We start from the raw sequence: 115,343 nt of genomic DNA, 5'->3' as shown, positions 1-115,343 counted from the left end.
CAGGCTTAACGCCATGACGGCGACGAAGGGCCAGCGGTACTGACGCCAGACGAGGAGAAGTAGTTGCATGCAGGCAATCCGGACAATAAAAATCAGCCAGCAGTGTAAACTGCCCTGCGCGGACATCAAGAATAATTCTTATTTTAGTTTACTGTACCCCGCCTGACGGAAGGTCAGATTAAAGCGGTACTCGCCCGTGAGGGGGTGAACGCCGGGTTTCAGCGGCTGAATGCCGTGATAGTAAAGCCGCGATTCCCTGCCCCACACCACCACATCGCCATGTTCCAGCATGATGCGTTTGAGCGGATCGTTGCGGCGTAATCTCCCAAACTGAAAGACGGCGGGCAGGCCTAACGATACCGAAACGATAGGCGCGCGCAGATCGGGCTCATCTTTGTCCTGATGCAGCGAGAGCTTCGCCCCGACGGCGTAGCGGTTGATCAGACAGGCGTCAGGACGGAAGTCAGGATAATCCGCCGCCACGGCAGCCTCGTGACAAAGTGCCTGGAAAACCGCAGGCATGGGAGGCCACGGCCGACCTGTCGTGGGATCGTTCGGAGCATACACATACCCACGTTCGTTTGTCGCCCAGCCCAGTTCGCCGCAGTTGGCCATGGCCACCGACATGGTGTAGCCGCCCGGCGTCACCATATGGCGAAACGGTGAAACCGCCGTCACCTCTTCAATACCGGCAAGCAATGCCTCCGCACGGGAGAGAGCAAAGCGACGCAGGATCGCTGCCCCTGGCGCAAGCGGTTCCTGCCAGGGTTCAGCATCCGCAAAAAGATCGAGCATTATTCCTCCCGGCGTTTCGCCTCACGTTTCAGTAATAGCGCTTTTCGCGCCGTCCCCCAGCGATAGCCCGACAGCGCACCGTCGTTGCGAACCACGCGATGACAGGGGATCACAATTGCCAGCGTGTTGGCCGCACAGGCTCCGGCGACGGCGCGTACCGCACCGGGTTGACCAATCGCCTGCGCCACCTGCTGGTAGCTTGCCGTTTCGCCGCAGGGAATAGTGCGAAGGGCCTGCCAGACGCGCTGCTGGAACGCGGTACCGCGAATATCCAGCGGCAGCGCAAGCGGTACGTCGCGGTTATCAATACTGGCAATGACCTGGTGGATCCGCTGTACGAAGGTGTCGTCCAGCGGCGCGTGCGTCGCTTTTGGAAATTGCGTGGCAAGCTCTGCGGTGACTTCCGCATCGGTGTCACCCAGCAGAATCGCGCAGATCCCCCGCTCGCTTTCGGCGACCAGACAGCGTCCTAGCGAACAGTCATCGATAGCATACCGTACGGCCACCTCTCCTTTACGGTACTGCTTCGCCGTCATACCCAACGCATCGTTGGCTTTACGATAATAGCTGCTGCTGTCGGGAAATCCCGCTGCCAGCACGGCATCGGTAATTTTGTCTCCCTGCGCAAGCGCGGTGCGCAGACGCTGACCCCGCGCCGCCTGCTGCCAGGCTTTTGGCGTCATGCCGGTCACGGATTTAAACAGGCGGTGGAAATGGAAAGGACTCATGGCAACCTGCTCCGCCAGCCTCTCCAGAGTTAGCGCAGGATCCTGCTCCAGAAGCCGGCAGGCGTGTTCCACTTTTGCCAGCTTTTGCGCCTGCGCGTCGCGCTTGTCCGGCATGCAGCGCTTGCACGGACGAAAGCCCGCCTGAGCGGCGTGCCGGGCATCGGGATAAAAGCGGACATTTTTACGCAGCGCGTGGCGGGCGCGGCATGACGGACGGCAGAAAATACCGGTCGTCTGCACGGCGAAGACAAACTGATCGTCAGCGAGCGGATCGCGGGCCAGCACGGCCTGCCAGCGATCCTCATCGGTAGTGAAGGTTGGGTTTTTCATGATCGGCTCCTCGTATAAGCATACATAGAGCGTGCCTGGGCGCCACCGATAAAAAACCCGCAACCTTGCTTTTTAATTTTTGTCGCTGACCAGGAAACTGTTGAACTGCGGCGAGCTCCAGGTTTTAAACCCGTCGCCCTCTTTGGTGATCATATAAACCGCCAGCCCTTCCTGACGGACCACCTCTTTGGCTTTCTCCGGGCCAAGAACCATTAATCCGGTATCCCAGGCATCCGCTTCCAGCGCGGTGGGGGCAATGACCGTCACCGAGACCAGGTTATGCGTGATGGGGCGGCCGGTCTGCGGATCAATCACGTGCGAAATACGCTTCCCGTCAAGCTCATAATAGTTGCGATAGCTTCCGGAAGTGCTGATGCCATGTCCGTTGATATCCACTATTGCCTGCACGGCATTTTGCCGATCCGTCGGTTTTTGAATCGCCACGCGCCACGGTTTATCGCTGGCGTTCATGCCCCGACTGACCAACGCGCCGCCCACGGAGACCAGATAACGGGAAATCCCCTCCTGCGCCATCAGTGCAGCAAGATGATCCGCCGCGTAGCCTTCCCCGACCGTCGACAGATCGACAAACAGATCGGGAATATCTTTCTGCAGGTACTGCTGCCCGTACTGGTTGATGACGGTCAGATGCTGTAGCCCGGTCCGGGCGCGGGCGTCATCAATGGCCGCCTGTTCGGGCGTCTTCACCGGCTGTTTATTCGGGCCAAATCCCCAGAGGTTCACCAGAGGGCCGACGGTGACATCCATCGCCCCGTTGGTTTTATAACCTACGCGCATTGCCTCGGTCACGATATCGGCCATCGCCTCGCTCACCGGCCACAGAGAGGTGCTGGTTGAGAGGTTAAAGCGCATCAGCGCCGAATCATTTTTATAGGTCGACAGCAGCTGATCGTCGGCGTCCAGCTGTGCCTGGATTTTGCCGCGAAGCTCATCCGTGCGCGTTTTATCGAGGTTCATCACGCTGACGCGCCAGAAGGTGCCCATCGTTTTGCCTTCGAGCACCGTCGCGGCAGGTGCGTCGGTTTTCGCCACGGGTGTGGGATCGTTACACGCGGTCAGGAAAAAAAGCATAGCCAGAAAGCTGGCGCGTAAAAAAGTCATGTCCATTCATTATTATCCTCATGCCAGGGCGGCAAGAGTACACCAAAACGGGTGAGTTGTGAGAATCAGAGAGGCACAAAAAAAGGGAGCCATCAGGCCCCCTTACGTCACACGATGGCGCGATTAGAACTGGTAAACCAGGCCCAGCGCGACGATATCGTCAGTACCGATACCCGCCTGACGGGTGAATTCATTTTCATCAACCAGGTTGATTTTGTAATCCACGTAGGTGGACATGTTTTTGTTGAAGTAGTAAGTCGCACCCACATCAACATATTTCAGCAGATCCTGATCGCCGAAGTTTTCGATGTCTTTGCCTTTAGACTGCAGGTAAGCCACGGATGGACGCAGGCCGAAGTCGAACTGGTACTGAGCAACCACTTCGAAGTTCTGCGCTTTGTTAGCAAAGCCGTAAGCGGTAGTTGGGTTGCTGCCGTTAGAGGTACCAAAACGGGTTGCGTTGTAGGTCTGAGAGTACTGTGCTGCCAGATAGATGTTGTTGGCATCGTACTTCAGGCCACCAGAATAGACTTCTGCGTGATCCCCTTTACCGTATACGCCCAGTGCGTTCTGATCGGCGGTACGTTTGGAGGAGGACATCGCACCACCCACGCTGAAACCTTCGCCCAGGTTATAGGTCACGGATGCACCGTAGCCATCGCCGTTCTGGTTCAGCAGGCTGCGACCGTCGGTGTTTTCACCGCTTACGCTGCCGTTTTTGCCCTGATACTGCAGAGCAAAGTTCAGGCCATCAACCAGACCAAAGAAGTCCTGGTTACGGTAGGTTGCCACGCCGTTAGCACGAGACTGGAGGAAGTTGTCGGCACCATAGGTGTCTCCACCGAATTCAGGCAGAACGTCGGTCCAGGAGGTCACATCGTAAATCACGCCGTAGTTACGACCGTAATCGAATGAACCTGCTTCCGCGAACTTCAGACCTGCAAAGGCCACACGAGTCCAGGACTGGTTGTCGCCTTCGTCTTTGTTACCCTGAATCTGGTATTCCCACTGGCCATAACCGGTCAGCTGATCGTTAACCTGAGTTTCACCTTTGAAGCCAAGACGCATGTAGGTCTTGTCGCCGTCGTTACCCTTGTCGTCAGAGAAATAATGCAGACCATCGACTTTGCCGTACAGATCTAATTTGTTGCCATCTTTGTTATAAATTTCGGCCGCATTTGCTGCGCCTGCCACCAGGAGTGCTGGTACCAGGAGGGACAGTACTTTAACTTTCATTTTATTAACCCTCTGTTATATGCCTTATAATTGCCACTGCTTACTGGTTAACCCTCATTAACCAGTCGGCAATTTCATTCTCCGCAAAATTACAGAATAATCCAATGCGAATATGATACGAAAACTTTGAAGATGTTTCATTTGTCCATCAAGATGTTTCAAAATGTAAATATCAAGGAACTTTTACAAAGCACAAATAGCTTATAAATTTAGCACTTATAATCAAAAGAAAAATCATACATATTGTAATCAACCACTTATAATAAAAATCGTTACAGCACTGAATGACAAAACAAGATCGCGGCTAATCTCTAAAATATCTCTCGCTATCATCATTAACTTTATTTATTACCGTCATTCAGTTTTGAATGTCTGTTTATCCCTAATTGAGCCGGATGCTTCGCATTCGGTTTTTTTTTACCTTTCTTTACGCAACGCCTCATTTTTTGTGCTACCGCACCGAAATTGTAACGACTATTAACTAAATTCTCCCCAGCGATCGTTCGCTAACACACAATTGATGTAAAACTTAATTTCTTGTTAATTCGTGCTATTTGCTGGCCAGCCGCACTTTTTATTTGTACGCGCAGGACGAGTTTGTACATGTTTATCGCGCCACCCGCCGCCGGTATTGTCCGTTGAAAAAGTCGCCTGTTCCCGGACGGTGGCGCTGGAAATTCAGTTATTACCCTTTATACTGCCCTATCGCCACAGAGCATGACCATGACGGGTTAAAGATATCAATGAGTCAGACTGAAACCACCGCCCCGAGCAAATTCTCCCTCCTCCCCGGGAGCATCACCCGTTTCTTTCTTCTTTTGATCGTTGTGCTGTTAGTGACCATGGGGGTGATGGTACAAAGCGCGGTTAACGCCTGGCTGAAGGATAAGAGCTATCAGGTCGTCGATATCACCCACGCCGTGCATAAGCGCATCGATACCTGGCGCTACGCCACCTGGCAGATTTACGACAATATTGCGGCCGCCCCGGCCTCCTCATCCGGAGATGGACTTCAGGAGACGCGGCTTAAGCAGGATGTCTATTACCTCGAAAAACCGCAGCGTAAGACTGAGGCGCTCATTTTTGGCTCTCACGACAGCGCAACGCTCGAGATGACACAGCGTATTTCGACCTATCTGGATACTCTCTGGGGGGCCGAAACGGTGCCGTGGTCGATGTACTATCTGAACGGCCAGGACAACAGCATGATCCTGATCTCAACCCTGCCGTTAAAAGATCTCTCTTCCGGGTTTAAAGAGACTACCGTGGGCAGCATCGTCGACTCCCGCCGGGCAGAGATGCTGCAGCAGGCGAATGCCCTTGATGAACGTGAGAGCTTCTCTTCCCTGCGTCGTCTGGCCTGGCAAAACGGTCATTATTTTACCCTGCGCACCACCTTCAACCAGCCAGGACATCTGGCGACGGTTGTGGCCTTCGATTTACCGATTAACGATTTAATCCCGCCGGACATGCCGCTCGACAGCTTCCGTCTGGAGCCCGACAACAGCACCCAGAACATGCGTGCGGCTTCTGACAAAGAGGCCGCAGAGAGCGTCTCGATCTCCTTTAACGGCTCAAAAATCGAAATCGCCTCATCCCTGAACTCGACCGGTATGCGTCTGGTGTGGCAGGTGCCGTTTGGCACGCTGTTGCTCGATACCCTGCAAAATATCCTGCTGCCTCTGCTGCTGAATATCGGTCTGCTGGCGCTGGCGCTGTTTGGCTACAGCACCTTCCGTTTCCAGCCGGGGCGTCAGAGCGACGCCTCTGCGGTCCCGGCAGGCACCAGCAATGAACTGCGCGTGTTACGTGCGCTAAATGAAGAGATTATTTCCGTGCTGCCGCTTGGGGTCTTAGTTCACGATCAGGAAGCGAATCGTACGGTAATGAGCAATAAAATTGCCGACCATCTGCTGCCGCATCTTAACCTGCAGAACATCACCACCATGGCGGATCAGCACCAGGGGGTGATCCAGGCCACCATCAACAATGAGCTGTACGAGATCCGTCAGTTCCGCAGCCAGGTCGCCTCCCGCACGCAAATTTTCATCATTCGCGATCAGGATCGCGAGGTGCTGGTGAATAAAAAGCTCAAGCAGGCGCAAAGACTGTATGAGAAAAACCAGCAGGGGCGCGCCGCATTTATGCAGAACATTGGCGATGCCTTCAAGCAGCCGTTAAAAACGCTGGCGACCCAGGCGGCGGCGTTAAATACGTCAGAAAGCCACCAGCTTGCCTGTCAGGCCGACTCGCTGGTCAGAATGGTTGACGAGATCCAGCTGGCGAACATGCTGGAGAATGATTTCTGGAAAGGAACACCAACCCTCTTCTCTATTCAGGACCTGATCGATGAAGTCGTTCCGGAAGTCCTGCCCGTGATTAAGCGTAAAGGGTTGCAGCTGCTGATCAATAACAATCTTCCGGCAAATGACGAGCGCCACGGCGATCGTGAAGCGCTGCGCCGCATACTGTTGATGATCATTCAGTACGCGGTGACGACCACGCAGATCGGCAAGATCACCCTCGAAGTCAGTACGGAGGAGTCGGCAGAAGACCGCCTGACGTTCCGCATCCTCGACACCGGGGAAGGCGTCACCACGAGTGAAATTGATAATCTCCACTTCCCGTTCCTGAACGACACGCAAAGCGATCGCTACGGCAAGGCCAATGCCCTCACCTTCTGGCTGTGCGATCAGCTGGCACGCAAGCTCGGCGGCCATCTGAATATCAAAGCCCGTGAATCCCTCGGCACCCGCTATTCTCTGCACGTGAAAATGGCGGCCAATCCGCAGGAAGAAGATGAAGAGCGTCTGCTGGATGATGTCGTGGTGATGGTCGATGTGACCTCGAACGAGATCCGCAATATTGTCGTTCGTCAGTTAGAAAACTGGGGGGCGGCCTGCATCACGCCGGATGAAAGACTTGCAAGTCAAGAATTTGATCTGTTTTTAACTGATAATCCGTCTAATCTTACTGCCTCCGGCTTGCTTTTAAGCGATGATGAGTCAGGCGTGCGGAAAATCGGCCCTGGCCAGCTGCGCGTCAACTTTAATATAAGCAATGCGATGCAGGAAGCTGTACTACAACTAATAGAAGAGCAGCTGGCGCAGGAAGAGATAGCGGAATCCCCGCTTGGCGGTAATGAAAATGCCGAGCTTCACGCCAGCGGATACTATTCACTCTTTGTTGATACAGTACCAGATGATGTTAAGCGGTTGTATACTGAGTCCGCTGCGAATGATTTTGCAGCGCTGGCACAGACAGCACACCGGCTTAAAGGGGTGTTTGCCATGCTTAATCTGGTTCCCGGCAAGCAGTTATGTGAAACGCTGGAACATCTAATTCGTGAGAAAGATGCCTCTGGCATTGAAAAATACATCAGCGACATTGACGCCTACGTCAAAAGCTTGCTGTAGCAAGGTAGCCTTATACATGAACAATATGAACGTAATTATTGCCGATGACCATCCGATTGTACTGTTCGGTATTCGCAAATCACTTGAACAGATCGAGTGGGTGAATGTAGTCGGTGAATTTGAAGACTCTACAGCACTGATCAATAACCTCCCAAAGCTTGATGCACACGTGCTCATTACCGATCTCTCCATGCCCGGAGACAAATACGGTGATGGGATCACGCTTATCAAATATATTAAACGTCACTTCCCGGATATCTCGATCATTGTTCTGACCATGAACAACAACCCGGCGATCCTGAGCGCGGTACTGGATCTGGATATCGAAGGGATTGTGCTGAAACAGGGCGCACCGACCGATCTGCCTAAAGCGCTTGCGGCGCTGCAGAAAGGCAAGAAGTTCACGCCTGAAAGCGTTTCTCGTCTGCTGGAAAAAATCAGCGCGGGTGGCTATGGTGACAAACGTCTGTCGCCGAAAGAGAGTGAAGTTCTGCGCCTGTTCGCAGAAGGTTTCCTGGTGACCGAGATTGCCAAGAAGCTGAACCGCAGTATTAAAACCATCAGCAGCCAGAAGAAATCAGCGATGATGAAACTGGGTGTGGACAATGATATTGCGCTGCTCAACTATCTCTCCTCCGTGACGCTGAGCGCAACGGATAAGGATTGATCTCCACTGTAAATGCCGGGTGGCGCTGGCGCTTACCCGGCCTACAAAACCCGCAGGCCCGCGCAAGCGCAGCGTCGCCGGGCAAATAAAAAAGGCCCTTCCGGGCCTTTTTTATATTCTCGTTTTTCTCACGCGCTCTGCGTAAATCGACAATGTCTGCTTCAGCACGTCCAGCGTCACCGGTTTCGACAGACAGCTGTCCATGCCTGACTCCAGACAGCGCTGCTTCTCTTCCGCCAGCGCGTTCGCCGTTACGCCCACCACCGGCAGCGTCAGGCCAAGCTGCCGGATGCGCTGCGTCAGACGGTAGCCGTCCATGTTAGGCATGTTGACGTCGCTCAGAACGATATCAATATGATTCTTACTCAGCACGTTCAGCGCATCCACGCCGTCATTGGCGGTTTTGCACTGGTAGCCCAGCGATCCAAGCTGGTCAGCCAGCAGGCGGCGGTTAATCGGATGGTCATCCACCACCAGAATCATCATATCGTCATTCACCGACGCCAGAGACTCCGGTGACGGCAATCCGCCCGCGCCGTCGCGCTCTTCCAGCTCCACTTTGTAGATGCGTGCCAGCAGGCTCAACAGCTCGTGCGGCGTCGCAACACTGTGTACCCATTCCCCAGGCGCTCGCTCGACGGGAATGCCGATGTGGCGACGGCAGAAGAGCACCGACCCTCTCCCCTGCCACGGCTGCTCCTGCATCTCGTCGGCGATCAGCACATCGTCAACGTCCGGTGTTTGACCTTCATAGCGGCACACCCTCACGCCGCAGTGGGTCAGCAGCGCCGTCAGATAGTCATTCAGCGAGGCGTTATGCACCGCCAGCCAGCAGCGCTTATCGCTCAGGCCATCTACCGTGGCTTTTGCCGGATATTGCGCAGAATAGAGCGGAATGCGGATGGTGAACTGGCTGCCCATGCCGGGCTCGGTATCTACGGAGATATCGCCGTCCATCATGCTGACGAGCTTCTCACAAATCGCCAGCCCCAGTCCGGTGCCCTGGAAGTTACGCTGCACGCCGGTACCGACCTGGAAGAACGGATCGAACAGGCGAACCACCTCCTTCGCCGGAATGCCGACCCCCGTGTCGCGCACGCGAATGCTCAGGTAATCCCCTGCCCGGCAGACGTGCAACACAATACAGCCGGTATCGGTAAATTTGATGGCGTTGCTGAGCAGGTTAGAGATGACCTGCTGCAGGCGCATCGGATCGCCGTGCAGCGTCAGCGGCACGTCCGGTTCGATAAAGCAGTAGAGCCCCAGCTGTTTACGCACCACCAGCGGCAGATAGTTGGCGCTAATGTGGTTCATCACCTCGCGCGGTGAAAACTCGCGCGGCTCGATTTTCAACTGCTCGGACTCAATTTTAGAGAAGTCGAGAATATCGCTGATGATTTTCAGCAGCAGGCTGGAGGAGTTGTTCATCGCCGTCACCAGCCGGTCGACGCCTTTCGGCAGCTCTTTAGTCTGCAGCAGGTCGAGGTTACCGATGATCCCGTACAGCGGCGTACGCAGCTCGTGGCTGACGGTCGCAAGGAACATGGATTTTGACTGGCTGGCCTGCTCCGCCGCCTGCGCCATCTCCTGCAACGACTCTTCCATCTTCACGCGCGCGGAGACATCCACCAGCACGCAAATCGCCACGTTTTCATTGCGATAGCGGGAATGGACAAAGCTGATCTGCAGGTTGGTGTGCGTACTGGTGAGCACGTCCACGAAGTTAACCTGCTGACCGCAGATAATCTGCGTCAGCCTCTGCCGGTCTTCGTGCGTCAGCATGTTCAGGTAGTTATGCGCCAGTTCGTTACTCAGGATGTTGGTCCCGTCCTGGGTACGCAGGATACAGATCCCCACCGGCGCCGAGGCAACAATCTTGCGGTTAAACTGCTCGTGTTCCTCCAGGCGCTGGGCGTCGCTTTCGGCGGGAATAAAGATTTTCCGCTCATACATGCGCGCCAGCGTAAACAGCGCGCCCCCCGCCAGCAGGTTGAGCAGAATTGCATTCATGATAAGAATGCGTATCCGCTCAAGTACCATATCCACCGGCAGCGAATAGACGATACTCAGCGACGACGGCGGCAGGCTCTTCTTCAGCACCAGCTCGCGGAAGCCCGAGGTATAGCCAAACCACGACCGCTCCTGCATCCAGTGCGGTTCGACGTTCAGCCGGTTATCGGGCCCGGCAAGCGAGATCAGCTGATGGCCGTTTTCATCCAGAATGGTCACCCCCATGGGCAGGCTGCCAGGGGTGAAGAAGTTTTCCATGCGGATGGTCTGCTCAATCCCCATCAGCGCCTGCAGGCGATTACCGAGATAAACCGGCGTCAGGGCATAGAAATAGCCCACGCCGGGGCGCGGGCCCTGGCTCACCCAGAAGATGTTATTCCCGCGCTCGTCCTGTGGTGCATTGCGGTATTTCACAATACGTTCATGCAGGCTTTTCAACGCATTGTCACGCTCAACGGGCACGTCGCGCAGGCCAAAGTCAGCCATGCAGAGATTTTCGCTGCCAATCAGGAAGACGCGGTTCAGGTCATAGGCGGCGGAGAAGTTGTCGCGCCAGTAGCGCATAAACCAGGCTAGCGATTCCAGCGACCCGCGCCAGGTATTGCTCATGGTGGAGCAATCGGAATCCGGGAACAGCGGCTGGAAGTCCGGAACTTCGGTTTTGTCGTTACGCCCGCGGAGCGCAAGAATACCGTTTTCCGCCGTCAGACGATTCTCGGCAATATACTTCAGCTCCTTCATGACGTCAGACGTTCGCTGAATGTAGCGCTGGGCCTGGTCGGAGCTTAAGTTAAACTCCTGGCGGATCTCCGCTTCTTTCTGATGCAGCGCATTAACGATGTAAAACACCGAGAACAAGGCCACCAGCAGCCAAAGCAGGAGCGCCAGCGCTCTAAACAGATAGCGAGAGACTTTCAGCGTAGTACGAAAGGAGACGAGGTATTTCAAGGGGGCGAGGCTCCGCCGTCGGGGTCAAAAGAATGTGGTTAAGGTAGCGGTAAACGCGCCAGGTCGCAACGTTGACTTATCTGCTTCTGCAAAAGAAAAGGGCCGGAATCCGGCCCTTTTTTACATCAGGAGACATTACTCGTCAGCGTCATCCGCTACGTCATCGTCGGTGTCGGCTTCTGGCGCGATGTCCTCATCGCCTTCCGCGACGCTACCGTCGATGGAGTCGAGCTCTTCGTCATCCACCGGCTCGGCAACGCGCTGCAGACCCACCACGTTTTCATCTTCCGCTGTACGGATGAGGATCACGCCCTGAGTGTTACGACCCACCACGCTGATCTCAGACACGCGGGTACGCACCAGCGTACCGGCATCGGTGATCATCATGATCTGGTCGGCATCGTCTACCTGCACCGCGCCGACAACGGAACCGTTGCGCTCGGTCACCTTGATGGAGATAACGCCCTGCGTGCCGCGAGACTTGGTTGGGTATTCCCCTTCCGCCGTACGTTTACCGTAACCATTCTGCGTGACGGTCAGGATAGCCCCTTCACCACGCGGAATAATCAGAGAAACAACGCTGTCTTCGCCAGCCAGTTTGATACCACGTACGCCCGTCGCGGTACGGCCCATTGCACGGACGGCGTCTTCTTTGAAGCGCACCACTTTACCGGCCGCAGAGAAGAGCATGACTTCATCGGAGCCCGAGGTCAGATCCACGCCAATCAGCTCGTCGCCTTCGTTCAGGTTCACGGCGATAATACCGGCAGAACGCGGACGGCTGAATTCGGTCAGCGCGGTTTTCTTCACGGTACCGCTGGCGGTCGCCATAAAGACGTTCACGCCCTCTTCGTACTCGCGTACCGGCAGAATGGCGGTGATACGTTCGTTCGCTTCCAGCGGCAGCAGGTTAACGATTGGACGACCACGTGCGCCACGGCTTGCTTCCGGCAGCTGATAGACTTTCATCCAGTACAGACGACCGCGGCTGGAGAAGCAGAGGATCGTGTCATGGGTGTTCGCCACCAGCAGGCGGTCAATAAAGTCTTCTTCTTTAATACGTGCTGCAGATTTACCTTTACCGCCACGACGCTGTGCTTCGTAGTCCGTTAACGGCTGATACTTCACGTAGCCCTGGTGAGACAGGGTCACCACAACGTCTTCCTGGTTGATCAGGTCTTCGATGTTGATGTCCGCGCTGTTGGCGGTGATTTCGGTGCGGCGCTCGTCGCCGAACTGATCGCGGACCAGCTCCAGCTCTTCGCGGATCACTTCCATCAGGCGCTCTGCGCTGCCCAGGATATGCAGCAGCTCAGCAATTTGTTCCAGCAGCTCTTTGTATTCGTCGAGCAGTTTTTCATGCTCAAGGCCGGTCAGTTTCTGCAGACGCAGATCCAGAATCGCCTGGGCCTGCTGTTCAGTCAGGTAGTATTGACCGTCACGCACGCCGAACTCAGGTTCCAGCCATTCAGGACGCGCCGCGTCATCGCCCGCACGTTCCAGCATCGCGGCGACGTTGCCCAGATCCCACGGACGGGAAACCAGCGCGGTTTTCGCTTCCGCCGGGGTTGGCGCACGACGGATCAGCTCGATGATCGGGTCGATGTTGGCCAGCGCAACCGCCAGCGCTTCAAGGATGTGCGCACGGTCGCGCGCTTTGCGCAGTTCGAAGATGGTACGACGGGTCACCACTTCACGGCGGTGACGGACGAACGCGCTCAGGATCTCTTTCAGGTTCATGATCTTCGGCTGACCATGGTGCAGCGCAACCATGTTGATACCGAAGGAGACCTGAAGCTGCGTCTGGGAGTACAGGTTATTCAGGACAACCTCACCCACCGCGTCGCGTTTGATCTCAATCACGATGCGCATGCCGTCTTTATCAGACTCGTCACGCAGCGCGCTGATGCCTTCAACGCGTTTTTCTTTTACCAGCTCGGCGATTTTTTCAATCAGACGCGCTTTGTTCACCTGATACGGGATCTCGTGAACAATAATGGTTTCACGGCCAGTTTTGGCGTCCGCTTCTACTTCAGCGCGGGCACGGATGTAAATCTTGCCGCGGCCGGTACGGTACGCTTCTTCAATGCCGCGACGACCGTTGATGATCGCCGCCGTCGGGAAGTCCGGACCCGGGATGTGTGCCATCAGCCCTTCAATGCTGATATCTTCATCGTCGATATAAGCCAGACAGCCGTTGATCACCTCGGTGATATTGTGCGGCGGAATGTTGGTTGCCATACCGACCGCGATACCGGACGAACCGTTCACTAACAGGTTCGGGATCTTGGTGGGCATCACATCTGGGATGCGCTCGGTGCCGTCGTAGTTATCGACGAAATCAACGGTCTCTTTTTCCAGGTCGGCCATCAGCTCATGAGCGATTTTCGACATACGGATTTCCGTATAACGCATCGCCGCAGCGGAGTCGCCGTCGACTGAACCAAAGTTACCCTGACCATCTACCAGCATGTAGCGCAAGGAGAATGGCTGCGCCATACGAACGATGGTGTCATAAACGGCGGTATCACCATGCGGGTGATATTTACCGATGACGTCACCGACGACGCGGGCAGATTTTTTATAGGCTTTATTCCAGTCATTGCCCAATACGTTCATGGCGTATAGTACGCGACGGTGTACCGGCTTAAGGCCATCGCGGACGTCCGGCAGCGCACGGCCAACAATGACCGACATCGCATAGTCCAGATAGGAGCTCTTCAGCTCTTCCTCGATGTTAACCGGTGTAATTTCTCTCGCAAGGTCGCTCATCTAACCGCTATCCCTCTACTGTATCCCGGATTCAAAGGTCGCAAATTATAACACAGCCGAGGTGATTGAGGTAAACCTATACGCTTTATTCACAGGGATTGCCTGATATACTCATTCGTCTTGCTAAATAAGGAGTAAAAGCGCCCATGAATGCCGAAAAATCCCCGGTGGCTCACAACGTTGACCACGAAGAGATTGCCAAATTTGAAGCGGTGGCGTCCCGCTGGTGGGATCTCGAAGGCGAGTTCAAACCGCTGCACCGTATTAACCCGCTGCGTCTGGGCTATATCGCGGAGCGTTCCGGCGGTCTGTTCGGTAAAAAAGTGCTCGATGTCGGCTGCGGTGGCGGTATCCTGGCGGAAAGCATGGCGCGCGAAGGGGCGAACGTCACGGGCCTGGATATGGGCTTTGAACCGCTGCAGGTTGCTCGTCTTCATGCGCTGGAGTCTGGCATACAGGTGGACTACGTGCAGGAAACCGTGGAAGAACACGCGGCAAAACATGCCCATCAGTACGATGTGGTGACCTGCATGGAGATGCTGGAACACGTTCCCGATCCGCAGTCCGTGGTGCACGCCTGTGCAAAACTGGTGAAACCGGGTGGACAGGTCTTCTTCTCGACCATCAACCGCAACGGTAAAGCCTGGCTGATGGCCGTCGTTGGCGCGGAGTATGTGCTGCGCATGGTGCCGAAAGGCACGCATGACGTGAAGAAATTCATCAAGCCTGCGGAACTGTTAAGCTGGGTCGACCAGACGTGGCTCAAGGAGCAGCACATCACCGGCCTGCACTACAATCCGCTGACCAATAAATTCAAACTCGCACCGGGCGTTGATGTTAACTATATGTTGCATACAACCGCCAAAAACGACTAACGTCATTCGTTATTCTTATAAAGATTGCGCGACATCATGTTGCGCAATTCTGACCGCCCGTTGAAGAAATCAGCACTCGATCAAATTTTGAATTTTTTTTCTTAATTATTGACATGTCTTCCAGGCCTTACGGTACGAGGACTTAGCCTTTTTTACCCTTTCACAACCTCAATTTAACGTCAAAATCAACCCTTGTACTGAAAAGAATCCTTACTAGAATACTCACCATATAGCGTTTTTCTTATCGCAAACCCCCTATATGTAGTATTTATCCACAGAGTTAGTCACAAGACGGTTCTGTGGATAAGCGGGGGATATTTTTTTATTTCACGGACAGGTAAACCCCACATGAATCAGAGTCTGCTGGTGACAAAGCGCGACGGTACTACCGAGCGTATCAATCTGGACAAAATCCATCGAGTTCTCGACTGGGCAGCAGAAGGACTGAACAACGTATCTATCTCCCAGGTTGAACTGCGTTCACACATCCAGTTCTACGACGGCATCAAAACATCTGATATCCACGAAACGATCATTAAAGCGGCGGCGGACCTCATCTCCCGCGAAGCACCGGATTATCAGTACCTCGCTGCACGTCTGGCGATTTTCCACCTGCGTAAAAAAGCCTACGGCCAGTTTGAGCCGCCGAAGCTTTACGATCACGTGGTGAAAATGGTTGAGCTGGGCAAATACGACACGCATCTGCTGGAAGACTATACGGAAGAAGAGTTCGAGCAGATGAACGGGTTTATCGATCACTGGCGCGACATGAACTTCTCCTACGCGGCGGTGAAGCAGCTCGAAGGCAAATACCTGGTTCAGAACCGTGTAACCGGTGAGATCTACGAAAGCGCCCAGTTCCTCTATATTCTGGTGGCCGCCTGCCTGTTCTCCAACTATCCGCGTGACACCCGTCTGGATTACGTGAAGCGTTTCTACGATGCGGTATCGACGTTCAAGATTTCACTGCCGACGCCAATCATGTCTGGCGTGCGCACCCCAACCCGTCAGTTCAGCTCCTGCGTACTGATCGAGTGTGGTGACAGCCTGGATTCCATCAACGCCACCTCCAGCGCCATCGTGAAATACGTTTCCCAGCGTGCCGGTATCGGCATCAACGCCGGTCGCATCCGTGCGCTGGGCAGCCCGATTCGCGGCGGTGAAGCATTCCACACCGGCTGTATCCCGTTCTATAAGCACTTCCAGACGGCGGTAAAATCCTGCTCTCAGGGCGGCGTGCGCGGCGGTGCTGCGACCCTGTTCTACCCTATGTGGCACCTGGAAGTGGAAAGCCTGCTGGTCCTGAAAAACAACCGTGGTGTTGAAGGCAACCGCGTGCGTCACATGGACTACGGCGTGCAGATCAACAAGCTGATGTACACCCGTCTGCTGAAGGGCGAAGAGATCACCCTGTTCAGCCCGTCCGACGTCCCGGGCCTGTACGACGCGTTCTTCGCCGATCAGGACGAATTCGAGCGTCTGTACACCAAATACGAAAAAGACGACAGCATCCGCAAGCAGCGCGTGAAAGCGGTGGACCTGTTCTCCCTGATGATGCAGGAACGTGCCTCTACCGGCCGTATCTACATCCAGAACGTTGACCACTGCAACACCCACAGCCCGTTTGATCCGGTGGTTGCACCAGTGCGCCAGTCTAACCTGTGCCTGGAGATCGCCCTGCCGACCAAACCGCTGGAAGACGTGAACGACGAAAACGGTGAAATTGCGCTGTGTACGCTGTCCGCGTTCAACCTGGGCGCAATCAAGAGCCTGGACGAGCTGGAAGAGCTGGCCGTGCTGGCGGTTCGTGCGCTCGACGCCCTGCTGGACTACCAGGATTACCCAATCCCGGCCGCGAAACGCGGTGCGATGGGGCGTCGTACCCTGGGTATCGGCGTGATCAACTTCGCCTACTGGCTGGCGAAAAACGGCAAGCGTTACTCCGACGGCAGCGCCAACAACCTGACGCACCAGACGTTCGAAGCGATTCAGTACTACCTGATGAAAGCGTCCAACGAGCTGGCGAAAGAGCAAGGCGCGTGCCCGTGGTTCAACGAAACCACCTACGCGAAAGGCATTCTGCCAATCGACACTTACAAGAAAGACCTGGATGCGATCGTCAGCGAGCCGCTGCACCTCGACTGGGAAGGCCTGCGCGAGTCCATCAAGACTCACGGCCTGCGTAACTCCACGCTCTCTGCCCTGATGCCGTCCGAGACCTCTTCGCAGATCTCTAACGCCACCAACGGTATTGAGCCGCCGCGCGGCCACGTCAGCATCAAGGCCTCTAAAGACGGCGTGCTGCGTCAGGTGGTACCGGATTACGAGACGCTGGGTGACAACTACGAGCTGCTGTGGGAAATGCCAAACAACGACGGCTACCTGCAGCTGGTGGGTATCATGCAGAAGTTTATCGACCAGTCGATCTCTGCCAATACCAACTATGACCCGACGCGCTTCCCGTCCGGCAAGGTTCCGATGCAGCAATTGCTGAAAGACCTGCTCACCGCCTACAAGTTTGGCGTGAAAACGCTGTACTATCACAACACCCGTGACGGTGCGGAAGACGCGCAGGATGACCTGGTTCCGTCAATTCAGGACGATGGCTGCGAAAGCGGCGCATGTAAGATCTAATGTAAATGCCGGGTGGCGCTACGCTTACCCGGCCTACGTTTTTAGGACACACTCATGGCATATACCACCTTTTCACAGACGAAAAACGACCAGCTCAAAGAGCCGATGTTCTTCGGCCAGCCGGTCAACGTGGCACGCTACGATCAGCAAAAATATGACATCTTCGAAAAGCTGATTGAAAAGCAACTCTCCTTCTTCTGGCGTCCGGAAGAAGTGGACGTCTCCCGCGACCGTATTGACTACCAGTCTCTGCCGGATCACGAAAAACATATCTTCATCAGCAACCTGAAGTACCAGACGCTGCTGGACTCCATTCAGGGCCGTAGCCCGAACGTGGCGCTGCTGCCGCTGATCTCGATTCCTGAGCTGGAAACCTGGGTGGAAACCTGGGCGTTCTCCGAGACGATCCACTCCCGCTCTTACACCCACATCATTCGCAACATCGTGAACGATCCGGCGGTGGTGTTTGACGATATCGTCACCAACGAGCAGATCCAGAAGCGCGCGGAAGGCATTGCCCATTACTATGATGAGCTGATCGAGATGACCAGCTACTGGCACCTGCTGGGCGAAGGCACTCACCATGTGAACGGTAAAACCATCACCGTGAACCTGCGCGCGCTGAAAAAACAGCTGTACCTGTGCCTGATGAGCGTTAACGCGCTGGAAGCGATCCGCTTCTATGTCAGCTTCGCCTGCTCCTTCGCCTTTGCCGAGCGCAAGCTGATGGAAGGCAACGCCAAAATCATCCGTCTTATTGCCCGCGATGAAGCCCTGCACCTGACCGGTACCCAGCACATGCTGAACCTGCTGCGCAGCGGCACGGACGATCCGGAGATGGCGGAAATCGCCGAAGAGTGCAAGCAGGAGTGCTACGACCTGTTCGTGCTGGCGGCTCAGCAGGAGAAAGAGTGGGCAGACTACCTGTTCCGCGACGGCTCCATGATTGGCCTGAACAAAGACATCCTGTGCCAGTACGTTGAGTACATCACCAACATCCGCATGCAGGCGGTCGGTCTCGACCTGCCGTTCCAGACGCGCTCTAACCCTATCCCGTGGATCAACACCTGGCTGGTGTCCGATAACGTGCAGGTTGCGCCGCAGGAAGTGGAAGTAAGTTCTTATCTGGTCGGTCAGATTGATTCTGAAGTCAACACCGACGACCTGAGCGACTTCCAGCTCTGATGTCACGCGTCACGTTACGTCTTTCCGGCACTGAGGTACTGTGTCGGGAAGAGCACCCTTCTCTGCTGGTGGCGCTTGAGGCGCATCAGGTCGAAGTAGAGTACCAGTGTCGTTCCGGCTACTGCGGCTCTTGCCGCTGCCGTCTGGTCGCCGGCCAGGTGGACTGGCTGACCGAACCGCTGGCCTTTATCAACGAAGGGGAAATTTTGCCCTGCTGCTGCCGGGCAAAAGGCGATCTCGAGATCGAGATGTGATGGTGTCGGGTGGCGCTTCGCTTACCCGACCTACAAAACCGCAGTTCGTAGGCCGGGTAAGGCGCAGCCGCCACCCGGCAATTTCAGCGTTAATCCTTCAGGAAGCTGACCGCTTTATCCGGGAAATCCGTAAACAGTCCGTCCACGCCCGCCTGGTTATATAACACCTCATAAAGCTGATTCACATCCGTCGCATACGGCGGCAGCTGGTCAGCACGCACCGTGTACGGATGCACCTGCATCTTGCTGGCATGCGCCTCTTTCACCATCGCCGTCAGCTTAACGTGTCCCGGCGCTGAGCCTTCCGCCACCAGCATGTGGTAATCCGGCCCGATGCCGTCGGCGTACTGCGCAATCTGCTTCATCGCACCCGGCTTAAACATCCAGTCGTAGCTGTAGTTCACCCACTTGCCGTCCGGCTGCTTCTCCTGGGTTTCATTCCAGTCGGTATAGGCAATCAGCTGCACCAGATTGAGATCCATCCCCATCTTCGGCTCCAGCTCGGTTTTGATGCGCTTCAGCTCGGCGGCGTCAAAACACTGCAGGTAGACTTTGTCCTGCTTGCTGGTGTAGCCGTACTGTTTGAGCACCTCCAGCGTCTTCGCGGCAATGTCTTTCCCTTCCTGATGGTGGAACCATGGGGCTTTGATTTCCGGGTAGATGCCGATGTTTTTACCGGTGGAGTGGTTCAGTCCCTGAACAAACTCAATCTCTTCCTGGAAGGTATGGATCCGGAAGTCAGATTTGCCCATCGGGAAACGTCCCGGATAGACCTGCACCTTCTTGCCGTTTTCAATCTCGAAGCCTTCGGTGAACTTCAGGGAGCGGATCTCCGCCAGCGTGAAGTCAATGGCGTAGAAGCGGCCATCTTTGCGGGCGCGATCCGGGAAACGCTCTGCCACGTCCGTCACGCGGTCAAGATAATGGTCGTGCAGGACGACCAGCTGGTCGTCCTTCGTCATCACCAGATCCTGCTCCAGATAATCCGCGCCTTGCGCATAGGCCATCGCTTTCGCCGGGAGCGTATGCTCCGGCAGATAGCCGCTGGCACCGCGGTGGGCAATAACGATTTTATCCGCCGCCAGCGCGGAGCCTGTCATCAGGCCCGCCAGCAGCAGGCCGGTTGCTAACTGAGTTAATTTCATCGCAAAGCTCCTTATTGACGACGCGCCAGCACTTCCGCGTGGTGACGTTTTTCACCGATCATCACAACAACCAGCAGCAGTACCGCCAGCACGCTTCCGCCGATCATCACCATAAAGCCGCCGTCCCAGCCGAAGAAGTCAACGGTATAGCCCACGATGGCGCTCGCCGCGACCGAACCGCCGAGGTAGCCGAACAGGCCGGTAAAGCCCGCCGCCGTTCCCGCCGCTTTCTTCGGCGCCAGCTCCAGCGCGTGAAGACCGATCAGCATCACCGGACCGTAAATCAGGAAGCCGATGACGATCATACAGGCCATATCCACACCCGGATTTCCCGGCGGGTTGAGCCAGTACACTACCGTTGCGATAGTCACCAGGGTCATAAAGAAGACGCCCGTCGCACCGCGGTTGCCCTTAAACACCTTGTCCGACATCCAGCCGCAAATCAGGGTGCCCGGGATACCGGCGTATTCATACAGGAAGTACGCCCAGGAGGATTTATCCAGCGCGAAGTGCTTCACCTCTTTCAGGTAGGTCGGGGACCAGTCCAGAATGCCGTAGCGCAGGAGATAAACGAACACGTTGGCGACCGCGATGTACCACAGCAGCTTGTTCGGCAGGACGTACTTCATGAAGATTTGCTTCGCGGTCAGCTCTTCTTCGTGCTTCTCGCTGTAATCATCCGGATAGTCGTTTTTGTACTCTTCAATCGGCGGCAGGCCGCAGGACTGCGGCGTATCGCGCATCAGGGCGAAGGCAATAATCGCCACCAGAATGGCACCAAAGGCAGGCATGTAGAGCGCCGCGTGCCAGTCGTTGAACCAGGCCATCCCCAGCAGGAACAGCAGCGGCGGAATACCGCCGCCCACGTTATGGGCGCAGTTCCACACCGACACGATGCCGCCGCGCTCTTTCTGCGACCACCAGTGCACCATGGTGCGTCCGCACGGCGGCCACCCCATTCCCTGGAACCAGCCGCAGAGGAACAGCAGCACGAACATGATGGCAATGCTGGAGGTTGCCCATGGCACAAAGCCCATAAACAGCATCACCGCTGCCGCCAGGATCAGACCGGCAGGCAGGAACACGCGCGGATTCGAGCGATCCGACACGGAACCCATGATGAATTTGGAAAAACCGTAGGCGATGGATATCCCCGACAGCGCGAACCCCAGATCGCCGCGGGAGAAGCCCTGCTCTACCAGATACGGCATGGCGAGCGCGAAGTTTTTACGTACAAGGTAGTACGCCGCATACCCGAAGAAGATCCCCAGGAAGATTTGCCAACGCAGACGGCGATAGAGCGGATCTATTTCTGCCTCTGGCAGACGCGCCCTGTGGGGCGCAGGTTTGAAGATACTGAGCATAACAGCCTCCGTGGCCTTGAAATGAATGAGCAGGTGGCTCGCACCTGAATTCCAGAGGCGGGGATGTTAAGAAATCACGGTGATTGTTACTGTGAATCAACGCACAGATTGTTACAGAAATATGACAGAATGCGCAAAAAAGCGCATGAAATCACGTTTCACTTTCGAATTCCGCGCGTTTATGTTCGAAATCAAACAAACCACAAAATTACTATGGCTAAATGATAAAAAACGAACATAGAGGGTAAACAATGACCAGTCACGATCCTCGTTATAGTGATGTGATAATCATTGGTGGTGGCGCAACCGGCGCCGGGATCGCGCGCGATTGCGCCCTTCGCGGCTTAAGCGTTACGCTTCTGGAACGCCATGATATCGCCACGGGCGCAACCGGACGGAACCACGGCCTGCTGCACAGCGGCGCCCGGTATGCGGTCACCGACGCGGAATCCGCGCGCGAATGTATTGCTGAAAACCAGATCCTCAAGCGTATCGCACGCCACTGCATTGAGCCGACCGACGGCCTCTTTATTACCCTTCCTGAAGATGACCTCGCCTTTCAGGAGACCTTTATTACCGCCTGCACTGCCGCGGGCATTCAGGCGGAGGCCATGGATCCGGCGCTGGCGCGGCGGCTGGAACCGTCGGTCAACCCGGCGCTTATCGGCGCGGTGAAAGTCCCTGACGGTACCGTCGATCCGTTTCGCCTGACCGCCGCCAACATGCTGGACGCCCGTGAGCATGGCGCACGCATTCTGACCGGACATGAAGTGACCGGGCTTATTCGCGAAGGTCATCGCATCTGTGGGGTGCGGGTGTTTGATACGCAGTACAACGAGCACGGCGAGCTGTATGCCGCCGTAGTGGTTAACGCGGCGGGGATCTGGGGCCAGCGTATAGCGGAATACGCGGACCTGTCGGTGCGTATGTTCCCGGCGAAAGGCTCGCTGCTGATCCTCGACCACCGCATCAACAACCACGTGATTAACCGCTGCCGCAAGCCGTCTGACGCCGATATCCTCGTTCCGGGCGACACCATTTCGTTAATCGGTACGACTTCAACGCACGTGGACTACAGCGAGATTGACTACAACCGCGTCACCGCTGAAGAGGTCGACATCCTGCTGCGCGAAGGGGAAAAACTGGCCCCGGTGATGGCCCAGACGCGCATTCTGCGCGCCTACGCGGGCGTGCGTCCGCTGGTCACCAGCGACAACGACCCGAGCGGACGGAACGTCAGCCGGGGCATCGTGCTGCTCGATCACGCCGCGCGCGACGGCATGGACGGGTTTATCACCATCACCGGCGGCAAGCTGATGACCTATCGCCTGATGGCCGAGTGGGCGACCGATGCCGTCTGCCGCAAGCTCGGAAATACCGAGCCGTGCGTCACGGCAGAACAGCCGCTGCCGGGATCGCGGCAGTCCACCGAAAAAACGCTGCAGAAAATCATCTCCCTGCCCGCGCCGCTGCGCGGGTCCGCGGTATACCGCCACGGCGACAGAACGCCACCGTGGCTTGGTGAAGGAAGATTGAGCCGCAGCCTGGTGTGCGAGTGCGAAGCCGTGACGGCCGGTGAGGTGCAGTACGCGGTGGAGAACCTGACGGTCAACAGCCTGCTCGATCTCCGCCGCCGCACCCGCGTCGGAATGGGCACCTGTCAGGGCGAGCTGTGCGCCTGCCGTGCTGCGGGGCTGCTGCAGCGCTTTCATACCACCACCGCCACCCAGTCGCTCGATCAGCTCAGCGCGTTTTTAAACGAGCGCTGGAAAGGCATTCAGCCTGTCGCCTGGGGCGATGCCCTGCGTGAAAGTGAATTTACCCGCTGGGTCTACCAGGGGCTTTGCGGTCTGGAGAAGGAGCAACACGATGAAATTTGATACCGTGATTGTCGGCGGCGGGCTGGCGGGCCTGCTCTGCGGCATTAAGCTCACGAAGCAGGGGCTGCGCTGCGCCATTATCACCCGGGGGCAGAGCGCCCTGCACTTCTCGTCGGGCTCGCTGGATCTGGTGGACGAAGCGTACCGCGATAAGCTGCCGCCGGAGCACCCTTATCACCTGGTTGGCGCACAGCATATTGACCGCTTTGCGCTGGAAACCGAAGCGCTGCTGGCGGAGTGCGGCGCGCGTCTGCAGGGCAGCGCCAGATTCAATCACCAGCGCGTTACGCCGCTAGGCACCCTGCGTTCCGCCTGGCTCAGCCCGGAGGAAGTGCCCGTTGCCCCCATTCACGCGGGACGCGTGCGGGTGGTAGGGATTAGCGGCTTTCTGGATTTTCAGCCCCATCTCGCGGCGGCGTCACTTTGTCGCCAGGGCGTTAACGCCGAAACGGCAGAGATAGAGCTGCCTGAGCTTGATGTCCTGCGCGATAACCCGAGCGAATTTCGCGCGGTGAATATCGCCCGTTTTCTGGATAACGAGGACAAATGGCCGCTGCTGTATGAGGCGCTCAGCCCGCTTGCGGAAGGATGCGATGCGCTATTGATGCCCGCGTGCTTTGGCCTGAACGATAACCGACTCTGGCGCTGGCTCTCGGATCGTCTGCCCTGCACGCTCGGTTTGTTGCCCACGCTGCCCCCGTCTGTCCCCGGCATTCGCCTGCATACCCAGCTCCAGCGTAAGTTTGTTGCGCAGGGTGGCGTCTGGATGGCCGGTGATGAAGTGAAAAAAATCACCCTGACAGACGGCGCGGTGAGCGAAATCTGGACGCGCAGCCACGACGATATTCCGCTTCGCGCCCGCTATACGGTGCTGGCAAGCGGCAGCTTCTTCAGCAACGGGCTGCTGAGCAGCCGGGAGGGCATCCGGGAAGCCATTATGGGGCTGGATGTTCGCCAGCGAGCCTCCCGCGCGGACTGGTATCAGAGTGATTTTTTCTCGCCGCAGCCCTGGCAGCAGTTCGGCGTGATTGTCGATAACCACCTGCATCCGCAGCTTGCCGGTAAGCCCGTCAGTAATCTCTTTGCCATCGGCTCGCTGCTGGGCGGGTACGATCCCATTACCCAGGGATGCGGTGGCGGAGTCTGCGCCGTCACGGCGCTGTATGTGGCAGAGCAGATTAGCCAGCGCACGGAGGCTGAACAATGAACGATACCCGTTTTGAAAGCTGCATCAAATGCACGGTGTGTACCACCGTCTGCCCGGTCAGCGGCGTGAACCCACGCTATCCCGGGCCAAAGCAGGCCGGGCCGGACGGCGAGCGTCTGCGCCTGAAGGACGGCAAGCTGTACGATGAAGCGCTGAAATACTGCATCAACTGCAAACGCTGCGAAGTCGCCTGCCCGTCGGATGTGAAAATCGGCGATATTATTCAGCGCGCCCGGGCGCGCTACAGCACGCAAAAGCCGTCGCTGCGGGACGCGATTCTGAGCCACACCGATCTGATGGGCAGCGTCTCGACGCCGTTTGCCCCGCTGGTGAATGCCGCGACCGCTCTCAAGCCGGTGCGCCAGCTGCTGGATGCCACGCTGAAGATTGACCATCACCGCAGCCTGCCGAAATATTCTCACGGCACCTTCCGCCGCTGGTATAAGTCCGTCGCCGCGGAGCAGACGAAGTATGCCGACCAGGTGGCTTTTTTCCACGGCTGCTACGTGAATTACAACCACCCGCAGCTGGGTAAAGATCTGCTGAAGGTGCTGAACGCCATGGGAACGGGCGTTCAGCTACTGAATAAAGAAAAGTGCTGCGGCGTGCCGCTGATTGCCAACGGGTTTACCGATAAAGCGCGCAGGCAGGCTCAAAGCAATGTCACCTCCCTGCGCGAGGCGATTGTCGAGAAAGGCATACCGGTGTTGGCGACCTCATCCACCTGTACCTTCACCCTGCGTGACGAGTATCCGCATCTGCTGGACGTGGACAACACCGGCCTGCGCGAGCACATCGAGCTGGCGACGCGCTTCCTGTGGCGCAAGCTGGACAGCGGACAGACGTTGCCGCTGGGGAAATTACCCCTGAAAGTGGTGTACCACACGCCGTGTCATATGGAAAAAATGGGCTGGTCACTCTATACGCTGGAGCTGCTGCGGTTAATTCCGGGGCTGGAGCTGACGGTGCTGGACTCACGCTGCTGCGGGATTGCGGGAACCTACGGCTTTAAGCGTGAAAACTACGAAACGTCGCAGGCGATCGGCGCTCCGCTGTTCCGTCAGATTGAGAAGAGCGGCGCGGATATCGTGGTGACGGACTGCGAAACCTGCAAGTGGCAGATTGAGATGTCCACCAGCAAGCGCTGCGAGCATCCGATTACGCTGCTGGCAAAGGCGCTCGGGTGAACATGGCCGGGGCGAAAGGCCCCGGCACAGGCGTTACTCCACAAACAGCGATTCAACCACGTTAATCCAGCCGTGCTCGCTGGCCACCTCTTTGCCATTCAGCCAGCGGCGCAGCATGTTCAGCGCCATCATGGCGCACACCTCCTGACGCACCGCCAGGCTGTGGCGGGTAATGCTCATTTTTACCCGCAGGGCGTGGGTGCCCTCAGGCGTCGCCAGCGCGAAGTTGAGGTATTCCTCATCCAGCCCGCCGACAAACAGCGCCAGACCGGCAAAATGCTTCACCCTTCTCTCGGACGCCCAGCGGGCGGTTTGCGCGAGAGTCTCCTGCTGGAACGGCACCACTTCGCTGGCCAGCAGCGGCGCGTTGACGCGCGACAGCTGCAGCGCCAGCAGGCCGCCGGTGAACTGCTCGCTTAAGGTCACGCTCAGCTGACGCGACTGCAGATGCTTCGCAATCTGCGCCGGTAGCCCTTCCGTGCCTTCAAAGATCAGGCTTTCACCCGCTACGCGCTGCACCTCAGGCCACAGCGCCAGCATCGCCTCTTTCTGGGTGGCCGGTCCGGTCAGCTTAAGCTCAATGATCGGCATGGAGGAGCGATAGCCCATAGACACGCCCGGCGGCAGCGGGAGGTGATCGAGGCTCTGAGCCAGATCGCTTTCCGAACGGCCAAAAGTGGTCAGACGCAGGCACAGCGGGGGTTCCGGCAGGGTAAAACGCTGGCGAAGGCGCGGCAGGATCTGCTGCTCGACCATCACTTTAAATTCTGAGGGCACGCCCGGCGTGAAGAACATCAGGCAGCGGTTCAGCTGCATGGCAAACCCGCACGCGGTACCGACCGGGTTATCGACCAGTTCAGCACTGGCGGGAATTTCAGCCTGTTTGCGGTTGCTGGGGGCCATGACGCGGCCACGTTCGGAGAAAAAACGCGCCATCTGCGAGAGCCACGCCTCATGCAGCACCAGCCCTTCGCCTTTTGCGGTCGCGGCGGCCAGGGCACTGAGATCGTCACTGGTGGGGCCGAGCCCGCCGTTCACAATCAGCACGTCGCACTGTTCACTGCGCTCGCGCAGAACAGCGACCAGTGACTCAAGATTGTCGCCCACCGTATTGCGGCGCGTTAACGGTAATCCTTGCTCAAAGAAAAGATCGGCAAGCCAGGCAGCATTGGTATCAATAATTTGTCCATGCAGCACTTCGTCGCCGGTGGATAACATCTCCACGTTAATCATTGTGTTCTCCCGCTTATTTGGTCAAAACACTATAGCGCAAACGCGGGGTGGAGAAGAGGAGAAACTGGCGCGACAGCATGCCGCGCCGGAGAGATTAGAAGCCTGCGCTAACGCCCACGTAGGGGCCGTCGGCCAGCGCGTTGTCGCGGTTGCCGTCTTTACCGGCCAGGTTCAGATAGCGATAGCCTGCTTCGATGGTGATTGGACGCATGATGGTCCAGCGTGCGCCTGCGTTGGCCTCTTCATAGCTGTCGATACCGCTTGAGAGGGAATCTGGAGAGTAGTAGTACTCGCCAAACAGGCCAAAGCTGTCGCCAATTTTCCACTGCAGGCCGCCGCCCACTGCCGCCGCATATCCTTCGTCACCGTCATTTGGGTTGGTATAGATACCTTTACCGCCGACGGTCGCCAGGAACGGGCCCAGAGGAATGTTGAGGCCCAGGCCAAGGCTTGCCGCGTCGCCGTCGTCATCGTTATGCGTCCAGCCGCCAGTCATCGCCAGACCGGATGTCTCGGTACCCATGCCGAAGCCCAGGTGGGTATAATCCTGACCCGCCGAGCCGTTAATGCTAATGGCGTTCGCCGCCGCAGATACAACCATCAGGCCGAAGCCCAGTAATGCCACTTTTTTCATTGTCGTGATCCCGCACAATTTTTATAGAGAAGTCCCAAAACCGCGAGATTTTAACCTGGGTCTTCCGGGGATCAAGCACTCTGCGTGCGGCAGGCTAGTAGATTGTAACTATTTGAAACGGCTATTATCCCTTCAGCGTTGCGTTCACCCACTCCTGCAGCGCGCGGCGCGAGACTTTAATGCCGCCATTTTTGAGTTCAGTCGGCAGCAGCAGCCAGCGGACGGGTTGCTCAAAACGCGCCACCTTGTCCCTCACCCAGTCGGGTAAGCAGGTGATATCCGTTCCCGGCTGGCACTCCACCACCGCCACCGGACGTTGCCCGAATTCAGCGTCGTCCAGCGGAACGATAAACACCTGGTTAACCTGCGGGTGCGTGGCGATAACGCGCTCCAGCGATTCCGGCTGGATCCCTTCTCCGCCGCTAAAAAAGAGGTTGTCCATGCGGCCAAGGATCGTCAGACGGCCGTCATGCCATTCGCCGCGATCGCGGGTGGCGAACCATCCCTGCGCGTTGGTCAGCGGAATCAGTTCGCCATCCCGCCAGTAGCCTGAGGCCATGCTTTGCGCCCTGATCCAGACTTCACCGTTAACGACCTGCACCTCTCTGCCCGGCAGCGCACGGCCCACGTCCGGCTCGCCGTCGGCCTCTTTCGCACAGACGGTAGAGGCGAACTCGGTCAGACCGTAGCCGCAGAAGGTGCGTATATCCTGCTCTCGCGCCTGTTCGGTCAATTCCACAGGGATGGCCGCCCCGCCCAGCAGCACCGCTTTCAGTGCGACAGGCTGGTGGGCATTAAGCAGACGCCAGAGCTGGGTTGGCACCAGCGAGGCGTGGGTGCAGCCGCACAGCGCCTGCTCCAGAGGCTGTTTCTCGCGCACGGTTAACCGCGCGCCAGCCTGCAGCCAGCGCCATAAAATCCCCTGGCCGGAAACGTGAAACAGCGGCAGCGAAAGCAGCCAGTCGTCATCTTCACCGTAGGGCATCAGCGACAAAACGCCGCGCGCGCTGGCAAGATGGGCCTCGCAGGTATGGACCGCCGCTTTCGGCAGTCCTGTGGAGCCTGAGGTCAGCGTCATGGAGGCCAGCCGCGCCGGTTGCCACGCAGCGCAATACGCATCGGCGGTCTCGCGCATGCTCAGGGCAGGAAGGCCGTCGTAGCTGCCGTCCAGCACCAGCGCAAAGCGCAGCGTCATCTGCGGGAGCAGCACGTCCAGCAGCGGGCGCGGCAGCTGCGGATTAACGGGAAGAATACGCGCCCCGCACTGGAGCAGCGCCAGCCACGCCAGCAGGGTGTGCGGGTGGTTATGGGCCAGCAGCAGCACGCCGTCGCCCTCCTCCACGCCCTGACGGTGAAAGCCCGCCGCAAGGCTGTCGATGCGCGCGCACAGCTGTTGCCAGCTGAGCACCTCGTCGTTCAGCCTCAGGGCCGGTTTATCGGCAAATTGCGCACGCCAGTGCCGCCACGGCCAGTCGGTAAAACTCATCGCAACGGCTCCAGCGCCGCGACGTCGAGGCACGGCAGCGCGCTGTCCGGCCACGGGCGAAGAAGCTGAGCCTGCATCAGGTTCAGCGTGTCGAGGCCGGGGACCGTGTCAGGCGTTAACCAGGCGGCAATGCGCGCCAGCTGGGTTAGCCCAAGGCTGGACTCAATCGACGAGCTGATGACCGCCGTCAGCCCTAAGGCGTGCGCCGCCGCGACCTGCTCGCGCACTTTCGCCAGGCTGCCGGTCAGCGTCGGTTTAATCACCACCGCGCTGACGCCGGGCTCTGCAGCGAATTCAAAATCGGCCTCGCGCAGGCTTTCATCCCAGGCGATGGCAATCCCCGTTTCACGGGCAAACGCGCGCGAATCCTCGCGGGTTTTGCACGGCTCTTCGAGGAAGGCAATGCGGCTGCGGTACGCCGGATTGACGTACTTTGCAAACTGCTGCGCCTTAAGCGGCGTCCAGGCACGGTTGGCGTCCAGACGCAGATGCAGATCGGGGATCGCCTCCAGCAGCAGGTTGGCGACCATGCCGTCACGCACCGCTTCATAAAGCCCGACTTTGATTTTCGCGACCTTCTCGCCCGGCATGGCGGAGAGCAGCGCGAAGAGCTCGTCCGGATCCCCTGTACAGAGCGGTGCCGCGCGGTAGTTAGCCTCTTCAGGCAGGCTGCCGTCCAGCTCCGCCAGCGCGCAGCTGATACCAAAAGCCGCGGAAGGCACATCCGGTAACGCCGGGTTCTCGCCCTCACGCCACGCGTCTGCCCACGCCAGCAATGCAGCCTGCGCATCCTCCAGCGACTCGAGGCTAAAGCCCGGCAGAGGCGAAATCTCGCCCCAGCCTTCCCGCTCGTCCTGCTGCAGATGCACGAAGAAACCGTCACGGGTTTTTAACCGCCGTTCACGCAGCACCACGCCCGCGTCCATCGGTATCTGCCAGCGGTAAACCTGCGCGCGACGCATTACGGATTCCGTTTGTATTTGCTGAAGTCTGGCTGGCGTTTTTCGTTAAACGCGTTGCGCCCTTCCTGACCCTCTTCGGTCATGTAGAACAGCATGGTGGCGTTGCCCGCCAGCTCCTGCAGACCCGCCTGACCGTCGCAGTCGGCGTTGAGCGCGGCTTTGAGGCAGCGCAGCGCCATCGGGCTGTTTTGCAGCATTTCGCGACACCAGCGCACGGTCTCTTTTTCGAGATCGGCAAGCGGCACCACGGTATTCACCAGGCCCATATCCAGCGCTTCCTGCGCGTTGTATTGACGGCACAGGAACCAGATTTCACGGGCTTTTTTCTGCCCGACGATGCGCGCCATGTAGGAGGCACCCCAGCCGCCGTCGAAAGATCCCACTTTCGGGCCGGTCTGGCCGAAGATGGCGTTTTCAGCGGCAATGGTCAGGTCGCACATCATGTGCAGCACGTGGCCGCCGCCGATGGAGTAGCCCGCCACCATCGCCACCACCGGTTTTGGACAGGTGCGGATCTGACGCTGGAAATCGAGGACGTTCAGGTGGTGCGTCCCCGCATCGTCCTGGTATCCGCCGTAGTCGCCGCGCACTTTCTGATCGCCACCGGAGCAGAACGCTTTCTCGCCTTCGCCGGTCAGGACAATCACGCCGATGTTGTCGTCATAGCGCGCATCCGCCAGGGCCTGAATCATCTCTTTCACGGTCAGCGGACGGAAGGCGTTACGCACCTGCGGGCGGTTGATGGTAATTTTGGCAATACCGTCGGTGGATTTGTGGTAACGAATGTCGGTGTAGCCTTCGGAGCAGTCCTGCCATTCAACCGGGGCGTAAAGCATGTGTTCATCAGGATAGATCATAGAGTGTCCTTTATTCGAAGACGCAGTATCTGAGCCAGACTCGCGGCAACCGCGTCGGGGTTTTCCCGGTGGGCGTTGTGTCCGGCGTTGGGAATTGCATGGCAGACGGCGTTCAGCTCCGCAGCAAGGGCCGCAAACTTCTCATCACGTTCGCCATAGAGATAATCAAAAGTGAAATCACGTGCGCTTAACGCGGTACGCAGGTCGGGCTGCACAGCCAGCGACGTCGCCTCGAGCATCATCGCCAGCGCCGCGCCGTTGTTCTGGCTGCGCAGGGTAATCAGCGCGTCGCGCTGGGCGTCCGTCAGGGAGGCAAACACGGGCTGTTGGTACCAGTCAGCGAATACCTTATCCAGAGGTTCGCTGCGAAAACGCGTCGCCCAGCGGCGGTCTGATGCCAGCCGCGCCTGTCGCGCATCGGCATCCTGCAGGCCCGGATGGCCGCCTTCTACCGTCACGCCCAACAGCCCCTTCGGCTGCTGGCAGGCATGGAACATCGCAATGCGGCCGCCGAGGGAGTACCCGACGAGCCAGAATTTCAGTATGTTGTAACTAATCAAAGTTCGGGTAAGCAACGCGCTCATCTCGTCGAAGCCCGTCACGCCCAGATTCCTGGATCCGCCGTGTCCCGGCAGATCCAGATACAGCCTGGGGTAATCGCAAAGCCGCTCACCAACACCCTGCCACTCGCGGCAATCGCCGGAAAAACCGTGCAAAAAGACCAGCCAGGGATAGCCTGGTTTTCCAGCCTGCTGCACGCCAGAGAGGATCACAGCTGGCTCACCTGCGCCAGCAGGCTTTGAAGGGCCTGCGCACCGTCAGCCTCGTTCACCACCAGCTCAATCAGCGTCGCGCCCGGCTGCTTCCAGGCGGAGCTTAGCGCCGCATCCAGCTGTTCCCAGCTTTCCGGGCGATGGTATTTCAGGCTGAACATTGCCGCGGCGTGTTCGAAGTGCACGTTCTGCGGCATCAGATAGAAGCGCTCGCGCTCGCTCTGCGGCGTGGGCAGCAGGGAGAAAATCTGCCCGCCGTTGTTGTTAACCACGATCAGCACAAACGGGGCAGACGCCTGACGCAGCAGCGCCAGCGCGTTGAGATCGTAAAGCGCGGAGAGATCCCCCACGATGGCCAGCGTCGATTTTGCGCTGGCGCGCTGCACGCCCGCCGCCGTAGAGATCAGCCCGTCGATGCCGCTGGCACCACGGTTGCTGTACACCGGGTAGCCCGCGGGCAGCTGCGAAAAGGCGTCAATCAGCCGCACGACCAGGCTGTTGCCGACAAACAGCTGCCCCTGCTCGGGCAGGTACTGGCGAATACGGTGCGCCAGCCCGGCCTCGCTGAACGCTTCACAGCGCGCATGGGTCAGTTCCCACGCCTGCCGCGACAGGTCCGGGAGGGTAACCGCCCAGGGTTTGCGTTTTTCAGCCGGATGGAGCGCCAGCCAGGCGTCGATACGGCTGACCAGACGACGACCGCGATGGTGCGCCGGGTCAAGACGCCCTTCCAGCGCGTCCACCAGCCAGTATTCGTCCGGTGTGCAGGTGGCCTGCCACTGCAGTAACCGCTTGCCGGTTAAACTCGATCCAAGCTGGACCACAATTTGCGCCTGCGACAGCTCGGTGACCGCTTTGGCATTACCCAGCCAGAGATCCGCGCACGGCAGCGGCTGCCCGGTCTGGGAAAGCACGTCGCCGATCAGCGGCCAGCCCAGGGTTTGCGCCCATTCGGCGACCAGCTTGCCTTCGGCAGCGCTCATGCGCCCGGCGATAACCACGCCGCGCTTCTGCCGCCAGAAGAACCAGTCGCGCTGCTTCGCGCTCTCAAGGTGCGTCTGCTCGCGCAGCCACGGTTTTTCACTCTGCCACCAGTCACCGAGGGTCTGCTGCCAGTCAAGACCCGTATCGTCCAGCTCGCCATACAGCGGCTCGGCAAACGGGCAGTTAATATGCAGCGCCCCGCCGCGCAGCGTCTCCATGGCATGATCGACGGTGGAGACCAGCCAGCTTGCCGGAATATCCTGGGTGGGACGGGGCAGCGAAATCGTCTGCGAAGGATGCGAAGAAAAGAGTCCCGGCTGACGGATGGCCTGATTGGCGCCGCAGTCGATAAGCTCAGGGGGACGATCGGCCGTCAGCAGAATCAGCTTTTCACCGGTTAACCCGGCTTCAATCAGGGCCGGATAGAGGTTCGCCACGGCAGTACCGGAAGTGACAATCACCGCCACGGGTTCTTTGCTGACCTTCGCCAGACCCAGCGCGAGATGCCCGAGGCCACGCTCATCAAAGTGGGTGTGGTGAATCAACGCCCGGTTTTCGGCGGCCGCCAGCGTCAGCGGCGTTGAGCGAGAACCCGGTGCAATACACACGTGCCTGACGCCATGGCGCGTCAGGGCTTCAAGGATCACCGCCGCCCAGCGTCGGTTAAAAGAACTTACTGACATGAGATTGTCCGGTATCAAGAATGCGACACAGTATAAATAATAGAAAAAATTGGAATTTTGATGTGAATCGGGATTGCTCGAATCAGTATTAATCCCTTAGGAGCAGAGAGCGCAATCCGGCCGCTTTGTTTTCAATCTCCTGCCACTCCTGCTCCGGGTCAGATCCGCTGACAATGCCGGCCCCGGCGTAGAGCCGCAGCGAGTCCTCATGGACGCGGGCTGAACGCAGCGCCACGCAGAACTCACTCTGGTCAGGCGATAAATACCCGGCAGAACCGGCGTACCACTCGCGGTTAAAGGGCTCAACCTTCTGAATAAATTCGCGCGCAGGCTGTCGCGGCAAACCGGCAACGGCCGCCGTCGGCTGTAGGATATGCAGGCACTGCTCGTCGTCGGCCTGTTTGAGCTCGGTCCAGATACAGCGGCGCAGATGCTGCACCTTACGCAGGCGTACCACCTGGGCAGGCAGTACCTCAAGCGTCTGCGTAGAGTGCTGAAGACGCTGGCAGATATCCTCCACGACCAGCATATTTTCGCGCTGGTTTTTATCGTCGTTCAGCAGCCACTCGCCCAGACGCTGCGCCTTTTTATCATCGGTATGGCTGGCGACGGTGCCCGCCAGCGCTTCGGTGCGCAGCAGCGTGCCGCGTCGCCGCCAGAGACGCTCGGGCGTCGAGCCGAGAAACGCGTTGCTGGCGTCGAATACCATGCAGAAGTGATAGCAATGTAAATTGAGGGCGCGGCTGGCCGCCATCAGCGCGACGGGGTTAATGCGCTGTGTAAACTGAAGATCGGTGGCCCTCGCAAGGACAACCTTTTCAAAATCACCGCGCGCGATGGTTTCGGTCGCCCTGCGGACAAGTTTCAGCCATTCGGCCCGTTGAGGCTGATGGTTTTCGTGCTCAACCTGAACGGCCAGCGGACGGATAGGCCTGGCTGGCTGGAGCTGCTGTAAAAAATCCCGCGCGGCATGGGCATCTTCCTGAAGTGAATAATCGCTCCACAGCTGCAGACGCAGCGTAGCGGTGCCGGCGGTACGTCGCCAGAGCAGTCGCGGTAAAAAGAGGCTGCCCTGCTCCGGATTAAAGGCGTTCAGGCCGCAGATGCGGGTATCACCTGCCGCGTTTTGCTCGCGTAAAAACTGCGTGGCTAACGCCAGAGAGGAAAAGGTGATAACCGCCCCCAGCGCGGCCAGCTCTTCATCGCCGTTACGCTGCTGCCAGTAAAACTGCGGATAGCACTGCTGCGCCCCAAGCCAGGCGAGAGGATCGAAGGCGTCGTTTAACGGGAAAGAGACGTCGAAATGACGTATGCCGGGCGTTGCGGGTAACGCTTGCGAAAGCTGGGTACGCAATTGCTCCAGCGCGAGGAAAATCGAATTCACGCGAACCTCTCCCTGTTAAAACCTCGTATTATACGGGGTACTGACCATAAATAGCAGTACCCACGTATAGGGAGTGGTTAAGCGGCTTAACGACGGGCTAAGAGCAGCCCCAGTACCAGGCCGACGGCAGCACCTACTCCAATACCCTGCCACGGTTTTTCATGCACGTAATCATCGGCACGATACACCGCTTTTTTGGCGCGGTAGTAGTAGGTATCAGACGCATGGCTGACGCGGTTTTTCACTTCATGCAGCGCCTGTTCGGCACGGGCTTTTAGCTCAATATATTTCTGATCGGCAGGGTCGCCCGAGGAACGTAACACCTCTTCCAGCGTTTCGCTCAGTAAGGCCAGGTCGTCGTCGATACGGGTATCCCAGGATTGAAATGACATATTTTTCTCCATGTTAGTACACCAGTTCGCTAACTATAGCCAACGACTCGCCATTACGCCTGCTTCGCTTCCCGCGCCATGCCGACGTGGGGAATGCCGTCTTCGTCGTATACTTCGGTGACCGGCACGAAACCAAAGTGGCCGTAGAAGGACTGCAGGTGCGCCTGTGCGCCCAGGTATAACGCCTTGTTCGGCCACTGTTTCTGGCATGCTTCCAGCGTTTTCTCCATCAGCTGATAGCCCAGTTTTTCACCGCGCGCTTTGCCCCTGATGATGACCCGACCAATCACGACAGGCTCGAATTCGTCCTCGCTTTTCAGAATCCTCGCATACGCCACCAGCTCGTTTTCCCGCCAGCCAAGAATATGGCGGTTCTCGCCGACGAGATCGTCGCCGTCGATGTCCTGATACGGGCAGGTCTGTTCAACCACGAACACTTCGCAGCGCAGTTTCAGCAGGGCGTAAAGTGAATGAACGGTGAGGTCACTATGGTGTAAATCTTGCCACTGGATCATGTCAGTCTCCTTCCTGGGGTTCATCACGTTATACTAAACCCCTCCCCGTTCAGCAAAGGGCTGATTGCGTTATGGAACTGATTTTTCTGGGTACGTCCGCGGGCGTGCCAACCCGCTCACGGAATGTGACGGCGATACTGCTGGATCTTAAACACCCCACCCGCGGCGGGCTGTGGCTGTTTGACTGTGGTGAAGGGACGCAGCATCAGCTGCTACACACCGCTTATCACCCCGGCAAGCTGGATAAAATTTTTATCACCCATCTGCATGGCGACCATCTGTTTGGCCTTCCCGGCCTGCTGTGCAGCCGCTCGATGGCCGGTAACGCCAACCCGCTGACGATTTACGGGCCTGCGGGTATTCGTGAATTTGTTGAAACCACGCTGCGCCTGAGCGGGTCGTGGACGGATTATCCGCTGGAGGTGGTTGAGATTAGCGAAGGCCTGGTATTCGATGACGGAGATTATCGGGTTAGTGCTCAACCGCTCAATCATCCTGTGGAATGCTATGGCTACCGTATTGAAGCGCATGACAAACCCGGCGCGCTGGATGCCGCCGCGCTAATGGCCGATGGCGTAAAACCCGGGCCGCTGTTCCAGCGCCTGAAGCACGGCGAGACCGTCACGCTGGAGGACGGGCGCGTCATCAATGGGCAGGATTATCTCGCCGCACCGCAGCCCGGCAAGAAGCTGGCAATTTTTGGCGACACGGCCCCGTGCCGGGCGGCGCTCACGCTGGCCCAGGGCGTTGACGTGATGGTACATGAAGCGACCCTTGAAACGGCGATGGAAGAGAAAGCCAACGGCCGGGGCCACAGCTCGACGCGACAGGCGGCGCAGCTAGCCCGTGACGCGGGCGTCGGGCGGCTCATCGTCACCCACGTCAGCTCGCGCTACGACGCGCGGGGCTGTGAAAAGCTGCTGGCAGAGTGTCGCGCGGTGTTCCCGGAATGTGAGCTGGCCGAAGATTTCGCTCAGGTCAGCGTTTAGTCCTTCATTTTTCCCTCAGGATGCCGATAACGATTAAAAGGTCAGCATTTCTCTCGAGGGTAGAATGGATAATTTCCAGAAAGATATTGATGACAGGGCGAATCTGACCCTGTCGAACCGTTTTGAACTGTTGCTGTTCCGTCTTGGCACCTCTCTTAACGAAAATAAATCTGAGCTGTTTGGCATTAACGTCTTTAAGCTGCGTGAAATTGTGCCGATGCCGGAGTTCACGAAACCCGCCGGAATGAAATCACCGCTGATGGGAATGGTGAATATCCGCGATCAGGTGATCCCGGTGATTGACCTGGCCGCCGTGGCGGGCTGTAAGCCCACCACCGGGCTGAACATCCTGCTGATCACCGAATATGCGCGCAGCGTGCAGGCGTTTGCCGTGGAGTCGGTTGAGAACATCATGCGTCTGGACTGGAAGCAGGTGCACGCGGCGGAAACCGCCGTCAGCGGTCGCTATATCACCAGCATTGCCTGCCTGGATGAGAAAACGGATACCAACGATCTGGCGATGGTGCTGGACGTTGAGCAGATCCTGTATGACATCACCCCGGCCAACCACGATCTGCACGCCACCAATCTGAAAACCACTAAGTTCAATATCAAGCCGGGCGCGGTCGCGATTGTGGCGGAAGATTCCAAAGTGGCGCGTTCGATGCTGGAGAAAGGCCTGCAGGCGATGGAGATCCCGGCGCAGCTACACATCACCGGCAAAGACGCGTGGGAAAAAATTGGCGTGCTGGCCGCACAGGCACAGGCTGAGGGCGTGCCGATCACCGATAAGATCGCGCTGGTGCTGACCGACCTCGAAATGCCGGAGATGGACGGTTTTACGCTGACGCGCAAAATCAAAACCGATCCGGTTCTGAAGGATATTCCGGTAGTGATCCACTCTTCCCTTTCCGGCAACGCCAACGAAGACCATATTCGCAAGGTGAAGGCCGACGGGTACGTCGCGAAGTTTGAGCTGAACGAGCTGTCGTCAGTGATTGAGGAAGTGCTGGACCGCTCGATGAAGAAGATTGACGGGCCGTTGATTAGCCGTAAACAGCTGGCTTAGTCGGGTGGCGCTACGCTTACCCGACCTACAAAACCCGTAGGCCCTGCAAGCGTAGCGACGCTGGGCAATAAAAAACCCGCCGAGGCGGGTTTTTTGTTTTTACATCAGCGGCATCGCGCGCTGCACGATATCAATCAGCGGTTGCGGATAGATACCGAAGATCAGCACCAGCAGCGCGGAGATGAGTACCACGATACCACCAGCGCTGTACTGCCAGTTGCCTGGAGCATCACGATTGAGCTGCTGAGGTGCGCTCAGGTACAGGCTCACGGCCACACGCAGGTAGTAGTAGAGACCAATCGCGGAGCCGATCACCACGCCCGCGGTCAGCCACCACAGGTGCGCCTGCACACCGACGGCCAGCACGTAGAACTTACCGATGAAGCCAAGCGTCATCGGAATACCGGCCAGAGAGAGCATCATCACGGTCATTACGGCGGACAGGATCGGACGGTGCCAGAACAGACCACGATAAGAGAACAGTGAATCGGCATCCGGACCACGGTACGGGCTGGACATCAGGCTCACCACGCCGAAGGCGCCGAGGCTGCTGAACAGGTAGCCGGCCAGATAGACGCCCACGGCTTCCATCGACATCTCACCGCTCTGCAGCGCAATCAGCGCCACCATCAGGTAGCCCAGATGAGAGATAGACGAGTAGCCCAGCAGACGCTTGATGTTGGTCTGGCTCAGCGCCATCAGGTTACCGAAGATGATGGAGACGAACGCGATGATGCCCAGCACCACGCGAACCGCTTCGCTGTCACCCACCGGCGCGTACAGGAACAGACGCATCACCACCCCGAAGATGGCGATTTTGCTCGCCGTCGCCAGGAAGGTCGACACCGGAGCCGGTGCACCCTGGTAGACGTCTGGCGTCCACAGGTGGAACGGGACCAGCGAGAGTTTGAAGCCAAGGCCAACAATCATCATGCCCAGACCCGCCAGCAGCAGCGGCTCATGCAGCATGCCGTCACCGAGGCTCTTGCCGAGCGCCATAAAGGAGAGGTTACCGGACTGTGCGTACACCAGCGCAATACCAAACAGCAGGAACGAGGACGCCGCCGCAGACAGGATGGTGTACTTGATGCTTGCTTCCAGCGAGCGCTTCTGGCGGAAGGCGTAACCAATCAGACCGAACAGCGGCAGAGAGATCAGCTCAATGCCGAGGAACAGCGCGGCCAGGTGGTTCGCATTCGCCAGCAGAATGCCGCCCAGCGCGGCAATCAGAACCAGCAGGTAAAACTCTTCTTTGTTGTCGTTGTAGCCTTCGAGCCACGGGTACGCAAAGGTACAGGTTGCCAGGCTCGCCAGCAGCACCAGACCGGTATACAGCATGGCGTAACCGTCAACGCGCATCAGCGGGGTGACGTCCATCGCCCCACCCTGGCCAACAAACCAGAGTGAGACTAACGCGGCGTTCAGGCCGATGACCGACAGCGTGGCATTCAGGAAGTGATTGCGTCGCCACGCAATGGAGAGCATCACAACCACCACCGTCAATCCGACGATCAGCAGCGGTAGCAGCGCGATCAGTTGTTGTGGAGTTATTGTCATGGCGAATTACGGCCTTGTAGTAGAAACAGAATTAACAAACCACTGCTGGATATTGCCCATCGCGCTGTGCGAGGTATCCAGAATCGGCTGCGGGAAGAAGCCCAGCAGCACCAGCAGTACGACCAGCAGCAGGATGATGAACAGCTCACGCAGCGACATCCCCGGCAGTTCTTGTGCAGCAATTTCGCTCTTCGCTTTACCGAAGTAAGCGCGGTGCAGCATCGCCAGCGAGTAGACGGAAGCGAACACCAGACCAAAGGTGGAGATCACGGTAATTACCGGTACCACTTTGAAGCTGCCGAACAGAATCATAAATTCGCCGACGAAGTTACCGGTGCCCGGCATCCCCAGAGTCGCCACCGCGAAGAACATGGAGAGCGCTGGCAGCCACTTAATTTTGCTCCACAGACCGCCCATCATACGCATGTCGCGGGTGTGCAGACGTTCGTACAGCTGGCCGCACAGGATAAAGAGACCGGCTGCGGACAGACCGTGCGCAATCATCTGAATCACCGCACCCTGGTACGCCAGCTGGCTGCCGGTGTAGATAGCAATCAGCACGAAGCCCATGTGGGAAACGGAGGTGTAGGCAATCAGACGCTTGATGTCGTACTGGGTGAAGGCCATCCAGGCACCGTAGAAGATACCGATCACACCCAGCCACATGGCAATCGGTGCGAACTCTGCGGAGGCGTTCGGGAACAGCGGCAGTGCAAAGCGCAGCAGACCGTAGGCCGCGGTTTTCAGCAAGATGCCCGCCAGGTCAACGGAACCCGCCGTTGGCGCCTGAGAGTGCGCGTCTGGCAGCCAGCCGTGCAGCGGAACCACCGGCATTTTCACCGCGAAGGCGATGAAGAAGCCCAGCATCAGCAGGTATTCCACGCCGTGCGACATTGGGGTCTTCAGCAGGTCTTCGTAGTTGAAGGTCCAGGTGCCGGTCGCGTTGTGGTGAACAAACACCAGCGCCAGAATGGCAATCAACATCACCAGACCACTCGCCTGGGTATAGATGAAGAACTTGGTTGCCGCCGTGATACGCGTTTTACCGTCGGACGCCTTGTGGCCCCACAGCGCGATCAGGAAGTACATCGGCACCAGCATCATCTCCCAGAAGAAGAAGAACAGGAACATGTCGATGGCAAGGAACACGCCGATCACGCCGCCCAGGATCCACATCAGGTTCAGGTGGAAGAAGCCCTGGTATTTTTCGATTTCTCGCCAGGAGCAAAGTACCGCCAGAACGCCGAGCAGGCCGGTCAGCACTACCATCAGCAGCGACAGGCCGTCAATCGCCAGGTGGATCGTAATGCCGAAACGTGGGATCCACGGCAGGATGAACTCAGACTGCCACTGCGGAATGCCCGCAGACTGGGTCAGTGAGTAACCGCCCTGCAACCACAGTTGCAGGCCAAGCGCGAGCGTCAATCCCATTGTGATCAGCGCGATCCAGCGCGGCATCTTCACGCCAAAGCGTTCAGTCTGCCAGCACAGGAAGCCGCCGATGAAGGGAATTAATATTAGCCAGGGTAGTAACATGGCGATTTACATTCCTTTTTAAGGCCCCCAGCAGGGGCCTGATTTTCAACGAATTCGAATAAAATTCACTTAACGATCAACGCAACACCATCAGCAGCGCCAGCACGACAACCGCACCGATGCTCATGGACGCCACATACCAGCGCAGGTAACCGTTCTCGCTGTACAGCAGGCCTTTGCCTGCAAAGCGGGAAAGGATCGCCGGGATGTTCATCAGGCTGTTCAGCGGGTCGCGCTTCAGCAGCCACGCGATGCCCAGGAACGGCTTAACGAAGATCATGTCGTACAGCCAGTCGAAGCCCCACGCGTTGTACCACCAGGTGCCCAGCAGGCGGCCCGGCGCACTGTTGGCCACGGCAGTGACCAGCGTACGTTTGCCCAGCCACAGCCATGCCGCGATCAGGATGCCCGCGATAGCGACCACACCGGAGGTGATTTCAAGCGTCAGAACGCGACCGTGCTCAAGCTCGGTTGTCGCCGGCAGCACGCCCTGCAGCGGAGGCACAATCATCGCGCCAACGAAGGTGGACAGTACCAGCAGCACAATCAGCGGCAGGTGATGGGTAATCCCCTTCCCTGCGTGAGCGTGAATTTGTTCTTTACCGTGGAATACGATGAAAATCATTCGGAAGGTATACAGGGAGGTCATGAACGCACCGACCAGACCCGCAACCATCAGATTGATATGACCATTCGCCATGGCACCCGCAAGGATTTCGTCCTTACTGAAGAAGCCCGCGGTGATCAGCGGCAGTGCCGCCAGCGCCGCGCCGCCCACCAGGAAGCAGACATAGACCAGCGGGATGGACTTACGCAGTCCGCCCATTTTGAAGATGTTCTGCTCGTGATGGCAGGCCAGAATCACCGAACCGGATGAGAGGAACAGCAGCGCTTTAAAGAAAGCGTGCGTCATCAGGTGGAAAATGGCCGCGTCCCACGCCTGAACGCCCAGCGCGAGGAACATGTAACCAATCTGACTCATGGTGGAATACGCGAGAACGCGTTTGATGTCGGTCTGCACCAGCGCGGCAAAGCCTGCCAGCACCAGCGTGACCGCACCGACGATACCCACCAGATGCAGAATTTCCGGGGTCATCAGGAACAGGCCATGGGTACGCGCAATCAGGTACACACCGGCGGTGACCATGGTCGCAGCGTGGATCAGCGCGGAGACAGGGGTTGGACCCGCCATCGCGTCTGCCAGCCATGTCTGCAATGGCAACTGCGCGGATTTACCCACGGCACCACCCAGCAGCATCAGCGTTGCCCACCACAGCATGTTGTTGCCTGCGGCGAAGTGCGCTGGCGCCAGTTCCACCATTTCGCGGAAGTTCAACGTGCCCAGTTCGTTGTAAAGAATGAACAGCGCGAAAGCGAGGAAGACGTCACCCACGCGGGTCACGACGAACGCTTTCATGGCCGCTGCGCCATTCTTCGGATCGGTATAGTAGAAACCGATCAGCAGGTAAGAACACAGACCCACGCCTTCCCAGCCCAGATACATCAGCAGCAGGTTATCGGCCAGCACCAGAACCACCATGCTGGCGATAAACAGGTTGGTGTAGGCGAAGAAGCGGGAGTAACCCTCTTCACCGCGCATATACCAGGAGGCGAACATGTGGATCAGGAAGCCGACGCCGGTGACCACGGAGAGCATAGTCAGGGAGAGACCATCCAGCACCAGGTTGAAACCGATGTTGAAATCACCGACTGACATCCAGGTCCACAGCGGCACGCTGAAAGGCTGACGCCCGTTGTTAAAGAAGTCGATACCCGCATACGCTGTCACCAGCGCGGCCAGGCCAACAGAGCCCATGCCGACGGTTGCAGACAGATTCTCAGACCAGCGGCCGCGAGAAAACGCCAGCAGCACGAAGCCAATCAGCGGAAAAATAATGGTTAAGGCAAGCATGTTCATCCACGCAACTCACTTACTGAATCGATGTTCAGATTCTGGCGGCGACGATGGAGCTGCAGCAACAGCGCCAGGCCAATACTCGCTTCGGCAGCCGCAAGGCTGATGGCGAGAATGTACATCACCTGACCATCGGTCTGGCCCCAGTAGCTTCCGGCGACCACGAAGGCCAGCGCGGAGGCGTTAATCATGATTTCCAGCCCGATCAGCATAAACAGCAGATTGCGGCGGATAACCAGACCAGTCAGACCCAGAACGAATAAAATCGCAGCGAGGATCAGTCCATGTGTTAAGGGGATCATGCGCGCTCCTCCGTTTTTCTTTTCGCGCGGTCGTCAGTGCGGTTGCTCAGCACCTCGCCAGCACGCTCTTCGCGGCCAACGTGGAAGGCCACAACCAGACCTGCCAGCAGCAGCATGGAGGCCAGTTCAACCGCCAGAACGTATGGGCCAAAGAGCGTAATACCGACCTCTTTAGCGCCGATCGGCGTGCCGTCGATGCCCTGATCGTTAACACCCAGAATGGCGTACACGATCACCACCAGCATGATGGCCGACAAAATGGCCGGGCCGATCCACACCTGCGGTTTTAACCACTGACGTTCCTGCTCGATTTCAGAGCCGCCCAGGTTCAGCATCATCACGACGAACACGAACAGCACCATGATGGCACCGGCGTAGACGATGATTTCCAGCGCACCGGCGAAGTGCGCGCCCAGTGCGAAGAACACCCCGGAAATGGCCAGCAGCGAGATGATTAAGTACAGCAGCGCATGCACCGGATTGGTGTGCGTGATCACTCGCAGCGTAGCCAGGATGGCGATAAGGCCACAGATATAAAAAGCGAATTCCATTGCCCTCTCCTTACGGTAACAGGCTCTTGACGTCGATAGGCTTGGCTTCGTTCTCTGCTTCGCCCTTATCTTTGCCGTCGATTGCCATACCCGCCATCCGGTAGAAGTTATATTCCGGGTATTTGCCCGGACCGGAAATCAGCAGATCCTCTTTCTCGTACACCAGGTCCTGACGCTTGTACTCACCCAGCTCGAAGTCTGGAGTCAGCTGAATCGCCGTGGTTGGGCACGCTTCTTCACACAGACCGCAGAAAATGCAGCGTGAGAAGTTGATGCGGAAGAACTCAGGGTACCAGCGGCCGTCTACCGTCTCGGCTTTCTGCAGAGAGATACAGCCAACCGGGCACGCTACCGCACACAGGTTACAGGCAACGCAGCGCTCGGAACCGTCCGGGTCGCGCGTCAGCACGATACGGCCACGGTAGCGCGGCGGCAGATATACCGGCTCTTCCGGGTACATCCGGGTTTCGCGTTTGGCAAACGCGTGCAGGCCGATCATCCAGATACTGCGTACCTGGGTACCGAAGCCTACTAGTAATTCTTTTAAGGTCATGGTCTATAGCCCCTTATGGCTGCTGCCAGAGAATGACAGCGGCCGTTACCAACAAGTTGACGAGCGTCAGCGGCAGGCACACTTTCCAGCCGAAGGACATTACCTGGTCATAACGCGGACGCGGTAACGCTGCGCGAATCAAAATGAACATCATCATGAAGAACGCGGTTTTCAGCGCGAACCAGATGAACGGCGGTAAGAACGGGCCATGCCAGCCACCGAAGAACAGCGTTACCATCAACGCGGAAATGGTGACGATACCGATGTACTCGCCCACGAAGAACAGACCGAATTTCATACCGGAATATTCGATGTGGTAACCGTCGGCCAGTTCCTGTTCGGCTTCTGGCTGGTCAAACGGGTGACGGTGACACACCGCCACGCCCGCGATGGCAAAGGTAATAAACCCAAAGAACTGCGGAATCACGTTCCAGATGTCGGCCTGGTTGTTGACGATGTCGGTCATGTTAAATGAACCGGCCTGCGCCACCACGCCCATCAGGGAGAGACCCAGGAACACTTCATAGCTTAGGGTCTGCGCAGACGCACGCATCGCACCCAGCAGCGAGTATTTGTTGTTACTGGACCAGCCTGCGAACAGCACCGCGTAAACCGCGAGGCCTGCCATCATCAGGAAGAATAGAATGCCGATGTTCAGGTCAGCGACCACCCAGGTCGGGCTGACCGGAACGATAGCAAACGCCAGCAGCAGCGAGGTGAAGGCGATCATCGGTGCCAGAGTAAAGATCACGCGATCCGAGAAGCGCGGGATCCAGTCCTCTTTAAAGAACATCTTGATCATGTCCGCGACCAGCTGGAGTGAACCACCCCAGCCCACGCGGTTCGGTCCGTAACGGTTCTGGAACAGACCGAGCAGACGACGTTCACCAAAGCTCATGAACGCGCCGCAGGTGACCACCACCAGCAGGATAACAATCGCTTTCAGAATGCTCAGCAGGATGTCGATAAGATCCGGCGTTAACCAACTCATGCTTTTGCCTCCTGCAGATTATCAAGACGCGCACCCGCCAGAACCGGCGCGATGCCAGGCATACCCATCGGCAGACCGACCTGCCCTGCTGTCAGACTTTCAGAAATAATCAGCGGCAGGCTGATGGTCTGGCCGTCATAGCTAAAGGCGATGTTCGCGCCCGCGTTAACGCCAAGCTTCGCGGCGTCCGCCGGGTTGAGCTTGATGTACGGCTGCGGCATGCGGGTCTGGAAGACCGGTGAACGCTGGGACAGCTCGTCGCTACCGAACAGGTGGTAGTACGGGGCAATACGCCAGCTACCGTCCTGCGCCTGGAAACTCGCCGGTACGGTGGTGAAGAAGTCCAGACCGGTTTCGGAGGCTTCAATCAGACGCACGCCCGGATCGCCGTGGCGCAGGGAGCCGCCCACTTCAGCCTGGAACTTGTTCCATGCCTGCGGGGAGTTCCAGCCCGGTGCCCATGCGAACGGGATTTGCGAACGCGGCGCAGACGGCTGGTTGTTCCCTTCCATGGAGAAGGCGAACATGGTGTCTTTATCCTGCGGCTGGCGCGGTTCGTGCACGCTGATGTTGGCGCGCATTGCGGTACGGCCGCTGTAACGGTGCGGTTCACGCGCCAGTTTCTGGCCGCGAATGCGGAAGCTCGCTTCAGGCGCGGCATCTTTAATGCCTGCCAGCTGAGGCAGTTTTTCCACCACCGCGTCGATAACGTGGTCGAGCTGCGTCCAGTCCACTTCACGACTCTGCACGGTGCTGTGCAGGGAGTGCAGCCAGCGCCAGCTTTCCAGCATCACGGTGTTGCTGTCGTAGTACGCCGGGTCATAAACCTGGAAGAAACGCTGTGCGCGGCCTTCATTGTTGATAACCGTACCGTCGCTTTCTGCGAAGCTTGCCGCAGAGAGCACCAGGTGCGCTTTGTCCATAATCGCGGTGCGCTGATGGTCAATCACCATCACCAGCGGCGCTTTGGAGAGCGCGGCGTCAACGCGAGCGGCAGAAGCATGACGATGCAGGTCGTTTTCCAGCACCACCACGGCGTCAGCGGCACCGGATTCCAGTTCGCTTAACGCAGCTTCCAGCGAGCCGCCGCCGATCATGCCCAGACCAATGCTGTTCACCGCACGGGCAATCATGGTCACGCCAACGTCAGCACCGCGGCCTTTCAGAGCTTTGGCCACGTTGGCTGCTGCCTGAATGATCTCTGCGCTACCGGCGTTGGTACCGGAAATAATCAGCGGTTTCTTCGCACCGGCCAGGGCCTGAACAATCACGTCAACCTTGTTTTGCAGGTCGCGATCCAGCTCAACGGCCGGTGAGTTGTTGTCCAGCGCGTGGGCAATGGCAAAGCCGAGGCGCGCCTGATCTTCAACCGGTGCGCAGTAGGTCCACGCCGCAATATCGTCCAGACGGGTATTGTCGACGTTGGTTACAAACAGAGGGTGCTTCGCGCGCTGGCCGATGTTCAGGATTGCCGCAATCTGCCAGTCAGCCACTTTCTGCGCCGCTGCCATTTCACGTGCTTTCCCCTTCACCGCCTGACGAACCGCCAGAGCCGCGCGTGCGCCGGTCTGGGTCAGGTCTTCACCCAGCACCAGAACCGCATCATAGGATTCAATTTCGCGCAGCGCAGGGGTATGGATACCGCCTTCACGCAGCACTTTCAGTACCAGCTGCAGACGTTCCTGCTCGCCCTGGGCGATGCCGGTATAGAAGTTTTCCGCCCCGACCAGCTCGCGCAGCGCGAAGTTGCTTTCGATGCTGGCACGCGGGGAGCCGATACCAATCACTTTCTTCGACTGGCGCAGAATATCTGCCGCGCCCTGCATCGCCTGTTCAGCGTTCAGGGTAATGAAGTCGTCGCCACGGCGCTGAACCGGCTGACGCGGACGGTCTTTCAGGTTCACATAGCCATAGCCGAAACGACCGCGGTCGCACAGGAAGTAGTGGTTAACGGTACCGTTGTAGCGGTTTTCGATACGACGCAGTTCGCCGTAGCGCTCACCCGGGCTGGTGTTACAGCCGAGAGAACATTGCTGGCAGATGCTTGGCGCAAACTGCATGTCCCATTTACGGTTGTAACGCTCGGAGTGGGTTTTATCCGTGAAGACGCCGGTCGGGCAGATTTCTACCAGGTTACCGGAGAATTCGCTTTCCAGTACGCCGTCTTCCGGACGACCGAAGTAGACGTTGTCATGTGCGCCATACACGCCCAGATCCTGACCGTCTGCATAGTCTTTGTAGTAACGCACGCAGCGGTAGCAGGCAATGCAGCGGTTCATTTCGTGAGAGATGAACGGCCCCAGATCCTGATTACGGTGGGTACGCTTGGTAAAGCGATAGCGACGGAAGCTGTGACCGGTCATCACGGTCATATCCTGAAGGTGGCAGTTACCGCCCTCTTCACAGACCGGACAGTCGTGCGGGTGGTTGGTCATCAACCATTCCACAACGCTTTCACGGAACTGTTTCGCTTCTTCGTCATCAATCGAAATAAAGGTGCCTTCGGTGGCTGGCGTCATACAGGACATCACCAGGCGACCACGCGTGTCTTCCGCGTTTTGATATTGCTTCACCGCACACTGGCGGCAAGCACCGACGCTGCCCAGCGCCGGATGCCAGCAAAAGTACGGAATATCGAGGCCAAGAGACAGACAAGCTTCCAGCAGGTTGTCCGCCCCGTTGACTTCGTATTCTTTGCCGTCTACATGAATCGTAGCCATTAGCATGCTTCCAGTTGGCTCGGTCGAAACCGAGCGTTAATCAAAATTCTTGTCGTTACCAGCGCGCTTTAAGCAGGTTCGGCTGAATCCCATTGATCGCATGGGTATTGCTGAACGGCTGCTTGATGCCTGCTTCGAACTCGTCGCGGAAATATTTGATCGCGCTCTGCAGAGGTTCGACGGCACCCGGTGCGTGGGCACAGAAGGTTTTACCCGGGCCTAAGAATCGACACAGTTGCTCAAGCGTTTCGATATCGCCAGGCTGGCCTTCGCCACGTTCGATTGCACGCAGGATCTTCACGCTCCACGGCAGACCATCACGGCACGGTGTGCACCAGCCGCAGGACTCACGGGCGAAGAACTCTTCCAGGTTACGCACCAGCGAGACCATACCGATCTCGTGGTCGACGGCCATCGCCAGCGCCGTACCCAGACGGCTACCTGCTTTACCAATGCTTTCGAATTCCATCGGCAGGTCAAGGTGGGCTTCGGTCAGGAAGTCTGTCCCTGCCCCACCCGGCTGCCAGGCTTTGAATTTCAGGCCATCGCGCATGCCGCCGGCGTAGTCTTCAAGAATTTCGCGCGCGGTGGTACCGAACGGCAGTTCCCAGACGCCAGGATTTTTCACGCGACCGGAGAAGCCCATCAGCTTGGTACCGGCATCTTTGCTTGAGGAGATGCCCTGATACCACTCCACGCCGTTCGCGAGGATAGCCGGAACGTTGCACAGGGTCTCGACGTTGTTGACGCAGGTCGGTTTACCCCACACGCCGGAGCTTGCCGGGAACGGTGGCTTGGAACGCGGGTTCGCACGGCGGCCTTCCAGGGAGTTAATCAGCGCGGTCTCTTCACCGCAGATATAACGCCCGGCACCGGTGTGCACGAACAGTTCGAAGTCAAACCCGGTGCCGAGAATGTTTTTACCCAGCAGGCCCGCTTCGGTGGCTTCGGCAATCGCGCGACGCAGGTTTTCTGCCGCTTCGATGTACTCACCGCGCAGGAAGATGTAGCCACGGTACGCTTTCAGCGCGAACGCGGAGATCAGCATGCCTTCCACCAGCAGGTGCGGCAGTTGCTCCATCAGCAGACGGTCTTTATAGGTACCCGGCTCCATTTCATCGGCGTTACACAGCAGGTAACGGATGTTCATGGATTCGTCTTTTGGCATCAGGCTCCACTTCAGACCGGTGGAGAAGCCCGCGCCGCCGCGTCCTTTCAGACCAGACTCTTTTACCGCGTTAACGATGTCGTCCGGCGCCATGCCGCCGAGGGCTTTACGCGCACCGGCATAGCCGTTTTTGCTCTGATATTCGTCGAGCCATACCGGCTGTTTGTCATCACGCAGACGCCAGGTCAGTGGATGCGTCTCAGCAGTACGAATTACAGTTTTCATTTGTACTGCTCCAGCAGGTCAGGAATCGCTTCCGGCGTCAGATGGCTGTGAGTGTCCTCATCAATCATCATGGTCGGCCCCTTGTCGCAGTTACCCAGGCAGCAGGTTGGCAGCAGAGTAAAGCGCCCATCGAACGTGGTCTGGCCCGGCTTGATATTGAGCTTCTTCTCAATCGCAGCCTGAATGCCCTGATAACCGGTGATGTGGCAGACCACGCTGTCACAGTAGCGGATCACATGGCGGCCTACCGGCTGACGGAAGATCTGGCTGTAGAACGTGGCTACGCCTTCTACGTCACTTGCCGGAATACCCAGCACTTTCGCGATCGCATAGATCGCCCCGTCCGGCACCCAACCACGCTGTTTCTGTACGATTTTCAGCGCTTCAATGGACGCCGCACGCGGGTCTTCGTAGTGGTGCATCTCGTGCTCAATGGCGGCACGTTCTGCTTCACTCAGCTCAAAAGCCTCGGTTTGTGGTTGTTGATTCTCGTGCATAATTAGCGGTCCACATCTGACATAACAAAATCGATACTACCCAGATACACAATCAGGTCGGAGACCAGACTGCCGCGGATGGCGGACGGGATCTGCTGCAGGTGCGCAAAGCTCGGCGTACGCACGCGAGTACGGTAGCTCATGGTGCTGCCGTCACTGGTCAGGTAGTAACTGTTAATACCCTTGGTCGCTTCAATCATCTGGAAGGATTCTTGCGCCGGCATGACCGGCCCCCAGGAAACCTGCAGGAAGTGGGTGATCAGGGTTTCGATATGTTGCAGCGTGCGCTCTTTCGGTGGCGGCGTGGTCAGCGGGTGATCCGCCTTGAACGGGCCTTCCGGCATGTTGTTGAGGCACTGCTCAAGGATGCGCAGACTCTGGCGCAGCTCTTCCACTTTCAGCATCACGCGGGTGTAGCAGTCGGAAACGCCGCCGCCCACCGGGACTTCAAAGTCGAAGTTCTCGTAGCCAGAGTAAGGACGGGCTTTACGCACGTCGAAATCAATACCGGTCGCGCGCAGGCCAGCACCTGTTGTCCCCCACTCCAGCGCTTCTTTCGCGCCGTAGGCAGCAACGCCCTGGGAACGGCCTTTCAGAATGGTGTTACGCAGCGCGGCTTTCTCGTAAGAGGCCAGTCGTTTCGGCATCCAGTCGAGGAATTCACGCAGCAGACGGTCCCAGCCGCGCGGCAGATCGTGTGCCACACCGCCGATACGGAACCAGGCCGGGTGCATACGGAAACCGGTAATGGCTTCTACCAGATCGTAGATTTTCTGACGATCGGTAAAGGCGAAGAAGACCGGGGTCATTGCGCCGACGTCCTGAATGAACGTGGAGATGTACAGCAGGTGGCTGTTGATACGGAACAGTTCTGACAGCATGACGCGAATCACGTTAACGCGATCCGGCACGGTAATGCCTGCCAGTTTCTCAACGGCCAGCACGTATGGCATTTCGTTGACGCAGCCGCCGAGGTACTCGATACGGTCAGTATACGGAATGTAGCTGTGCCAGGACTGACGCTCGCCCATCTTCTCAGCACCACGGTGGTGGTAGCCGATGTCTGGCACGCAGTCGACAATCTCTTCGCCGTCGAGCTGAAGAATAATACGGAAAGCACCGTGCGCAGACGGGTGGTTCGGACCGAGGTTGAGGAACATGAAGTCCTCGTTGTCGGTACCGCGCTTCATGCCCCAGTCTTCCGGTTTGAAGGTCAGCGCCTCCATCTCCAGATCCTGCTTGGCTTTGGTCAGCTCAAACGGATCGAATTCGGTAGCACGTGCCGGGTAGTCTTTACGCAGCGGGTGGCCGGTCCAGGTCTGCGGCATCATGATGCGCGTCAGGTGTGGGTGGCCGTCGAAGGTCATCCCGAACATTTCCCAGGTTTCACGCTCGTACCAGTTGGCGTTCGGGAAAAGTTTGGTGATCGTCGGCAGATGCATGTCGTTTTCAGACAATGCCACCTTGAGCATGATATCCGTATTACGGTCTATTGAGATCAGGTGGTAGAAAACGGAAAAATCCGCAGCAGGGAGACCCTGGCGGTGCGTTCTGAGACGTTCGTCCATGCCGTGTAAGTCAAACAGCATGACGTATGGTTTTGGCAATTTCTTGAGGAAATCGACAACTTCCAGCAATTGTTCACGCTTCACCCAAACAACGGGTACCCCGGTGCGGGTAGCCTGAACAGTAAAGGCATCCGGCCCAAAACGGTTGCGCAGTTCGCCAATGACTGGGTCATCCAGATGATCCCGGGTCTGCCAGGCGGCTTCTTGCGCGGTTAAGTCGGTCATATTGTTCACCATTGCAAATGGTCCGTGGTGACTGTTGAGCCTGGCTTCGCGCTATTTGAGTAGTGATATGCGAAGGTGTTCTCCAGGCCTACAGGCGCAAATTAAATTTCGTCAGGCGTACGCAGATTGGTGACGGCAATACGTTCACCACGTTTACGCTCGCGCTCAGACTGCATGTTCGCGCGATACACACCCTGATCGCCAACGACCCACGACAGTGGGCGACGTTCTTTACCGATGGACTCCTGCAGCAGCATCAGCGCCTGCATGTAGGCTTCCGGACGAGGCGGACAACCCGGGATGTACACATCCACTGGGATAAATTTATCTACGCCCTGTACGACGGAATAGATGTCGTACATACCGCCAGAGTTAGCACATGCGCCCATGGAGATAACCCATTTTGGCTCCAGCATCTGGTCATAAAGACGCTGAATAACAGGTGCCATCTTGGTAAAGCAGGTACCGGCCACCACCATCAGGTCAGCCTGACGTGGGGAAGCACGCAGTACCTCTGCCCCAAAACGCGCAACGTCATGCACCGCAGTGAATGACGTCACCATTTCAACGTAGCAGCAAGAAAGGCCAAAGTTGTAAGGCCAGATGGAGTTCTTACGACCCCAGTTGACCATATCGTGCATGGCATGTTCGAGTTTGCCCATGTACACGCTTTTATTGACTTCTTGCTCCAGGGGGTCGGTTACGATCTCCTGTTTTTGCAGGGGGTAACGGTCATTCTCACCGTTAGGATCTATGCGGGTGAGCGTATAATCCATCTTATTGCCTCGCTGTTACTGCTGACGATTAGAGATACTGTTTTCCGGGTTGATGTGTTCACGACGTGAACGCGCAGGCGTCCAGTCAAGCGCGCCAATACGCACCAGATAAACCAGACCGGCCAGTAGCACTAAAATGAAAATTGCGGCCTCGACAAAGCCCACCCAACCACTTTCGCGAATGGAGGTAGACCATGCGAAGAGGTAAAGCGCTTCCACGTCGAAGATGACGAAGAACATGGCTACCAGGTAAAACTTGGCAGACAGGCGTAAGCGAGCGGTACCTACTGAATCAATACCTGATTCGAAAGGTGTGTTTTTGTGCCTTGCACGGGCGCGACCGCCCAGGAACCAGCCGCCGACTAACATCAGGCAGCACAGGCCAATGGCTACAATAAGAAAGATTGCGAATGCCCAGTGATGAGCGATGACTTCTGTGGATGTTGACATACTCATTGCTTACTCATCAAAAGTGATACCAACGACACTGCTCTTGCTGGCAGATGGGCATCACATCGATTCATGGGGAGGAACAAATAACCTTACACTAACTGTCAGAAATGAGACGTAGACAGCAAAATGATGGGGTTTTTTACTCCTTTCTATAACCTATTGTCAACTTTAACAAAGGTTTCTTCACATTAAATTACATCGAGCGATTCTCATTAACATTTGGTGCCCTTTAACCCTGGTGGGTACATGACTTTCCGTCAAATGTATGTTGTTGAATCGTGTCCGTTTCGGAAGTAAAAAAAATAACCCTCCTATTTTGACAGGATTTGCCAACGATTCCTCCCCCCAAATAGGAGTATTTTCTTGATCTGCGACACGCTTTTGTTAATTCAACCTGGAAAACGGCAACATATTTCCTGTTTTTTTAACATAGGGGGGATATGGATGAAGTTAGAACGGAAAACGGATGAGTTTTAATCAAAAGCATTTAGCTTATTGATAAATAGAGGGTATCCCGTAAATCCACGCGGCATACGCGGGTATTATTGCTAAAAAAAAGCCACTGCATGTGAAAATCACACGAGTGGCTTTTTTTTACACTTACATTTTGTTACCAGAATTTTGAGCTGGCGATCACTCAAAATCCCCTTCAACGATCAGGGAATCATCCCCCCCTTCGGAGGTAACGCGCTCGAACTGCCACGGGTTATGGTAGTTTTCCATCGCCTCGAACACCACCTTTGCCAGCTCGTTATGGCTGGACGAATTATGGCAGAGCAGATATTCCGTATCCGGCAGCGCAGGCAGGCCATCGGATTTTCCCAGAACGCGCAGATCGGGGCTCATCATTTCTACCGGACGGGCGGTAACACCCAGACCGGCTTTCACGGCGGCACGCACCGCTGGCAGCGTGGACGCCACATACGCCAGACGCCACGGAATATTGGCCTCATTCAGCGCCGTCAGCACCATATCGCGGAACGGGCTCGGGTCATCCAGTAACACCAGCGGCACCGGCTCGCCTTTTTGCAGCACGTATTCGGCCGCGCAATACCAGTGCGTAGGTGATGTACGCAGCGTCAGGCAATCAAACTGCCCGGGACGATGCGTGGTGACCACCAGGTCGACTTTATTCTCATTTAACATCTCAACCATAAAAGCATTACGCTTTACGCTAACGTCCAGCGCAAGCTTCGGATAAACCGAACTGATGCGATTGAGAAGAAACGGCAATATAGTATCCGCCGACTCATCAGATGCACCTAACGTTAGCACGCCCTGAAGGTTGCTAAACATTAATGACATACATGCTTCATCATTAAAGCGAAGAATTTTCCTGGCATAACCCAGAAGCTGAATACCGTGTTCCGTTAAGAGCTTATTACGCCCGTGACGGGCAAATAGCTCTTTACCCACCAGTTGCTCCAGCCGCTGCATTTGCTGGCTGACGGCGGACTGAGTTCGGCAAACGGCGGCAGCAGCTGCTGCAAAAGTGTTGAGATCGGCGACCGCAACAAACGTTCTCAGCAGATCGAGGTCGAGATTCATTATCGGACGATTTGCATTTATCATATCTATTCACTTTCAGGTTGCTCGTGCGGAGCTGCCCGGGTTGAAGCTGTGTGTGTACAGTTAAGCAATTCCCTCTGAAGATTTTCCCTCGCATCCCGGCCCGGCAGACTGCCTGACAGATAGTTATTGTGCTGCTTTATATCAACAGTCAGAAAGCACGTTTCATGACGTTATTTTTATTCTCTTAAACGTTCAGGATATTTAGATGTTCGCAGGTTTATGTAAATTACATTAAAGGTATAACACCTTTTCTGCCATCTGTATCGCAGCGCTGTCAACGTAGCAGGAGATGTGCGACACATTCCAGCCAGAGATAACTCTAACAATAACAATCAATTAATTCAGAAAACCAGTGTCAGATATACAAAAAACGTGCATCTGTCCTCTGCTTTCCTTGAAGACATCTTAACCCAAATCCACTTTATTTATAAGTCTTATTGCAATATTAAGGATTAAAGAAGAATGTTAAGCTTCTAAACTAATTTTATTAAAATTAACTAAAGTTGCATTTTATAGGTTAATAATAAATAAATTTTAATTTAGATTAAGACTATTCATTAATGGCACTTAACATTAATTTCACATGAGTAACTTTTATCCACAGTATGCTATTACAGAAACAGGCATCAAGCATTCAGGTTTTACGAAAAGTCACTCAGGGTGATTGCCACCTCTGTCCAGCTTACCACTTATTTTTAACAGCACATTATACAGTATTTTGGCAAATGGATAGCACATTTAACCTAACCTCTCGCTAAGCGCGCAACTTTAAGACAGTGAAAAAGTGTACGCGCAGCGAAAAAGATTCATCAATAATTTGCTCCGGGCACAAAATCTTCTCCTGCACACCCTTCAAAACGAAGCGAGGGGGGAGTACATTATTCCGTGCTGACTTCCACGGCAGGGAGCGGCAATAATAGCGAAAAGGTTAAAGGTTCATGTCCCCTATCGAAAAATCCAGCAAGCTAGATAACGTCTGTTATGACATCCGCGGCCCGGTTCTGAAAGAGGCAAAACGCCTTGAAGAAGAAGGCAACAAGGTTCTGAAACTCAACATTGGTAACCCTGCGCCATTTGGTTTTGAAGCGCCGGATGAAATTCTGGTTGATGTGATCCGCAACCTTCCGACTGCACAAGGCTATTGCGATTCAAAAGGACTTTACTCCGCACGTAAAGCCATTATGCAGCACTACCAGGCACGCGGTATGCGTGATGTTACCGTTGAAGATATCTATATCGGCAACGGCGTCTCCGAACTGATTGTGCAGGCAATGCAGGCCCTGCTGAACAGCGGGGACGAAATGCTGGTACCCGCGCCGGACTATCCGCTGTGGACGGCTGCCGTATCACTGTCCAGCGGTAAAGCAGTGCATTATCTGTGCGACGAATCCTCTGACTGGTTCCCGGACCTGGATGATATACGCGCAAAAATTACGCCCCGCACGCGCGGTATCGTCATTATTAACCCCAACAACCCGACGGGCGCGGTTTACTCAAAAGAGCTGCTGATGGAGATCGTCGAGCTGGCCCGCCAGCACAACCTGATCATCTTTGCAGACGAAATTTACGACAAGATCCTCTACGACGCGGCGCAGCACCATTCCATCGCCGCGCTGGCCCCGGACCTGCTGACCGTCACCTTTAACGGCCTGTCCAAAACCTACCGCGTGGCTGGTTTCCGCCAGGGCTGGATGGTGTTAAACGGTCCGAAAAAGCACGCCAAAGGCTATATTGAAGGGCTGGAAATGCTGGCCTCCATGCGTTTATGCGCCAACGTGCCGGCGCAGCACGCGATCCAGACCGCGCTCGGCGGCTATCAGAGCATTAGCGAGTTTATCGTGCCCGGTGGACGCCTGTACGAACAGCGTAACCGCGCGTGGGAGCTGATTAACGATATTCCGGGTGTCTCCTGCGTGAAGCCGAACGGGGCGCTCTATATGTTCCCGAAAATTGACGCAAAGCGTTTCAATATCCACGACGACCAGAAAATGGTGCTCGATTTCCTGCTGCAGGAAAAAGTGCTGCTGGTTCAGGGCACGGCGTTTAACTGGCCGTGGCCGGATCACGTGCGTATCGTGACGCTGCCGCGCGAAGATGACCTGGAAATGGCCATCAGCCGTTTCGGCCGCTTCCTCTCCGGATACCATCAGTAACGTTGCCTTTCTGCCGGGTGGCGCTGCGCTCACCCGGCCTGCAAAATCCTCAAATTTGCATCTTGCCTCCCCTCCCCGCACAATGAACGCCTGTCGCAGTGAAGACAAAAGGTAACCTATGAGTCAGAGTCATTTCTTTGCCCACCTCTCCCGCCTGAAACTCATCAACCGCTGGCCGCTGATGCGCAATGTCCGTACGGAAAATGTGTCAGAGCACAGTCTGCAGGTTGCGATGGTCGCTCACGCGCTGGCCGCGATTAAAAATCGCAAATTCAACGGTCAGGTTAATCCAGAGCGCATCGCCCTGCTGGCGATGTACCACGATGCGTCAGAAGTGCTCACCGGCGACCTGCCTACGCCGGTGAAATATTTCAACTCGCAAATTGCGCAGGAATATAAGGCCATTGAGAAAATTGCCCAGCAGAAGCTGATTGAGATGGTGCCCGAAGAGCTTCGTGATATTTTCGAGCCGCTTATCAACGAGCATCAGTACACGGAAGATGAAAAGTCGCTGGTTAAACAGGCCGACGCGCTGTGTGCCTATCTGAAGTGTCTCGAAGAGCTGTCCGCAGGGAATAACGAATTCTTGCTGGCGAAAACGCGCCTGGAAAAAACGCTGGAATCCCGCCGCAGCGAAGAGATGGATTACTTTATGCAGGTGTTTGTACCGAGCTTCCATTTATCGCTGGATGAGATCAGCCAGGATTCGCCACTCTGATTTACGCCCAGCGGCGCTGCGCTGGCAGGGCCTGCTGGCTTGTTGGCCGGGTAGGCGCAGCCGCCACCCGGCAAAATGCTCAGAACGGAAACAGGACCGGTATCAATACCACGCACACCACCATCACCAGCACGGTGAACGGCACGCCCAGCTTCACGAAATCGCTGAACCGGTAGTTCCCCGGTCCCAGCACCAGCGTGTTTACCGGTGAAGAGACCGGCGTCATAAACGCCGCGGAAGCGGCCATCGTCACCATCATCGCAAACGGATACGGCGATACGCCCATGGACTTCGCCATCGCCAGGGCGATAGGTGCCATCAGTACCGCCGTCGCGGTGTTCGAGATAAACAGGCCGATGGTGGCGCACATGATAAACAGGCAGACCATCATCATGTACGGCCCATACCCGCCGCCCACGTCCATTAAGCCTTTAACGATCAGGTCTACCCCGCCGGTTTTTTGCAGCGCCAGGGCGAAGGGCATCATCCCGACAATGAGAATGATGCTCGGCCAGTGAATGGCCTTATAGGCGCTTTCGGCGTCAATGCAGCGGAATTTACCCATCAACAGGCAGGCGATGATTGCGGCGACCGGATTGGGGATCTCATCGGTCAGCATCAGCGCCACCATCAATACCAGGCAAAAAATCGCATGGGGCGCCTGGCTGTGGGCCGGGGAGGCGTCGCTCTCCTCAACGGGCATGTTGAGCACCACAAAATCACGCCCTTTTTGCCCGAGCTGGCTAATCAGCTTCCAGTTACCGACGACGAGAAAAATATCGCCCAGCAGGATCGGCTCATCCACCACCGCCCCTTCCATCGCCACGCCATCGCGCTTCAGCCCCACGACGTTCAGGCCATAGCGGGTACGGAACCCCATCTCCCGCACGGTTTTGCCCAACAGTTCCGACTCCGGGATCAGCGACACCTCGGCCATGCCGACATCCAGCGCCTGATCGGAGAAATACTCCCCGCGCAGCACCATCGGCTCCAGCAGCTGTTCGCTGCAAAACTCGCGCAGGTCCACATCCGCGGTGGACATATCAATCAGCAGGACGTCACGCGCGCGGAATTCCGACACCCCGTTGACGTTGACGATCACCCGGCGAAACCGTCGCCAGCGCTCTACGCCGATCACGTTCGCGCCATAGCGCTCACGCAGCTTCAGGTCATCCAGCCGCTGCCCCACCATCGGCGAGCCGGGCCGGATCGCCAGACGGCGCGCGCGCCCGGTAAGGCGGTACTCTTTAATCAGATCGCGGAAGGTGCGTCGCTTCCATCCTTCTTTATTTTTGTCCTGTTTTTCACCTTTCAGGGCAAAACGGGTCAGCAACATGTAGACCACGCCCATGACCAGAATGACCAGCCCAAGCGGGGTGACGCTGAAAAAGCTAAAGCCCTCAAATCCTTCCCGGATCAGTTCGCTGTTGACCACTAGGTTCGGCGGCGTGGCCACCAGGGTCATCATGCCGCTGATAAGCCCGGCAAAGCTCAGGGGCATCATCAGGCGCGACGGCGAGCTCTGCATCCGCATGGAGACGCTCAGCACCACCGGGATAAAGATGGCGACCACGCCCGTGGAGCTCATAAACGCCCCCAGCCCGGCGACGGTCACCATCAGGTAGATCAGCATCTTGGTTTCGCTACTGCCCGCCACTTTTACCAGCCACGCACCCATAATGGTCGCTACGCCGGTGCGCACCAGACCATCTCCGATGATAAACAGGGCGGCAATCAGGATAACGTTGGGATCGCTAAATCCGGAGAACGCTTCCGGCAGCGTCAGCGTTCCGCTGAGCACAAATGCGACGATAACAAACAGGGCGACGGCGTCCATGCGTACCTTGCCCGTGGCAAAAAGAATGATGGCGATTAAAAGCAGGCTCAGGACCCAAATCAGTTCACCGTTCACAACCTATCCTTGTCAGTGGAAGATGAGAAATTTTGCCATAAAAAAGCCCCAGCAATGTGGGGCCATATCATGGGGTTACATTTTTAGCGAGACGGTTACAACTCCGTCAGAGGCTTTTGAAACAGACAGTGCCGTCAGTGAATCCAGCACCAGGTCTGCCTCGTCCAGGCGGGGAGATTCCGCCGGAACGTTAACGGCGATGACGTGGCTTCCTGCGTTCAGCCCGGCCAGTACGCCAGCCGCCGCATCTTCGACCACCACGCACTCTGCAGGGTCCAGGCCCAGCAGTTCAGCGCCCAGTAAAAATGCGTCAGGCTCCGGTTTACCCCGCTTCACGCGCTCCGCCGTGATAAACACGTCCGGCGTCGGCAATCCTGCAGCCTTGTGCCGGGCGTGGGCCACCGGCACGGAACCGGAGGTGACGATAGCCCACGGGATCTGCGCCTCGTTCAGATGCTCAAGCAGTTCGCGCGCGCCCGGTAACGCGGTGATGCCGTCCGTATCGGTGGCTTCAATGTGTTCCAGGTACTTGAACTCCGCCTGAATGTCGTCCTCAGAGCGTCCGGCCAGGAAGTGCCGTAGCGAGGTGATGGCCTGTTTGCCATGGATAAAATTCAGCACGTCCTGATGGTCGATGCCATGTCTGTCAGCCCAATGGCACCAGGAACGTTCCACAACCGGCAGCGAGTCCACCAGCGTACCGTCCAGATCAAACAGAAAACCTCTACACTGCACACGCACCTCCGTCAGGCATTAATGATTTGTTGAATTTCGTTGCTGCTTAAATGGTACTGACGCGGGCAGGCGTGCCACGCGCTCAGCATACGCTGATATTTATCCCACATCGGGGTCTGCGCGTTGAAGCCGTGGGTGCCCGCGTCAAAGTGGGTATAACGTCCTTCCGTATTCACCATGAAGCGCACATAGCTGAGATAACGCGCTTCCGTTGCGGCATCAAAACCTAAGAAGGTCACGCGGCGCTCGTCAATGGACTGCTGATCTTTGAGATTCGTCCAGGACACATGCAGGGCGTGATACATCTCCATAATGTCGATCACGATGCGACAGGTTTCTTCTTTCAGCTCGCCAAACTCGCGGTCCAGTTCGCGCATTTGTAGACCAAAGCCGCGTTCGACGATGGTTTGCAGGCGGCTGTAGCGCGCAGCGTTATCGGGATCAAGCATAGTCATCATCTTGTACTGGTTAGACAAAATCAGACGTTGGGCATGGGTCATTTCCATCTTTCGACTCCTGTAGCGCATTGCACTTAAAAAAAAGACACGGTAACTGATTGTTACTGTGCCCTCTTTTCTTGGTCGTTTCGATGATCAATCACAAGTCATCGAGGAATGTTTTATCCAGTTGCTTAAATGCACGCTTTAACGTGTCCGCCAGCGCCTGGTAATCCGGCTTGCCTTCCACCGGGGCGAGCGCCTGCCCGGCCTCTTCCAGTTTACCGCGCACTTCATAAAACCAGTGTAAAATAGAAGGGGGAAGTGGCGTGATGGACCGTTTACCTAACCACCACAGGCCCTGCATTGGCAGGCTTAATGCGAAGAGTGCCGTGGCGACGGCAGGGCCAAGCTGTCCACCGAGCGCAATCTGCCAGCACAGCGTAAAGATAGCGACAGGCGGCATAAAGCGAATCGCATAGCGCGTGGCGCGGATGGTGCGATTCTCAATAAACATCGGCGCAAGGCGCTTTTCCATCGGCCACGTCTTTGCGTAATGCTGTCCCCGACGAAACAGGCTAAAGAAATTAACGGACGGGTTCTCTGGTGTCGACATGGCTGTACCTCAACTTCACATATAAAAATTAAAATTTTCGTGCAAAACCACAACAAGCTATGACAACGTTCAAAATATTTTGTCATCACTACCCCGTATCGGGTATCCTGTGCCAGCCTGATAGGGCCTCAGACGAGAATCATTAGCTCGTCAAATTATTGCATATTATGCCATTGGCTGAAAATTGTGCAAAATGGCATAAAATCATAGTTATTTCTTCCATCATGCCACAATGTTCGTTTGGCATGATGTTAATCATAAATGTCCGGGTCATCATGCGTTACGCTGTTAGACTCACTGACGTTTTTTTAGCCACGTATCAATAATAGGTACTTCCATGTCGAGTAAGTTAGTACTGGTTCTGAACTGCGGTAGCTCCTCACTGAAATTCGCCATCATCGATGCGCTCAACGGTGACGAATACCTCTCTGGTTTGGCCGAATGTTTCCATCTGCCTGAAGCACGTATCAAGTGGAAGATGGACGGCAGCAAACAAGAAGCGGCTTTAGGTGCAGGCGCCGCTCACAGTGAAGCGCTGAACTTTATCGTTAACACTATTCTGGCACAAAAACCAGAACTGTCTGCTCAGCTGACTGCGATTGGTCACCGTATCGTCCACGGCGGCGAAAAATACACCAGCTCCGTGGTGATCGACGACTCTGTGATCCAGGGCATCAAAGACTCTGCCTCTTTCGCCCCGCTGCACAACCCGGCTCACCTGATCGGTATCGCTGAAGCGCTGAAATCCTTCCCGAATCTGAAAGACAAAAACGTGGCCGTATTCGACACCGCGTTCCATCAGACCATGCCGGAAGAGTCTTACCTCTATGCCCTGCCATACAGCCTGTACAAAGAGCACGGCGTACGTCGTTACGGCGCGCACGGCACCAGCCACTTCTATGTGACTCAGGAAGCGGCAAAAGTGCTGAACAAGCCGGTTGAAGAACTGAACATCATCACCTGCCACCTGGGCAATGGTGGTTCTGTATCGGCTATCCGCAATGGTAAATGTGTTGATACGTCCATGGGTCTGACCCCGCTGGAAGGTCTGGTGATGGGTACCCGTTCCGGTGACATCGACCCGGCGATCATCTTCCACCTGCACGACACCCTGGGCATGAGCGTTGACCAGATCAACAAAATGCTGACCAAAGAGTCTGGCCTGCTGGGTCTGACCGAAGTCACCAGCGACTGCCGTTACGTTGAAGACAACTACGCAGAGAAAGAAGACGCTAAACGTGCAATGGACGTTTACTGCCACCGTCTGGCGAAATACATCGGCTCTTACACTGCGCTGATGGAAGGCCGTCTGGACGCGGTTATCTTCACCGGTGGTATCGGTGAGAACGCGGCAATGGTTCGTGAACTGTCCCTGGGCAAACTGGGCGTTCTGGGCTTCGACGTTGATCACGAGCGTAACCTGGCTGCCCGCTTCGGCAAGTCTGGCTTCATCAACAAAGAAGGCACCCGCCCTGCTCTCGTTATCCCAACTAACGAAGAACTGGTCATCGCGCAAGACGCGCACCGCCTGACTGCCTGATTCCACACCGCCAGCAATGCTGGCGGTGCTGTTTTGTAACCCGCCCGATTTGGGCGGTAACGAAAGAGGATAAACCGTGTCCCGTACTATTATGCTGATCCCTACCGGAACCAGCGTCGGCCTGACCAGCGTCAGCCTTGGCGTTATCCGTGCTATGGAACGCAAAGGCGTTCGTCTGAGCGTCTTTAAGCCAATCGCCCAGCCACGTGCCGGTGGCGATGCACCAGACCAGACCACCACCATCGTTCGCAAGAACTCCAATCTGCCGGCGGCTGAACCGCTGAAGATGAGCCACGTTGAGTCTCTGCTCTCCAGCAACCAGAAAGACGTGCTGATGGAAGAGATCATCGCCAACTACCATTCTAACGCGCAAGACGCGGAAGTGGTGCTGGTTGAAGGTCTGGTTCCAACCCGCAAACACCAGTTTGCCCAGTCTCTGAACTTCGAAATCGCGAAAACCCTGAACGCAGAGATCGTTTTCGTGATGTCTCAGGGCACTGACACCCCGGAACAGCTGAACGAGCGTATCGAACTGACGCGCAGCAGCTTCGGCGGCGCGAAAAATACCAACATCACCGGCGTGATCGTCAACAAGCTGAACGCGCCAGTGGATGAGCAGGGCCGTACTCGCCCTGACCTGTCCGAGATCTTCGACGACTCGTCCAAAGCGAAAGTCATCAAAGTTGACCCGGCTAAGCTGCAGGAATCCAGCCCGCTTCCGGTTCTGGGCGCGGTGCCATGGAGCTTCGATCTGATTGCCACCCGTGCAATCGACATGGCGCGTCACCTGAACGCGACCGTGATTAACGAAGGCGACATTAACACCCGTCGCGTGAAGTCCGTGACCTTCTGTGCGCGTAGCATTCCGCACATGCTGGAACACTTCCGCGCAGGTTCCCTGCTGGTGACCTCCGCAGACCGTCCTGACGTGCTGGTTGCAGCCTGCCTGGCCGCAATGAACGGCGTGGAAATCGGTGCGATCCTGCTGACCGGTGCCTACGAGATGGACCCACGCGTCAGCAAGCTGTGCGAACGCGCGTTCGCTACCGGCCTGCCGGTCTTTATGGTGAACACCAACACCTGGCAGACCTCCCTGAGCCTGCAGAGCTTCAACCTGGAAGTGCCGGTTGATGACCACGAGCGTATCGAGAAAGTACAGGAATACGTTGCGGGCTACATCAACGCAGACTGGATCGAATCCCTGACCGCGACCTCCGAGCGCAGCCGCCGTCTGTCTCCTCCAGCCTTCCGTTACCAGCTGACCGAGCTGGCGCGTAAAGCGGGCAAACGCGTTGTTCTGCCAGAAGGCGACGAACCACGTACCGTTAAAGCGGCGGCTATCTGTGCAGAGCGCGGCATCGCGACCTGTGTGCTGCTGGGTAACCCGGATGAGATCAACCGCGTAGCGGCCTCTCAGGGCGTTGAGCTGGGCGCTGGCATCGAAATCGTTGACCCGGAAGTGGTTCGCGAAAGCTACGTCGCCCGTCTGGTTGAGCTGCGTAAGAGCAAGGGCATGACCGAAGCCGTTGCGCGTGAGCAGCTGGAAGACAACGTGGTGCTGGGCACGCTGATGCTGGAGCAGGACGAAGTTGACGGTCTGGTTTCCGGTGCGGTTCACACCACGGCGAACACCATCCGTCCACCGCTGCAGCTGATCAAAACCGCGCCAGGCAGCTCTCTGGTGTCTTCCGTGTTCTTCATGCTGCTGCCTGAACAGGTTTACGTTTACGGCGACTGCGCGATCAACCCGGATCCAACCGCAGAGCAGCTGGCAGAGATCGCTATCCAGTCCGCAGACTCCGCGACCGCTTTCGGTATCGAGCCGCGCGTGGCGATGCTCTCCTACTCCACCGGCACATCTGGTGCAGGTAGCGACGTAGAGAAAGTGCGTGAAGCGACCCGTATTGCGCAGGAAAAACGCCCTGATCTGATGATCGACGGCCCGCTGCAGTACGATGCCGCAGTCATGGCTGACGTTGCAAAATCCAAAGCGCCGAACTCTCCGGTTGCAGGTCGCGCTACCGTGTTCATCTTCCCGGATCTGAACACCGGTAACACCACCTACAAAGCGGTACAGCGTTCTGCCGACCTGATCTCCATCGGGCCAATGCTGCAGGGCATGCGCAAACCTGTGAACGACCTGTCTCGTGGCGCACTGGTAGACGATATCGTTTACACCATCGCGCTGACAGCGATCCAGTCTTCGCAGCAGCAGTAATGTATTGCCGGATGGCGCTTCGCTTATCCGGCCTACAAAACCGTAGGCCCGGTAAGCGCTAGCGCCACCGGGCAACAAAAAGGCGACCACTTAACCGGTCGCCTTTTTTATTTACAGCAGCTCGCGCGCCGCCGATACAATGTCATGTGCCGTCAGGCCATACTCTTTCTGCAGGAAATCCTGCGTTCCCACCTGGCCGTAACGCTCCTTGACCCCGACCCGCCGCATCGGCACCGGACAGGTTTCCACCAGCACTTCTGCCACCGCCGACCCCAGCCCGTTGTGAATGCTGTGGTTTTCACAGGTCACGATGCGCCCGGTTTTCTCGGCGTAGTTTTTCACCAGCATCCGGTCGATGGGCTTCAGGGTAAACATGTCGATGACCGCCGCGCTGACGCCCTCCTGCTCAAGCTGCCGCGCCGCCTCAAGGGCTTCTGCAACCATGATGCCGTTGGCAATCAGCGTGATATCACTGCCTTCGCGCAGCACGTTACCTTTTCCAATGGTGAAGGTGGAGCCCGGCGCATACACGCTCGGCGCCTGCTTACGAATGGTCCGCACCCAGTAGAAGCCGTCGAGATCGATAAGCTGGCGCAGCACGTCCTCAAACATCACCGCATCGGTGACTTCCAGCACCACCGAATGCGCCAGCCCGCGCACAATGCCCATATCCTCAAACGACATATGCGTTCCGCCGTTGTGGCAGGCCGTCACGCCCGCGTCTGAGGCAATCACCTTCACGTTGTTGCGCTGATAGTCGAGGGACATAAACAACTGGTCAAAGCAGCGGCGGCTGGCAAAGGCGGTGAAGGTGTGAACGAACGGCTTGCGGCCGGTAAGCGACAGCCCGGCTGCCGTGCCGATGACGTTAGCTTCCATAATGCCGCAGTTAATCACGTGCTGCGGATAATCGCGCGCCACGCCGTCCATCGCCATCGAGCTCATCAGGTCGGCTTCAAGCGCAATGATGTCGCTTCCGGCCTCAATCTGCTTTGCCACGAAGCCCGCGTAAACTTTACGCATCTCAACGGCGTCTTTCTGTCCTGCCGGTGCAACCTTAATCATGTGAAGCCTCCAGTTGGCGAATCGTCTCGTTGAGGGCCGCTTTGCTCTCTGCGGTCAATCGCAGGTGGTGCGAGTTGCTGAGCTGTTCCAGGTACGGCACACCCTGCCCCTTAATGCTATCGAGGATGACGACTAACGGACGCGCATCGGCAGCCGGGACCCGCGACGTCACCGCCAGCAGCGCCGGAATGTCGTCCCCCTTGACCGTCACCACGTCAAAGCCAAAGGCGCGGAATTTGCCCTCGAGGTCGAACGCGCAGATGATCTCATCCAGCTCGCCGTCGAGCTGCTGTTTGTTCCAGTCGACAAACACCGTCAGGTTGTTCAGGCGATGGTGGGCAATAAACTGGAACGCTTCCCAGCACTGACCCTCGTTCAGCTCGCCGTCGCCGACGATGCAGAAGACCCGATTCGGCCGCCCTGCCAGCCTGTGCGACAGCGCCATGCCGCCGGCGATGGAAATCCCCTGTCCCAGCGAACCGGTGGTAGCATCTACGCCGCGCGTTTTCAGACGGTCCGGGTGGCTCGGCAGGCGCGTCCCGTTCTGGTTGAGCGTGCTCAGCTCTTCTATCGGAAAGTAGCCCTTGATCGCCAGGGTGCTGTAGAGCGCGGGGCCCGCATGGCCTTTTGACAGCACAAAATAGTCTCGCTCCGGCCAGTCCGGGTCCGCCGGGTCGATTTTCATCACCGCGCCGTACAGCACGGCCAGGGTTTCAACCACCGACATGCTGCCCCCGTAGTGGCCAAAGCCCAGCTGCGTCAGGGATTTCAGCGTCTCCAGGCGGATCTGACGCGCGAGTTCGGTTATCTCTTTCTCATTCATGATTTGGCTCCGGTGTTTTCCTGCGCGTTACCGCCCGCAGGTTTGTTTTTCGCGAAGACGTTGTACGCCACCAGCAGCGCGAACAGCGCCACGACCAGCCCGGTGATGGCCAGCGGCGACAGGAAGCGCGCCAGGTTGCCGAGCACAATCCCAACCGCGCCGAAGTCGGCGTCAGAGAAGGTGGTGTTGGCAAAGCCAATGGCGCCCAGTACCGGCAGCAGCAGGACCGGCAGGAAGGTAATCAGCAGGCCGTTGGCAAAGGCGCCAATCATCGCCCCGCGACGTCCGCCGGTGGCGTTACCGAACACGCCCGCGGTTGCGCCGGTGAAGAAGTGCGGCACCACGCCCGGGAGGATCAGCACCCAGCTAAACTGACCGCAGATGAACAACCCCACAATCCCGCCGAGGAAGCTGAACAGGAAGCCAATCAGCACCGCGTTAGGTGCATAGGGATACACCACCGGGCAGTCCAGCGCAGGACGCGCGTTCGGCACCAGTTTTTCCGAGAAGCCGGTAAAAGCCGGGACGATTTCCGCCAGAATCAGGCGTACGCCCTGAAGGATGATGAACACGCCCGCCGCGAAAGTGATAGCCATGATGATGGCGTACACGAGGTAGTTCTGACCGGCGCTGAAGGTGGCCTCGACGTACTCGCGCCCGGCGCTCACCGCCATAATCAGGTAGATAATCATCATGGTCAGGGAGATGGAGATTGAGCTGTCGCGCAGGAAGCTCAGGTTCTTCGGCAGGTTCATCTCTTCGGTTGAGCGGGAACCTTTACCTACCTTGCTGCCAATCCAGCCGGACAGCACGTAGCCCAGCGTGCCGAAGTGGCCGAAGGCAATCTCATCGTTGCCGGTAATGCGCTTCATGTAGCGCTGCGCAATCGCCGGGAAGAAAGCCATGATCAGGCCGAGGATCAGCGACCCGGTAAAGACCAGCCCTACGCCTTCAAAGCCCGCCACCGTCAGGATCACGCCAATCATGCACGCCATATAAAACGTATGGTGTCCTGTCAGGAAGATATACTTCAGGCGGGTAAAGCGGGCGACGATAATATTCGCCACCATCCCGAAGGCCATAATCAGCGCGGTCGCTGCACCGTATTTTTCGAGCGCAATGGACACAATGGCTTCATTGTTTGGAATAATGCCCTGAATAGTAAAAGCGTGTTCAAACATGCCGCCTAACGGATTTAACGATCCGACCAGCACGGTGGCACCACCGCCCAGTACAATAAAGCCGAGAATCGTTTTAATTGTGCCTTTTACGACATCTGAAAAAGATTTTTTCTGCGCAACCAGACCGATTAACGCAATTAACCCCACCAGCACCGAAGGGACTTTTAAAATATCGACAACGAAATTCAGCGTTTCAAGGATAAACATATCCACCTCGCCTTATCAGGGTTATTGTCTTTCGAACCAGGCGCGCAGCTGCGCTTCAAGTTCGTTGATGTCGATGATGTTGTTGATCACCACCAGCTGGCTCTCCGGTACGCTGGCGCTGGCCGCAATGTCTTTTGCCATCACGAACAGATCGGCGGCGCCCGGCGTCGCCGAGGAGAGATCGGAGTGTTCAACCTCAGCCTCAATCTCCAGCTTTTTGAGCACCTTTTTAATATTCATTTCGACCATAAAACTGCTGCCCAGGCCAGAACCGCAAATAGCCATGATTTTCATTGTTGTCCCCTTATTTTGAGTAGAGTACGCCCCATCACGCTGACGCGTAATGTAGTGAAAAACCGGATTACAGAATTAAATCAGAAGCGGTTAATAATTTTTTTAATTTCCTCCAGGGTATTCGCCTGATGCAGTTTCTCCATCTCCTCGTCGCTGGAAAATAATTCTGCGAGTGCGGATATCATTTCGATATGGCTATGTTTGTCAGGTGCCGCGAGCATGATAATCACATCGACAGGGTCAAACTCACCGGCACCAAACGAGACGCCCTGTTTTAGTTTTAATAACGACAACCCCAGTCCTTTGGCGCCTTCCTCCGGCCGCGCATGCGGCATCGCCAGCCCTGGTGCCAGCACATAATAAGGTCCTAACGTGTGGTGCTGCTTGATGATGGCCGTGACGTATTCAGGCTCAATCACCTGCAAATCCAGCAGCGGCTTGGCGCACAGCTTCAGCGCCTGCGGCCAGTCTTCCACGCTCTCCTGCAGCGTGATGGTTGTATCATATATCCATTTTTTGAGCACTTTTCACTCCCGCCACACGTTTAAGATGAGCAAACTTTATTCAACGCATCGCGGATTGACTGCGATCGCGATCACAAAGATAGCGCTACCAATCGTTAACATGCAGAAATGTGATAGCGCTATCAAATTGCAATCACGTTGCTAAATCACAGCAAAAAAGGGATTTAAGGCGTATACTGCCTGTCACGTGAAACGAAGGAAAAAAAGAACGCGTCTGGTCAGCAGGAAGGTGTATGTCTCTAACCCGAAAACGGCGCAGTACTGGTAAAGTGACACTCGTCGATGTCGCACAGCTTGCCGGTGTGGGCACGATGACCGTGTCCCGTGCGCTTCGCACGCCCGAACAGGTTTCCGATAAACTACGAGAAAAAATAGAAGCCGCGGTACAAGAGTTAGGCTATATGCCCAATCTTGCAGCCAGTGCGCTGGCTTCGGCCTCGTCATGGACAATAGCCATGGTGGTGCCCAACCTCTCCGAAGCCGGCTGCTCGGAGATGTTCGCCGGGCTACAGCAGGTGCTGCAGCCTGCCGGATATCAGATCATGCTGGCAGAATCCCAGCATCGTCTTGAGCAGGAGGAGAAGTTGCTGGAGACGCTGCTGGCGTCAAATATCGCCGCAGCGATTTTGCTCAGCGTTGAACATACCGACACCGTTCGCCACTGGCTGAAAAACGCCTCGATTCCGGTGATGGAGATGGGCGCCATGCGCGCCGATCCGATTGATATGAACATCGGGATTGATAACGTGGCGGCCATGTTTGAGCTCACGGAAATGGTGATTAAGCGCGGCTATCAAAACATTGGCCTGCTGTGCGCCAACCAGGAGCAGTGGATTTTCCAGCAGCATCTGCAGGGCTGGTATAAAGCCATGCTTCGCCACCATATGTCGCCTAACCGGGTCATTAACGCGGCGATGCCGCCGAGCTTCTCGACCGGCGCGGCGCAGCTGCCCGAATTCCTGCTGGCATGGCCTGAGCTGGATGCGCTGGTGTGCGTCTCTGACGAGCTGGCCTGCGGCGCGCTGTACGAGTGCCAGCGCAGGCGAATCAAAGTGCCGGACGATCTGGCAGTGGTAGGGTTTGGCGATAGCGACGTGAGCCGCGTCTGTCAGCCGCCGCTGACGACCATGGCGGTGCCACATCGTAAGATTGGGATCGAAGCCGGGAAAGCGCTACTGGAGAGCCTGAATGGCGGAGACTGGCGCGATCAAAAGCCCATCGCGTCCAGCCTGTGTCTGAGAGAGAGCTGCTGACGCTTACTCAGCCTCTTCCTCTTTTTCTGATTTGGTCGATTCGTTTTTGGCGTTGCGGGTCATCCACAGCGCCAGCGCTTTTAACGAATCCGGCGTGAACTCGTCGCAGCGCGCGGTGATCTCTTCCGGCGTCATCCAGCTGACTTCACTCACTTCTTCTTCCTGCAGGGCGAACGGGCCGTGGGAGACGCAGCTAAACAGCCCGCCCCAGACGCGGCAGTTCTCGTCTTCGAAATAGAACTGACCGTGCTCGGCAAACGGCACGCCGGCGATGCCTAACTCCTCTTCCGCTTCACGACGCGCAGAATCCAGCAGCACTTCATCCGCCTGGACGACGCCGCCTGCAGTGGCATCCAGCATACCCGGGAGAAAATCTTTGGTGTCCGTGCGGCGCTGAACCAGAATTTTACCCATACCGTCATGCACAACGATATATGTCGCACGGTGACGCAGGCGCTCCGCACGCATTTGCTCGCGGCTGGCCTGCGCGATCACTTCATTCTCTTCGTTGACAATGTCAACCCACTCTGTACTTGCCAAATGACTCTGCTCCACCATCGGGAAACCTTCTTTTCTAAGCGCTCTTTCGGCGCGTTTGCAGTTGAGGTGTAACTTACGGATTAATCGCTACCTGCGCAATAACTTGCTGATCATTAAGTGCGATAACGCTCAGGGTATTTCCCTCCAGCATGCCGTAGCTCGCAGGATACCCGCCTTTTGGGATGCTGACCGAGCCCGGATTAAAGTGATAAATCTCACCGCGTTTTTCCGCAACCGGAATATGAGTATGACCGTAAACCAGGACATCGCCAGCCGCGAGGGCCGGGAGATTATCCGGGCTGAAAAGATGCCCGTGGGTCAGGAACAGACGGTGTTGTTCGAGCAGCACCTGCTGCCACGGCGCGGTAATGGGAAAATGCAGCAGCATCTGGTCCACTTCGCTGTCACAGTTGCCGCGAACGGCGATGATGCGCGAGGCATACGGGTTGAGTTTTTCCGCGACCTGCGCAGGGTCATAGCCTTCCGGCAGCGCGTTGCGTGGGCCGTGATTCAACACGTCACCCAGAATAATCAGCCACTGCGCACCGCTTTTCTCAAACAGAGAAAGGACACGCTCGGTCGCGGGCAGCGATCCATGGATATCCGACGCAAACATCAGTTTCATCAGTCACTCCTCGGGAAAACAGACTGCCCCCATCATACCTGAAGCGTCAGGGCTTATCAGCCCGCGCGCTTAGCCGAGAGTGCCACATAGCGCTGCACGGAGGCACGCTGCCACTGGAACGCGGCATAATCCACCAGCAGCTGCGGCACCTCGTCACCGTTGAGGATCAGGCGGTTTAGCATCAACGCCAGATCGGCATCCGCAATGCACCACTCGCCGAACAGGTTTGGGTTGCCATGGGCGAGCAGTAAGGAGGCGGTTTCAATCAGCTTCTGCGCGCTTTCCTGGCCTTCTGCGCTGAGGGCGGGCTTTTTCACCCCGGCAAACACGACGTCCGTGGAGCGTTCAACGCGAATCGGCACCAGATCGCTGCGCAGCCACGCCTGGATCTGCCGCGCCCGGGCGCGCTTTTGCAGATCGTGAGGATAGATACGCTCCCACTCCGGGGGGGCGAACCGATCTTCCAGATATTCATCGATCGCCGACGATTCGCTCAGGGCAAATCCGTCAATCTCCAGCACCGGCACGCGACGGGTCAGGTCGTAACCCTGCCACTGCGGCTTGAGATGTTCACCGCCGTCGAGATCAACGGTCTTCAGGGTAAAAGCGAGTCCTTTTTCGGCCAGCGCAACGTAAACGCTCATGACATAGGGAGAAAAGAAGTTCGCATCGGACCACAACGTGATGACGGGCTGGTTCATAACATCCTCATAGGCTGATCGGTTTTTACTCAACATATAATCTCTTGGCCTCGCTGTCACTTGATGAAAACTCACGATTTACAACAACCACCTATACTCATTTGTCATGGCACCACTATTCGCATGGACAGGAGTTGAGAATGATCGACCTTTATTATGCCCCTACCCCAAACGGCCATAAGATCACCCTCTTTCTTGAAGAAGCCGAGCTGGATTACAGGATCATTCGCGTGGATATCAGCAAAGGCGAGCAGTTCAGCCCTCTCTTTCTGGCTATCTCGCCGAATAATAAAATCCCGGCCATCATTGATAACCAGCCGGCGGACGGGGGCAGACCGTTGAGCCTGTTTGAATCCGGTGAAATTTTGCTCTACCTGGCGGAGAAAACCGGCAAGCTGCTGAGCGGCGAACTGCGCGAGCGCCACCATACGCTGCAATGGCTTTTCTGGCAGGCAAGCGGGCTGGGCCCCATGCTGGGACAAAATCATCATTTTACCGCTTACGCCCCGCAACCCATTCCTTACGCGATAGAACGCTATCAGGTTGAGACGCAGCGGCTCTATGGCGTTCTGAACCGTCGGCTGGAGAAAACGCCGTGGCTCGGCGGCGATCATTACAGTATTGCCGACATCGCCTGCTGGCCGTGGGTGAATACGCATGAAAAACACCGAATTGACCTGGCCGCTTACCCGGCGGTGAACAACTGGTTTGAGCGCATCCGGACCCGCCCGGCGACCGAGCGAGCGATGCAAAAAATCCAGCAAATTTAACCCGGTATGAGGCTGGGTGCCTGTGAGGCTCTCATGTATTATGGGCAGGAAATACTGACACGGAGAAGACCTGCAATGTCACAGCCAGACGCCATTATTCGTATAAAAAATTTACGCCTGCGTACCTTCATCGGTATCAAAGAGGAAGAGATCGCCAACCGTCAGGATATTGTTATTAACGTGGTGATTCACTACCCCGCAGACAAAGCGCGAGCCAGCGAAGACATCAATGACGCGCTGAACTACCGCACAATCACCAAGAACATAATCCAGTTTGTGGAGAATAACCGTTTCTCTCTGCTGGAAAAATTAACTCAGGATGTGCTCGATATCGCACGCGAACATCACTGGGTCACTTATGCTGAAGTTGAGATCGATAAACTTCACGCCCTGCGTTACGCCGACTCCGTCTCTATGACGTTAAGCTGGAAACGCCAGGCGTAAACCTGGAGGTTGTATGAAGATTTTGCTGACCGGCGGTACTGGCCTGATTGGTCGTCACCTCATTGCGCGTCTGCAGGCCTTGCACCACGACATCACCGTGGTCACGCGCAGCCCGGAAAAAGCGCGTCAGGTGCTAGGGGCAGGTGTTGATATCTGGAAAAATCTGGCCGAGCAGCAAAATCTGGACGGTTTCGACGCCGTTATTAACCTCGCGGGAGAACCCATCGCCGATAAGCGCTGGACGGAAGAGCAAAAACAGCTGTTATGCAGCAGCCGGTGGAACATTACCGAAAAGCTGGTCGAGCTGATCCGCAACAGCCATACGCCGCCCTCCGTGCTGATTTCGGGTTCCGCAGTAGGCTATTACGGCGATCTTGGCGAGGTGGTGGTGACCGAGGAAGAGCCTCCCCATAACGAGTTCACCCATAAGCTCTGCGCCCAGTGGGAGCGTATTGCCTGCGCGGCGCAGAGCGATCGGACCCGCGTCTGCCTGCTGCGGACAGGTGTCGTCCTCGCGCCGAAAGGTGGCATTCTGGCGAAGATGCTTCCCCCTTTCAGGCTAGGACTCGGTGGCCCCATCGGTAATGGCCGTCAGTATATGGCCTGGATCCATATCGACGATATGGTCAACGGGATTCTCTGGCTGCTGGATAACGATCTGCGCGGGCCGTTTAACATGGTTGCGCCGTATCCGGTGCGAAATGAACAGTTTGCCCACGCGCTGGGACATGCCCTGCACCGCCCGGCGATATTGCGCGTGCCTGCGACGGCGATTCGGCTGCTGATGGGTGAAGCGTCTGTTCTGGTTCTGGGCGGACAGAGAGCGCTGCCAAAACGGCTGGAAGCGGCCGGGTTTGCGTTCCGCTGGTATGAATTAGAAGAGGCGCTGGGGGATGTGGTGCGGTGAATATGGTACATTGACAGGCCATGTTCCGAAGAAATGGCCTAACAATGGTAACCATCACCACACCCCGGCTTCACCTCACCCCTTTCGAACCCTCTGACTGGGCCTTCTTCCGCTCGCTGCGTGAAGATCGCCGCATCATGCGCTATATGGCCGCCATCGCCCCGGAAAAAGAGACCCGACGCGTGTTTGCCGCGCGACTCGCTGCTGCTCATGTGTTTGTCATTCGCGCCCGGGATGATGATACGCCGCTGGGCGATATCGGCCTGCAAATCAGCGCAGAGAATCGTGAAGAGGCGGATATCGGCTATACGGTTGTGCCTGCCGCGCAAGGGAAAGGTATCGCCAGCGAGGCGCTGCGCGCGGTGTGTGATTACGCCTTTAACCAGACCGGCGTGAAGGCGATTAACGCGTACGTGCTGGCGGACAATGGCGGGTCGATACGGGTGCTGGAGAAAGCCGGGTTTGTGCGTATGCAGGTACTGGAAAAGGCGTATGAGATTGACGGCGTGCGCTATGACGACTGGGTGTACCGGCTGGAGTGTAGTGCGGCCTGAATGCCGGGCGGCACTGCGTTTGCCCGGCCTACGGTTTTGTAGGCCCGGTAAGCGAAGCGCCACCGGGCGATTGGGCTGCACTGCGGTCTGATGCCCTCTTACTTCAGGGAGCCTTTAAGGAACTGCTGCAAACGCGGGCTTTGCGGGTTTGCCAGCACCTCGTCCGGGTGGCCCTGCTCTTCAATTTTCCCCTGATGCAGGAAAATCACGTGGTTCGAGACGTTACGGGCGAAGCCCATCTCGTGCGTCACCACCACCATCGTTTTGCCCTCTTCGGCCAGCTTCTGCATGATGCGCAGCACTTCGCCAACGAGTTCAGGGTCCAGCGCGGAGGTCGGTTCGTCGAACAGCAGCACCTCGGGCTCCATCGCCAGCGCGCGGGCGATAGAGACACGCTGCTGCTGACCGCCGGAGAGATGCACCGGGTATTTCATCTGCTGGCGTTCGTCAATGCCCACTTTCGCCAGGTATTTCACCGCGCGCTCGCGGGCTTCATGCTTGCTCAGGCCCAGCACCTGAACCGGTGCTTCCATCACGTTCTCCAGCACCGTCATGTGGCTCCAGAGGTTAAAGTGCTGGAATACCATCGTTAGGCGCGTACGCAGCAGGCGCAGCTGGTTCTTGTCTGCCACCTTCAGCTGGCCGTCTTTGTCACGCACCAGGTTGATATTCTGCCCGCTCACCACAATTGAGCCTTCACTCGGCTTTTCGAGGAAGTTGATGCAGCGCAGGAAGGTACTTTTTCCCGAGCCGGATGAGCCGATGATACTGATCACGTCGCCCGCATTCGCCTGCAGCGACACCCCTTTCAGCACTTCATGTTCGCCGTAGCGTTTGTGCAAATCAATTACGTTTAATTTGTTCTCAGCCATCATCTTTCTCAGTGCGTCGAAGAAGGTTTTATATGCTGCAACCAGCGTTTTTCAGCCTTACGGAACAGGCTAATCAGAACATAAGAGATAATTAAATAGAGCACCGCCGCAATGCCAAACGCGGTAAACGGCTGATAGGTTGCGGAGTTAATATCGCGCGCGATTTTGAGCAGGTCCGGCACCGTCGCGGTAAAGGCGAGCGCAGTCGAGTGCAGCATCAAAATCACTTCGTTACTGTAGGCTGGTAACGCGATACGCAGGGCCGATGGCAGAATGATGCAGCGGTAGAGTTTCACCGACGAGAAGCCGTAGGCCCGGGCAGCTTCAATTTCACCGTAAGGAACAGAACGAATCGCCCCCGCGAAAATCTCCGTGGTGTAGGCGCAGGTGTTGAGCGTCAACGCCAGCACCGTACAGTTCAGACCGCTGCGGAAGAACGCATTCAGCATCTCAGTGCCTTTTACGATCTCAAGCGTATACATTCCCGAGTAGAACACCAGCAGCTGCACGTACAGCGGCGTACCGCGAAAGACGTAGGTGAACAGCCAGATCGGGAACTGGATAAATTTATTGTTCGAGACGCGGCCAATGGCGAGAAACACCGCCAGAATACCGCCCATTACCACGGAGGAGATCAGCAGCCAGAGCGTAATCGCCACGCCGGTAAAGCGGTAGCCATCTGTCCACAGCAGCGATTTCCAGTATTCCTGAATAATCTCAATCACAGGTCAGCCCTCTTCACACCCACGGAGTAGCGACGCTCCAGCAGAAGCAGCACACCATTGGAGACGGTCGTAAAGACCAGATAAATCACGCCACAGACCACCGCAAAATAGAACGGCTCCCAGGTGCTCTTACCCGCCAGCTGAGTCGCTTTCACAACGTCTTCCAGACCGAGCAGCGAGACCAGCGCTGTTGCTTTGAGGATAACCTGCCAGTTGTTCCCGATGCCCGGCAGCGCGTAGCGCATCATGGCCGGGAACATAATTCGACGAAACGTTTGTGATGAGGTAAAACCAAATGCGGTTGCCGCCTCAATGTGACCTTTCGGCACGGCCATGTAAGCACCGCGGAAGGTTTCAGTGAAGTAGGCGCCGTAGATAAAACCGAGGGTAATAATACCGGCCACCATCGGGTCGATATCAATTTGTCCCATGCCCATCGCGTCTGTTATGCCGTTAAGCGCAATCTGCAGACCGTAAAAGATCAGCAGCATCAGCACCAGATCGGGAACGCCGCGAATGAGCGTGGTGTAGCCTTCAAAGATTAGCGCCAGCGGTTTGTTAGCCGAAAGCTTCGCCCCTGCGCCTGCCAGACCTATCAGCACCGCCAGCACCACGGAGCTGATAGCCAGCTCAAGGGTGACAAGCGCGCCCTGTAAAATAACGCCAGAAAATCCGTACAGCATACCGCGAGCCCTGTCGTATCGTGAGTGGTGGAACCGTGTCTTTTCCCCTCCCGCCGTGGGAGGGGCCGCACGTTATATGACGGGGCGATTAGCCGCCGTAAACATTAAAATCAAAGTACTTTTTCGCCAGCTTGTCGTACGTGCCGTCTGCGCGCATTTCAGCGAACGCCTTGTTCAGCGCTTCACGCAGTTCGTTGTCTTCTTTGCGCAGGCCCATACCGGTGCCCACACCAAACAACTTCACGTCCTTAATAGACGGGCCGCCAAACTTGTAATCTTTACCTACCGGCGTTTTCAGGAAGCCTTCGCTAGCCGCGACTTCATCCTGGAATGCGGCATCAATACGGCCTGCCGTCAGGTCAGCGTAGATATTTTCCTGGCCCTGATAGGAGACAATTTCAATCCCCTTCGGTGCCCAGTGCTCGTTGCCGTAGGTTTCCTGAGTGGTGCCCTGCAGCACGCCCACGCGTTTGCCCTTCAGCGATTCCAGCGTAGGCTGAATATCAGACGATTTCGCCACCACCAGACGTGAATCGGCCGCGTAGAGTTTGTCGGTGAAGGCAATCTCCTGCTGGCGTTTTTCAGTGATGGAGAGGGAGGACATGATTACGTCGATTTTTTTCGCTTTCAGGGACGGGATCAGCGCATCCAGCGGGTTCTCAACGTAGGTACACTGCGCTTTGATGCGTTTGCACAGCTCATTGGCCAGATCGATGTCAAAACCGACCAGTTCACCCTTTGAATTCTTCGATTCGAACGGCGCATAGGTAGGGTCGGTACCAATTCGAATTTTCTGCGGAATAGCTGCGAATGCCGCGGTGGCGCTGGAAAAGGCCAGTACCAGTGATAATGACAACACGAGTTTTTTCATATTTGTCCTCAACAAACTGTCTTCATACGGGATTTTTACGACGACGGGGTGGTGCTAATGTGCCATTAATCCCCTCAGTCAGGCAAAGATTAATGCCTTTCCAGCGGGAATTTTTGCATTATTAATGCGTAAGTATGCACACAGCGATCCAATACAGTGCATCAAATGCACCGTATTGGGTCAACCGCTCCCGTAACGCACCTTTCCGGTGCGTCACCGCCAGGTGTTATTCACCGTATACGTTGAAGTCGAAGTATTTCTTCGCCAGTTTGTCGTAAGTACCGTCTTTACGCAGCTCTGCAAAGGCTTTGTCGAAGGCGGCTTTCAGCTCGGTATCATCCTTACGCAGGCCAATCCCGGTGCCGTCGCCAAAGTACTTTTTGTCTTTCACCGACGGGCCTGCAAACGCGTAGTCTTTACCCGCAGGCTGCTTCAGGAAGCCTTCGCTCGCGGCGACTTCATCCTGGAATGCCGCATCCAGACGGCCTGCCGCCAGGTCAGAGTAAATCAGATCCTGGTTCTGGTAAGCCACCACGTCTACGCCCTTCTCACGCCAGTTAGCATTGGCATAGCCTTCCTGAGTCGAACCCTGAAGCACGCCGACATGCTTGCCTTTCAGCGAGTCGATGGTGGGCTTAATCGGGGAGCCTTTAGGCGCAATCAGGCGAGAATCCGCGGCGTAGAGCTTGTCAGAGAAGGCAATCTCCTGCTGGCGTTTTTCAGTGATGGAAAGAGAAGAGATAATGGCGTCGATTTTCTTGGCTTTCAGCGACGGGATTAACGCGTCAAAGTCGCTGCCCACCCATGTGCATTTCACCGCAATGCGTTTGCACATTTCATTACCCAGATCGATATCAAACCCCACGAAATCGCCTTTCGCATCCTTGGAAGAGAATGGCGCGTAGGTTGCGTCTGTACCGATACGAACCGTCTGTGGAAGCGCTGCGTAGCTACCTGCTGCCGCACTTAACCCCACCAGCAAAGACAGAGCCAGAACCGTCTTCTTCATACATTTACCCTCAAGTACCGTGATTTTATTATGTATTGTGTTGTGTGTTGTGTTGCAGGCTTCATCTTGCAGGTCTTATGCCACATTGCCGTCTGGTTAAAACTTCGACGTTAAATATGTTAATAAAACGTTGCGATACTGCCTTAATGGTGAAAGATAGCAGGTCTGCCGAACGAACCGGAGAGAGAAAAAGGGAAAAAACGAATTAAATGTCGAGGATATGATCGCCGTTGCATAATTGCCCTGAAACAGGGCAACGTGTCTTTTCATGCACCGGCTATGTGCACAGATTCAGGCACCCTGCCAGCGGGTGAAGAGATCCTCGGGCAGGTCGATGTCGAACTGATCGAGTACGCGGTTAACGGTCTGGTTGATAATGTCGTCCAGCGTTTGCGGACGATGGTAGAACGCGGGCACCGGCGGCATGATCACAGCCCCCAGCTCAGCAGCCTGCGTCATTAAGCGCAGATGGCCCAGGTGCAGCGGCGTTTCCCGCACGCACAGCACCAGAGGACGCCGCTCCTTCAGCACCACATCCGCCGCACGCGTCACCAGGGTGTCGGTATAGCTGTTCACAATGCCGGAGAGCGTTTTGATTGAACAGGGCAGGATCACCATGCCGGCGGTTTTAAACGAGCCTGAGGAGATGCTGGCGGCGATATCACGGGCATCGTGAACGACATCCGCAAGCGCCTGAACATCGCGCAGGGAGAGATCGGTTTCCAGAGAGAGGGTCTGCCGCGCCGCCTGGCTCATCACCAGATGGGTTTCGACGTTCGCCACGTTACGCAGAACCTGTAGCAAACGTACGCCGTAAATCGCACCGCTGGCACCGCTGAGCCCAACTATGAGTCGTTTCATGATTTTCGCCCTTACTGATTTCAGGGCAGACTGTGCAGGATTTTGCAGGGAGTTGCAAGTGAGGGCATACGCCCTCACCTGCCGGAACATCAACCTTCGTTGTGCATCTCTAGGCTTTCGAGATCGTTTTGCAGCTGAACGGCTTTGGCGTCGTCGTTGCGCAGCGAATCAAGATAGTCGAGGTACTGCTGGTCAACGTCTTTGGTCACGTAAATGCCGTTGAACACGGAGCATTCAAACTGCTGAATTTCCGGGTTCTCGGCACGCACCGCGTCGATGAGGTCGTTGAGGTCCTGGAAAATCAGGCCGTCAGCGCCGATGATCTGGCGAATTTCATCCACTTCACGCCCGTGAGCGATCAGCTCGTTGGCGGTTGGCATATCAATACCGTACACGTTCGGGAAGCGAATCTCCGGCGCAGCAGAGGCCAGATAGACTTTCTTCGCACCCGCTTCGCGTGCCATCTCGATAATCTGCTCAGAGGTGGTACCGCGAACGATGGAGTCATCCACCAGCAGAACATTCTTGTCGCGGAATTCCGCGCGGTTAGCGTTCAGCTTGCGGCGCACGGACTTACGGCGCAGATGCTGCCCCGGCATGATAAAGGTGCGGCCAACGTAGCGGTTCTTCACGAAGCCCTGACGGTATGGCTTATCCAGAATGCGGGCGATCTCCAGCGCGATATCGCAGGAGGTTTCCGGGATAGGAATCACCACGTCGATGTCGAGATCGTCCCACTCGCGGGCAATCTTCTCGCCAAGCTTGGTGCCCATGTTGACGCGCGCGCTGTAGACGGAAATCTTGTCGATGAAGGAGTCCGGACGGGCAAAGTAAACGTATTCAAACAGGCACGGGTTGCTGACCGGGTTGTCGGCACACTGGCGGGTAAACAGCTGGCCCTTCTCGGTGATGTAGACCGCTTCGCCCGGCGCCACGTCGCGCAGGAATTCGAAGCCCAGGGTATCCAGCGCCACGCTCTCCGAGGCAACCATATATTCGGTACGGCCATCGCCGAGGTCGCGCTTGCCGAGTACCAGCGGACGAATGCCGTTTGGATCGCGGAAGGCCACCATGCCGTGACCGATGATCATCGCCACGCAGGCGTACGCACCGCGGATCTGACGGTTGGTCGCGGCAATCGCGGCAAAAATGTTGTCCGCTTCCAGCGGATAGTGGCGGAAGTTATCCAGCTCGCTGGCGAACACGTTGAGCAGGATTTCAGAATCAGAGGTGGTGTTAATGTGGCGACGTTTCTCTTCGAACAGCTTTTTACGCAGCTCATGCGCGTTGGTCAGGTTGCCGTTATGGGCAAGGGTGATGCCATACGGTGAGTTGACGTAGAAAGGCTGTGCCTCAGAGGCGCTGGAACTGCCAGCGGTAGGATAACGAACGTGACCGATCCCCATATTACCTTGCAGACGCTGCATATGGCGGGCTTCAAACACATCGTTTACCAGGCCATTCGCCTTGCGTAAACGGAAGCAGTTGTTTGCATCAATGGTGATGATACCCGCAGCATCCTGCCCACGGTGCTGAAGCACCGTTAACGCGTCATAAATCGACTGGTTTACCGGCATGAAACCGGCGATACCGACAATACCGCACATTCGTCTTTTCCTCGTTAAGCCACATCTCAGGGTTTATGCCCTGGGCAAAAAACTCGACGAGCTTTGCAGATAGTCAAAGAACCATCTGATGATGAAGCTGAACTCTGGAATGAGCTGCGATTTCTGCCAGTCTTCACTTTTGGAGAACCCGGTGAAGGTATCCAGGAAGAACAGGATCGCGGCCACAATCAGCACGCCTCGTAATGCCCCGAAACAGATCCCGAGTACCCTGTCCGTTCCTGACAGACCGGTTTTCTCGACCAGCTGACCTATCACGTAATTGACGATAGCGCCAACAATCAGCGTCGCGATAAACAGCACCGCGATGGCGATTCCATTTCGGACCAGTTCATCTTCAAAGCCCGTGAACCAGACAGACAGGTAAGTGTAGTAATGACTGGCGACAAAGAAAGCACAACCCCAGGTCACCAGCGATAACGCTTCACGAACAAAGCCACGGATCAGGCTAACCAGACAGGAAAAACCAATCACCGCAATGATGGCGTAATCAATCCAGACCATATGTGTCCCACGATTAAACGCCCTGTCATCCAGTTCGGGGCGAATTCTAACAGAAAAAGAAAACGTTTGCGTAGGGATTTCCTTCCCGCGCGTAAATAAAAAAGGCGCTGAAAAAATGTTCAACGCCGTGGCTTATCGCCTCTCTCTTACAGGAGCAGGTCGTACTTAGTTCGCGCTGTAGCCCATTACTACACCGCTCAGGCCGGAGATCTGCTTCAGCTCACCCAGCGACCCTTTCAGTTTGTCTTTAGACGCTTCTGGCCCCACGAGGATACGGGTAATTTTACCCTGCACCGGCGTGGAAGGTGAAGTGTAAACACGATATCCCGCACTGCGCAGTTTACCCACCACCTCATTCACCTTGTCCGCATTTTTCAGCGCACCGAGCTGCACCACGTAGGCTTTGCCCGTTGGGGCAGCAGCGTCCTGCTGCGTCGGTTTTGCTGGCGGAGGCGTCTCTGACGCTGCGGCGAGCTGTTCTGCCGCTTTATCACGCTGCGGTTTCGGCTGCGGCTTCTCAACCGGCTTCGGTTTTTCAACCGGTTTAGGCTGCTCGACCGGCACAGGATCGATATCGCTGTTGCTCGTGGCCGCCAGGCGAGACGGATCGAGCGACGGTGCGGCGGCATCGCCCGCGCGCACCTCTTCCGCCGCCCCTTCCGGAGGCTGAGCAGGCAGCGCCTGCGTCGCCGCGGGCAGCATATCCGGCTCATCGCGGTCGCCCGGTTTCGGCACCAGCGGAATCGCGGCAAACTCATCCTGATAATGCTTTTTCTGCCCGTCGAGCAGCCCGGGAAGAATAATCACCCCGAGCGCGACCAGCACAATGGTTCCTGTTAAACGGTTCTGAAACTTACTCGCCACCGGTTCTCCCCGCGTCCATCACTTCCATGACATGTGCCACCGTGTGGAATGAACCACACACCAGCACGGTATCTTCTGGTTTAGCCTCCGCCATCGCGGCATGCCAGGCCTGCGCCACGCTACTGTAGATTGCACCTTTGCCGAGATGTTCCATCAGCTGCTCAGCCGTCGCGCCGCGTGGCCCCTCCAGAGGAGCACAATACCAGCTATCGACCACACTCTCCATGCAGGCCAGCGTCCCGCCGATATCTTTATCATGAAGCATACCGATAACCGCCAGCACGCGCCCGGTTTTTGGTAACGATTTGAGACGTCCCGCGAGATACGCCGCCGCGTGGGGGTTGTGCGCCACATCCAGAATGAGGCGCGGTGACTCGCTCACAATCTGGAAACGCCCTGGCAGAATCGCGTTTTGTATACCCTCGCGGATCGCCTGTTCGCTGACCACGAGGCCGCTGGCGCGCAGTGCCGCCAGCGCGGTTGCCGCATTTGGCTGCGGGACCTGCGGCAGCGGCAGGTTATCCAGCGCCCCCTGCGCGTCGCTAAAGCGCCAGCCGTTGTCCTGAACCTCATACTGCCAGTCAACGCCGCGGCGCAGCAGCTGTGCGCCCTTTTCGTTCGCCACGTCAGCAATGGTGTGCGGCATGTCCGGCTCGCCCACCACGGCAGGTTTATTTGCCCGGAAAATACCGGCCTTCTCGCGGCCAATGCTTTCACGATCGGGCCCCAGCCAGTCGATATGATCCAGCGCGATGCTGGTCACTACCGCCACGTCTGCATCGACGATATTGGTCGCATCAAGACGTCCGCCAAGACCAACCTCAAGGATCACCACGTCCAGCTGGGCCTGTTTGAACAGCCACAGGGCCGACAGAGTGCCGTATTCAAAATAGGTTAATGAGGTCTCTCCGCGCGCGGCTTCAATTTCCGCGAACGATGCCGTATGCGCGGACTCCGGCAGCTCGCGGTTCTGCACACGAACCCGCTCGGTGTAGCGTACCAGATGTGGCGAGCTGTACACGCCGACCCTGTAGCCCGCCGCCATCAGGACGGATTCCAGCGTGCGGCAGGTGGTACCTTTGCCGTTGGTGCCTGCGACGGTGAACACGAAAGGCGCCGGTTTCAGCACATCAAGACGCGCGGCAACCTGGCTTACGCGCTCAAGCCCCATATCGATGGTTTTACTGTGCAGGTTTTCCAGATAAGAAAGCCACGCGGCCAGGGGCGACGTGGCTTGGGGAATGCTTTTATTTTCCATAATGCCCGGTTGTCATTAACAGATTAGAAAGCAAAAGGGCAGCGCCAACCGGCCCTGCCCTTTTCAGTTATCAGGCCTCGGGTTCCTGATCCGGTACCACCACGCCTTCACGCGGCTCATCCGGGTTCGGCGCTGGCAGATTCATCAGCTTCGCCAGGATGCGCGCCAGTTTCAGGCGCATTTCCGGACGGCGGACGATCATGTCGATGGCGCCTTTCTCAATGAGGAACTCACTGCGCTGGAATCCCGGCGGCAGTTTTTCACGAACGGTCTGCTCGATAACGCGAGGACCCGCAAAGCCGATCAGCGCTTTTGGCTCAGCGACGTTCAGGTCGCCCAGCATCGCGAAGCTCGCGGAGACGCCGCCCATGGTTGGGTCGGTCAGCACGGAGATGTACGGCAGACCGCGCTCCTGCATCTTCGCCAGCGCTGCAGAGGTTTTAGCCATCTGCATCAGGGACATCAGGGCTTCCTGCATACGTGCTCCGCCGGAGGCAGAGAAGCAGATCAGCGGACAGTTGTCTTCCAGCGCCTGCTCAACGGCACGCACGAAGCGCGCACCGACCACGGAGCCCATTGAGCCGCCCATAAAGGAGAACTCAAACGCAGCGGCAACAACCGGCATCCCATGCAGGGTACCTTTCATGACGACCAGCGCGTCTTTCTCGCCGGTCTCTTTCTGTGCGGAGGCCAGACGATCTTTATATTTTTTGGAGTCGCGGAACTTCAGCACGTCTTTTGGCTCAAGCTCGCTGCCCAGTTCTACCAGAGAACCTTCGTCCAGCAGGCTATGCAGGCGGTTGCGCGCCGACATACGCATATGGTGGTCACACTTCGGACACACCTCAAGGTTGCGCTCCAGCTCTGCGCGATACAGAACCTGGCCGCAGCTATCACACTTCGTCCATACCCCTTCAGGAATGCTCGCTTTACGCGTTGGGGTAATGTTGCTTTTAATTCGTTCAATCCAGCTCATTGATAACCTTTCTGCCTGAACCTGGTCGTATGCCAGTTTTGCTATAAGAGGCGAATAATGCCATTTTTGCCTCCAACAGACCATGAATGTTGCACATTAAAACATAACAGCCCGAAACTTTGGATAAAAAAGTGGTCGAACCGCCAGTGTGCATTTACTTCGCTTGCTTTGCCGCCGCACGTTTATGACGAATGATTTCGATAACGCCCGGCAGTACGGAAAGCACAATAATCGCTACAATCAGTAACTTAAGATTTTCCTGAACCACCGGGAGATCGCCAAACAGGTAACCCGCATAGGTAAACAGCAGTACCCAAAGCAGCGCCCCCACGACGTTATACATGGCAAAATGACGATAGGACATATGTCCCATTCCCGCCACAAACGGTGCAAATGTGCGCACAATAGGCACAAAGCGCGCAAGGATAATGGTTTTTCCGCCATGGCGTTCATAAAATGCATGAGTTTTATCTAAATAACTGCGACGGAAAATTTTTGAATCGGGATTGCTGAAAAGCCGCTCGCCGAATACGCGTCCAATCGTGTAGTTGACCGCATCACCGACGATGGCGGCAATCACCATCAGCACCACCATAAGATGCACATTCAAATCGTTGGTGGGCAGCGCCGATAACGCCCCGGCGACAAACAGCAGTGAATCGCCCGGCAGGAACGGCGTGACAACCAGCCCGGTTTCACAAAACAGAATGAGGAACAGAATGGCATAAACCCAGACGCCATACTGCGCGACCAGCTCTGCCAGGTGAACATCAATATGCAGGATGAAATCAATCAAAAAACGAATTACGTCCATATTGTCTAAGCCTTAATTGCACCTTTGTTTAGTCCGCTAAAAACAGCGGCCCCATTGGCGGTTTCGGCAGGTCAAACCGATCCGGATAGTCTACCGAGACCAGATACAGCCCTTCCGCTTTCGCCGTGGCTGCCGCAAGCGTTCTGTCCTTCGCTGCCAGCAGGTCTGCAATCCAGCTCTCCGGCTGGTGTCCGGCACCCACTTCCATCAGGCTGCCCACAATATTCCGCACCATATGATGTACAAAGGCATTGGCTTTGATATCCACCACCACATACGCGCCAAAACGGCTGACGTGAATGTGCATGACATTACGCCACGGCGTGCGGGACTGACACTGCACCGCACGAAACGAGGTAAAGTCATTTTCACCAATCAGACTCTGCGCCGCGCGATGCATGCGTTCCGCATCGAGCGGTTCATAAAAATGCGTCACGCCCTGGCTTAACACCGCCGGACGCAGACGCTGGTTGTAGATGACATAACGGTAACGACGCGCGGTGGCGCTGAAACGCGCATGAAAATCATCCGGCACAGCTTTCACCCAACGCACCGCAATGTCACCAGGCAAATTCGCATTTACACCCAGCGTCCAGGCGGCATCCTTACGCACGGCGGTGGTCTCAAAGTGCACCACCTGCCCCGTGCCGTGAACGCCCGCGTCCGTACGGCCTGCGCACAGGACGTTAATCGGCTCGTTTGCCACCTGAGAGAGCGCTTTCTCCAGTTTCTCCTGGACGCTGCGCACCTCATTCTGACGCTGCCAGCCATAATATTTACTGCCATCGTACTCAATACCGAGGGCAATTTTATGAACCGGCTTTTGTTCCACGTCTGACATCAGTACAGGTACTCCTGCACCAGTTTTTCAGCGATCTTGACCGCCATCAGCGCGCCGCCGAAACGAACGTTGTCGGCAACGGACCAGAACTGAACCTGCTCCGGCATACCGTAGTCGTTACGCACGCAGCCAACGGAAAGATGCGCGCTGCCGGTGGCGTCGCCTACCTGCGTCGGGAACTCACTCTCTTCAGAGAGAACGATGTCTTCCCCGCGGCCAAACGCATCGCGCGCCTCTTCTGCCGCCAGGGGACGCAGCGCTTCAAAGCCGACCATCTGCGCGTGACCGTAGAAGACCGGGGACTGCACGACGCTTGCGGAGATCATCAGGCCATCGTCCTGCAGAATTTTACGCACCTCATCAACGATACGACGCTCTTCGCGCACGGAACCCTCGCGGTCCGGCAGCAGCGGCAGCATGTTGAACGCCAGCTGGCGGCCAAAGAAATCATCTTCGTCAATCGGGATGCCGTTCAGCAGCTTCGCGCTCTGCCCGGCCAGCGCGTCAACGGCCTTTTTGCCGTTTGCGGACGCGGACAGCAGGCTGGTCACGGTAATGCGCGACAGTCCGCCGTCGTCGATCAGCGGTTTCAGGGCGGTCAGCAGCTGGCTGGTCAGGCTGTTCGGTACCGCAATGACGTTACGGTTGCGGTAGTCAGCCAGTACAAACGGGTTCACGTCCGGCACCACCAGCGGCACATCCGGCTCCATGGAGAACAGACCGCTCAGATCGATGACCAGGCAGCCTGCGTTGGTCGCCTCTTCAACGTACGCCGCAGTGGCTTCAGCGCCCGCGGCGAAAAACGCCAGCTGCGCCTGCGTCCAGTCGAACGCCGCCGCATCCTGAACCATGACGGATTTATTGTTAAAACGCAGATGCTCACCCGCGCTATCCGTTCGCGCCAGCGCATAGATATCGCCCACCGGGAACTGACGCTCAGCAAGCGTTTCGAGCAGGGCTTCGCCCACGGCACCCGTGGCACCTAAAATGGCAATGTTCCAGCCTTCAGACATGGTGGTTTACTCCAGAAATAAAAAAGCGTCCCTGTCGGAGTATCCGACAGGGAGCATTAAGAAGACATTAATGCGCCGGGTGATGAACGGCGTTAAACCCCAGCTTGTGCAGCAGCGTCGCCGCCGACGCGTCGTCGCACATCACATAGAGGGAAGACCACTCGCGGCGCTCAACGTAGTTCTTGCGCAGCTTATCAAACTCACCCGGGATTCCCGCCACTTTACGCAGCAGCGCATCATCGCGGCGCACATCATACACCAAATGCACCAGCCTTTTCAGCGTTGCCTGATCGAGCGGACCGTGAAGGGTAATGCGGCCAAATTCAGGCGCGGGGAGTAAGGTATCCAGCGCCACCTGCTGCGGATGGCCGATAAAGGCGCTGTAGGCTTCGAAGACCTGCGTCGTACCGCGGGCTTTCCCTTCGAGGGTATAACCAGCGATATGCGCCGTGCCCACATCAACCTTATTTAGCAGCTCAACGTTGAGGTCCGGCTCAGGCTCCCAGACGTCCAGCACCACGCTGAGGTCTTGTCCTTCGTTCAGACACGTCAGCAGCGCGGCGTTATCGACTACCGGACCACGGCAGGCATTTATCAGAATAGTGCCAGCCTTCAGACGGCGAATTAACGCCTCATCGGCCAGATGCAGAGACTTATACGGCCCCTCTTTAAACAGCGGCGTGTGGAACGTCAGCACGTCGCACTGTTCAACCAGCTCGTCCAGCGAACGGAAATCCCCGTCATCGCCGTTGTCTTTGCGCGGCGGATCGCACAGCAACGTGCGGATCCCTAACGCTTCCAGGCGCTTTTGCAGGCGTCCGCCGACGTTACCCACGCCGACAATCCCCACGGTGCGGTCTTTCAGCGCAAACCCGTCGCGCTCGGCCAGCATCAGCAGCGAGGAGAAAACGTATTCCACGACGGCAATCGCGTTACAGCCCGGCGCGGCGGAGAAACCGATTCCGGCCTGCTTCAGCCATTTATCATCCACATGATCGGTCCCTGCCGTTGCGGTCCCAACGAACTTAATCGCCTTACCGGCGAGCAACGCCTCATTTACTTTGGTCACCGAGCGCACCATCAGGGCGTCGGCATCGTCCAGTTCGTTGACCGGGATCGGGCGACCAGGAACAGCCTTAACGTTACCCAGGCGGCTAAACAGCTCACGGGCGTAAGGCATATTTTCATCAACGAGGATTTTCACGTCTGAGTACCTGTTTGAGAGGAAGAAAACCTGCCAAGTGTGCCATAATCTGGCCGCCAGGCATATACGTCTGCCAGGTTTACGCTGAGTTTTGACTTTAAGGATTTTTGACGATGCAGCCCATTTCAGGTACGCCGCCACGCCCTCCGGGTGAAGGCCCCGTCACGCCAAACGTTGCCGGTGAACAACCGCTATCCACGCAACAGCGCACCGTGCTGGAGCGACTGATCACGCGCCTGATTGCGCTGACTTCGCAGCAAAACGCGGAAGTCTGGGCCGGGGTGAAGCATGATTTAGGCGTGAGGAACGACGCACCGCTGCAGTCGCGCCATTTCCCCGCTGCCGAGCAAAATCTGAACCAGCGTATTACAACCGCGCAGCAGAACCACACCACGCGCCAGATTGTTTCTCAGCTGACGGAGCTGCTGGGCCAGGGAAATAACCGCCAGGCGGTGAGTGATTTTATTCGCCAGCAGTATGGTCAGACCGCGCTGGGCCAACTGACGCCCGACCAGCTCAAAACCGTGCTGACGCTGCTGCAGAACAATGAGCTGTCGATTCCGCAGCCGCAGGTGCGCCCGGCGACCGAGCGCCCGCTACTGCCCGCCGAGCACAATACGCTCAAGCAGATGGTGACGAAGCTGGCCGCGGCCACCGGCGAACCGACGAAGCTTATCTGGCAATCCATGCTGGAGCTGTCGGGCGTGAAGGCAGGCGAGCTGATCCCGGCCAAACAGTTTACCCATCTGGTGACCTGGCTCCAGGCACGCCAGACGCTCAGCACCCAGAGCGCCCCTACCCTGCATACTGTGCAGGCCGCGCTGAAACAGCCGCTTGAGCCGCACGAGTTCGAGGTGATTCGGGATTATGCCCAACAGAACTGGCAGGCCACGCCGCAAACGGTACTGACTACCGCGCAGGTGCAGGATCTGCTCAACCAGATCTTTGTTCGCCGCGCCGAGCGCGAAGGCGGCGTACCAGAGGTGAGAAATATTCAGCCGATCTACAGCCCGCTGTTTGCGCCGGTCGTGGAGACCTTCAGAACACTTTCTGCGCGTCCGGGATTGATGTTTATTGCATTACTGATTGCGCTGGCGATTTTCTGGCTGGTTGCCTGATATTTTGCCCGGTGGCGCTGCGCTTACCGGGCCTACAACGGCTTGAACCGTAGGCCGGGTAAGCGCAGCGCCACCCGGCAACAACGACTCACGTTCTGCGAAACGCCACCAGCGTCACCACGATCCCCACCCCCGCGGAAACCGCACCGGCCAGGAAGACGGACGGATAGCCAAACGAGGTGGCTAACACCCCGGCCAGCGGCCCGGTTACTCCGTATGAGATATCCTGAAACGCCGCATAGCCGCCGAGCGCCGTCCCGCGCACCTGCGGAGCCACGCGCTTCACCACTTCAACGCCCAGCGCCGGGAAGATCAGAGAACAGCCGCAGCCGGTCAGCGCCGCACCAAGCAGCGCAACGGATGCCACGGGTGCATTCCACAACAGCAGAAGACCGATGGTTTCAATGACCAGCGACGCCACCGCCACCTTCACGCCGCCAAAGCGATCCGGCATCCAGCCGAAGAAGACGCGCATCAGCACAAACGCGCCGCCAAACGCGGTAAGCGTAAAACCGGCCATTGCCCAGCCGCGGCTCATAAAATAGAGCGAGACGAACGTCCCAATCACCGCAAAACCCACGCCCTGCAGCGCCAGGCCCAGGCCCGGCTGCCAGATTTGGCCGACCACGCTCCACAGGGAAGGACGCTCGCCTTTGTGCGCGGGCACCTTACGCACCGAGCCGTTAAACGCCCATGCCACCAGCGGCAGCGCCATGGTGGTGGCAGCCAGCGCCGCAAAACCGAACTGGCTGTTGATCAGCAGACCAAGCGGTGCCCCGGCGGCCAGCGCGCCGTAGATGGCCATGCCGTTCCAGGACATCACCTTGCCGGAACGTGCTGGCCCCACCAGCCCCATTCCCCAGGTCAGGGTGCCGGTCAGCAGCTGGCTTTCACCGAAGCCGAGAATTAAACGGCCCAGCACCAGCAGCGCAAATTTATACGCGGCATCGACCGGCAATAGAGCCGCCAGCAGCCATGCGCCGCCCGCCAGCCCACAGGCAAACATCCCCTGCAGCGCCGAGCGTTTGGCACCGTGCTGGTCCGCCAGACGTCCGGCGTAGCCGCGGGTTAATACCGTGGCTAAAAACTGAATGCCCACGGCAATGCCGACCATGGTGTTGCCATAGCCCAGCTCCTGATGAACGAACAGCGGGATCACCGGCAGCGGCAGGCCAACGGTCATATAGGTCAGGAATACCGCAAAGGCGATACGGAACAGCGAGACGTTCGCTGAAGGGGTTGTTTCTGTTTGAGTTACTGCAGTCATGCTTTACTCCGAAATGAAGAGTAAGGCGGGGAAATGCCACGCCCCCTCTACCTGATTATCAGGATTAAGGTGCGTTGGTTGACGTTAAACGCTTACGCATTATCGTGAGGATAATGTTGAGTGGTGAAGTTTGCCTGTGAGATCAGCCGCTTGTCAATGCATAAAAAAGGGAGCCTTATGGCTCCCCTTTCGAATCAAACATAAAACTTATGCTTTCAGCTTACGCATGACCAGCGTGGCGTTGGTGCCGCCGAAACCGAAGCTGTTGGACATGACGGTAGTCAGCGTCGCGTCCGTTGGTTTGGTCACGATGTTCAGGCCAGCAGCCTGCTCGTCCATCTCTTCGATGTTGATGCTTGGCGCGATAAAGCCGTTTTCCAGCATCAGCAGAGAGTAGATCGCTTCCTGTACGCCAGCCGCACCCAGAGAGTGACCGGTCATGGCTTTGGTCGCGGAGATTGCCGGGCTGTTGTCGCCGAAGACTTCACGGATCGCACCCAGCTCTTTCACGTCGCCTACCGGCGTAGAAGTACCATGAGAGTTCAGGTAGTCGATTGGGGTGTCAACGCCGTGCATCGCCATCTTCATGCAGCGCACCGCACCTTCGCCGGATGGCGCAACCATGTCGGCGCCGTCGGACGTTGCGCCGTAGCCCACGATCTCAGCATAGATGTGCGCGCCACGTGCCAGAGCGTGCTCCAGCTCTTCAACCACAACCATACCGCCGCCGCCTGCGATAACGAAACCGTCACGGTGCGCATCGTAGGTACGGGAGGCTTTGTCCGGGGTCTCATTGTACTTGGTGGACAGTGCGCCCATCGCGTCGAATTCACAGGCCATTTCCCAGCCCAGCTCTTCGCCGCCGCCAGCAAATACGATGTCCTGCTTACCCAGCTGGATCTGCTCAACAGCGTTACCGATACAGTGTGCGGAGGTCGCACACGCGGAGCTGATGGAGTAGTTCACACCGTGGATTTTGAACGGGGTCGCCAGGCACGCGGAAACCGCAGAACCCATGGCTTTCGTGACCACGTACGGACCTACCGCTTTCAGACCACGCGGGCTACGCATTGCGTCAGCACCGAATACCTGCGCTTTAGATGAGCCGCCGGAACCGGCGATCAGACCCACGCGCGGGTTGTTCTGATAAACCTCTTCACTCAGGCCGGAATCTTTGATCGCTTCCTGCATGGAGAGATAAGCATAAATAGAGGCATCGTTCATGAAACGAACCACTTTGCGGTCGATCAAACCGGTGGTGTCCAGTTTGACGTTACCCCATACGTGGCTACGCATACCTGAATCTTTAAACTCTTCAGAGAAAGTGATCCCGGAGCGTCCTTCACGCAGAGATGCCAGGACTTCCTGCTGGTTATTACCGATGCTGGAAACAATGCCCAGGCCAGTAATCACTGCACGTTTCATTCAATACCTCTGTAAGTCGCACTATAGTAAGTTTCGAGTCGCACAATAGCGTACACTTGTACGCCGAACAAGTCCGATCAGACATTTTCTGCGGAAATTTGCACCGATGGACTCACATCGTTAAGATCGTGCCACTGCCTGTCAGACGAGTAACTTACGTGAAACAAAACGCTATACAACCCGCCAACCTCGAATTCAACGCTGAGGGTACACCTGTTTCCCGAGATTTTGATGACGTCTATTTTTCTAATGATAACGGACTCGAAGAAACTCGCTATGTTTTCCTCGACGGAAACCAGCTCAGCACCCGCTTCCCGGCGCACCCGCGGAGCCTGTTTGTGGTCGCGGAAAGTGGATTCGGCACCGGTCTGAATTTTTTAACCCTCTGGCAGGCGTTTAATCAGTTCCACGCTGCTCACCCTGAGGCTACGCTACAAAGATTACATTTCATCAGTTTCGAAAAATTCCCGCTCACCGCGCACGATCTGCGGCTTGCCCACCAGCGCTGGACGGAGCTTGCGCCCTGGGCAGAACAGCTTCAGGCGCAGTGGCCGCCCCACATCGGCGGCTGTCACCGTCTGATTCTGGACGGTGGACGCGTCACGCTGGACCTATGGCTCGGCGACATCAACGACCTGACCGACAGGCTCGATGATTCGATGAATCAGAAGGTCGACGCGTGGTTTCTGGACGGTTTTGCCCCTGCCAAAAACCCGGACATGTGGAGCCAGCATCTGTTTAACGCGATGGCGCGGCTGGCGCGCCCTGGGGCTACCCTTGCCACCTTCACCTCGGCGGGCTTTGTCCGCCGTGGGCTGCAGGAGGCGGGCTTTACCATGCAGAAGACCAAAGGCTTTGGCCGCAAGCGCGACATGCTGGTCGGCAGGATGGAGCAGACGCTGGAGATCCCCGCTCAGACGCCCTGGTTTGCGCGCCGCGCCAGCGCATCGCGCGACGTGGCGATCGTTGGCGGCGGGATCGCCAGCGCCCTGCTCTCGCTCGCCCTTCTCCAGCGTGGCTGGCAGGTGACGCTCTACTGCGCTGACGACGCGCCCGCCAGCGGCGCATCCGGCAACCGTCAGGGGGCGCTCTATCCGCTTTTAAGCGCACACGATCCGGCCCTGTTCCAGTTTTTCCCGGCAGCCTTTACCTTCGCCCGCCGCCTGTACGACGCGCTGCCAGTGGCATTCGACCACGACTGGTGTGGCGTGACGCAGCTCGGCTGGGATGAGAAGAGCCAGCAGAAGATCGCGCAGATGCTGTCGCTGGGCCTGCCGGAAGAAATTGCCCGCGCGGTAAGCGCGCAAGAGGTGGCGGACACCGCTGGCGTGGAAACCGAGTGTGGGGGCATTCAGTACCCGCTCGGCGGCTGGCTGTGCCCGGCCGAACTGACCGCGGCGGTCATAGCCCTGGCGCAGTCGCGCGGGCTGACGCTGCACTATGCCCACAAGGTGGAATCGCTCACCCGGACAGAACGCTGGGCTCTGCGTTTTGCTGATGGCAAGGAGGCGAGCCATGCCAGCGTTGTGCTGGCCAACGGGCATCACATCAGCCAGTTTATCCAGACGGCAGCGTTGCCGGTTTATCCGGTCGGCGGCCAGGTAAGCCATATCCCCACCGCGCCTGCGCTCGGCAAACTGCGCCAGGTGCTGTGCTATGACGGCTATCTGACGCCGCAAAATCCGTCTAACGGCCATCACTGCATCGGGGCCAGCTATCATCGTGGCGAAACGGATATGCGCTATAGCGAAGCGGATCAGGCGCAAAACCGCCAGCGCCTGATTGACTGTTTCCCGGATGCGACGTGGGCGAAAGAGGTTGACGTCAGCGAGGGTGACGCGCGCTGCGGCGTGCGCTGTGCCACCCGCGATCATCTGCCGATGGCGGGCAACGCGCCGGACTATGACGCGACGCTTGCGGCCTATGAAGATCTGGCTGAAAACAAGGAAACGGCGGTGGCCGCACCGGTGTATCCGGAGCTGTTTATGCTGGGCGGGTTGGGTTCCCGTGGGCTGTGCTCTGCGCCGCTGCTGGCTGAAGTATTAGCCGCGCAAATGAGCGACGAGCCAATTCCGCTGGACAGGGTTACGCTTGCGGGACTGAATCCGAATCGCTTGTGGGTAAGGAAACTGCTGAAGGGGAAAATGGTTAAGTAAGGTGCGGCCTGGTGCCCTCACCCTAACCCTCTCCCACAGGGAGAGGGAAAATTAGTAGGCCCGGTAAGCGCAGCGCCACCGGGCGAAAAACAATGACTTAGCGTTTAGCCTGCTGGAACAGGTTGTCCCACATGCCCAGCACCAGTGACTGGTCCCGCGGAGAGAGCTCCCCGGCCTGAATGGCTTTCTCCAGACTGCGGGTCACTTCCTCATGAACAGCGTCGGCAGAGTGATCGTCACCTGCTTCCAGCTCGGCTACCGCGAGCGTCAGGTGACCACGCAGATAACCGCTGGCGAACAGCTCATCATCGCTGGCGTGTTCCACCATGTCATCAATTAACGCCAGAATGCGTGATTCAAATTCTGCGATCATCTTCTTTCCTCTGTTAAAGATCTTCCGGCCAAGGGAAGCTTTCCGCCGCAATCGCCGGCGTGTGGTAATAATTCTGTAAGGCCTCGATCAGGCGCGCCGGACGTGCCGGGATGCCTTTCTCAAGGTATTCCATCACCTGCGCATGCACGCGGCGCTGGAAGACAATACGGTCTGGCTCGAAGTCGCCTTCGAGGTTGTCGCAGCTGACGTTGAACGGGAAACCCGCCGCCACGCAGAACAGCCATTCCAGCGCCTGCGGCTTCACTTCCACATCCTCAAACTGCCCCTGCGTCGCGGCGTCTCGCCCGTCCGGGCAATACCAGTAACCGAAGTCCACCAGTTCGCGACGCGCTTTTCCGGCGATGCACCAGTGCGAAATTTCGTGCAAACCGCTGGCGTAAAAGCCGTGCGCAAAGACGATGCGGTTATACGGAACCTCGTCATCAGCAGGAAGATAGATCGGTTCGTCGTCGCCTTTAATCAGACGGGTATTAAAATCGTCAGCAAAACAGCCGTCAAAGATCTCAATCAGCTGTTCATATTTATGCGTACTGTTCATTAGTGCATCCCCAACCAGGTGAGGATCTCCTGTCCATGGCTGTCATAAAGAAGTTTGGCGCTCATCACGGCCGAGACGATAACGATCATCGGACGGATCAGCTTTTGCCCTTTGCTTAATACCAGACGCGAGCCTGCGCGCGCGCCCAGGAACTGCCCTGCCATCATCACAAACCCGGTTGCCCAGATAACCTTGCCGCCAATGATAAACAGCAGCAGGCCGCCGACGTTCGAGGTCGCGTTGAGCACTTTGGCATGGGCGGTAGATTTGGCGAGGTTAAACCCGGCCAGCGTCACGAACGCCAGCGCGTAAAACGAGCCTGCCCCCGGGCCGAAGAAACCGTCGTAAAAACCGACGCAGCCCCCGGCAATCAGCGCAAACGGCAGGCCGTGCAGACGACGCTGACGGTCTTCCTCGCCGAGCTTCGGCATCAGCAGGAAGTAGAGACCGATACAGATAACCAGAACCGGCAGGATCTGGCGCAAAATATCCGACTGCACGTGCTGCACCAGCAGCGCGCCCGACGTGGAACCGATAAAGGTCATCAGGATATTGAGCTTCTGGTCGGCCAGGTTCACCACCTTGCGGCGGATAAAATAGAGCGACGCCGAAAGCGAGCCTCCGCAGGCCTGTAGCTTGTTAGTGGCAAGCGCTTGCGCCGGGCTCATGCCCGCCGCCAGCAGCGCGGGTACGGTTAATAGCCCGCCGCCGCCCGCAAGGGCATCAATAAAACCGGCCAGCATAGCCACAAAGAACAACACCACCAGCAGCAGCGGTGACACCATAAACAGATCGACGAAATTATCCATTAAAGTACATGCTCATCCAGTAGCGCCTGGCAGGAAGGCGGCAACGGAGGCGGTGTCTTCTTCTCAGGCTTAGAGGTTCCAGGTTTTGCCGGTTCAAACCAGCTTTGCAGTTCCGCACCACAGCCATCGCCTGGCGGCGGTAGCGGCTGATCTTCGCATTCCAGGCTATTCGCCGGGCAGCGCAGACGAACGTGCATGTGCGCACGATGCTGGAACCACGGGCGCACTTTGCGCAACCAGTCGCGATCGGTTCCCTCATCGAGGCAGAGCTGTTGCTTGATAGCCGGGTTGACGAAGATCCGCGTAACGTCGTTATCTTTTGCCGCCAGCTTAATCAGGCTGAAGATATCCGGCGTCCACAGTGAGGGCACAACGCGCTTACCGTCGCTCGACACCAGATCCAGCGCCTGCGGTTTCAGCAACTGGGCTGAACTCCAGCGCGCTTTAGGCAGCTGCAGGAATATATCGACATCCAGTCCGGTCTGGTGACTGGCGTGTCCACCGTTAAAACGCCCGCCCGCAGGCATCCCCATATCGCCGATCAGCATCGTGCCCAGCCCCAGATTATGCACCTGGTTTCCCAGCCGCTGGATGAACAGCACCAGATCCGGGTGGCCGAAGTAACGACGCTGGTCGGTACGCATCACCTGATAGGTATCCGATTGCAGCGGAAGTTCCTGAGCCCCCACGATACAGCCGTTAGAAAAGGCGCCGATGGACTGCGCGCTCCCCGCCACCGGATGGGTGATTTTTTGCCACGGCGTGGCGGCCAGACTGGCTCCACTGGCAAGCAGCGCCAGCAGAGCAATTGCGGTTTTTTTCATGTTTACCAGCGTGGAATGGTGGTCGTCACATCCGCATTCTGCGCGCGCTGGCGCAGGAAGTGATCCATCAGCACGATCGCCAGCATCGCTTCTGCGATCGGCACCGCGCGGATCCCCACGCACGGATCGTGACGTCCTTTAGTGATCATCTCAACTTCTTCGCCATCGCGGTTAATCGTGTGGCCCGGCACGGTAATGCTTGAAGTTGGTTTCAGCGCGATATTGGCAATAATCTGCTGCCCGCTGCTGATCCCGCCCAGAATGCCGCCCGCGTGGTTGCTCTGGAAGCCCGCTTTCGTGATTTCGTCGCGATTCTGGCTGCCGCGCAGGGATACCACGTCAAAACCGTCGCCAATCTCAACGCCCTTCACCGCGTTGATGCTCATCAGCGCGTGCGCGATGTCGGCATCGAGACGGTCAAATACCGGCTCGCCCCAGCCTGGCGGGACGCCGTCGGCCACGACGGAGACTTTCGCCCCAATGGAGTCGCCCTCTTTTTTCAGACCGCGCATCAGTTCGTCCAGCGCGTCCAGCTTGTCGGCATCCGCACAGAAGAACGGGTTTTGCTCGACCTGATCCCAGTCTTTGATCGCCAGCGGAATGTCGCCCATCTGGGTCAGACAGCCGCGGATCACGATGCCAAATTTCTGCTGCAGGTATTTCTTAGCAATGGCGCCAGCCGCCACGCGCATCGCGGTTTCACGCGCGGAGGAACGTCCGCCGCCGCGATAGTCGCGGAAGCCGTACTTTTGTTCGTAGGTGTAGTCGGCATGGCCTGGACGGAACACGTCCTTGATGGCGCCGTAGTCCTGGGAGCGCTGATCGGTGTTTTCAATCAGCAGACCAATGCTGGTGCCTGTAGTGCGTCCTTCAAAGACGCCGGAGAGAATTTTGACCTGGTCTGGCTCGCGACGCTGCGTGGTGTAGCGAGAGGTGCCCGGACGACGACGGTCGAGGTCGTGCTGCAAATCGGCTTCGGTCAGTTCGATGCCTGGCGGTACGCCATCAACGATACAGCCCAGCGCCAGCCCGTGCGACTCGCCAAAGGTGGTCACGCGGAATACCTGTCCAATACTGTTTCCTGCCATCACGGCTCCGATGTTGTTGTTTGTGTTTGAGCGTTGTGAAACGGGCCGAAGCCCGCTGGATTAATCTTTATAGATGCTGAAGTGTTCGCGCGCGTCGAGCAGCTGCGCTTTGGTCAGCATAAAGACGCCGTCACCGCCGTTGTCGAACTCAAGCCAGGTGAACGGCACATCCGGATACTGCTCTATCAGATGTACCATGCTGTTGCCCACTTCACAAATCAGAACGCCGTCGTCGGTCAGATAATCCGGCGCGCAGGCCAGAATGCGGCGGGTCAGCTTCAGGCCGTCAGAGCCCGACGCCAGACCCAGCTCCGGCTCGTGGCGGTATTCGTTCGGCAGATCGGACATGTCTTCCGCATCGACGTACGGCGGATTGGTGACGATCAGATCGTACTGCAGCGTCGGCAGATCGCGGAACAGGTCAGAGCGAATTGGCGTAACGTGATGGATCAGGCCGTGCTCTTCAATGTTGTGCTCGGTCACGGCCAGCGCGTCGGTGGAGATATCAACCGCGTCCACTTCCGCTTCCGGGAAGGCGTAAGCGCAGGCAATGGCGATACAGCCGCTCCCGGTACACATATCCAGAATGTGCTGCGGCTGATGGCCGATCAGGCCTTCAAAGTGGTTGTTGATCAGCTCACCAATCGGCGAGCGCGGCACCAGCACGCGTTCATCGACATAGAACTCGTGGCCGCAGAACCAGGCTTTGTTGGTCAGATAGGCGACCGGAATACGCTCGTTCACGCGACGGATTACGCGCTCAACGATGCGGTGTTTTTCGCTCGAGGTCAGGCGCGCGGTGCGCATGTCTTCCGGAATATCCAGCGGCAGGTAGAGGGACGGCAGCACCAGCTGCACGGCTTCATCCCACGGGTTGTCGGTACCGTGTCCGTACCAGATATTGGCGGCGCTGAAGCGGCTAACCGACCAGCGCAACATGTCCTGTATGGTATGCAGCTCGTTTACTGCTTCATCGACAAATATTTTATCCACTCTTTCCTCCAGGGCATGCTCGCATAATTTTCGGCGGCTAGTTTGCCATGAAGACGGCGATAAATCAGCAATGACGCGTACCGCTTGAGGTTAAAAAATGCGTTTAGTCGGGTACACTATCGGAAATACGAGATGAGAATGACGAATGAAAAAGAAAACATCGCTCAGCGAGGAGGATCAGGCGCTCTTCCGACAGCTGATGACCGGGACGCGGAAAATCGCGCAGGACACGATTGTTCATCGCCCGCAGCGTAAAAAAATCAGCGAAGTCCCGGTCAAACGGCTGCTGCAGGAGCAGGCCGATAACAGCCACTACTTTTCAGACGAGTTTCAGCCGCTGCTTAATACCCAGGGCGCGGTGAAATACGTGCGCGAGGACGTCAGCCATTTCGAACTGAAAAAGTTACGCCGGGGAGATTATTCGCCGGAGCTGTTTCTGGATCTGCACGGCTTAACGCAAATGCAGGCGAAACAGGAGCTGGGGGCGTTGATTGCCGCCTGTCGCCGCGAACATGTTTTTTGCGCCTGCGTGATGCATGGCCACGGGAAACATATTCTCAAGCAACAAACGCCGCTGTGGCTGGCTCAGCACCCACACGTAATGGCGTTTCATCAGGCACCGAAAGAGTATGGCGGAGATGCCGCCTTGCTGGTGTTGATTGAAGTTGAGGAGTGGCAGCCGCCAGAGTTGCCCTGACAGAAGGGCGGGAAAGATATAGCACCCCGCCCTGTCACACGTCACGTCAGATCGCTTTTGCCATCTTCAGGTTGCACGGGCTCATTTGCCAGTTGAAGACCCCTTTGCCGGTTTCGTCGAGGGTGACGTTGGCAATCGCGGAAGTGGTGAACATAGGCGGCGTTTCGCCCGGGCACAGCTCAGATACCAGATAGCCGACCAGCGGCAGGTGGGAAATGACCAGTGCGGAAGCGACACCTTCATTGCACAGCGCCTGAAGATAAGCGCTGACAAGGCCGACATCACCGCATGGTGTCAGTTCGGGGAGAACATCCACACTGGACGGCAGGTTCATACACTCCCCTACCACATCCAGCGTCTGTTCTGCACGCAGGAACGGACTCACAAGAACGCGTTCAATGTCCACTTTTTGACCTTTAAGCCAGGTTGCCATCAGACGGGATTCGTCGCAGCCAGAGACGGTTAAAGGACGTACTGAGTCACTGGCGGCATCGAGTGCCGCGTCGCCGTGACGCATGATGAAAACTTGCATATTGCACCGCTTTTGTTAACCAGAATCACCGGCGTTAACTACCCGCGATAAATGCTAAGAGGTAGAAAACCCGATGGCCGGGCATTGTGCCTGATCCATTCGATGAATGAAACGCTGTTTTTTACCTCAATGGCGTAAGTATAGTCAATCTCTGTTTACAAAATCGCCAGAACAGGTTCATTCACCTCAGGATTTACCCTTCTTTGACTTCAGTTTACGAAATCAGTTTCCCGTGCAGGCCAAAATGTCTGGCCCCGTTCCGCCATCTGCAATAATTCGTCACACGGTGTAAACCGTGGGCCATATTGCGAGGCCAGACGTTGCAAAATGGCAACCACTTCACCCGCGCCGAGTGTATCCATGTAGCGGAACGGGCCGCCAAGGAACGGCGGAAAACCAATACCAAATACCGCGCCGATGTCGCCATCGCGTGCGCTCTTGATTACCTGCTCACCAAAGCAGCGCGCCGCTTCATTGAGCATCATCATCACGCAACGTTCAGCGCACTGAACGGCAGACAGTTTTCCCTGACCGGTGGTCGAAATAAGCCCATAAACCGAAGGGTCGACCTGTTTCTTGCTTTTACGCCCTTTCGCGCCGTAAAGATAGAAACCGCGTTCATTTTTTCTGCCTTTGCGATCGTCCTTCAAAATTGCAGAAACAATGTTTGCAGGCGGGCTAAAACGATCGCCATAAGCCTCCTCCAGCACAGGTATAATTTTAGTGCCGGTGTCTATTCCCACCTCATCCAAAAGTTGGATTGGGCCAACGGGGAAACCAAACTTTACCAGCGCCTCGTCGACGTGCTCGATCTTCTCGCCTTCCGTCAGCAGCCGCATGGCTTCATTAATATAGGGCGCCAGAATACGGTTGACGTAGAAGCCGGCTTTATCTGCGACCACGATCGGCGTTTTACCCTGCTTCTTCGCAAGTTTGACTACCGTGGCGATGGTTTGCGGACTGGTGGTCGCGTGTGGAATAACTTCCACCAGCGGCATTTTTTCTACCGGGCTAAAGAAGTGCAGCCCGATCACCTGCTCCGGACGTGCGGCTTTCGCCGCGATATCGCCAATCGGTAATGACGACGTGTTAGAGGCAAAAATGGTATGCGGGGCGCAATGCTGCTCAACGTCTGCCACCATCTGCTGCTTAAGGGCCAGATCCTCAAACACGGCTTCAATCACCAGATCGCGGTGCGCAAAACCGCTGTAATCCGTCGTACCGGAGATCGTCGCCAGGGTTTTATCACGCTCGCTTGCCTTGATATGGCGGCGTTTGACCTTTTGATCAAGGTTCTGCCAGCTGTACTGCAGCGCGTGGTTGATTCCCTTAGGGTTAATGTCTTTGATGCGTACCGGCAATTTGCCTTTGCTGGCGGTAACAAAAGCGATACCGCCGCCCATGAGCCCCCCACCCAGTACGCCAATGGCACGCAGAGGCGCAGGCTCCGCCTTGCTGCCGGGATCTTTTTTGACGTCAGTGCTGGCGAAGAAGATGCTGCGCAATGCCTGTGACTGCGGCGTCATCGCCAGTTCACCAAAGGCTTTGGCCTCCGCGGCAAAGCCGCTGCTGCTGCCCTGCGACAGCCCGGTTTCGATCACGTCGAGGATCTGCTTTGCCGCCGGGTAATTGCCTTTGGTTTTTTGTTCGGTCTTTTTGCCCACCATATTGAACAGGAGCGTTCTCCCCAGCGGACCGGCCAGCACGCGCTCGCGAACCGGCAGAGGACGTTTTGCCTGACGCCCTTTCAGCGCAAGCTCAACGGCGGCCTCCAGCAAAATGGACTGCGGCACGACGTCATCGACCAGACCGGCTTTCAGCGCCTGACGGGCACGCAGCTGTTTACCGGTTAAGATCATCTCCAGCGCCGTGCTGACGCCCACCAGCCGCGGCAGACGCTGCGTTCCGCCAGAACCTGGCAGCAGGCCCAGCTGCACTTCCGGCAGGCCCAGAATGGTTTTCGCATCGTCAGTACAGATGCGGCTGTGGCAGGCCAGCGCCAGCTCCAGCCCACCGCCCAGACACGCACCGTGGATCGCTGCGATGACCGGGATTGGGAGACTGTTGATCTCCGACATCACCTGCTGGCCCTGACGCGCCAGCTCTTCGGCTTCCAGCGCGCTTTGCGCCCGGGCAATCATGTTGATATCCGCCCCGGCGATAAAGTTGTCGGGTTTGGCAGAGATAAACACCAGGCCGCGAATGGCTTTGTTCTCGCGGATCTGCTTTAGCATCGCGCGCACCTGAACGCCAAATTCGGCCTTCAGGGTATTCATCTTTTCATCAGGCACATCAATAGTGATAACGGCCACGTTATCGAGGCGAACCGTCAGATTAAATGCAGAGGGCATATCCATTATTCAGCCTCCAGAACCATTGCTGCGCCAAGGCCGCCCGCCGCACAGGCGGTAACAAGGCCAAACCCGCCGCCACGGCGACGGAGTTCATATAATGTTTGCGTGATCATCCTCGCACCTGTAGCGGCAAACGGATGACCGTAGGCGATAGAGCCGCCCAGCACGTTGAATTTACTCTGATCCACTTCGCCCGTGGCATGCGCGCGACCCAGCACATCACGTGCGAAACGCTCGCTTGCCAGCAGCTGGACGTTTGCCAGGGTTTGCGCGGCAAACGCTTCGTGCATATCAATCAGGGTTAAATCAGCCAGCGTCAGTCCCGCGCGATCCAGCGCCAGCGGCGTGGACCATGCCGGACCTAACAGCATGTCCTGCCAGACGTCAATGGCGGTGAAGGCGTAGCTGCGTAAATAGCCCAGGGGAGTAATGCCCAGCTCTTTCGCACGGGATTCGGTCATCAGGATCACGGCGGCAGCCCCGTCCGTCAGCGGCGTACTGTTCGCCGCCGTCACGGTGCCGTGCTTGCGGTCAAACGCCGGGCGCAGTTTGGCGTAATCCGCCAGCGTTGACGTGCCACGAATATTGTTATCTTCCGCAAGCGGTTCGCGATAGGGCGGAATATAGGCGGTCATGACCTCATCGGTCAGCTTGCCTTCCGACCAGGCTTTTGCCGCAAGCTGATGTGAACGATGCGCCAGCGCATCCTGCTGTTCACGAGTAATGCCGTAGGTTTTGGCCATCTGCTCGGCGGTGTCGCCCATGCGCAGGCCGGTGGAGTATTCAGCGACGGCAGGAGGTACAGGCATCAGGTCGCGCAGACGTAAACGCGAGAAGAGTTTGAGCTTCTGACCCGTCGTGCGGGCTTTGTTGGCATCCACCAGGATGCGCGCCAGCTTTTTACTGACCCCAATTGGCAGTACCGAAGAGGAGTCCGCTCCCCCCGCTATCCCGGCGCGAATGGTGCCCGCCATCAGGCTTTCGGCGACGTTAGCCACGGCCTGGAAACTGGTTGCGCAGGCGCGGCTGACGCTGTAGGCGTCGGTATGAACATTCATCCCGGTACCGAGGACGATTTCCCGCGCAATGTTGGGGGCTTCAGGCATCTGCACGACCTGGCCGAAGACCAGCTGTTCGATGACCTCCGGCGGAATTTCGCTGCGAGCCAGCATCTCCCCCACTACCATTTTCCCCAGGTCGACGGCCGGTATGCCATGAAACGCCGTTGCCTGACGCGCAAATGGCGTGCGCAATCCACTGACTATGGCAATGCGATCGCCCTGACGGGTAATAAGCGGTAATGCCTGACTCATAACACTCCCCTGTAAAAAAATATTCGCAAACACTAAGTGGTCTGACCTGATAATAGTCTTAACCATTTTTTTACATTCAGCCAATCGGGGAAACGAAAAAGTGCGAGCTAAAACACAGAGAAGAAAAAGAAAATGCCCCTGCATGGCAGGGGCATTTGTGCGGTATGTTGCCGGGTGCGCAAGGTAAAAGCAAAACGGTAACCCGTAGGTTACCGTTTTTAATGCTTGCGCCCTCTCCCGTGGGAGAGGGTCGGAGTGAGGGCATCAGGCCGCTGAAATTAACGCAGACCCAGCTGGAAAATCAGCGTTTCAGCTTCGCAGGCAAAAACAAAGTCGATATCCAGCTTCACGCCGCCTTCCACTTCGGTAAAGGTCGACTTGATTTCACACGGCTCGGATTCAACATCACGCGCACGCTTGCTCAGCGCGGCCAGGGTCTCTTCCGCTTCGGCGCGGTTGGTGAACACACGGCTGTAAGACGCGGTGCAATCGGAGTTGTCCATGATGGTGCCAACATCCATACAGCAGCAAACCGGGGTTTCATCAGCACTGCATTTACTCATAGCTCAATTTCCTCTGTATTCGCGCAGCGCGCGAGATAAACACGATGCTGATATTTTACGCCCCGGCGCGGGCTCTCTCCAGCCGTTAATGGCGCAAAATCGGATAAGTGACCAATATCACACTAAAAAATGATCTAAAACAAAAACCACCCTTTTGGGTGAGTCGCGATGGTCACAATTTTGCCAACCAGATCTCGTTTCACGAAACATGTTTGAAAATATTAATAAACAAACTTGCAACATTCAGGCTGGTCGGACCTATACTCTGGCCACTGGTCTGATTTGTCTGTCATACCTCAGACCCTACACTTCGCGCTCCTGTTACGGTATGTAACAATTATTGAATAAAAATAACTCAATGAGGTTATGGTCATGAGCCAGAAAACCCTGTTCAACAAGACTGCGCTGGCAGTCGCAGTGGCACTCGTCTCCACTTCCGCATGGTCAGCGGGCTTTCAGTTAAACGAATTTTCTTCCTCTGGCCTTGGCCGCGCGTATTCAGGGGAAGGCGCTATCGCTGATGATGCGGGTAACGCAAGTCGTAACCCCGCATTGATCATGATGTTTGATCGTCCGACCTTCTCTGCCGGTGCGATTTTCGTTGATCCGGGCGTTGATATTACGGGCCGTTCACCTACCGGTGCCAGTCTGAATTCAGATAACATCGCGCCAACGGCGTGGGTGCCAAACATGCATTTCGTGGCGCCTATTAACGACCAGTTTGGTTGGGGTGCCTCCGTGACCTCTAACTACGGTTTAGCGACCGAGTTTGGTGATAACTATGCCGCAGGGGCATTTGGCGGTAAAACCGATCTGGAAACCCTGAACCTAAACCTCAGCGGTGCTTACCGTCTGGATAGCCACTGGAGCTTCGGCGTTGGCTTTGATGCTGTGTATGCCAAAGCGAAAATCGAACGTTACGCGGGCGACCTGGGCAAAGTTGTTGCTGGCTCAGGTGCACTGCCGCCTGCCCTGGCGCGTCAAGTTGCGGGTATCCCAGCAGACACTCAGATCGCTTATCTGAAGGGCGATGAGTGGGGCTTTGGCTGGAACGCCGGTATCCTGTATGAACTTGATAAAAACAACCGTTACGGCTTTACCTACCGTTCCGAAGTTAAAATCGATTTCGATGGCGATTATAAGAGCAGCCTGCCTTCTGCCTATAACCAGATCCTCGGCAACTTCGGCCTGCCGATGGGTACCAACGGTAGTACCACTGGCGGTTCTCTGAGCCTGCACCTGCCGGAAATGTGGGAACTGTCAGGTTATAATAAAGTGGCACCGCAGTGGGCAATTCATTATAGCCTAACCTATACCAGCTGGAGTCAGTTCCAGGAACTGAAAGCAACCAACAGCAAAGGCGACACGCTCTTCTATAAAGATGAAAGCTTCCGCGACGCTTACCGCATCGCGCTGGGGACAACCTACTATATGGATGATAACTGGACGTTCCGTACCGGTATTGCCTTCGATGACAGCCCGGTTCCTGCCGACAAGCGCTCCATCTCTATTCCGGATCAGGACCGTTTCTGGCTGAGTGCAGGTGCTACTTATGCCTTCAACAAGGATGCCTCAATTGACGCCGGTATCTCTTATATGCACGGTCAAAAAGTTTCCTTCAAAGAAGGCCCGTATGAGTTCTCTTCCGAAGGTAAAGCCTGGCTGTATGGTATGAACTTCAACTACGCGTTCTAATCGCGCAGGAATTGAAAAAGGTGAGCATTGCTCACCTTTTTTATTTACTCCGAATCGATATCTTTTAGTTCGTTCTCGATCGCCTTCGCGTTTGGATTCTCTTCCGGTTTCAGCTTACCGCCGTTAGCAATAAAGTCATGATTCTGGAAGTACGCTTCTCGCACCATAATATACGGGTCAGAAGACTGGCGCAGTAAGCCATCAGAGTCGAGCAGTTGCGCACGGGTTTCAATCCCTTCCACCGTCCATTTACCCACCGACAGCGGCCAGGTCAGCCACGACAGAACCGGATACAGCGTATCAACCATATCGCCGCCGTCATCACGAAGGGTGAAACTACCGTAGAACGGTAATTGCATGTACGGACCGTACCCGACGCCATAATGTCCCATTGTGCTGCCGAAACGGTGCGGCTGCTCACGCTGCAGTTTCGGATTCGCCATGCCTGCCACGTCAATAAAGCCGCCCATCCCCAGAATGGAGTTCAGGAAGAAGCGGGTAAAGTGCACCATCCCTTGATACGGGTCGCCCTGCAGGAAGTAGTTCACCATTACCGCAGGCTCTTCGAGGTTGCTGGTAAAATTACTTAACCCGTTACGCGCGGGCTGTGGAACATAATCGCGCCATGCTACTGCCACCGGGCGAACCACATACGGGTCCAGCACGTTGTAGTTGAAGTTATACATGGAGCGGTTAAATCCTTCGAGAGGATCGGAGCGTCCCGTTTGCTCCCCGGAGCTGGCGCAGCCCACAAGCATCGTCGCGCCAAGCGCAAGCGCCGACAGCCGAAGTTTCATAAATATCTCCCTGTTCAGTATGGCTATCGTTGATTGCCATCCGTAACGGAGCCGTTGATGCTCCGTCTGTAAACGTGCAAGCGATTGTAACAGCACGTTTACCGATGTCTATGAGCACAATTACGGGCAGTAATCACCGTGACTCTGATCTCAGCATAGCCTGGCTTTTGGAATTCGTTTCGCTGGCAATTTTATAATGTCTTTGAAAGAGATGTATCACCTTTGTTGTCATTGCCGCCAATTTAAGAGCATCCCCACAGGCATCCCGATAAAAGCCGCTACGCTTAACAGAAAGATCAACCTCCGGGAGCAGATATGAAAGAAGTGGACGAAGAAAAAATTGGCGAGAGCGATGAGGAACTTGAAATTGAAAGCGAGGAGAAAGCGCGTGGCGAGAAAATAGAAATTGATGAAGATCGCCTCCCTTCCCGCGCGATGGCCATCCATGAGCATATACGCCAGGACGGTGAAAAAGAGATGGAGCGCGATGCCATGGCCCTCTTCTGGTCAGCTATCGCCGCAGGGCTCTCAATGGGCGCATCTCTTCTCGCCAAAGGGATATTTCATGTTCAGCTGGAAGGTGTGCCGGGCGGTTTTTTACTGGAGAATCTCGGCTATACCTTCGGCTTTGTGATTGTCATCATGGCCCGCCAGCAGCTGTTTACCGAAAACACGGTGACCGCCGTTCTGCCGGTGATGCAAAACCCTACCCTCGGCAATTTCGGTTTATTGATGCGTCTGTGGAGCGTCGTCCTGCTGGGTAATATCATCGGCACGGGCATCGCGGCCTGGGCGTTTGAGTACATGCCGATCTTTGATGAACCCACCCGGGACGCATTTGTAAAAATCGGCATGGATGTGATGAAAAACACCCCGATCGAAATGTTCTCTAATGCCATCATCTCTGGCTGGATTATCGCCACGATGGTCTGGATGTTTCCTTCAGCAGGGAGCGCCAAAATTGTTGTGATTATATTGATGACCTGGCTGATTGCGCTGGCTGACACCACGCATATTGTGGTCGGTACCGTAGAAATACTGTATCTGGTCTTTAACGGTACGCTTCACTGGAGCGACTTTTTCTGGCCGTTCGCCTTACCGACACTAGCAGGAAACATCTGCGGCGGAACGTTTATCTTCGCGCTGTTAAGCCATGCCCAAATCCGTAACGACATGTCGAACAAACGCAAAGCGGAGCTTAAAGCGCGGGAAAATGATGATAAATCGACAAAAAAATCGTCCTGAATGGTGACTCTTTGAGCAGTCAGGCGGCGATGCGCTTAACGCAAAGTGTAAATGACGCTATACTCGTGCCGCCTCGTCCCCTTAGTTAAATGGATATAACGAGCCCCTCCTAAGGGCTAGTTGCAGGTTCGATTCCTGCAGGGGACACTTTGACCTTCACGCGCATTCACCTGTCTATCGCCAGAATTCACTGAGCAGAAGAATCCTGTTTTATTTGAGCGTAACGCGCAGCAAGCTGTCTTAGGCGCAATTCCAGCTGGGTCTTTTCGGCTTCAGGAAGCGCATCTCCGGCTGGATGCTGTGACAGGCGTCGGAGTTGTTCTTCAGCCGGTATTGTTTGGTTAAATGACTGTATAGTCGAAAAAACCACCGATTTAAGCTCACTCACCGTGATATATTTTCCTTTTTGCTCATCCAGACTGCTCAGCCGATGACTCAGTTGCTGAAGCTTCATCATTCCCTCATACCAACTGTTCATAGCGTCGACAGGCAACGCTGCCGCGTTAAATTTTTGCTGCCACTGTGAGGTGAGCGGCTTCGCCTCCTCCGGCCGCAATGTCTGGAGTTGCGCTAACAACTGAAGGCTGTAGGAAATATTCCAGTCAGGAGGCAGCTTATCCAGTCGGGCAAGCTGCTGCTGCGTTTCAGTGATAAATGTGGACGGCAAAGTACCTTGCTGTGCTAACGCGTCTTGCTGAACAGGTGTAAGCACTTCAGGTAACGGCGCCAGAGATGCATTAGCCTGAGTCGTTAAGGGATCGGGTCTGGACAGAAAGCCCCCTCCCCACGCCGCGGCGAGGCTGACCACCAGCATAGAACACATCCCGGCGACAAAGGGCTTCCATGGTCTGACCGACCCGTGCGCTGTCGTAAGACCCTCTGCATCAGGCTGATTCTCCGGCTGCACAACATAGACCCATTTCACTTCGTCAACCGGCTCTGCCCTTTCCTGAGGTATTTCGCAACCGGGCATCATGAGTGCATTCAGATCTGATGCGTCATTACTCCTTTCCAGCCGTTCAGCATTCGAACGTATCATTGTTCGTAACGTATCGAACTGGCTTAGGTGCTTCAGTTCAAGGCGCTGGAGCACCGAACCCAGCCGGGTAAGCAACGCTTCAGCGCTATAAAGCTCACTGAGATGGCTGTTGTTGAGTGGAAGCATACGCATGCGCTGCTGCAGTCGCGGGCTCAGGCCGCTAAGAATTTCCATACGAGCGTGTAGCGTCTTCGGCCAGAAAACGTCCCACTGGTGGCTAATCAGTGCCTCCAGAATCGCCAGCCCTTCGTTCAGGCCAGCTAACCCCGACAGATGAGTCCGGGCAAGGGTGTACCAGGCTGCAGTCTGCAACTCCACACCGTTCTGTTCGAACAGAGAGAGACAGCGTCTTTCGACACACTGCCAGTTCACATCCGGGCGAGCAGGATGCGTCAGCTTGCTGAGTTCATCGCGGAGGGCGGCGTAATCTGGCAGCGTGCGCGGATCGCCGCCGGTTTTCAACGTTAAATGTGTGGTCATCCTGGAGGGCCTGCATATCCGTTTCGGTTAATTTCGTTAGTTGATCTGTAGGGCTATTTGGCGATTTAAAATGCAATGACGCATTAAAGGAATGAATGTTATCGCTATGGCAGCAGCGCTAAAATCAGACCGAAAAACACACCTTCATCCAATAGTTGTCCGGATCGGGATGAGGTATCAGGGGGTGTAAAGATCCAGCCATTTGCGCTCCCCACCCGCATGAACAGGCGTCCTTGAGAAATCACCTTATCCCCGGAACAGAAAGTCACTTCGACACAACCGGCGACGCCCTGTCCATACAGAAAGATCGGCATAAATTTTACTGCCCGGCTGTCATAACGCAGAACAATACCGGAAATTTCAAAAGCTCCGCCCTCCACCAGCAGATCCGGAACGGATACGGTCAGTGGCTCCAAATTCAGTCCCGTATCCGTCAGCCACGCGTCCATTTGCTCCTGAAGCTGAGCCATCCGCTGGCGAAACTCTGCAATATCAGCCTGACTCTTGCTGATGGCAGGAACTGGTGCAGGTTGTCGTGCCTGCAACTTTTTCAGGAACTGTGATTTTACTGACATGATGTTATCAAACCTTATATACGGAGGGTCGTATCGAGATACTGTTGTTGCCTGAGATGCCTTAACAGGACCCGTCCTTCGGGCATAAACTCAGTCCCGTAGCGCACCAGACCAATCCCTTTAAGTTCAGCGTCAATGGCATAGCGCAGTTCGCCGGGGACGTTCTGTTCCAGCAGGACAACGGTTATTTTTTTCAGGCGTGGTTCATATTTGAGCAGGACGGCAGACAATGTGCCCATCAGCTCATGGGCCGTTCCCGGCATGCCCTGCAGGATTTTGGTCATATCCGGCAGGCCGTAGTCCGGCAGGTGCGACAGCGTACCGGCACGACAGTTGAGAACGCGCTGCATGTTATCCAGCACCGAGAGGATGACCTGATTTTCTTCACTGACCTGACTAAGGTTGAGTCCGCCTGTAAAATTTCCCGTTAACATTTCATACAGCGAAGGCGCGTTATGTCCGTAGGGCATCAGTCTTCCTTAAGCGGCTGTAGCGTCAGAGAGTTATCACCTGCTTCCAGGATACGTGGTTTATCCGGATCCAGGTCACTGCGTTTGATAACCTGCTTCCAGGCGTTGTTGTCCATATCCGGATGGCGGAAGAGCCCTACCACCGCGACAAACTGCGCCTTTTCTTCCATTGGCATATCAAGGTTTGCATCGCCACCCGGTTTCACCACGACATCACGACTGGCCAGCATGTCGTCTTTCAGAATGGTGCTATCATCCTGAAGCAACTGCTGATACACCGTCTTATCAAAGGTTTTGCGGTCTTTGAGCTGATAAACCCTTATCACCACCGGCTGAGACAGCGAGTTACTTTCACGGGAGTCGGTGTTCAGCGCCTCACGTGCGGTGAAATCGAGGTGCAGCACCTTGATTTTTTTGTAGAACACGGCGTTAAACGCCGATTTAGTGCCATCGGTGACGCTCTGCGTCACCCCGCAGCCTGCCAGGCTGAATGTCAGCAGCGGTAGCAGCCAGCGCGAAGTCTTAATTGAATTTGTACGTAACACGTCGGTTTCCTTGTTGTGGTGTTGAGGGCTGCAGGCCGGTGTAATAGCCCAGTTCCGTCGTGAAGGTCTGCGGGATATCGTCCAGGAGATATTCGTCTTCCGCGCCCAGCACGCCATTCATCCCCAGCCAGAAGCGACCTTCACCGAGCGGCGGCGCAGCCAGCAGGCAGGTCCGGGTGGTCAGAGTAATTTTTGCCTTAAAACGCCACCCGAGATAAACCCGCAGCATCACCAGAAAGTCCTGATACAACAGACCGTCCGGTTTCCAGCCCTGCGCTTCCTGTTCGTTATCCGTCGTGAGCGCAATCAGCAGCTGACTGCTGGCATCCATCGCTTCGTCACCCAGAGGCGTATTGCCATCAAGCAGAAACTCTTCGTCACCGTAAAAACCCAGCGGCCTGTCAATCTCTACAGGCCGGAGACAATACGGACTCACCTGCACCGTCGTATCGGGGGCCAGCAGGCGCACCAGTGCCTGCATCCCTTCCTGAGTTTTGCCCGGCTGCTGCAGCACACCCAGTAGCGCCAGAAAGCGGGACACTGGCGTGGCTATATGATTCGCAGTGCCCGGTATTCCCAGACCAACCAGACCCAATAACGACTGCGAAATGCTGTCGGTGCCGCCGGGCTCAAACGTGGCCGGATACGAGTATTTACGCCAGACGCGGTAAAACTGCGTCAGGATGCGATGACTGAAAATATCCAGAAACCCCTGCAGCGCCTCATGTCCTTCCCGGCGCTGGGAAATGTCATCGAGATAGGCGGTCGGTAGAGGCGAATCAACACCGTACATCCCCATAAAGGTCGTGCGGATAAGCGGTGGCCTGCTGTCATCATCCTCGTCATACTCGACAGCCTTCAGTTCACTGGCCGGGAACCCCATTCCAGGGTGCGGCGCAAAGCGTACCGGGTCATCCGCCGGATGGCTGGTAGAGCCCATCAGCGGCCTGTCCGGATGGCGCTTCTCCAGTAGCTGGCATAAACGATAAAAGTTGATGCGGTGAAGATCGGCCTCCAGCCGCGGGGTCAGCCGGGAATGCGGCGGTTGTGCTTCTCTTCCCATTCCAGGCGCTCTCCGGTCGGTTGCAGAATAATAATCAGGCGGTTAAACAGATAGATATCGGTGTACAGTGCAAAGAAGCGGCTCAGCATCTCGCCGAACAGACAGATATCGCCGCGCCCGGCAAAGCCGTTGCTCTCAAGCGTCACCTCAATCTGCACCCCGCGCACCAGATATCCCTGCTCAAAGCGTTCCGTTTCACTGTGCTTCACATCGATAATCGCCTCCAGACGACGGCGGTTCATCTCGCTGTCAGTCCACTCGTACAGCGCCAGCGTGCCGCGCAGCACGTCGGCATTGTCCATCATCGACAGGAAACCGCTGCCGAGATGGCTCAGCACACGCCAGTGAAAGCGATCCTGCGCCGGGGGATAACAAGGCAGCGTCGGCGCACACAGGTTACGCACGGCGATACTGGCTGAAGTGGTTTTCATCACTGTATCGAGCACGGTACTTTGCAACGCTCTGCGAGGTAGTTGGCCATTGGTGCCGGTTAGCGTCAGCGACAGGCTTTCATCCTCCGGCACCGTGTGGTTATCAAACGCTTCCCCGCCGAGGATAAGCCAGGTGTTATGCAACCCCGACGGGCCACGGCGCACGCGGGTGTGATAGTAATATTCCGGGGCTTCATGGCGCATCATTCCGCCCTTGTGGCGGAAGCTTGAAAATGGCACGTAGGTATGCTGGCTCGATGACATCACCGAATCCACCGCATATATCTCGGTGTGGCCATCCTGCACGCGCATCGGGCGCAGCATGTATTCGGTCTGCAGGGAGTTTAGCGTCAGCGGGTCAGATTCCAGCGGGAACAGGTTAATCACCGGCACACAGTTCAGGCGCAGATGCTTTTCGGTAAAGCTGAAATCATGCTCCCAACGCTCTGCCAGCACCACGTCGATTTCAAACCATGGGAGCTCAGCCGGAAAGGCCACTGTCTCCAGCCCGCGCAGGCCGGTGAACATGAATTTCTCGCGGAAGGTGAAATACTCCAGCAGCAACTGGTAGCCGCTGAAACTGCTGTCTCCCTTCGGCCACAGCCTGTCATCATCACCAAACCCCAGTGCGGTGAAATACCCGTCCATCGGTCTTCTGTCCGTGTCACCCGGCATGCGCAGCCAGAGACGGGCCGTGTTCATGGTAAAGGCTTCATGCATGGCGCAGGCCAGCGGTGCGTCAGCATTGAAGTAAAATGGGATCTGGCTGAGATCGACACGGCTCCAGTCGGCAAGGAGGCTGCAGTTAAAACGCAGGCTGATGACCGAACGCCCGTCAGGGTCAGTCGACAGGCGGGCCTGCTCCAGCGCCAGCGGCTGAAGGGTCATCTCTCTGGTGGTGGTGTACCGACAGCGCGTGCCCTTCTCACCGATCGGCCTTGAGTTCACCTCAAAGCCTTTGACGATACGCATCGACTCTTTCATTTCGCGCCAGTCAGGGGTGAACTCCACCACTGACATCGACGGAATGGTACGAAGATAATGCGGCCACAGCAGGCTGACCAGCCCTTCGGTAAGTTCAGGCAGGTCGTCATCGAGCTTTTCACGCAAGCGCCCCATCAGGAAGGCAAAGCCCTCGAACAGGCGTTCAACATACGGGTCGCGCGCACCGGCTTTATCGAGGTTGAGCATTGCTGCCTGCTCGGGGTGAGCACGCGCAAACTCTTCGCCGGCTTCCAGCAGATAGCGCATTTCGGCGTCATAATAACGCAGGGTTAAGTCGTCCATAGAAAACCAATATGATTGAATGTTTAACAGTATTCAGGGATCAAGTGAAGCCATCACAGCCTGCAACTTATTGATATGGTATCGACTAATATTTCTTGCTTACTCGCTTAAACACCATAAGAGAGACAATATAAATAACAACAAAAGCAATATTCGAAGAACCATAAAACAGCCAAACAATGGAGTAGGTTTCGTCAACCAAATAATCCAGAGTTGTTCCAATTAACACGGATTCAAAAGTGTATTTGATATCCATGAGTGAAAGGGAAAGAATTGTTGTACTGACCAGTAAAAACAAGGCTACAGGCACAAAAGCTAGCAGTATACGCTTAATCATTCTCAATTCCCTGGGATTGGCTGAATGTTGTGGGGGCATAACCGCTCGAGCCTTTTCCGGTGAGCCCACTTCCTTTGCCTATTGCCCCGGCAGTTTCATTACCGCTGCCTACACCATCAATTTCTTTATAATCTGAAGCGTTATGATAGCTGCCCTTAAATTCGTCAGTCATTTTAATTATTCGCATATCAGCTGGATTTAGAGCTAAATCCTCCAGATAAGCATTCAAAGACGATGGGATCGCAAAGTCTTCACTGTAACCCAAAGAGTCTAGCAGTCTCACGTCAAATATTCCTGTACCTGCTTTTTTAAGTCCCGTTACTGACGTTGTAGTACAGTTGTTAACTGCCAGGTTATATCTATCAATAACGCACCCATCTTCTTTTATTTCCGCACTGGTATTTTTTCCATCAGGGTGAACGCTGCTGGATGACCATAAAGCATTAAATATTGATAGCGTGTTGGATTCATCGACGTCCAGTATTTTAAAAACTGACGCCCTCATTCGATAAAGTTCTTTTGCGTAAAACCTGGTGATGCTGCCAACTTACTGATTTAGTGTATGATGGTGTTTTTGAGGTGCTCCAGTGGCTTCTGTTTCTATCAGCTGTCCCTCCTGTTCAGCTACTGACGGGGTGGTGCGTAA

General features: G+C 56.6%; 107 protein-coding genes and 1 tRNA gene (1 of these 108 running past the window's edge). 27 read left to right on the top strand and 81 right to left on the bottom strand.

The features are described from left to right. From FHC48_RS12740 to FHC48_RS12720, 5 genes are all read right to left on the bottom strand, one after another. Positions 1 to 69, bottom strand: partial view of a multidrug ABC transporter permease/ATP-binding protein gene (locus FHC48_RS12740; protein ID WP_059363842.1) — the beginning only. 1,575 nt of this gene lie to the left of the window's left edge; only the first 69 of its 1,644 coding nucleotides appear in the window; it begins with the start codon at positions 67 to 69; its stop codon lies beyond the left edge, outside the window. Positions 70 to 138: 69 nt separating this feature from the next. Next, entirely contained in the window at positions 139 to 795 is a 657-nt protein-coding gene (alkB, locus tag FHC48_RS12735) for a DNA oxidative demethylase AlkB (protein WP_059363830.1), read from the bottom strand. Continuing rightward, on the bottom strand, positions 795 to 1,853 hold the full coding sequence (ada, locus tag FHC48_RS12730) for a bifunctional DNA-binding transcriptional regulator/O6-methylguanine-DNA methyltransferase Ada (protein WP_059363828.1): 1,059 nt from the start codon (positions 1,851 to 1,853) through the stop codon (positions 795 to 797). The genes alkB and ada overlap by 1 nt, the downstream gene beginning before the upstream one ends. Before the next feature lie 72 nt (positions 1,854 to 1,925). After that, positions 1,926 to 2,981 carry an FAD:protein FMN transferase ApbE gene (apbE, locus tag FHC48_RS12725; protein WP_059363827.1) on the bottom strand — a complete coding sequence of 352 codons (1,056 nt, stop codon included), beginning with the start codon at positions 2,979 to 2,981 and terminating at the stop codon, positions 1,926 to 1,928. A 117-nt stretch (positions 2,982 to 3,098) separates the two neighbouring features. Further along, complete coding sequence (locus FHC48_RS12720; protein ID WP_008500242.1) at positions 3,099 to 4,211, bottom strand: porin OmpC; 1,113 nt, start codon at positions 4,209 to 4,211, stop codon at positions 3,099 to 3,101. Between the two features lie 743 nt (positions 4,212 to 4,954). Here FHC48_RS12720 and rcsD point away from each other — a divergent pair. After that, on the top strand, positions 4,955 to 7,627 hold the full coding sequence (gene rcsD / locus FHC48_RS12715; protein ID WP_021241536.1) for a phosphotransferase RcsD: 2,673 nt from the start codon (positions 4,955 to 4,957) through the stop codon (positions 7,625 to 7,627). Between the two features lie 16 nt (positions 7,628 to 7,643). Further along, positions 7,644 to 8,294 carry a response regulator transcription factor RcsB gene (gene rcsB, locus FHC48_RS12710; RefSeq protein WP_003859405.1) on the top strand — a complete coding sequence of 217 codons (651 nt, stop codon included), beginning with the start codon at positions 7,644 to 7,646 and terminating at the stop codon, positions 8,292 to 8,294. 111 nt (positions 8,295 to 8,405) lie between these two features. On the opposite strand, the gene rcsC is transcribed toward rcsB, so the two are convergent. Both rcsC and gyrA read right to left on the bottom strand, forming a co-directional pair. After that, a complete protein-coding gene (rcsC, locus tag FHC48_RS12705; RefSeq protein ID WP_008500240.1) occupies positions 8,406 to 11,252 on the bottom strand; it encodes a two-component system sensor histidine kinase RcsC in 2,847 nt (948 codons plus the stop codon). Between the two features lie 135 nt (positions 11,253 to 11,387). Beyond that, positions 11,388 to 14,024 carry a DNA topoisomerase (ATP-hydrolyzing) subunit A gene (gene gyrA, locus FHC48_RS12700; RefSeq protein WP_008500239.1) on the bottom strand — a complete coding sequence of 879 codons (2,637 nt, stop codon included), beginning with the start codon at positions 14,022 to 14,024 and terminating at the stop codon, positions 11,388 to 11,390. A 146-nt stretch (positions 14,025 to 14,170) separates the two neighbouring features. Between gyrA and ubiG the strand changes: the two genes are divergently transcribed. The 4 genes from ubiG (at position 14,171) to yfaE (ending at position 18,972) form a co-directional block, all read left to right on the top strand. Next, positions 14,171 to 14,899, top strand: coding sequence for a bifunctional 2-polyprenyl-6-hydroxyphenol methylase/3-demethylubiquinol 3-O-methyltransferase UbiG (gene ubiG, locus FHC48_RS12695; RefSeq protein WP_021241539.1), 729 nt, complete (start codon positions 14,171 to 14,173; stop codon positions 14,897 to 14,899). A gap of 348 nt (positions 14,900 to 15,247) precedes the next feature. After that, entirely contained in the window at positions 15,248 to 17,533 is a 2,286-nt protein-coding gene (gene nrdA, locus FHC48_RS12690; protein ID WP_008500237.1) for a class 1a ribonucleoside-diphosphate reductase subunit alpha, read from the top strand. 54 nt (positions 17,534 to 17,587) lie between these two features. After that, positions 17,588 to 18,718 carry a class Ia ribonucleoside-diphosphate reductase subunit beta gene (gene nrdB / locus FHC48_RS12685; protein WP_008500235.1) on the top strand — a complete coding sequence of 377 codons (1,131 nt, stop codon included), beginning with the start codon at positions 17,588 to 17,590 and terminating at the stop codon, positions 18,716 to 18,718. Next, a complete protein-coding gene (yfaE, locus tag FHC48_RS12680; protein WP_059363769.1) occupies positions 18,718 to 18,972 on the top strand; it encodes a class I ribonucleotide reductase maintenance protein YfaE in 255 nt (84 codons plus the stop codon). The genes nrdB and yfaE overlap by 1 nt, the downstream gene beginning before the upstream one ends. 89 nt (positions 18,973 to 19,061) lie before the next feature. Here the strand turns inward: yfaE and glpQ are convergent, their stop codons facing one another. Together glpQ and glpT are read right to left on the bottom strand one after the other, a co-directional pair. Continuing rightward, positions 19,062 to 20,117, bottom strand: coding sequence for a glycerophosphodiester phosphodiesterase (gene glpQ / locus FHC48_RS12675; protein WP_044597885.1), 1,056 nt, complete (start codon positions 20,115 to 20,117; stop codon positions 19,062 to 19,064). An 11-nt stretch (positions 20,118 to 20,128) separates the two neighbouring features. Then, positions 20,129 to 21,481 (bottom strand): glycerol-3-phosphate transporter, encoded by a 1,353-nt coding sequence (glpT, locus tag FHC48_RS12670; protein WP_021241541.1) that lies wholly within the window; start codon positions 21,479 to 21,481, stop codon positions 20,129 to 20,131. 251 nt (positions 21,482 to 21,732) lie between these two features. Here glpT and glpA point away from each other — a divergent pair, with 251 nt between their 5' ends. From glpA to glpC, 3 genes are read left to right on the top strand one after another with little or no spacing between them, the layout of a single operon-like run. After that, positions 21,733 to 23,361 (top strand): anaerobic glycerol-3-phosphate dehydrogenase subunit A, encoded by a 1,629-nt coding sequence (gene glpA / locus FHC48_RS12665; protein WP_059363770.1) that lies wholly within the window; start codon positions 21,733 to 21,735, stop codon positions 23,359 to 23,361. Continuing rightward, positions 23,351 to 24,568 carry a glycerol-3-phosphate dehydrogenase subunit GlpB gene (gene glpB / locus FHC48_RS12660; protein ID WP_032652788.1) on the top strand — a complete coding sequence of 406 codons (1,218 nt, stop codon included), beginning with the start codon at positions 23,351 to 23,353 and terminating at the stop codon, positions 24,566 to 24,568. Before glpA ends, glpB begins: the two co-directional genes overlap by 11 nt. After that, positions 24,565 to 25,755 carry an anaerobic glycerol-3-phosphate dehydrogenase subunit GlpC gene (gene glpC / locus FHC48_RS12655; protein ID WP_059363771.1) on the top strand — a complete coding sequence of 397 codons (1,191 nt, stop codon included), beginning with the start codon at positions 24,565 to 24,567 and terminating at the stop codon, positions 25,753 to 25,755. Before glpB ends, glpC begins: the two co-directional genes overlap by 4 nt. 33 nt (positions 25,756 to 25,788) lie before the next feature. On the opposite strand, the gene FHC48_RS12650 is transcribed toward glpC, so the two are convergent. From FHC48_RS12650 to FHC48_RS12605, 10 genes are all read right to left on the bottom strand, one after another. Further along, positions 25,789 to 26,988 (bottom strand): nicotinamide mononucleotide deamidase-related protein YfaY, encoded by a 1,200-nt coding sequence (locus FHC48_RS12650; protein ID WP_023344575.1) that lies wholly within the window; start codon positions 26,986 to 26,988, stop codon positions 25,789 to 25,791. 94 nt (positions 26,989 to 27,082) lie between these two features. Beyond that, a complete protein-coding gene (locus FHC48_RS12645) occupies positions 27,083 to 27,622 on the bottom strand; it encodes a YfaZ family outer membrane protein (protein ID WP_023294110.1) in 540 nt (179 codons plus the stop codon). A gap of 124 nt (positions 27,623 to 27,746) precedes the next feature. Continuing rightward, positions 27,747 to 29,108: an o-succinylbenzoate--CoA ligase gene (menE, locus tag FHC48_RS12640; protein WP_059363773.1), complete on the bottom strand. Its 1,362-nt coding sequence runs from the start codon at positions 29,106 to 29,108 to the stop codon at positions 27,747 to 27,749. After that, positions 29,105 to 30,070 carry an o-succinylbenzoate synthase gene (menC, locus tag FHC48_RS12635; RefSeq protein ID WP_059363775.1) on the bottom strand — a complete coding sequence of 322 codons (966 nt, stop codon included), beginning with the start codon at positions 30,068 to 30,070 and terminating at the stop codon, positions 29,105 to 29,107. The genes menE and menC overlap by 4 nt, the downstream gene beginning before the upstream one ends. Beyond that, positions 30,070 to 30,927 (bottom strand): 1,4-dihydroxy-2-naphthoyl-CoA synthase, encoded by an 858-nt coding sequence (gene menB, locus FHC48_RS12630; protein ID WP_008500223.1) that lies wholly within the window; start codon positions 30,925 to 30,927, stop codon positions 30,070 to 30,072. The genes menC and menB overlap by 1 nt, the downstream gene beginning before the upstream one ends. Next, positions 30,924 to 31,700 (bottom strand): 2-succinyl-6-hydroxy-2,4-cyclohexadiene-1-carboxylate synthase, encoded by a 777-nt coding sequence (gene menH / locus FHC48_RS12625; protein WP_059363777.1) that lies wholly within the window; start codon positions 31,698 to 31,700, stop codon positions 30,924 to 30,926. Before menH ends, menB begins: the two co-directional genes overlap by 4 nt. Further along, a complete protein-coding gene (gene menD, locus FHC48_RS12620) occupies positions 31,697 to 33,367 on the bottom strand; it encodes a 2-succinyl-5-enolpyruvyl-6-hydroxy-3-cyclohexene-1-carboxylic-acid synthase (RefSeq protein WP_059363779.1) in 1,671 nt (556 codons plus the stop codon). Before menD ends, menH begins: the two co-directional genes overlap by 4 nt. A gap of 88 nt (positions 33,368 to 33,455) precedes the next feature. After that, on the bottom strand, positions 33,456 to 34,751 hold the full coding sequence (gene menF, locus FHC48_RS12615) for an isochorismate synthase MenF (protein WP_059363781.1): 1,296 nt from the start codon (positions 34,749 to 34,751) through the stop codon (positions 33,456 to 33,458). Positions 34,752 to 34,837: 86 nt separating this feature from the next. Further along, a complete protein-coding gene (elaB, locus tag FHC48_RS12610; protein ID WP_008500219.1) occupies positions 34,838 to 35,143 on the bottom strand; it encodes a stress response protein ElaB in 306 nt (101 codons plus the stop codon). Positions 35,144 to 35,196: 53 nt separating this feature from the next. Continuing rightward, positions 35,197 to 35,658, bottom strand: a complete 462-nt coding sequence (locus FHC48_RS12605; protein ID WP_220418753.1) for a GNAT family N-acetyltransferase — start codon at positions 35,656 to 35,658, stop codon at positions 35,197 to 35,199. Between the two features lie 71 nt (positions 35,659 to 35,729). Between FHC48_RS12605 and rbn the strand changes: the two genes are divergently transcribed. Continuing rightward, positions 35,730 to 36,647: a ribonuclease BN gene (rbn, locus tag FHC48_RS12600; protein WP_059363783.1), complete on the top strand. Its 918-nt coding sequence runs from the start codon at positions 35,730 to 35,732 to the stop codon at positions 36,645 to 36,647. Positions 36,648 to 36,711: 64 nt separating this feature from the next. Then, positions 36,712 to 37,716 (top strand): chemotaxis protein, encoded by a 1,005-nt coding sequence (locus tag FHC48_RS12595; protein WP_008500216.1) that lies wholly within the window; start codon positions 36,712 to 36,714, stop codon positions 37,714 to 37,716. A 99-nt stretch (positions 37,717 to 37,815) separates the two neighbouring features. Here FHC48_RS12595 and nuoN read toward each other — a convergent pair whose 3' ends face one another. From nuoN to lrhA, 14 genes are all read right to left on the bottom strand, one after another. Next, positions 37,816 to 39,273: an NADH-quinone oxidoreductase subunit NuoN gene (gene nuoN, locus FHC48_RS12590; RefSeq protein ID WP_008500215.1), complete on the bottom strand. Its 1,458-nt coding sequence runs from the start codon at positions 39,271 to 39,273 to the stop codon at positions 37,816 to 37,818. A gap of 6 nt (positions 39,274 to 39,279) precedes the next feature. Next, the gene (nuoM, locus tag FHC48_RS12585) at positions 39,280 to 40,809 is read right to left on the bottom strand and encodes an NADH-quinone oxidoreductase subunit M (protein WP_008500214.1); all 1,530 of its coding nucleotides are present in this window, start codon (positions 40,807 to 40,809) and stop codon (positions 39,280 to 39,282) included. 76 nt (positions 40,810 to 40,885) lie between these two features. After that, positions 40,886 to 42,727 (bottom strand): NADH-quinone oxidoreductase subunit L, encoded by a 1,842-nt coding sequence (nuoL, locus tag FHC48_RS12580; RefSeq protein WP_008500213.1) that lies wholly within the window; start codon positions 42,725 to 42,727, stop codon positions 40,886 to 40,888. Continuing rightward, positions 42,724 to 43,026, bottom strand: coding sequence for an NADH-quinone oxidoreductase subunit NuoK (nuoK, locus tag FHC48_RS12575; protein WP_003861496.1), 303 nt, complete (start codon positions 43,024 to 43,026; stop codon positions 42,724 to 42,726). The genes nuoL and nuoK overlap by 4 nt, the downstream gene beginning before the upstream one ends. Then, on the bottom strand, positions 43,023 to 43,577 hold the full coding sequence (nuoJ, locus tag FHC48_RS12570; protein ID WP_008500212.1) for an NADH-quinone oxidoreductase subunit J: 555 nt from the start codon (positions 43,575 to 43,577) through the stop codon (positions 43,023 to 43,025). The genes nuoK and nuoJ overlap by 4 nt, the downstream gene beginning before the upstream one ends. 10 nt (positions 43,578 to 43,587) lie before the next feature. Continuing rightward, positions 43,588 to 44,130 (bottom strand): NADH-quinone oxidoreductase subunit NuoI, encoded by a 543-nt coding sequence (gene nuoI / locus FHC48_RS12565; RefSeq protein WP_003861491.1) that lies wholly within the window; start codon positions 44,128 to 44,130, stop codon positions 43,588 to 43,590. 13 nt (positions 44,131 to 44,143) lie between these two features. Continuing rightward, on the bottom strand, positions 44,144 to 45,121 hold the full coding sequence (gene nuoH, locus FHC48_RS12560) for an NADH-quinone oxidoreductase subunit NuoH (RefSeq protein WP_008500211.1): 978 nt from the start codon (positions 45,119 to 45,121) through the stop codon (positions 44,144 to 44,146). Beyond that, on the bottom strand, positions 45,118 to 47,841 hold the full coding sequence (nuoG, locus tag FHC48_RS12555; protein ID WP_025913145.1) for an NADH-quinone oxidoreductase subunit NuoG: 2,724 nt from the start codon (positions 47,839 to 47,841) through the stop codon (positions 45,118 to 45,120). Before nuoG ends, nuoH begins: the two co-directional genes overlap by 4 nt. A 55-nt stretch (positions 47,842 to 47,896) precedes the next feature. Continuing rightward, a complete protein-coding gene (gene nuoF / locus FHC48_RS12550; RefSeq protein WP_008500209.1) occupies positions 47,897 to 49,234 on the bottom strand; it encodes an NADH-quinone oxidoreductase subunit NuoF in 1,338 nt (445 codons plus the stop codon). Further along, the gene (nuoE, locus tag FHC48_RS12545) at positions 49,231 to 49,731 is read right to left on the bottom strand and encodes an NADH-quinone oxidoreductase subunit NuoE (RefSeq protein ID WP_008500208.1); all 501 of its coding nucleotides are present in this window, start codon (positions 49,729 to 49,731) and stop codon (positions 49,231 to 49,233) included. Before nuoE ends, nuoF begins: the two co-directional genes overlap by 4 nt. A gap of 2 nt (positions 49,732 to 49,733) precedes the next feature. Next, positions 49,734 to 51,536, bottom strand: coding sequence for an NADH-quinone oxidoreductase subunit C/D (gene nuoC, locus FHC48_RS12540; protein ID WP_008500207.1), 1,803 nt, complete (start codon positions 51,534 to 51,536; stop codon positions 49,734 to 49,736). An 89-nt stretch (positions 51,537 to 51,625) separates the two neighbouring features. Next, complete coding sequence (gene nuoB, locus FHC48_RS12535) at positions 51,626 to 52,300, bottom strand: NADH-quinone oxidoreductase subunit NuoB (RefSeq protein ID WP_003861482.1); 675 nt, start codon at positions 52,298 to 52,300, stop codon at positions 51,626 to 51,628. A 15-nt stretch (positions 52,301 to 52,315) separates the two neighbouring features. Beyond that, positions 52,316 to 52,756 carry an NADH-quinone oxidoreductase subunit NuoA gene (gene nuoA, locus FHC48_RS12530; protein ID WP_006176516.1) on the bottom strand — a complete coding sequence of 147 codons (441 nt, stop codon included), beginning with the start codon at positions 52,754 to 52,756 and terminating at the stop codon, positions 52,316 to 52,318. A gap of 630 nt (positions 52,757 to 53,386) precedes the next feature. Beyond that, positions 53,387 to 54,325 carry a transcriptional regulator LrhA gene (gene lrhA, locus FHC48_RS12525; RefSeq protein WP_021241557.1) on the bottom strand — a complete coding sequence of 313 codons (939 nt, stop codon included), beginning with the start codon at positions 54,323 to 54,325 and terminating at the stop codon, positions 53,387 to 53,389. A 938-nt stretch (positions 54,326 to 55,263) separates the two neighbouring features. Between lrhA and alaA the strand changes: the two genes are divergently transcribed. After that, positions 55,264 to 56,478, top strand: coding sequence for an alanine transaminase AlaA (gene alaA / locus FHC48_RS12520; RefSeq protein WP_008500204.1), 1,215 nt, complete (start codon positions 55,264 to 55,266; stop codon positions 56,476 to 56,478). 118 nt (positions 56,479 to 56,596) lie between these two features. Beyond that, a complete protein-coding gene (yfbR, locus tag FHC48_RS12515; RefSeq protein ID WP_008503531.1) occupies positions 56,597 to 57,196 on the top strand; it encodes a 5'-deoxynucleotidase in 600 nt (199 codons plus the stop codon). A 79-nt stretch (positions 57,197 to 57,275) separates the two neighbouring features. Here the strand turns inward: yfbR and FHC48_RS12510 are convergent, their stop codons facing one another. From FHC48_RS12510 to yfbV, 4 genes are all read right to left on the bottom strand, one after another. After that, positions 57,276 to 59,108, bottom strand: a complete 1,833-nt coding sequence (locus tag FHC48_RS12510) for an SLC13 family permease (RefSeq protein WP_059365200.1) — start codon at positions 59,106 to 59,108, stop codon at positions 57,276 to 57,278. A gap of 75 nt (positions 59,109 to 59,183) precedes the next feature. Continuing rightward, positions 59,184 to 59,843: a sugar phosphatase gene (locus FHC48_RS12505; protein ID WP_039266783.1), complete on the bottom strand. Its 660-nt coding sequence runs from the start codon at positions 59,841 to 59,843 to the stop codon at positions 59,184 to 59,186. An 11-nt stretch (positions 59,844 to 59,854) separates the two neighbouring features. Next, the gene (locus FHC48_RS12500; protein ID WP_008502874.1) at positions 59,855 to 60,349 is read right to left on the bottom strand and encodes a YfbU family protein; all 495 of its coding nucleotides are present in this window, start codon (positions 60,347 to 60,349) and stop codon (positions 59,855 to 59,857) included. Positions 60,350 to 60,440: 91 nt separating this feature from the next. Beyond that, entirely contained in the window at positions 60,441 to 60,896 is a 456-nt protein-coding gene (gene yfbV / locus FHC48_RS12495) for a terminus macrodomain insulation protein YfbV (protein ID WP_008502875.1), read from the bottom strand. Between the two features lie 337 nt (positions 60,897 to 61,233). Between yfbV and ackA the strand changes: the two genes are divergently transcribed. Then, positions 61,234 to 62,436, top strand: coding sequence for an acetate kinase (ackA, locus tag FHC48_RS12490; RefSeq protein WP_008502876.1), 1,203 nt, complete (start codon positions 61,234 to 61,236; stop codon positions 62,434 to 62,436). Positions 62,437 to 62,512: 76 nt separating this feature from the next. Further along, on the top strand, positions 62,513 to 64,654 hold the full coding sequence (gene pta, locus FHC48_RS12485) for a phosphate acetyltransferase (protein ID WP_220420534.1): 2,142 nt from the start codon (positions 62,513 to 62,515) through the stop codon (positions 64,652 to 64,654). A 111-nt stretch (positions 64,655 to 64,765) separates the two neighbouring features. Here pta and FHC48_RS12480 read toward each other — a convergent pair whose 3' ends face one another. From FHC48_RS12480 to FHC48_RS12460, 5 genes are all read right to left on the bottom strand, one after another. Beyond that, positions 64,766 to 65,719 (bottom strand): transketolase family protein, encoded by a 954-nt coding sequence (locus tag FHC48_RS12480; RefSeq protein ID WP_023294123.1) that lies wholly within the window; start codon positions 65,717 to 65,719, stop codon positions 64,766 to 64,768. Further along, a complete protein-coding gene (locus FHC48_RS12475; RefSeq protein WP_032663153.1) occupies positions 65,712 to 66,542 on the bottom strand; it encodes a transketolase in 831 nt (276 codons plus the stop codon). Before FHC48_RS12475 ends, FHC48_RS12480 begins: the two co-directional genes overlap by 8 nt. After that, a complete protein-coding gene (locus FHC48_RS12470; protein WP_059365199.1) occupies positions 66,539 to 67,930 on the bottom strand; it encodes a PTS ascorbate transporter subunit IIC in 1,392 nt (463 codons plus the stop codon). Before FHC48_RS12470 ends, FHC48_RS12475 begins: the two co-directional genes overlap by 4 nt. A gap of 21 nt (positions 67,931 to 67,951) precedes the next feature. Continuing rightward, positions 67,952 to 68,224, bottom strand: coding sequence for a PTS sugar transporter subunit IIB (locus tag FHC48_RS12465; RefSeq protein WP_003861447.1), 273 nt, complete (start codon positions 68,222 to 68,224; stop codon positions 67,952 to 67,954). An 80-nt stretch (positions 68,225 to 68,304) separates the two neighbouring features. Beyond that, a complete protein-coding gene (locus FHC48_RS12460; protein WP_059360725.1) occupies positions 68,305 to 68,748 on the bottom strand; it encodes a PTS sugar transporter subunit IIA in 444 nt (147 codons plus the stop codon). Between the two features lie 233 nt (positions 68,749 to 68,981). On the opposite strand from FHC48_RS12460, the gene FHC48_RS12455 reads away from it, so the two are divergent. Beyond that, complete coding sequence (locus tag FHC48_RS12455) at positions 68,982 to 70,001, top strand: LacI family DNA-binding transcriptional regulator (RefSeq protein WP_059365198.1); 1,020 nt, start codon at positions 68,982 to 68,984, stop codon at positions 69,999 to 70,001. Positions 70,002 to 70,004: 3 nt separating this feature from the next. On the opposite strand, the gene yfcD is transcribed toward FHC48_RS12455, so the two are convergent. From yfcD to yfcF, 3 genes are read right to left on the bottom strand one after another with little or no spacing between them, the layout of a single operon-like run. After that, entirely contained in the window at positions 70,005 to 70,559 is a 555-nt protein-coding gene (gene yfcD / locus FHC48_RS12450) for an NUDIX hydrolase YfcD (protein ID WP_008502582.1), read from the bottom strand. Positions 70,560 to 70,614: 55 nt separating this feature from the next. Next, positions 70,615 to 71,166, bottom strand: a complete 552-nt coding sequence (yfcE, locus tag FHC48_RS12445; RefSeq protein WP_055321846.1) for a phosphodiesterase — start codon at positions 71,164 to 71,166, stop codon at positions 70,615 to 70,617. A gap of 56 nt (positions 71,167 to 71,222) precedes the next feature. Continuing rightward, positions 71,223 to 71,867 (bottom strand): glutathione transferase, encoded by a 645-nt coding sequence (gene yfcF / locus FHC48_RS12440; RefSeq protein ID WP_008502584.1) that lies wholly within the window; start codon positions 71,865 to 71,867, stop codon positions 71,223 to 71,225. Positions 71,868 to 72,007: 140 nt separating this feature from the next. Here yfcF and yfcG point away from each other — a divergent pair, with 140 nt between their 5' ends. The 4 genes from yfcG (at position 72,008) to FHC48_RS12420 (ending at position 74,542) form a co-directional block, all read left to right on the top strand. Further along, the gene (yfcG, locus tag FHC48_RS12435; protein ID WP_059365197.1) at positions 72,008 to 72,637 is read left to right on the top strand and encodes a GSH-dependent disulfide bond oxidoreductase; all 630 of its coding nucleotides are present in this window, start codon (positions 72,008 to 72,010) and stop codon (positions 72,635 to 72,637) included. A gap of 75 nt (positions 72,638 to 72,712) precedes the next feature. Beyond that, positions 72,713 to 73,081, top strand: a complete 369-nt coding sequence (gene folX / locus FHC48_RS12430; RefSeq protein WP_008502586.1) for a dihydroneopterin triphosphate 2'-epimerase — start codon at positions 72,713 to 72,715, stop codon at positions 73,079 to 73,081. Positions 73,082 to 73,094: 13 nt separating this feature from the next. Continuing rightward, positions 73,095 to 73,988, top strand: a complete 894-nt coding sequence (locus FHC48_RS12425) for a TIGR01777 family oxidoreductase (RefSeq protein WP_008502587.1) — start codon at positions 73,095 to 73,097, stop codon at positions 73,986 to 73,988. Positions 73,989 to 74,032: 44 nt separating this feature from the next. After that, positions 74,033 to 74,542, top strand: a complete 510-nt coding sequence (locus FHC48_RS12420; RefSeq protein WP_059362954.1) for a GNAT family N-acetyltransferase — start codon at positions 74,033 to 74,035, stop codon at positions 74,540 to 74,542. Between the two features lie 98 nt (positions 74,543 to 74,640). Here FHC48_RS12420 and hisP read toward each other — a convergent pair whose 3' ends face one another. The 15 genes from hisP to pdxB all read right to left on the bottom strand — a co-directional run bounded on the left by hisP (position 74,641) and on the right by pdxB (position 88,662). Further along, positions 74,641 to 75,414 carry a histidine ABC transporter ATP-binding protein HisP gene (gene hisP, locus FHC48_RS12415; RefSeq protein WP_014832781.1) on the bottom strand — a complete coding sequence of 258 codons (774 nt, stop codon included), beginning with the start codon at positions 75,412 to 75,414 and terminating at the stop codon, positions 74,641 to 74,643. Between the two features lie 8 nt (positions 75,415 to 75,422). Further along, positions 75,423 to 76,139 (bottom strand): ABC transporter permease, encoded by a 717-nt coding sequence (locus FHC48_RS12410; RefSeq protein ID WP_008502590.1) that lies wholly within the window; start codon positions 76,137 to 76,139, stop codon positions 75,423 to 75,425. Next, complete coding sequence (locus tag FHC48_RS12405) at positions 76,136 to 76,822, bottom strand: histidine ABC transporter permease HisQ (protein WP_008502591.1); 687 nt, start codon at positions 76,820 to 76,822, stop codon at positions 76,136 to 76,138. Before FHC48_RS12405 ends, FHC48_RS12410 begins: the two co-directional genes overlap by 4 nt. Positions 76,823 to 76,910: 88 nt before the next feature. Continuing rightward, positions 76,911 to 77,693: a histidine ABC transporter substrate-binding protein HisJ gene (gene hisJ / locus FHC48_RS12400; protein WP_008502592.1), complete on the bottom strand. Its 783-nt coding sequence runs from the start codon at positions 77,691 to 77,693 to the stop codon at positions 76,911 to 76,913. 226 nt (positions 77,694 to 77,919) lie between these two features. Further along, positions 77,920 to 78,702 carry a lysine/arginine/ornithine ABC transporter substrate-binding protein ArgT gene (gene argT, locus FHC48_RS12395; RefSeq protein WP_008502593.1) on the bottom strand — a complete coding sequence of 261 codons (783 nt, stop codon included), beginning with the start codon at positions 78,700 to 78,702 and terminating at the stop codon, positions 77,920 to 77,922. Between the two features lie 291 nt (positions 78,703 to 78,993). Next, complete coding sequence (locus FHC48_RS12390; protein WP_032663144.1) at positions 78,994 to 79,563, bottom strand: UbiX family flavin prenyltransferase; 570 nt, start codon at positions 79,561 to 79,563, stop codon at positions 78,994 to 78,996. Positions 79,564 to 79,652: 89 nt separating this feature from the next. Continuing rightward, entirely contained in the window at positions 79,653 to 81,170 is a 1,518-nt protein-coding gene (gene purF, locus FHC48_RS12385; protein WP_021241570.1) for an amidophosphoribosyltransferase, read from the bottom strand. 33 nt (positions 81,171 to 81,203) lie between these two features. After that, positions 81,204 to 81,692, bottom strand: a complete 489-nt coding sequence (gene cvpA / locus FHC48_RS12380) for a colicin V production protein (protein WP_000262116.1) — start codon at positions 81,690 to 81,692, stop codon at positions 81,204 to 81,206. 165 nt (positions 81,693 to 81,857) lie between these two features. After that, positions 81,858 to 82,556: a cell division protein DedD gene (gene dedD, locus FHC48_RS12375; RefSeq protein ID WP_008502596.1), complete on the bottom strand. Its 699-nt coding sequence runs from the start codon at positions 82,554 to 82,556 to the stop codon at positions 81,858 to 81,860. Continuing rightward, positions 82,546 to 83,814, bottom strand: coding sequence for a bifunctional tetrahydrofolate synthase/dihydrofolate synthase (gene folC, locus FHC48_RS12370; protein WP_023325775.1), 1,269 nt, complete (start codon positions 83,812 to 83,814; stop codon positions 82,546 to 82,548). Before folC ends, dedD begins: the two co-directional genes overlap by 11 nt. 70 nt (positions 83,815 to 83,884) lie before the next feature. Next, positions 83,885 to 84,790, bottom strand: a complete 906-nt coding sequence (accD, locus tag FHC48_RS12365) for an acetyl-CoA carboxylase, carboxyltransferase subunit beta (RefSeq protein WP_008502598.1) — start codon at positions 84,788 to 84,790, stop codon at positions 83,885 to 83,887. Between the two features lie 154 nt (positions 84,791 to 84,944). Further along, entirely contained in the window at positions 84,945 to 85,604 is a 660-nt protein-coding gene (locus FHC48_RS12360) for a DedA family protein (RefSeq protein WP_008502599.1), read from the bottom strand. A 28-nt stretch (positions 85,605 to 85,632) separates the two neighbouring features. After that, positions 85,633 to 86,445, bottom strand: a complete 813-nt coding sequence (gene truA, locus FHC48_RS12355) for a tRNA pseudouridine(38-40) synthase TruA (protein ID WP_059363134.1) — start codon at positions 86,443 to 86,445, stop codon at positions 85,633 to 85,635. Further along, positions 86,445 to 87,458 carry an aspartate-semialdehyde dehydrogenase gene (locus tag FHC48_RS12350; protein ID WP_023325776.1) on the bottom strand — a complete coding sequence of 338 codons (1,014 nt, stop codon included), beginning with the start codon at positions 87,456 to 87,458 and terminating at the stop codon, positions 86,445 to 86,447. Before FHC48_RS12350 ends, truA begins: the two co-directional genes overlap by 1 nt. Before the next feature lie 67 nt (positions 87,459 to 87,525). Continuing rightward, complete coding sequence (gene pdxB / locus FHC48_RS12345; RefSeq protein WP_023294134.1) at positions 87,526 to 88,662, bottom strand: 4-phosphoerythronate dehydrogenase PdxB; 1,137 nt, start codon at positions 88,660 to 88,662, stop codon at positions 87,526 to 87,528. Between the two features lie 113 nt (positions 88,663 to 88,775). On the opposite strand from pdxB, the gene flk reads away from it, so the two are divergent. Continuing rightward, positions 88,776 to 89,780 carry a flagella biosynthesis regulator Flk gene (gene flk, locus FHC48_RS12340; RefSeq protein WP_008502603.1) on the top strand — a complete coding sequence of 335 codons (1,005 nt, stop codon included), beginning with the start codon at positions 88,776 to 88,778 and terminating at the stop codon, positions 89,778 to 89,780. Between the two features lie 88 nt (positions 89,781 to 89,868). Here flk and FHC48_RS12335 read toward each other — a convergent pair whose 3' ends face one another. Then, positions 89,869 to 91,047 carry an MFS transporter gene (locus FHC48_RS12335; protein ID WP_059364911.1) on the bottom strand — a complete coding sequence of 393 codons (1,179 nt, stop codon included), beginning with the start codon at positions 91,045 to 91,047 and terminating at the stop codon, positions 89,869 to 89,871. Positions 91,048 to 91,254: 207 nt separating this feature from the next. After that, positions 91,255 to 92,472 (bottom strand): beta-ketoacyl-ACP synthase I, encoded by a 1,218-nt coding sequence (gene fabB / locus FHC48_RS12330; RefSeq protein WP_008502605.1) that lies wholly within the window; start codon positions 92,470 to 92,472, stop codon positions 91,255 to 91,257. Between the two features lie 158 nt (positions 92,473 to 92,630). Here fabB and mnmC point away from each other — a divergent pair, with 158 nt between their 5' ends. Next, positions 92,631 to 94,628: a bifunctional tRNA (5-methylaminomethyl-2-thiouridine)(34)-methyltransferase MnmD/FAD-dependent 5-carboxymethylaminomethyl-2-thiouridine(34) oxidoreductase MnmC gene (mnmC, locus tag FHC48_RS12325; protein WP_220420533.1), complete on the top strand. Its 1,998-nt coding sequence runs from the start codon at positions 92,631 to 92,633 to the stop codon at positions 94,626 to 94,628. Positions 94,629 to 94,725: 97 nt separating this feature from the next. Here mnmC and FHC48_RS12320 read toward each other — a convergent pair whose 3' ends face one another. The 6 genes from FHC48_RS12320 to prmB are packed head-to-tail and all read right to left on the bottom strand — an operon-like array spanning position 94,726 to position 99,274. Further along, positions 94,726 to 95,001 (bottom strand): YfcL family protein, encoded by a 276-nt coding sequence (locus tag FHC48_RS12320; protein WP_008502607.1) that lies wholly within the window; start codon positions 94,999 to 95,001, stop codon positions 94,726 to 94,728. Positions 95,002 to 95,014: 13 nt separating this feature from the next. Next, complete coding sequence (locus tag FHC48_RS12315; RefSeq protein ID WP_008502608.1) at positions 95,015 to 95,560, bottom strand: elongation factor P hydroxylase; 546 nt, start codon at positions 95,558 to 95,560, stop codon at positions 95,015 to 95,017. Further along, positions 95,560 to 96,369, bottom strand: a complete 810-nt coding sequence (locus tag FHC48_RS12310) for a sulfite exporter TauE/SafE family protein (protein ID WP_021241577.1) — start codon at positions 96,367 to 96,369, stop codon at positions 95,560 to 95,562. Before FHC48_RS12310 ends, FHC48_RS12315 begins: the two co-directional genes overlap by 1 nt. Continuing rightward, positions 96,369 to 97,193, bottom strand: a complete 825-nt coding sequence (mepA, locus tag FHC48_RS12305) for a penicillin-insensitive murein endopeptidase (protein ID WP_008502610.1) — start codon at positions 97,191 to 97,193, stop codon at positions 96,369 to 96,371. Before mepA ends, FHC48_RS12310 begins: the two co-directional genes overlap by 1 nt. A 2-nt stretch (positions 97,194 to 97,195) precedes the next feature. Beyond that, positions 97,196 to 98,281 (bottom strand): chorismate synthase, encoded by a 1,086-nt coding sequence (gene aroC, locus FHC48_RS12300; protein WP_021241578.1) that lies wholly within the window; start codon positions 98,279 to 98,281, stop codon positions 97,196 to 97,198. Positions 98,282 to 98,341: 60 nt separating this feature from the next. After that, the gene (gene prmB, locus FHC48_RS12295) at positions 98,342 to 99,274 is read right to left on the bottom strand and encodes a 50S ribosomal protein L3 N(5)-glutamine methyltransferase (protein WP_008502612.1); all 933 of its coding nucleotides are present in this window, start codon (positions 99,272 to 99,274) and stop codon (positions 98,342 to 98,344) included. A gap of 145 nt (positions 99,275 to 99,419) precedes the next feature. On the opposite strand from prmB, the gene smrB reads away from it, so the two are divergent. Then, the gene (smrB, locus tag FHC48_RS12290; RefSeq protein ID WP_008502613.1) at positions 99,420 to 99,971 is read left to right on the top strand and encodes an endonuclease SmrB; all 552 of its coding nucleotides are present in this window, start codon (positions 99,420 to 99,422) and stop codon (positions 99,969 to 99,971) included. Between the two features lie 46 nt (positions 99,972 to 100,017). Here the strand turns inward: smrB and sixA are convergent, their stop codons facing one another. The 4 genes from sixA to FHC48_RS12270 form a co-directional block, all read right to left on the bottom strand. Then, positions 100,018 to 100,503, bottom strand: coding sequence for a phosphohistidine phosphatase SixA (gene sixA / locus FHC48_RS12285; RefSeq protein WP_059364914.1), 486 nt, complete (start codon positions 100,501 to 100,503; stop codon positions 100,018 to 100,020). Between the two features lie 209 nt (positions 100,504 to 100,712). Continuing rightward, positions 100,713 to 102,860 carry a fatty acid oxidation complex subunit alpha FadJ gene (fadJ, locus tag FHC48_RS12280; protein ID WP_059364916.1) on the bottom strand — a complete coding sequence of 716 codons (2,148 nt, stop codon included), beginning with the start codon at positions 102,858 to 102,860 and terminating at the stop codon, positions 100,713 to 100,715. Then, on the bottom strand, positions 102,860 to 104,170 hold the full coding sequence (fadI, locus tag FHC48_RS12275; protein WP_044597863.1) for an acetyl-CoA C-acyltransferase FadI: 1,311 nt from the start codon (positions 104,168 to 104,170) through the stop codon (positions 102,860 to 102,862). Before fadI ends, fadJ begins: the two co-directional genes overlap by 1 nt. A 278-nt stretch (positions 104,171 to 104,448) precedes the next feature. Continuing rightward, positions 104,449 to 104,733 carry a YfcZ/YiiS family protein gene (locus FHC48_RS12270; protein ID WP_008502617.1) on the bottom strand — a complete coding sequence of 95 codons (285 nt, stop codon included), beginning with the start codon at positions 104,731 to 104,733 and terminating at the stop codon, positions 104,449 to 104,451. 372 nt (positions 104,734 to 105,105) lie between these two features. On the opposite strand from FHC48_RS12270, the gene fadL reads away from it, so the two are divergent. Further along, the gene (fadL, locus tag FHC48_RS12265; RefSeq protein WP_023344609.1) at positions 105,106 to 106,428 is read left to right on the top strand and encodes a long-chain fatty acid transporter FadL; all 1,323 of its coding nucleotides are present in this window, start codon (positions 105,106 to 105,108) and stop codon (positions 106,426 to 106,428) included. Between the two features lie 44 nt (positions 106,429 to 106,472). Here the strand turns inward: fadL and mlaA are convergent, their stop codons facing one another. Beyond that, positions 106,473 to 107,225 carry a phospholipid-binding lipoprotein MlaA gene (mlaA, locus tag FHC48_RS12260; RefSeq protein WP_008502619.1) on the bottom strand — a complete coding sequence of 251 codons (753 nt, stop codon included), beginning with the start codon at positions 107,223 to 107,225 and terminating at the stop codon, positions 106,473 to 106,475. Between the two features lie 315 nt (positions 107,226 to 107,540). Here mlaA and FHC48_RS12255 point away from each other — a divergent pair, with 315 nt between their 5' ends. Both FHC48_RS12255 and FHC48_RS12250 read left to right on the top strand, forming a co-directional pair. After that, on the top strand, positions 107,541 to 108,470 hold the full coding sequence (locus FHC48_RS12255; protein ID WP_059364918.1) for a formate/nitrite transporter family protein: 930 nt from the start codon (positions 107,541 to 107,543) through the stop codon (positions 108,468 to 108,470). Between the two features lie 75 nt (positions 108,471 to 108,545). Continuing rightward, a tRNA-Arg gene (locus FHC48_RS12250) sits at positions 108,546 to 108,617 on the top strand. A gap of 40 nt (positions 108,618 to 108,657) precedes the next feature. Here FHC48_RS12250 and FHC48_RS12245 read toward each other — a convergent pair. From FHC48_RS12245 to FHC48_RS12210, 8 genes are all read right to left on the bottom strand, one after another. After that, the gene (locus FHC48_RS12245) at positions 108,658 to 109,989 is read right to left on the bottom strand and encodes a VasL domain-containing protein (RefSeq protein WP_059364921.1); all 1,332 of its coding nucleotides are present in this window, start codon (positions 109,987 to 109,989) and stop codon (positions 108,658 to 108,660) included. 104 nt (positions 109,990 to 110,093) lie between these two features. Beyond that, positions 110,094 to 110,564, bottom strand: a complete 471-nt coding sequence (locus tag FHC48_RS12240; RefSeq protein WP_059364922.1) for a hypothetical protein — start codon at positions 110,562 to 110,564, stop codon at positions 110,094 to 110,096. A gap of 14 nt (positions 110,565 to 110,578) precedes the next feature. Further along, a complete protein-coding gene (gene tssE, locus FHC48_RS12235; RefSeq protein WP_025912749.1) occupies positions 110,579 to 111,034 on the bottom strand; it encodes a type VI secretion system baseplate subunit TssE in 456 nt (151 codons plus the stop codon). Beyond that, positions 111,034 to 111,579, bottom strand: a complete 546-nt coding sequence (tssJ, locus tag FHC48_RS12230; protein WP_032675272.1) for a type VI secretion system lipoprotein TssJ — start codon at positions 111,577 to 111,579, stop codon at positions 111,034 to 111,036. The genes tssE and tssJ overlap by 1 nt, the downstream gene beginning before the upstream one ends. After that, positions 111,557 to 112,642 carry a type VI secretion system baseplate subunit TssG gene (tssG, locus tag FHC48_RS12225; RefSeq protein WP_039266803.1) on the bottom strand — a complete coding sequence of 362 codons (1,086 nt, stop codon included), beginning with the start codon at positions 112,640 to 112,642 and terminating at the stop codon, positions 111,557 to 111,559. Before tssG ends, tssJ begins: the two co-directional genes overlap by 23 nt. Then, entirely contained in the window at positions 112,606 to 114,360 is a 1,755-nt protein-coding gene (gene tssF, locus FHC48_RS12220; RefSeq protein ID WP_059364924.1) for a type VI secretion system baseplate subunit TssF, read from the bottom strand. The genes tssG and tssF overlap by 37 nt, the downstream gene beginning before the upstream one ends. An 85-nt stretch (positions 114,361 to 114,445) precedes the next feature. After that, the gene (locus tag FHC48_RS12215; RefSeq protein WP_045334249.1) at positions 114,446 to 114,697 is read right to left on the bottom strand and encodes a hypothetical protein; all 252 of its coding nucleotides are present in this window, start codon (positions 114,695 to 114,697) and stop codon (positions 114,446 to 114,448) included. Further along, on the bottom strand, positions 114,690 to 115,202 hold the full coding sequence (locus FHC48_RS12210) for a hypothetical protein (protein ID WP_220420532.1): 513 nt from the start codon (positions 115,200 to 115,202) through the stop codon (positions 114,690 to 114,692). The genes FHC48_RS12215 and FHC48_RS12210 overlap by 8 nt, the downstream gene beginning before the upstream one ends. A gap of 82 nt (positions 115,203 to 115,284) precedes the next feature. Here FHC48_RS12210 and FHC48_RS23805 point away from each other — a divergent pair. Then, the coding region (locus tag FHC48_RS23805) for an IS1 family transposase (protein ID WP_097491765.1) at positions 115,285 to 115,343 on the top strand (59 nt) is incomplete at its 3' end.

Origin of the sequence: Enterobacter sp. EC_50, assembly GCF_019584525.1 — a bacterium.
In the GTDB taxonomy this organism is placed as follows: domain Bacteria; phylum Pseudomonadota; class Gammaproteobacteria; order Enterobacterales; family Enterobacteriaceae; genus Enterobacter; species Enterobacter roggenkampii.
Note: the sequence above shows the minus strand (reverse complement) of the source record. Positions and strands in the feature narration are given on the sequence as shown.

Bases quoted from the DNA above. Each gene is read 5' to 3' on its own strand.
- FHC48_RS12315 (WP_008502608.1), bottom strand. From the start codon at position 95,560: ATGAACAGTACGCATAAATATGAACAGCTGATTGAGATCTTTGACGGC.
- nuoJ (WP_008500212.1), bottom strand. From the start codon at position 43,577: ATGGAATTCGCTTTTTATATCTGTGGCCTTATCGCCATCCTGGCTACG.
- folC (WP_023325775.1), bottom strand. From the start codon at position 83,814: ATGGAAAATAAAAGCATTCCCCAAGCCACGTCGCCCCTGGCCGCGTGG.
- rcsB (WP_003859405.1), top strand. From the start codon at position 7,644: ATGAACAATATGAACGTAATTATTGCCGATGACCATCCGATTGTACTG.
- yfcE (WP_055321846.1), bottom strand. From the start codon at position 71,166: ATGAAACTGATGTTTGCGTCGGATATCCATGGATCGCTGCCCGCGACC.
- FHC48_RS12500 (WP_008502874.1), bottom strand. From the start codon at position 60,349: ATGGAAATGACCCATGCCCAACGTCTGATTTTGTCTAACCAGTACAAG.
- rcsD (WP_021241536.1), top strand. From the start codon at position 4,955: ATGAGTCAGACTGAAACCACCGCCCCGAGCAAATTCTCCCTCCTCCCC.
- hisP (WP_014832781.1), bottom strand. From the start codon at position 75,414: ATGGCTGAGAACAAATTAAACGTAATTGATTTGCACAAACGCTACGGC.
- FHC48_RS12425 (WP_008502587.1), top strand. From the start codon at position 73,095: ATGAAGATTTTGCTGACCGGCGGTACTGGCCTGATTGGTCGTCACCTC.
- nuoB (WP_003861482.1), bottom strand. From the start codon at position 52,300: ATGGATTATACGCTCACCCGCATAGATCCTAACGGTGAGAATGACCGT.
- nuoM (WP_008500214.1), bottom strand. From the start codon at position 40,809: ATGTTACTACCCTGGCTAATATTAATTCCCTTCATCGGCGGCTTCCTG.
- glpA (WP_059363770.1), top strand. From the start codon at position 21,733: ATGACCAGTCACGATCCTCGTTATAGTGATGTGATAATCATTGGTGGT.
- menE (WP_059363773.1), bottom strand. From the start codon at position 29,108: ATGAGTTTTACCGACTGGCCGTGGCGGCACTGGCGTGCGCAATTTGCC.
- folX (WP_008502586.1), top strand. From the start codon at position 72,713: ATGTCACAGCCAGACGCCATTATTCGTATAAAAAATTTACGCCTGCGT.
- elaB (WP_008500219.1), bottom strand. From the start codon at position 35,143: ATGTCATTTCAATCCTGGGATACCCGTATCGACGACGACCTGGCCTTA.
- tssE (WP_025912749.1), bottom strand. From the start codon at position 111,034: ATGCCCTACGGACATAACGCGCCTTCGCTGTATGAAATGTTAACGGGA.
- yfbV (WP_008502875.1), bottom strand. From the start codon at position 60,896: ATGTCGACACCAGAGAACCCGTCCGTTAATTTCTTTAGCCTGTTTCGT.
- nuoL (WP_008500213.1), bottom strand. From the start codon at position 42,727: ATGAACATGCTTGCCTTAACCATTATTTTTCCGCTGATTGGCTTCGTG.
- FHC48_RS12650 (WP_023344575.1), bottom strand. From the start codon at position 26,988: ATGATTAACGTGGAGATGTTATCCACCGGCGACGAAGTGCTGCATGGA.
- FHC48_RS12455 (WP_059365198.1), top strand. From the start codon at position 68,982: ATGTCTCTAACCCGAAAACGGCGCAGTACTGGTAAAGTGACACTCGTC.
- cvpA (WP_000262116.1), bottom strand. From the start codon at position 81,692: ATGGTCTGGATTGATTACGCCATCATTGCGGTGATTGGTTTTTCCTGT.
- FHC48_RS12605 (WP_220418753.1), bottom strand. From the start codon at position 35,658: ATGATCCAGTGGCAAGATTTACACCATAGTGACCTCACCGTTCATTCA.
- sixA (WP_059364914.1), bottom strand. From the start codon at position 100,503: ATGCAAGTTTTCATCATGCGTCACGGCGACGCGGCACTCGATGCCGCC.
- alkB (WP_059363830.1), bottom strand. From the start codon at position 795: ATGCTCGATCTTTTTGCGGATGCTGAACCCTGGCAGGAACCGCTTGCG.
- nuoK (WP_003861496.1), bottom strand. From the start codon at position 43,026: ATGATCCCCTTAACACATGGACTGATCCTCGCTGCGATTTTATTCGTT.
- FHC48_RS12465 (WP_003861447.1), bottom strand. From the start codon at position 68,224: ATGAAAATCATGGCTATTTGCGGTTCTGGCCTGGGCAGCAGTTTTATG.
- ackA (WP_008502876.1), top strand. From the start codon at position 61,234: ATGTCGAGTAAGTTAGTACTGGTTCTGAACTGCGGTAGCTCCTCACTG.
- FHC48_RS12405 (WP_008502591.1), bottom strand. From the start codon at position 76,822: ATGCTGTACGGATTTTCTGGCGTTATTTTACAGGGCGCGCTTGTCACC.
- FHC48_RS12595 (WP_008500216.1), top strand. From the start codon at position 36,712: ATGGATAATTTCCAGAAAGATATTGATGACAGGGCGAATCTGACCCTG.
- nuoN (WP_008500215.1), bottom strand. From the start codon at position 39,273: ATGACAATAACTCCACAACAACTGATCGCGCTGCTACCGCTGCTGATC.
- alaA (WP_008500204.1), top strand. From the start codon at position 55,264: ATGTCCCCTATCGAAAAATCCAGCAAGCTAGATAACGTCTGTTATGAC.
- yfcD (WP_008502582.1), bottom strand. From the start codon at position 70,559: ATGGTGGAGCAGAGTCATTTGGCAAGTACAGAGTGGGTTGACATTGTC.
- flk (WP_008502603.1), top strand. From the start codon at position 88,776: ATGCAGCCCATTTCAGGTACGCCGCCACGCCCTCCGGGTGAAGGCCCC.
- menC (WP_059363775.1), bottom strand. From the start codon at position 30,070: ATGCGTCGCGCGCAGGTTTACCGCTGGCAGATACCGATGGACGCGGGC.
- nuoA (WP_006176516.1), bottom strand. From the start codon at position 52,756: ATGAGTATGTCAACATCCACAGAAGTCATCGCTCATCACTGGGCATTC.
- glpB (WP_032652788.1), top strand. From the start codon at position 23,351: ATGAAATTTGATACCGTGATTGTCGGCGGCGGGCTGGCGGGCCTGCTC.
- ada (WP_059363828.1), bottom strand. From the start codon at position 1,853: ATGAAAAACCCAACCTTCACTACCGATGAGGATCGCTGGCAGGCCGTG.
- mlaA (WP_008502619.1), bottom strand. From the start codon at position 107,225: ATGAAACTTCGGCTGTCGGCGCTTGCGCTTGGCGCGACGATGCTTGTG.
- FHC48_RS12320 (WP_008502607.1), bottom strand. From the start codon at position 95,001: ATGATCGCAGAATTTGAATCACGCATTCTGGCGTTAATTGATGACATG.
- nuoF (WP_008500209.1), bottom strand. From the start codon at position 49,234: ATGAAAACTGTAATTCGTACTGCTGAGACGCATCCACTGACCTGGCGT.
- mepA (WP_008502610.1), bottom strand. From the start codon at position 97,193: ATGAAAAAAACCGCAATTGCTCTGCTGGCGCTGCTTGCCAGTGGAGCC.
- tssG (WP_039266803.1), bottom strand. From the start codon at position 112,642: ATGGGAAGAGAAGCACAACCGCCGCATTCCCGGCTGACCCCGCGGCTG.
- smrB (WP_008502613.1), top strand. From the start codon at position 99,420: ATGAAAAAGAAAACATCGCTCAGCGAGGAGGATCAGGCGCTCTTCCGA.
- purF (WP_021241570.1), bottom strand. From the start codon at position 81,170: ATGTGCGGTATTGTCGGTATCGCCGGTTTCATGCCGGTAAACCAGTCG.
- nrdA (WP_008500237.1), top strand. From the start codon at position 15,248: ATGAATCAGAGTCTGCTGGTGACAAAGCGCGACGGTACTACCGAGCGT.
- FHC48_RS12240 (WP_059364922.1), bottom strand. From the start codon at position 110,564: ATGTCAGTAAAATCACAGTTCCTGAAAAAGTTGCAGGCACGACAACCT.
- yfaE (WP_059363769.1), top strand. From the start codon at position 18,718: ATGTCACGCGTCACGTTACGTCTTTCCGGCACTGAGGTACTGTGTCGG.
- nuoC (WP_008500207.1), bottom strand. From the start codon at position 51,536: ATGGTGAACAATATGACCGACTTAACCGCGCAAGAAGCCGCCTGGCAG.
- yfcG (WP_059365197.1), top strand. From the start codon at position 72,008: ATGATCGACCTTTATTATGCCCCTACCCCAAACGGCCATAAGATCACC.
- glpT (WP_021241541.1), bottom strand. From the start codon at position 21,481: ATGCTCAGTATCTTCAAACCTGCGCCCCACAGGGCGCGTCTGCCAGAG.
- FHC48_RS12335 (WP_059364911.1), bottom strand. From the start codon at position 91,047: ATGACTGCAGTAACTCAAACAGAAACAACCCCTTCAGCGAACGTCTCG.
- fadJ (WP_059364916.1), bottom strand. From the start codon at position 102,860: ATGGATATGCCCTCTGCATTTAATCTGACGGTTCGCCTCGATAACGTG.
- FHC48_RS12470 (WP_059365199.1), bottom strand. From the start codon at position 67,930: ATGTTTATCCTTGAAACGCTGAATTTCGTTGTCGATATTTTAAAAGTC.
- FHC48_RS12245 (WP_059364921.1), bottom strand. From the start codon at position 109,989: ATGACCACACATTTAACGTTGAAAACCGGCGGCGATCCGCGCACGCTG.
- apbE (WP_059363827.1), bottom strand. From the start codon at position 2,981: ATGGACATGACTTTTTTACGCGCCAGCTTTCTGGCTATGCTTTTTTTC.
- nuoH (WP_008500211.1), bottom strand. From the start codon at position 45,121: ATGAGTTGGTTAACGCCGGATCTTATCGACATCCTGCTGAGCATTCTG.
- rbn (WP_059363783.1), top strand. From the start codon at position 35,730: ATGGAACTGATTTTTCTGGGTACGTCCGCGGGCGTGCCAACCCGCTCA.
- ubiG (WP_021241539.1), top strand. From the start codon at position 14,171: ATGAATGCCGAAAAATCCCCGGTGGCTCACAACGTTGACCACGAAGAG.
- FHC48_RS12420 (WP_059362954.1), top strand. From the start codon at position 74,033: ATGGTAACCATCACCACACCCCGGCTTCACCTCACCCCTTTCGAACCC.
- accD (WP_008502598.1), bottom strand. From the start codon at position 84,790: ATGAGCTGGATTGAACGAATTAAAAGCAACATTACCCCAACGCGTAAA.
- FHC48_RS12255 (WP_059364918.1), top strand. From the start codon at position 107,541: ATGAAAGAAGTGGACGAAGAAAAAATTGGCGAGAGCGATGAGGAACTT.
- yfcF (WP_008502584.1), bottom strand. From the start codon at position 71,867: ATGAACCAGCCCGTCATCACGTTGTGGTCCGATGCGAACTTCTTTTCT.
- fadI (WP_044597863.1), bottom strand. From the start codon at position 104,170: ATGAGTCAGGCATTACCGCTTATTACCCGTCAGGGCGATCGCATTGCC.
- FHC48_RS12310 (WP_021241577.1), bottom strand. From the start codon at position 96,369: ATGGATAATTTCGTCGATCTGTTTATGGTGTCACCGCTGCTGCTGGTG.
- aroC (WP_021241578.1), bottom strand. From the start codon at position 98,281: ATGGCAGGAAACAGTATTGGACAGGTATTCCGCGTGACCACCTTTGGC.
- glpQ (WP_044597885.1), bottom strand. From the start codon at position 20,117: ATGAAATTAACTCAGTTAGCAACCGGCCTGCTGCTGGCGGGCCTGATG.
- FHC48_RS12480 (WP_023294123.1), bottom strand. From the start codon at position 65,719: ATGATTAAGGTTGCACCGGCAGGACAGAAAGACGCCGTTGAGATGCGT.
- FHC48_RS12645 (WP_023294110.1), bottom strand. From the start codon at position 27,622: ATGAAAAAAGTGGCATTACTGGGCTTCGGCCTGATGGTTGTATCTGCG.
- FHC48_RS12475 (WP_032663153.1), bottom strand. From the start codon at position 66,542: ATGAATGAGAAAGAGATAACCGAACTCGCGCGTCAGATCCGCCTGGAG.
- menD (WP_059363779.1), bottom strand. From the start codon at position 33,367: ATGTCAGTAAGTTCTTTTAACCGACGCTGGGCGGCGGTGATCCTTGAA.
- FHC48_RS12390 (WP_032663144.1), bottom strand. From the start codon at position 79,563: ATGAAACGACTCATAGTTGGGCTCAGCGGTGCCAGCGGTGCGATTTAC.
- FHC48_RS12215 (WP_045334249.1), bottom strand. From the start codon at position 114,697: ATGATTAAGCGTATACTGCTAGCTTTTGTGCCTGTAGCCTTGTTTTTA.
- FHC48_RS12270 (WP_008502617.1), bottom strand. From the start codon at position 104,733: ATGAGTAAATGCAGTGCTGATGAAACCCCGGTTTGCTGCTGTATGGAT.
- gyrA (WP_008500239.1), bottom strand. From the start codon at position 14,024: ATGAGCGACCTTGCGAGAGAAATTACACCGGTTAACATCGAGGAAGAG.
- tssF (WP_059364924.1), bottom strand. From the start codon at position 114,360: ATGGACGACTTAACCCTGCGTTATTATGACGCCGAAATGCGCTATCTG.
- nuoI (WP_003861491.1), bottom strand. From the start codon at position 44,130: ATGACCTTAAAAGAATTACTAGTAGGCTTCGGTACCCAGGTACGCAGT.
- FHC48_RS12210 (WP_220420532.1), bottom strand. From the start codon at position 115,202: ATGAGGGCGTCAGTTTTTAAAATACTGGACGTCGATGAATCCAACACG.
- lrhA (WP_021241557.1), bottom strand. From the start codon at position 54,325: ATGATAAATGCAAATCGTCCGATAATGAATCTCGACCTCGATCTGCTG.
- glpC (WP_059363771.1), top strand. From the start codon at position 24,565: ATGAACGATACCCGTTTTGAAAGCTGCATCAAATGCACGGTGTGTACC.
- fadL (WP_023344609.1), top strand. From the start codon at position 105,106: ATGAGCCAGAAAACCCTGTTCAACAAGACTGCGCTGGCAGTCGCAGTG.
- nuoG (WP_025913145.1), bottom strand. From the start codon at position 47,841: ATGGCTACGATTCATGTAGACGGCAAAGAATACGAAGTCAACGGGGCG.
- nrdB (WP_008500235.1), top strand. From the start codon at position 17,588: ATGGCATATACCACCTTTTCACAGACGAAAAACGACCAGCTCAAAGAG.
- FHC48_RS12720 (WP_008500242.1), bottom strand. From the start codon at position 4,211: ATGAAAGTTAAAGTACTGTCCCTCCTGGTACCAGCACTCCTGGTGGCA.
- FHC48_RS12350 (WP_023325776.1), bottom strand. From the start codon at position 87,458: ATGTCTGAAGGCTGGAACATTGCCATTTTAGGTGCCACGGGTGCCGTG.
- fabB (WP_008502605.1), bottom strand. From the start codon at position 92,472: ATGAAACGTGCAGTGATTACTGGCCTGGGCATTGTTTCCAGCATCGGT.
- truA (WP_059363134.1), bottom strand. From the start codon at position 86,445: ATGTCAGACGTGGAACAAAAGCCGGTTCATAAAATTGCCCTCGGTATT.
- hisJ (WP_008502592.1), bottom strand. From the start codon at position 77,693: ATGAAAAAACTCGTGTTGTCATTATCACTGGTACTGGCCTTTTCCAGC.
- menB (WP_008500223.1), bottom strand. From the start codon at position 30,927: ATGATCTATCCTGATGAACACATGCTTTACGCCCCGGTTGAATGGCAG.
- nuoE (WP_008500208.1), bottom strand. From the start codon at position 49,731: ATGCACGAGAATCAACAACCACAAACCGAGGCTTTTGAGCTGAGTGAA.
- yfbR (WP_008503531.1), top strand. From the start codon at position 56,597: ATGAGTCAGAGTCATTTCTTTGCCCACCTCTCCCGCCTGAAACTCATC.
- argT (WP_008502593.1), bottom strand. From the start codon at position 78,702: ATGAAGAAGACGGTTCTGGCTCTGTCTTTGCTGGTGGGGTTAAGTGCG.
- FHC48_RS12360 (WP_008502599.1), bottom strand. From the start codon at position 85,604: ATGGACGTAATTCGTTTTTTGATTGATTTCATCCTGCATATTGATGTT.